Below are 82,591 nucleotides of genomic sequence, written 5' to 3' on the forward strand. Positions count from 1 at the left end.
GCCATTGATCTTTTCGACTCGTGCATTCGTCACGATCGTCGGCCATGTGGAGCTTGATCGGCCACACTCTGGCATGCTGCCGCGTGAACGAGTGCGTTTGATGGAATCTGATCGTGCGCGAACCCGCGCTGGGCTTCGGTGCCCCCGCCAACTGCAGTGTGGCAGTGCTTAATCAGTCCAAGCGGCGCTACAAGTCTGTCAACATGGGCAAGGTGTCGTCGCGCCGCGTGGTTGGAAGCGGCCAGGTGTTCAGGCGGGTCTTCTGTTCGGAATTGTCGGACGCCGCCCGACGAATTGGCCAGGCGGCGTTGGTGATTTGGGTTGGTCCGGTCAGCCGGGTATGTCGCCGCTGACGATGCGTTGCCAGGCCGTTCGGAACAGGTCCGGTAACGGCTTTCGCGGGGTGCGGGCGCCTTGCATATCGAGAACATCGGATTGTCGCCCGGCCGTGTTGGGGAGTTGGTGGAGGGCGAGTTTCCAGTACTCGCAGCCCGGATCCGTCATCCAGTGGTCCGACAGGAACAGGGATCGGCCTGCGCCTTTGCGTTTCGCACGGGTGACGGGGCCGGTGGCCAGCAGGGTTTGCTGGGCGCGGCGGTGGCGGGTGGTGTCCCAGTTGTTCCAGCGGCGGATGTTCTTGTCGGTCGGGTCGAGCAGGGTGAGCAGCTGCAGGTACAGGGTGGCGGCATCGGGGGTCAGGGTGAAGGCGGTGGCGACGTCGTCGACCAGGTCTGGCACGACCAGTCTTGGATCGGCTTCATACCCGCCGAGTGGCAGGTCGGCGGCGCGAAGGCGGGCGATCATGGCGTCGCAGTCGGGGCCGAGGATCCAATCGAGGTAGGGCAGCGTGGGTTCCCAAGGCCACTGGCCGATGCTGGTGCGCAGCCAGTCGGTCCGCTCGTCTTCGCCATAGTGAGCCGTTCGATATCCGGCTTGCCACCAGTCTCTCGCGCCCGTGCTGCCGACGATGAACCCGTCGTCGTAGCATCGGCGGCCCAGCTCGTCGAGCACCGGCGTCCGGCCGGTGAGGTTGAACAGGGCTGCCATACGCTGGTTGTTATCGCGCATGTCGATATGCAGCTGCATAGTCGGAGTCCGGAGTTGGTGTTGTACTAATTCCAGTGTGCGAGCGGCACCCTCGCGGATTTCGTGGCCCGCGGGCAGGTGTGAATAGGCCCAGCGGCAGGTTTCGAGGAGCTGCCGCCAGTGCGTACGGAACCGCTCATAAAGGTCACCGCCCTGCACGCGGTAATGGCCGTCGCTGTCCTCGGTCAGCTCTCCCGCGATCGGCGAGGTGAGAATCGGCACGACATCGGGGTCGGCCAGCACGCTGGCCAACAGCGCGGCCGGACTGCGGTATCCGATCTTGCTCATGGTGATCCGGAATTCGTTCACTTCCGCGACGGCCTGCTCCGAAACGGCTGTTCGCCGTCCGTATTCGGCGATCCAGGCGTCGGCGGCGCGTACGGCCAGCTCACGCATTCCCTCGGGGTGCCACATCTCTGCCGGGTCCTCGGGCAAGGCGCGGGCCAGCACGGCGAATTCTTCGGTGCGCCGACCGCGCGCGAATTCGAGCATTTCCCTGGCGCCGTCGTCCAAGGCCGCCGGAGTGAGATTGAGCAGGCTCAGCGAGTCCTGCGAGAGGTTGTCGGTTCGGACGGACCAGCCGATGAAGCCTGCGAGCACCAAGATTGCGCAGGCGCGGCTGACGCCGGTGCGGCGCGCGAATTCCGCCGGCGCGGCCGGATCCCATTGCACGGGGCCGCGTTCACGCACGAGTTCCACCACCGCGCGAATCTGAACCGCTGTGCCCCAGCGTGGGCCGACCGGGCGGTGGGTTTCGATGGTGCCCGGCACGGGCGGCTCGCCGTCTCCGTAGCGCGATGCGATGTACCAGTTGCCGAAGCGCCGTCCTGGGAATGCGAGGACAGCACCGTGCGCGTCCTGGGTCAGTGTGATGTCAGGGGCGATTGTGCTGCCTACTCGCAGATCTACACTGGCATCGGCGAAAACGGTATCCGCCCAGACGTCCAGGAACGCCAGCAGATATGAGCGCTGGCGATGGTCGGTAGCCGGGGATATCGCTCGCAATGCTGCGGACCCAACACCGGTGACCAGCGGCTGCCAGGTATTCGCCGACCTGACCAGCTCTTCGGCATCGATGCTGTCCGGAAGATGGTGGCCACGTAGAACATTCGAGACTACTTGCAGCTCGTAGAGAACGCTCGCCTTGCGCCATTGCTGTTCGACGAACCCGTTCAAGGCGTACTCGATGGCGGTTCGATCGTCGAGCGGACGGAAGGTTACGCTATCGGTCGCAGAGGGCGTGTCCGCGGTTGGTGCCGGGGCGGGCGGCTGAACGGGTTCTTCGACGGTTGCGGGAGTCGCGGGCTCGGTTCCTGAACTCGCCTCACGAGCCGCATCCAACCCTCGCCGGAACAGTTCGGACAGTACGACTTCGGGTGTGTGGCCCAAAGTTTCCCAGAAGGTGGATGTCTCCCCATAGGTCCGGTGCACCTCCTGCTTCCACTTCTCGCAGCCGTAGATACTGTCCCAGGGGCCGGGCGGGAATGTGCCGCGCCCCGCTCGGCCGCGCTTGTCGCGCACCACCAGGCCGGACTCCACCAGCGCGGCCTCCGCTTTGCGGTGACGTGCCGGGGTCCACCGGTTCCACCGTCGAATGTTCTTGTCGCTGGGCTGAATTGCCGTCGCCAACTGCAAGTACAGTGCGGCCGCGTCCTCGTCGAGCCCGAACTCGGCGACCACCTGGGCGGTCAGCTCCGGTGCACCTTGGCGGGGATCGATTTCATAGGCGCCGACCGGAACTTCGCCGGTAGCAACGCGTTCGATCATCCGGTCGCAGTCCGGGCCGAACATCCAATCCAGATCGGCGAACAACAGCGCGTATTCGCGCGACGCAATGGCGCGCAGTTCGGCTGTGCGCTCGTCTTTTCCGTAATGAGCGGGCCTAAACTCTAGCGACCAGCCAGTCTGACTGCCGCGTTCGGTCGCGACCAGCAGGCCGTTGTCGAAAGTAGCGTCGGCGGCGGTACCGGCGCGGGCACGCAGGGCCGCGACTGTCTCGACCGGTACGGTCCCCACGTACACCGAGAGATCGGGTTGGCACAGGTGTGCGCGCAACGCTTCGAGGGTCCGCGGAACAGCCGAATGGACCGGGTCACCGGCGGGCAGATGAGCATAGGCCCAGCGGCAGGTCAGCATCATCTGCTGCCAATGCAGTTTCAGGAAGACCGGTTCCCGCGCCCCCGGATCCGTGACCGCGGAACAGAGAGTGGCCGCGCTGAGGCCGCGGTCGCGCCTCCTGTTCAGTTGATCGCGAGCCTTGCCGGCTGCGGCGATCGTGTCCTCGGGTATCGCAGTCCGACGGCCGAAGCAGCGGTTCCAGCTGTCCGCGAAACGCAGCGCGGTGGACTGTATTCCGTCCTCGGTCCAGAGTTCGGCGGGATCATCCGGCAGCGCGTCCGCCCACATCGGCGGCAGCGGGTTGATACTGGCGCGGTAGTCCGCCAATTCCTGCCATGCGTCATCAAGAGCTCCCACGCTCACGCCGATGATGGCCTTGCTCGCCGCACGACGCTCCTTGCGGTCGGCATACGTCGTCACCAACTCGAGCTGTCCGGTGAAGAGCAATCTCGCCGCCGCGGTACTCAGTCCCGCCGATTCCGCGAGTACCTGCGCCGCGGCGGCGGTGTGCGGGAGCGGCCCGCGATCTCGGATCAGGGCGATCAGCGTTCGCAACTGACGTGCATCACCCCAGGGCAGCGACAGCTGTGTCACCTTCTGAATTCGGCCCAGCGTAGGCGGCCCAGCCTGCCCACGCTGCAGATCCACGAACTGAAGGGGAGCCCGGAAACTTGATTCCACCACGACCGCGGCACCCGCCGACTCGGCGACGGCCCACTCCTCCGCTTCGACCGTCCCGTGCCGCAGGGCCGCTGACCGATCCGCGAAAACGGTGTCGGCCCACACCTCGAGGAAAGCCAGCAGATACCGCCGATCATCCTCGGACACCGCCTCCGACGCCGCCCGCACGGCCACCGATGCGATCCCCCCACCCAGATACCTCGACCAGAAGTGCCCGCCCAGCTTCCCTTCGGCGGTCATCAGTTCCGCCGAAATCGCCTGTGCAGTCAACTGATCCGAGGTCAGCCGCAAGGCCAGCAACGGCCGCTCCGTACTGCACCGCCCACTGTGCTCCGTCCCGTACAGCGCGCGCACCAGCGCACCTCGATTGTCCAGCGGATGCGCGGAAACCGCGTCGTGGCGCATACAACCCCTTCGATCCTGCAGCTCTGTGCCGCGAATCGGCAGGCTAGCAATATCTCCCGACAACCGCTCCGCTCATAGATCGGGTGGTGGACACGGATGGAGAAACTATCGGCGCTGTCAGTAGCGTTGCCCCCGATGGTGCTCGAGCGTGGGAAGATTCAGGTGGGACCGGACGAAACGGTGGACTGTGACCACGCAGGATCGGAACCTGCGAGCCAGGGCGCGACCCCTGCGGCGCAAAGTGATTCGGCTGGGTCCGGCGTTTCCTCGTCGCGTGGAGCAAGCTGGGCGCGCTCGGGGTGTAGCCGGCCGGGCTCGCGTCCCTGATCCTGTGGATGGCGCTGGACGAGCCAGCTCATTGTGGTTTCGAAGCGCCCTGTTCGACGGACGGGATCTTGTCCAATGGTCTTGTGGCGCTGGGCAGTGTATGGGGCTTCTGGTTCATCGCAGGGGTGATCGCCTGGGTGATCGGGGTGCGAGCGGCAGCGAAGGACAGCCGCTTCGGCTCGGTACTGGCCTGGGTGAGCGGTGCGGTGGTTTTCGGTGCCGGATTGCTTATCGCCGCCTGGGCTTTGGTGCATGGGATTGACGCCAGCCACGGACCCTAGTTCCTGCCGATTGCGCGCGAGGCGCCCGCAGAGCTCTCGGTCGGGCGGAATCTACTGTGTGGGAGGTGGTCTGGGCTGCCCGGTGGTGTGAGGAGGTGTGATCGTGACGATGGACGCGGACGACAGAGGCGGGACCGTCAATGAGGGCTACGCGTTGTCCGACAGGTCTGCCAAGAACGCCTTTCCCGGCCTGACGACTGTGTCCGGCCACTGGCGGTGCGGCTGATCGGGGTGCTGCGATGGAGCAGGAGCTTGAACGGAAGTTGTTGTCGGAGGGGTGATCTAGCTTTCGCTGTGTGTCCGAGAATATCGACCTCCGTTTGACGATCAGGTTCGACGGTGATGAGGCGCTGGCACGGGCTGTGCACGCTGCAGTGGATGCTGTACTGCTGCATGAGCGCGTCTACTACGAGGTGCCGACGTACTGCGAGTTGACCGACGGCGGAACGTTCGTAGTCTTCGGAGGTACCGATCCTGATCCCCTGATCATCACCCGCTCGGACAAGTGGATGCCTTTGTTGGAGGCGCAGATCAAGCGCTCCGTCGCTGAACTGGTCCCCGATGCGCGAGTCGCGATCGACTGGGGGTTTCCCGACGAGGACTGGGAATTGCCTAGCCTTCCCCGAGACCTCGGGCGTGGCCGGAGGCTCGAGCCCGAGCCTGTCGCCCCACCCGTCGATTGGCGGGACTTCGCCGACCGTCTGGCGCGAGTGCTGGCCGATATGCCCGTAGACGCGTACCTGAGCCTCCGCGCGACCGGCAACCGATACGCCCAGGTCGTCCGCTCGCGCGAGGCTTCGCACGGAGCGATGTATTGCGAGGTGGCGTCCAACCGCTCCGTCGACCCGCAATACCGGATGTCGGTTGAGCAGGAAGCCCTCATCGCTGCCCATGGCTGGTCGCCACCCCCGGGCAACGGGGTCGAGAACTGGGCAAAGGAACTGCACGCACCGCTGACCACGAACGACTATATCGATCTCGCCGAGGCCATTGCGCACGCCCTATCGACTGCGTTGTCGGTAGCCACCCCCGCCGACCTGAAAGTCCAGGCATGGCGAGATGGACTCTCCCAAGCGTTCTCCGTCGAAGCTCTTGGACTGGGCCGACTCCCGCGCCCCTCTGGATCGCGCCCCCTCTCCCGGACACCACTGAAGAGGCAGTCCAAGTTGCTCAGCCTCACAAGGAGATACCTGCGTCGGCCCTGGACGCGGTAGGAGCAGTTACCGCTCGTGAACTGGTATCCGAGCGCGCCGTGCTGATTGTTGCGGCGGTCCGACATGCCGAATCGATCCGCCGGGACGAAGACCTGCGCCGGGTCGCAATAGCCGATCAAGAAGTCGTCACCGACCCGGAACACCACGCGGGAGACGGTGTCCCGGGGCAGGGCGCAGGCCGTCGTGGCCACCGTGCCGTGCGGGTCGATGGTGACGGTGCGGGCGGCGCCGTAGGGCATGAGCGGCGGCCAGTTGGCGGTGACGCCTCGCACCACGCCGATGTCGGTGATGGCGTTCTCCCGTGCGGGCCAGCACAATTCGTCCGATAGCCGGTGCGCAGCGTGCGCGGCACCGGGCCGGTCCCGTCCAGCTCAACCAACGCCTATCCGATGCCGTCGAGCGCCGGCGCGGTGGGCAGATCGAGCAGGTCGTCGAGTTCGGCCGGGCCAGTTCGGCATACAGCAGACCGCCGCCCGAAATCCGTTCCAGCAAGGTGGCGACCCCGCGCGTGGACGGTATTGGTGGCGGCGGCATCGACATCGCGCGCCCGATCCGAATGCGGTGTGGAATCGCGTGGATCGGACGGCAGCGAGATCGACATGCGGTGAGTTGTTGTAGAAGGCAACGGCATTCCGGATGAACGGGATCGGTGGCCGATGGCACGGACGACTGATTGACTACGCCCGGTCCCGGTTGGCCCAGGCGTCGGCGAACATCTCGTGCAGCGGTCGCGGCGGCAGCACACACCGGTAGGGGCCGACGAACGTGTCGCCCGACGTCTGGATCAGATGGTCGGCGAGTTTCGAGGTCTCCAGCGGCAGATCAGGTTTGGGCAGCTCGGTCCACGCGCCGGGCAGGAAGACGGTGCGCCCGGCCCGGGCGCGCTGGTCGGTGCTCACCAGCCCGAGTTCGAGCAGTTCGGTCTGCGCCTTTTTGTGGCGGGCCGGGGTCCAGCCGTTCCATCGGCGCACATTCCGGTCCGTCGGTCGGGCTAGGGTAAGTAGCTGCAGGTACAGCGCGGCGGTGTCGGGCCGCGCTCCGATAGTGGCCGCGACCTCCGCGACCAGGTCCGGGACGCTGTGTCGGGGATCGGCCTCGTACTGTCCGGCCGCGACCGGGGTGCTCGCGGCGTGATCGACCATGCGCGCCAGTCCGGTGGCAAGGACGGCTTCGCAGTGGATGACGTGTGCGAGTTCGTCGAGGCCGTGATCCGCGCAGGTGCGCAGGGAACCGGCGACGGTCTCGGGATCCGACAATGCCGCCGGACGTAGGAAGGCGAGCCGGGAGTCCTGGTCCGCGATCACCAGGCCGTTGTCGAACACGACTCGGCCCGGCTGGGCGTCCGGGTAGGTCTGCGGGCCGAACAATTCGGCCGGGACGCGGATCGGGCCCGGATTGACGAGCAGTTCGGGCACCCGCAGACGATCCCGTAGCCGATCGGACAAGGTGGCTATCCCTGGGGCGCAGCCCCCATCACCCACCGGCCGCTCGGTCAGCGCCCAGGCCAGCGCGGTCGCCAGGTCGCGGTAGGGATTCCAGCGCCGCCAGATCTGCAATCCGGTATGCGGCCGGACCCGGGGCGCGCCGTTGCCATCGGCTCGCAGAGTGCACGGCATGTCGACGGTGGCTTCCGAACTGGTGTCCGGATGTACCAGCGCCAGTGCGAAATTCGCGTCCAGTCCGGTGACCGCGGCGAGCTCCGTCGGGAGGTCTTCGGGAACATAGAGCCGCTTGCCGATGAGCTCGTTCCACACCGCCGCCATGCGCTCGGCGGCCGCGAGATCGCCTTCCTCGGTCCACAATTCGGCGATGTCGGCGGGAATCCCGGCCGCCAGCAGCCGAGATCGTCCGGCCCAGTCCAGCTGACGGGTGATTCGCTCGTACTGGTCGGCGATCTCCTTGGTGGCGCGATAGGGCTTGGTGCGCACCATCTTTTCGTGAGCCGCGCAGGCCAGGGCGTAGTCGCCGCCCAGGTGCATGCGGCGCGGCATCCCGTCCAGCACCAGCCGCGCGATCGGCTCCCGAACGCCGGTGTGCTCCATGAACCGTCGTACCGCCGCCTCACTGGGGAGCCGAGCTCCATTGCGCGCCAGGAGATCCAGCGCTCGGGCGAGGCGGTCTGCCGCGTCGGGCGTGATGGTTACGGTGCGCACGTCCGATGCGTCTGATGGCGGTGTCGCGTGCGCGGGCTGGACGAACATTCCCGAAGCGGTGACGGTGTGTTCGTCTCCGGCCGACGCGGTGCGGCCTACTCGCCATTCCCCGGGCAGTGCGAAAGGTGTCGCGGCCCAGGTGGTCAGCAGTGCGACCAGTGCGGCCCGGTCGGCATCGGGGATGCGGCCGACGATCGCGCGCCGGATGACGGCGTCGATCCGGTCGAGCAGCGGGATCCAGTTCCGCGGCGCGGCGGGTGGACTCATCCGTCGCAGCGTGTCGTCGATCTTCCCGGCGAGGAATTGCCCGTCGGCGGCGATCGCGGTGAGGGTCGCCGGATACGTGACGGCGGGCGCGGCCCCGTTCCAGAAATCGGGGCGCTCACTCCAATCGAGCAGTCCCAGCAGTGCGGGCAGCAGTTCGGAGTCCGGCGCGGCAGCGGGTGGGATGACCAGGGATCCGGATCGGAAGATCGCTACCCGCCGGGAGATTCGCTCGCGCCGCGTGACCAGGTCGATGGCCCGGTCCGCCTGAGCACGGACTCCGTCGGCGAGAGCGGGATCGGCGATTCCGGGCGGCAAGACCCGATCGGCGATCAGGGCGTGCGCGGCTGCGGTGTCGAGGCCGCGCAGCACTCGGGATCCCGCCGGATCGCGGGGGATCAGGAAGTGCCAGAACGCCGGCGGCGGGAAAGCCGGTCGCTCGCGATAGTCGGCGGGCGCCTCCCAGCGCGGATCACGGAACGCGCGCGTCTCCCACAGCGGGCTCTCGCCGTCGTGCGCGCGGATGGGTGCGACTTCCCCGATCCGGTTCGAGGATCCGTAGGTCATCAGCAACTCGCCGCCGTCCTCGGGGAATCGGGCCAGACCCCACGGCGGACTCACCTGCTGTCCGCCTGCGAAAGTCGCGTGGCGGCCGTCGATGCCCTCCATCACATAGCCCGACAGCCCGTGACGATCGACGAGGACCCGGTATCCGGCCTGGCCCGACACCGAGCCGAGCGGTGAGGCGGTAACCGTCTCGGGCAGGCGCGCGTAGGACAGCTGGCGATCAGCGAGTTTCTTGCCCTCCGGGAGCTCGAGGTCGGTGAAGAAGGCGGGCAACGAAGCGGATTCCGCACGGGCGCCCGTTGCCGGGTCCACCTCCGCCCAGTGGGCCAGTCCGGCCCGGTAACCCTCGAAACTCCACACCGCCGTGCCGTCGCTGAGCTGCCACCGGCACTCGCCGATGCCGTGCCGATCACCGGGCCGCAGGATCCGCTCACCGTCATGGCGACCATCGGTGGTGGCGAATTGGTACCCGAGCCCGCTGTACATGCTGCGGCTGTCCGACATACCGAATCGCTCGGCCGGCACGAAGGTTTGCGCCGGGGAGCTCGCCCAGAATGCGATATCGGGTGTCACGTGCTCGGTGCTGTATCCGATCAGGAAGTCACCGCCCGCGTGGAACACCACGTGCGAGACGGTGTCCGGAGGTAGGGCGAAATCCGCCTCCGCGACCCTGCCGTGTGGGGCGAGGGCGAGGGCGCGGTCGTCGCTGTAGAGGGTGAGCACTGGCCAGGTGGCCGTCATCCCGCGCACCGTGCCGAGCTCGGCGATCGCCTTCTCCCATGTGGGCCAGCACAATTCGTCCGGGATTCCGGCATGCAGGGTACGCAGCAGCGGGCCGGTGCCGTTCAGGGCGGCGAGGGCTTCCTCGATGCCGTCGAGCGCTCGCACGGTGGGCAGATCGAGGAGGTCGTCGAGTTCGGCTAGGGCCAGCTCGGCATCCAGCAGCCCGCCGCCCGCGACCCGCTCGAGCAGGGCGACGATGCGGGCGTGGACATTACGTGCGATGCCGGGATTCTCCGGCAGCCGGACGATGGCGGTGGTCGAGGTCCCGCGGTCGCGGTGCACGGTGGCTTCCAGCCGCGGCCCCAGCACCGGGTCCGCGGCAAGCGCGACCAGGTCGCGCCGTGATCGCTCGCCCCAGAACTGCAGGTTGCCGTGCCCGGGTTCGGCGATAGCGGCGCCGACCGTTACCAGCGCGTCAGCGAGCTCGGTATCGATGGCGAGGCGGCCGTACTTGCTGTTCGAGAGGTTCACGGGCGCACCGGATTCGCGTAGTCGCGGGCCGATCCGTTCGATCGTGTCGAACAGCTCCGGGGCGAACTGCTGTCTGGTGATGCCGCGGCCCCCGCCTCCGGTGTAGCTGTACAGATAGACGAATCGGCTGATCCAGCCCGCCAATCCGATCGGGGGAGTGAGCGTTCCGTCTGCCATGCCGTCGATCGCCCCGGCGGCGTCCAGCATCCGCAGCAGTGCCCCGCCGTCGGCGCCCGTGTCCGGGAACAGATCCAGCAGGGTCCCGGCATCACCCGCTCGATGCCGGGTGAATACCTTTGCCGCGCCGTCGAGCAGCCCGTCGGGCACCTTGGTCGCCCGGCAGGCGCCGAACACCCGCATCAGCACTCGGGTGTCCTCGTCCACCCCCAGCCCGGCCGCCTCGGCCGAGGCCCGCACCCGGCGGTTCAGGTCCGCCCCGAGCCCGGCGCCGCCCTGCGCCAGGGCTACCAGCAGTCGCACGAACTCCCGGTGCGAGTCGGCCGCCGAGCCCAGGGTGCTGAGCCAGCGTTGATGCCCCGCAACCTCTTTCACCGGCAGGGCGCCCACCCGCGCGAACAGTAGGGCGTTCTCGCGCTGGTAGTCGACGTGCACCGGCAGGCAGTGCTCACGCTCCGCCGACCGGGCCTGGCCGTAGGCCCGCGCGGCGGCGGTCCCGCACCGCGTTCCCCAATAGGATGCGCCTACGCTGCCACACAGCCACTGTCCCACCATGTCCCAGCACCAGGGCCGATGCGATTCGGGCAGTTCCCGAACCCGGGCCGGGATCCCGTCCACGAACCCGCCGGGGGTCTTGGCTTTCCGGAACTCCGTGCTCCACCGGGTGACGAGCGCTTCCGCGCTGTCGATCGCGGTGGGATCGAAGGCACGCACCCAATCCGAGTAGAGCGTGGAATTCCGTGGATCGGACGGTGGCAAGATCAACATGCCGCGAATTGTTGCAGAGGGCAACGACATTCCGTCCGGTGATCCAGCAGGGCGAGCGCGCCCCAATCGGGCGGCAGGCGACGCAGCTGGGCGATGGTGCGGGTGTCGTCGGCGACCACGAACCAGAGGGTGAGGGCGTCGGGGGTGCGCTCGTAGGTGGTTGATCCAGGGTTCGACAGCCAAGCGGGAACATCCTGCGCTGCGGCGGGTCGTGCTGACCGAACCGGCCGGCGCGGACAGGCCGAAGACCGACGGACCGAGCTGATCTGAGGTCATCAACCCCCTGGTGATACCCAAATCGTGATCTTACGGAATGTCTAAAAACACCCCTCCGCGTGCAACTTCCAGAGGGGAGTCGTGTCAGTTGTTCCCCCGGTGAGATTCGAACTCACACTTGACGGCACCTGAGACCGTTGCCTCTTCCTTTGGGCTACGAGGGAATGGGGGTGGGGGAGGGGATATGGAAAGGGCCGCTCTCCGTGGCGTTTTGCCCGGAAGCGGCCCTGGCGGGGGCGGTGATGCCGAGGCCGCTAGGAGACGCTCCGGACGCCGAGTCGGACGCGGAGCAGGCGGGCGAGGTCGAACGTGGTTGCGGGCTGAATCAGCTCGGTCATGGGGGCCGCCTTTCCGGTGTCGTCGGGTGGAGGTGTTGGAACTACGGTAGCAACGGGATCCGAAGCGGTAAAACAATTTTCGGGGTTGGGGGTGGGAGCTCGGCGGTCAGCTTCCGGTGCGCTTCAACCTCGCCCCGCCCACCGGTCGGGCCTTGGCGCACATCCTCACCGGCCGCCAGGATTCGGCGGTGTCCTGGGGCCGCATCGCCGACGCGGCGACCCCCGACCACGACCGCACCCGCATCGTGCCCGTCCGGCAGGTCGAAGGCGGAGTGCGGCGGGCCATCGGCACCCCACACCTGGCCAACCTCCCGAACGCCCACGCCCTGGCACTCCTCCCGCCGGGATCCGGCCGCGGCACCCTGGTCGAATTGCTTCCACGATGACCCGTTCAGCACTCGATCCGCGGAGCGCGCCTCGGCGTCACGGTCGGGAATGCTGGTTCGCCCGCGCGGTTACAGAGGCGGGAGGGATCGGTTGCGGAGGTGAGCGGTGGCGGTGAGTGAAGCGGGCGTTCGGGTTGTGCCGGGCGCGGATCGCGGGCGCTGGCGGAACGAGTGGCTCGATTCCCGGCAGTCGTTTCCGGCCACCGGCAATTTCGATCTGGCGGCGAATGCCCACGGGCTGCTGATGATCCACAACGAGGACATCGTCGACCCCGGTGAGGGGTTCGACACCCATCAGCATCATGACATGGAAATCGTGACCTGGGTATTGGAAGGGACGGTGGTCCACCAGGATTCGGCGGGTCACTCGGGTCTGATTCATCCCGGTATGGCGCAGCGGATGAGCGCGGGCACCGGGATTCTGCATTCGGAGCGCAACGGCGCCGGCCTGCTGGAGCGGCAGCGCCTGCACGTCGTCCAGATGTGGGTGCCGCCCCACGAGCCCGGAGCCGCTCCCGGATACCAGGAGCGGGACATCACCGCGGAGTTGGCGGGGAACTCGCTGATCACCGTCGCATCGGGCATCCCACGCGACCGCGACCGGACGGCGATCGTCATCGGGAACAGGTATGCGGCCTTCCACGCGGCGCGCCTGGAACCGGGCCATACGGTGCAGATTCCGGACGCGCCCTACGGCCACGTCTTCGTGGCGCGGGGGAGTGTCGAATTCGAGGGCTGCGGCGTGCTGACCCACGGCGACGCCGTGCGATTGACCGCCACCGGCGGCCATCGGGTCACCGCTGTCGAGCCGAGCGAACTGCTCATCTGGGAGATGCACACGACCTTCGCCTGATCGTGCCCATTTTCCGACGGAGTCGATCCCTCGGATCTCGACTTCAGGCCGCAGACTGCATACCAGGAAATGTGCTCTTGATTGCCCGGAACCGAGCAGGCGAAACGGCTACGGCGGGACTGAGGGAGAATGGGGTCGTGGGCGACGCAATGAAGAAGAAGTTCGGAGATCGGCTCGGCATTCGGGCGGTCGTGGCGGGAGCGGGTGCCGCGGCACCCGTCGGCGGCTAGGTCGATGTCGGATCGGGAAGTACCAGGACGCGGATCCCTGCCGGGACCCGGTGGGAGCAGGTTCGATGCGGTGGAACGGCTACGCAGGCAGCTGGAGGCACTGAAGGCCGCCGAGCGCGGCGACGCCGACGCCAAGGATGCCTCGTCGAATATCACCAGGCTGCCGCGTCGCCCGCGGCGCAAGAACGAAGAAGCCGCCGAGCGTCCGCACCAGCCGTGGCGTCCGGAAGGCGGCTCGGTCTACGACCCCGCGCCGACCCGGCCGGTGCTGCGATCCGAGCTGCAGCGCGAGACCGGGTGGTGGCCCGTCGACCCCGGCCCGGGGCCGTACCCCGCTCCGGTCAACGATTCGGGTAGTGCCGAGCAGGAGGGGAGTGTCATCGACCTCGGCGCCATGCGGCGCAAGCGAGCCGGTGACGATGCCCCGGCCACCGGTATTCGACCCGTGGCCCGACCGCGCAGAATCGGACCCGCCGCGGGTGAGGGATCCGCACCGGACAGTGGCAGTGACCCCGATCTTCCACCACCGGACGGACCCGCTCGGCGGCCCTGAACCCTCGACGACGCGCCCGCGCAGACCGCCGGTGGAGCCAGCTCCTGCCGGCAGGAGTCACTCGACTCAGTCGTCGAGGCGTACGCGAAGCACGTCGCCGCGGCCGGTGGCAACCATGAGATCCCGGTCTGAGCCGGGGACCGTCGCTACCGCGGCCAGTGGGTCCCTGCTCAACAGCGAGCAGCTGATGTGGGTGTCGGGGTCGACGCGGAGCAGGGTGCCGGCGGTCGTGGCGGTGTAGAGAAATCCGCCGGGGCCGACCGCCAGGTCGTCGGCGAGTGGGGTGTCGGTGGTGGTGCTCTGGCGGGTCGGGTCGGCGATCGGGATCTGGACGAGCCTGCCCTGCGGGGTGAGGTAGACCGTCGTGTAGATCGAATCACCATGGACGGCAATGCCGTTGACGCCGAATACCTTCGCCTGTGCCGACCACTCGGTGTCGACGGTGCCATCACGCCGGACCCGGACCACCCCGGACCCGGTATCGGCGACGTACAGACTGCCCTCGGTGTCGAAGACAGCACCGTTGGCCATGCTCAGGCCGCCGACGAAGGTCTCGGGAACCGGTGTGGCGGCGGTCGGGTCGAAACGGACCACACCGCTGTCGTGACGGCCGGGCAGCAGGTTCACCGAGTTGTCGCCGTAGACGACATACAGCAGCTGATCGGGTCCGAGGCGGATCGCGCCGGGCGAGCTGACCGGGACGGTCGCGGTGACCCGGCCCGCACTGTCGTAGCGCTGCACTTCATTCCGGTACAGCCGCGCGACCCACAGGTTGCCCTGCGCGTCGAATCCGAGGTTCTCGGCCCAGTCGACGAACGGGATCACCGCGGTGGCGACGGTCGAGACGGTGACAGCAGGGCATGAAACCGGTTGGGACCGAGCGGTTCCCGGCGCGGCCAGACCAGCGGCCGCCACCGCGAGCAGGGTCGCGCCCGCCGCGGCGATCCGATACGGCCGAGTGTTCGTGTGGGGGAATGGCTTCACGGTCGGTGATGGTAGGTACCAGAACCGGTCGGTTGCCTGGGTGCGTTATACCCAGGCAACCGCGGCACCCAGGCGCGCCAGGCGCGCGGCGGTCGGGCTGCCGGGCTCGGCCTGATAGACCATCAGCCGCTGGCCCGCGGCGGCGCGCACATCGAAGGACTCGTAGGTCAGGAACAGCTGACCGGCGTCGGGATGGCAGAACTCCCGGGGTTCGGTCGTCGCGGTGCACAGCGTGTAGGAATGCCACAGTTCGGCGAATTCCATACTGGCCGTGGTGAGTTCGGCGACCACGTGACGCAGGCGTGGATCCTCCGGATACAACGCCCCCGCCTGTCGGAAGCCCGCGACCATGGCCTGGCAGGTCCACGTCCAGTCGACGCAGAACCGGCGAGCGGCCGGTTCGAGGAACGTCATGCGGGCCAGATTGTCGACGCGCGGGAATCCGGAGAAGAACGCGCGGGCGATGGCATTGGCGGCGAGGATGTCCATGGCCGGGTTCAGCACCAGGGCCGGCGCGGCCGGATAGCCGTCGACGATGCGGCGCAGCGTGGGGCTGACCGTCTCGTCCGGGCTCGGATGTCGCGCGGGCGGGGCCACCCCCGCGAGGCGGTAGAGGTGTTCGCGCACAGCCTCGTTCAGTCGCAGCGCACCGCTCAGCGCCTCCAGCATCTGCGCCGACGGGTGGCGCTCCCGCCCTTGTTCGAGGCGGGTGTAGTAGTCGCTGTTCATTCCGGCGAGCTCGGCGACCTCCTCGCGGCGCAGCCCCGCCACCCGGCGGCGGCCGTGCGAGATCAGCCCGATGTCCTCGGGACGCAGTGCCGCGCGGCGGGCGCGCAGAAAATCGCCGAGCTCGTTGCCGGTCATGCCGACCACGCTAGGTGCTCGCCGCCGCCGGTCGCCCGGCGGCGGCCCTACGGCGTCAGTAGGTGTAGAAGCCGCGACTGGTCTTGCGGCCGAGGTAGCCCGCGTCAACCATGCGGCGCAGCAGCACCGGGGGCGCGTACTGCGGCTCGCCGAATTCGGCGTACAGGGATTCGGCGACCGCGAGGGTGACGTCGAGGCCCACGGTGTCGGTGAGGCGGAGCGGGCCCATGGGGTGGGCGCAGCCGCTGACCATGCCCTCGTCGATGTCCTCGGCGCTGGCGAAGCCGGTCTCGAACATGCGGATCGCGCTGCAGAGGTACGGGATCAGCAGGGCGTTGACGATGAAGCCGGCCTGATCCTTGGACTCGATGGTCCGCTTCCCGAGGATGTCGCGGGCGTAGGCGGTGACCTTGTCGACGACCTCGCGGTCGGTCTTGAGGGTCACCACGATCTCGACCAGCGGCAGCACCGGGACCGGGTTGAAGAAGTGCACACCCACGACGCGGCCCGGGTTGGCGGTGGCATTGGCCAGCCGGATGACCGGGATGGACGAGGTGTTGGTGGCCAGGATGGTCTCGGGGGAGACGATGGCGTCCAGCTTGGCGAAGAACTCGGTCTTCAGCGTCTCGATCTCGGGGGCCGCCTCGATGACCAGCTCGCGGTCGGCGAAGTCGTCGATCGAGGTGGTGAGGGTGATGCGGGCGCGGGCCTCGTCGGCCGCGGCCTGCTCGAGGCGGCCGGACTTGACCGCGCGGGCCAGGGACTTCTCGATCCGTGAGACGGCGGCGTCGGCCGCCGCGGTGTCGCGCTCGAGAACCAGGACCGACCCGCCTGCGCGGGCGGCCACCTCGGCGATGCCGGCACCCATGGTGCCGCCGCCGATCACGCCGATGCGTTGCACTTACTTCTCCTTGTACCTCGGGGAAATCGCCACCTATCTTGCTCGACCACCCGTGACCGCGTTCCGCCGGGCGGCAGCGGCAACAGCCACTGGACAGTGTGCGTGTCTCAGGCCACAGCTCCGGATCGGCGGCACTCCGGCCCGGTACTGTCCAGAGCCGTCAAACATGCTGAGCGATCATCATGGGCGATTACCCCCGAGCGAGCCCCGAGCCGACGCAGACCGGTCCGGGGCTCGATCGGTCACATTGAGCGTCCGGCCCATCGTGCCCATTCCAGCCGTCGGCGGCTCGTGCCGAGCCAGGAACCGCCGATGTTCGACGGTGATCCAGCCGACGCCGGCGATCAGTGCGATCGCGGCCGCGGCGGCCCACAGATCGGTCCAGCTGCGACCGGGCGTCATGGCCAGCGCGATGACACCGACCAGCAGCAGGGCGAAGCCGGGCCACGACACACCGTCCAGGAGAGTCGGTACCGTGGCGCCCTCGGGTGGCTCACGGACCGTTTCGGGGTGGAGATTGCGTGGCATAGGAGCGCGCTCCTTCCGGTTCGTACACTGCCCTGCCCATCGGGTTCCCGATTGCGCGCTCCCGAAACAGGTCGCTGTCGGCAGTGCCCCACCGTGCGCGGCCCGAAATATGTTGTGTACGAACACGAATCAGAAAATTCGTGTGCGCCCGCCGATTTGTGAACGCGCCGGTGCCGAGTGCCTTCCCGCTGGAGTCAGTCCCAGGCGCCGCTGTCGACGACCCAGATGCCGTGGCTGCCCTGTGTCACCGGCTGACCGACCTGCAGCGTGAGTTTGCTGCCGTCCTGATTGGTGACCACGACGCTGGTCGGACCGTCCGCGGCGGCCTGAACAGTGGCCCATCCGAATCGCTGCTGCACGAAGGCCTTTGCGACCTGGACGCGATCCAGGCGCCACGGCTGGTGGCCGCTGTCCACGCCCTGCTGCAGGTCACGGGCTTGCTGAGCGGTGAGTCCCTCACCGGGAAACGTCTTCCCGGCTTGCGGTTCGGTGCTCGTCTCCGGCTGCTTCGACGGTGGCCGAGTCGGCACGACCGGGGGCTCGGCCACCAATGACGTTGTCGGCACCGGGGGTGTCTCAGGTACCGAGCCCGGGACGGTAGCCGTCGCCGCGGCAGTAGCTGTCGCCGATGGGCTCGTGGGCGCGACCGTCGACGTCGTCGTGCAGCCCGCAACCACTGCCGCACAGGTGAGGACGCCGACAACGGTCGCCCCCGCCCGCTGCCCCACCAGCGCGAACGTGATCGACCGACGGCTGACATGTGTGCTGCGCATAGGTCTCCCCTGACCTTGAACCCGAATCACCCCGACCACGATCCACAATGGATCCGCTGCCCCTGATGTCGTCCCACCGAACCCGATCGTTAACCGCCAAAACCATTCTGGAGCAGACCTTCCGAACCCCGTCGGCGATCCCCTCGAATCCAATGCGAAACGTCGCCGCCCAACCGACCGGAGTTTGTTGGTGCGGTGCACCGGATTCAGTGGCTGACCTGTGCCGGTTCGGCGGAGGCGTCGCCGCCCATCCATCGCGATCCGCCGGATAGCAGGTGAGCCACGTGATCCACACCCACGACGGGGTGCAACAACGCCTGCTCGATTCCGCCGTCGCCGAGGAAACGATGTCGGGTGCCAGTAGGTCGAGCAGGCCCTGCAGGTCTCCGGTGTCGATGGCCCGGCGGAACGCCCCCAGCGCCGCCCTGGCCTCGACCGCGGAAAGACCCGCGCGGGATTCGCCGCGAAGCACTCGCTGCCACCTGAACAGGCCCGTCCGCTCGGTGTCGTACCCCAGAGGTAGGTTCGCCGGTATGCAGCCTGCTACCGCCATGGTCGCGGATGTCGTCGCGGCGATCACGCCCTTCGACGAACTCGAACGGCAGCACCGCGCAACCACATTGGAGTGGCTCGCGTCGACCGACGACATCTTCCGGCGCGTCAAACCCGCCACGCCGTCACCGCATCTTGTCGCCTATGTGGTGCTGGTCGATCCCCGCCAGCGCGGGATCTTCCTCGGCCGGCATCGGATGGCGGGTCTGCACCTGCCGATGGGCGGCCATGTCGAGGCCGGCGAGCATCCACGGGATACCGCCCGACGCGAGGCGGGGGAGGAACTCGGCATCGAACCGGTCTTCGACCTGGTCGGGGAGCATCCGCTGTTCCTCACCCGGACAACCACAGTGGGGCAGGCGGCGGGCCATATCGATGTGTCGCTCTGGTACGTGATCCGCGGCGACCGCACCCGCGACTATCCGCTCGACCCGACCGAGTTCGACGGCGGCCAGTGGTGGGACCTCGACCCGGACCGCCTGCCCGCCACCGATCCCCACCTGCCGCGATTCATTCTGAAGCTCGACGACTGTCAGCGGGGTGCTGCGGTCACGACGGCTTGATTGCCGTCGAACCGGGTCGTGCGGGGTCCTGGTAGGGTGGCCGGATGCTCATCGAGGTCGACAGACTCTAGCCGCCTACTCGAAGGCGGCGTTGCGATCACACCTGCTGCACGGCGTTCCGAATCGGGAATGGGCCGTTGATTTCTGGTGTGTGTCGGCGGCGTCGGTAATCTCATGAGCAGGAAGAGTCTGTCGACACATGTCTTCATCCATGCAAGCAGCGATCACGCTGCAGAATCTGTCATTCGAATGGCCCGACGGGACCGTCGCTCTCGTGGGGGTCGATGGTGTGTTCACCACCGGGCGCACCGGTTTGGTGGGGCGTAACGGCGCGGGGAAGTCCACGCTGCTGCGTCTGATCGCCGGCATCCTGGCCCCGACCTCGGGGCGGGTGGAAACCAGCGGCGAGGTGGGGTATCTCCCGCAGCACCTCACGCTCGCCCAGAACGACACCATCGCGCAATTGCTCGGTATCGCAGGCACACTCGCGGCCTTGCGGGCGATCGAAGGCGGCGACACCGACGAGAAGCACTTCGAGACGATCGGCGACGACTGGGACATCGAGGCCCGCGCCGACGAAATGCTGCACGAAATCGGTTTCAGCGCAGCCGATCTCGACCGCAGGGTCGGCGAGATCTCCGGCGGTGAGGCAGTGCTCATCGCCGTCACCGGGCTGCGGATCAGGCGCACCCCGATCACGCTGCTCGACGAGCCCACCAACAACCTCGATCGCGAAACCCGTGCCAAGCTGGCGGAATTCGTGGATTCCTGGCCGGGCACGCTTGTCGTGGTGAGCCACGATCTGGAACTGCTGGAGCGCATGGACGCCACCGCGGAACTGCACGGCGCGACCCTCGAGGTGTACGGCGGTCCCTACAGCGCGTGGCAGGCGCACGTCGAGCAGGAACAGGCCGCGGCCCAGCAGGCGGCACGAACCGCCGAGCAGGCATTGAAAGTCGAGAAGCGACAGCGCATCGAGGCCGAGACCAAACTGGCCCGGCGCGAGCGCACCGCGCGTGCGACGCAGCGGGACGGCGGCATTCCACGCATCCTCGCGGGCAACCGGGCCAGCCGGGCGCAGGGCTCGGCCGGGGCCATGCGCACCACGCTCGACGCCAAAGTTCGTGCCGCCCAGGATGTCCTGGACGCCGCGGCCGCGCGGGTCCGTCGCGACGAGCACATCCATCTCGATCTGCCCGATCCCGACGTGCCGCGCAGCCGCCGCATCGCGGAACTCGGCGACGGCGACCGCACCATCGTCATCCAGGGCCCCGAACGGGTCGCCCTGATCGGCCCCAATGGCGCGGGCAAGTCGACGCTGATCGAGCACCTGCTCAGCGGCCGCCACCCGGAACGCGGCACCCTGCTCACCGACCGGGTGGGCTACCTGCCGCAACGCCTGGACAATCTCGACGAGCAGGCCGGCGCGCTCGACAATGTGCACGCGGTGGCCACCACCACCGCACCGGCCACGATCCGTAATCAGCTGGCCCGCTTGCTGCTTCGCGGCAGCAGTGTCGAACGCCCGGTCTCGACGCTGTCGGGCGGTGAACGCTTCCGGGTTTCGCTGGCGCGCCTGCTCCTGGCCGATCCGCCGGCACAGCTGCTGATCCTCGACGAGCCGACCAACAACCTCGATATCGCCAGCGTCGATCAACTGGTGGAGGCGCTGGCCGAGTATCGCGGTGCGATCCTGGTGGTCAGCCACGACTATCCGTTCCTGCACCGGATCGGCATCGACACCGTCGTCGAGCTCGACCGTGCGGGGAACCTGCGGCAGCGAGGCTCCCTATAACCGCCTCCGGCGCCGGGCCTCACCGTGGCCCGGCGCCGGAACCGGTGGCAGCTCTGGATTCGGCGACCCTTGCTCAGGATGCCGAGTCCCCGGCGGCTTGTGCCTGCGAATGTTGCTGATCGCGATAGGTTTCCAGCAGTCGCAGCCAGATCTCACTGATCGTGGGATACGCGGGCACCGCGTGCCAGAGCCGGTCGATGGGGACCTCGCCGGTAATGGCGATGGTCGCCGAATGCAGGAGCTCGGCCACCCCGCCCCCGGCGAACGTCGCCCCGACGAGCACACCGCGCTCGGGATCGACGAGAACCCGCGCCCGGCCGCGATAGTCCGGATCGTATTGCGCCGCACCGGCAACCCGGCCGAGGTCGTAGTCGACGACATCGACTGCCCGGCCCTGGCGCGCGGCCTCCGCGGCGGTGAGCCCGACCGCCGCTACCTCCGGCTCGGTGAACACCACCTGCGGCACGGCGACCAGATCGGCGGTGCCCGAATGCCGTCCGAACGGACCCGTCTCGAGCGTGCGGCCGCGGGCCCGATCGGTGATCACCGCGCCGGCGATGCGCGCCTGATACTTGCCCTGATGGGTGAGCAGCGCCCGATGATTGACATCGCCTGCGGCGTACAGCCATTCGCCGTCCACGGCGGTCACCGTGTAGGTGTCGTCGGTGGCCAGCCACGCGCCCGGGTCCAGTCCGACGGTGTCGAGGCCGATGTCCGCGGTGCGCGGCGCGCGACCGGTCGCGAACAGCAGTTCATCCGCGATGATCCGCGCGCCGTCGTCGAGAGTGAGGTGGATGCTGTCCTCGGGCCCACCCGCCCGCTCGGCCGTCGCGATGGTCCGTCCGAACCGCAGGTCCACGCCCGCCGCCCGGAGCCGGTCGGCGACCAGGTCGGCCGCGAAGGGTTCCATCCGGTCCAGCAGGCGCGCACCCCGCGCGATCAGCGTGACCTGCGAGCCGAGTGCCCGCCAGGCCGTGGCCATTTCGGTCGCCACTACCCCGGCGCCCACGATGGCCAGCCGCCCCGGGACCTCGGACGCGCTGGTGGCCTCCCGGCTCGTCCACGGCCGCAGCGCATCCAATCCCGGCAGTGGCGGCAGTGCCGCGCGGCTGCCGGTGCAGATCGCGACCGCGTGCCGGGCCTGCAATCGCACCGTGTCGCCGTCGGGGGTCTGCACCGTCACCTGCCGCACTCCGTCGAGCCGGCCGTGGCCGCGCAGGAGCGAGATACCGGCCTTGTCGACCCATTCGACCTGGCCGTGGTCGTTCCAGTCGGAGGCCACGCGGTCGCGGTGTTCCAGCACCGCGCGGGTATCGAGCGGCGCGGTGACCGCGGCGCCGACCCCGGGGAAGCGCACTGCCTCGCCGTACAGCAGCGCCGGGCGCAACAGCGCCTTACTGGGCTGGCAAGCCCAGTAGGAGCATTCGCCGCCGACCAGCTCCGACTCGACGATGATCGTGTCGAGCCCGGCCGCGGCGGTGCGGTCGGCGACATTCTCGCCGACCGGTCCGGCCCCGATGACAATGACATCGAAAGTCTGGGTGTTCACACCGGACATGGTGTGCCCTCGCGGTCCGCGCTCGGCAACCGGGGGCCCGCCCGGTCCCTGAGAGGCGGTCGTAATGTCAGCTCGGCCGGGCGCAGTCGTAGTTGTATCGGATATCGGAGAACTTGGGCAGCGGGAAGCACAGCGCGGTCTCCACCCGCCGCAGCGTCCCCAATTCGCCTGAGGCGATGATCTTCTCGGCCGCTTGCGTCAGCGGGTGATAGCGATAGTGGAACGCCTCCATCACCACTCGATCCGATGAGCCTGCCAGCGCGGCGATCTCCCGTGCCTCGCCGGCATCGGCAGCGAACGGCTTCTCGCGCAGCACATCCTTGCCGGCCTCGACCGCGACGCGGATCCACCGCCCGTGCAGGCCGTTCGCCAGTGGGATGTACACGGCGTCCAGGTCGTCCGCCCCGACCAGCGCCTCGTTGCTGCCGTAGACCTGTACCCGAATACGTTGCGTACCTGGATGTTCGTGACCAGGAACACACTGATCTGCCCGAGCCCTGCTCATCGTCTGGGACCTCACCCGCCCGCGTGATGTGGCTCGGCTGCGCGGTCTCGGGGTCGGCATAGCCGCCGGGATCAAACTGACACCCGCGTTCTTCCTCGTCTATCTCGCCTGCACCCGGCAATGGCGGACGCTGGGCGTGGCGGCCGGTGCGTTCGCGGCGACCATCGCCCTCGGCTTCCTGGCCCGGCCCGCCGACGCGTACTCGTACTGGCGCGGACAGGTCACCGCCGCCGGCCGGGTCGGGGCGGTCGATTCGCCGGGCAACCAGTCCGTCAACGGTCTGCTCGCGCAGCTGCTGCGGTTCTTCGACGTCGAGCGCTGCGCGTCGAATGCGTTCGGGGCGACCGTGTTCCAGCCGCCCACCTGGATGTGGCTGCTCGCGCTGCTCCCGGTCGTGGCCCTCGGACTCACCGCGGCGACCCTTGCCCATCGCGCCCGCCAGGAGCTGCTGGCGATCACGGTCACCGGCATGACCGCCGCGTGCGCGTCACCGCTCTCGTGGGGCCACCACTGGGTGTGGCTCGTGCCCTTGCTGATTCTCGCCTGGCATCAAGCCCGTACCGCCGCTACCCGCTGGACCTGGCTTGCCCCGACGGTCGTCGTCCTGGTCGCCTTCAGCTGGTGGTGGACCTTCTCCGACCGGCCGCCCATGGAGGATTCACCACACCCCATCGGAATCGGCCTGTTCATGATGCCGCGCGCCGACAACTCGGTGTGGTTCGCTTACATCACGGTGCCGACCTACGCGGGCTGCTATGTCCTGCTCCACATCCTGGCGAGCGGCTATGTCATCAGGCGTACGACCAGCCGCGCACCGAGTCGACTGTGATCCGAATGATCGGCCCCGCGGGCGGATCTGCTTGGTACTGCGGATATTTGGCGATCAGCCAGCTGAGCGGCAGCTCACGGTCCATCGTGCCGTCGAGGATGTCGGCGGTGCCGTCGAGACGCGTCCACCAGAGCCGGGTCCAATCCTCGTCGTAGTGATCGGCGAGGAGGGAAACGCGAGGGTTGGCGGCGATATTGCGGAGGCGGCGGAGATCGGTGGTCGTCTTCGGTTTGTTGTCGATCGCGATCACCACCAGCAGCGGCGAATCGGCGGGGGAGACCGCGAACGTGACGGGAACCAGGTGCGGCACGCCGGTGGCATCGGCGGTGGCCAGCCGGGCGACCCGGGCGGCGCGGAACCTGGCCAGGGCCGTGGCATCATCCGATCGCACGAGATCGACGGTAGACCGCCGGCCGTAGTGCGCCACCGCCGGACCGGTCGTCACCGGCGTGCGGACAGCCCGTCCAGCACGATGCGCAGCGTGCGCCGCCATTGATCCGGGGCCGCCCGCAGGCCGACGGTGTGATCGGCCGTGCCGACCCCGGCCAGCGCGAAAGCCACATCCTCCCAGGCGATATCGGCCCGCATCGAGCCGTTCTGCTGTGCCCTGCCGACCAATTCGCGCAGCCGGTCGCGCAGATCGCCGATGCAGCGGTCCACCTCGGCACTGCCCGCGCCGCCCAGTGCATCGTTGACCCCGCAGCTCTCCGCCCGCAAACCCACGTACGCGCCGGCGAATTCGGTGAACCCTTGCCACGGATCCGGCTGGGCGAGGGCGCGGTCGGCAGCGGCGATGCCCTCGTCGAGGACCTCCTCCAGCACCGCCGTCAGTAGTGCGTCGAGCGAGGGCACCCGCCGATAGAAGGTCCCCTTGCCCACCCCGGCCCGCTGCGCGATCTCCTGCGCGGTAACCGCCACCCCGACCTCCGCCACCGCCGCCCGCGCGGCCGTGACCAGCCGTTCGAGATTCCGGCGGGCATCGGCGCGGGGAGTCGGCGCGGCATCCCGGGCCAGCAGGCGATCGACGGCGGTCATGGCCGCACTCTAGCAAAAGTGGGCTTTCCGAGTCCGGTTGACTAGCGTCCAAAACGGACGCATCGAGTCCGTTTGATGGAGGAGTGAGTGATGTCTGACCGCATCCGAGTGGGAATCATCGGCGCGAACCCGGACCGAGGCTGGGCCACCCGCGCCCACCTCCCGGCCCTGCGGGCCCTGCCGGACTACGAGCTGACCGCGGTCGGCACCAGCCGCCGCGAGAGCGCCGAACGGGCCGCCCACCTGTTCGGCGCGAACCACGCCTTCACCGACGCGCGCGAGCTCGCCGAGCATCCCGATGTCGACCTGGTCGTCATCACCGTGAAGGTCCCCGCGCACGCCGAACTGATCCGCGCCGCGGTGGCCGCGGGCAAGCACGTCTACTCCGAATGGCCGCTCACCCGCACCACCGCCGAAGCCGAGGCCATCGTGGCCGTGGCCGCCGCTCCCGGACTGCATGTCGTCGGACTGCAGGCCGGGCTAGCCCCCGCCGTCCAGCGTGCGCGAACCTTGATGGTCAACAGTCGCTATGTGGGCAAGGTGGTTTCGGTCACGGTCTACGCGGCCCGCGGCAAGGGCGCGGGCGGCCGCATCCCGCAGTGGGCGGCCTACACACTGGACCGTGACAACGGCGCGGGAATGCTGGAAGTCGCGGGTGGCCACACCCTCGCGACGGTCGAATCCCTGGTCGGCCCGCTCACCGAGGTCTCGGCCGAGCTCGCGATCCGCCACCCGCTCGCCATCATCGACGAGACCGGCGAGCGGATATCGGTCACCAGCCCGGACCACCTGCTGCTGACCGGCCGCACCGACACCGGCATACCGGTATCGGCCCACATCCACGACGGCAAGGTCACCGACGGCCGCACCCGCATCGAAATCTCCGGCACCGACGGTGATCTGGTGATTGTCAGTGACGGCCCCTCGGGAGCGGGCGGTATCCAGATGAGCGACCTGCGCCTGCTGGGATCCAACGGCCCGGGCAGGGCGTGGCAGGACCTGACCCCCGAGGAGACCGGACCCTTCGCGACGCTGCCGATCGAATCCCGCAATGTGGCAAGGCTTTACGACCGTCTGGCGAGCGACCTCCGCCGCAACCTCCACCTGGTCCCGTCCTTCGGGACCGGCCTGCACGTGCATCGCGTCCTGGATGCGATCCGCCGCAGCGCCGACTCCGGCCGGCGCGAGACGGTCGAAGCCTGATCAGGACACGAAGGCGCCCATGGTCGGCTGCCATTCGACGATGCGCTTGTCGGTCAGCAGACCCTCGCGGTTGAACGGGTCGTTCTCGAACAGCGTGGTCACCGCCTCGAGGTCGTCGGCCTGGACCAGGATCAGCGCGCCCGACCCGTCCGGGTACGGACCGCTGGTGAGCACAGTGCCCGCATCGACCAGGCTGTTCAGCCAGGCCCGGTGGTCGGGCCGGTGGATGTCGCGGCCGGGGACGGTGGCCTCGGAGTAGACGTAGTGGACGGCGAAGACGGCCATGGGCTCTCGCTCCTGATCGAAGTCGGTACGGATACGGAGAAGGTCAGAGCGTCAACAGCATTCGGGTATTCCCGAGCGTGTTCGGCTTGACGTAGGACAGATCCAGGAATTCGGCGACACCGGTGTCGTAGGACCGGCACATCTCGGCGTACACCTCGGCGGTCACCGGTGTGCCCTCGATCTCCGCGAACCCGTGCCGGGCGAAGAAATCCACCTCGAAGGTCAGCACGAACACCCGCTTCAGCTCCAGCTCCCGTGCGACCGCGATGAGCTGCTCCACGATCAGTCGCCCCGCGCCCGTGCCCTTGATGTCCGGATGCACCGCGACCGTGCGTACTTCGCCCAGGTCGGCCCACAGCACGTGCAGCGCGCCGCAGCCGAGGATCTGGCCGTCGCGCTCGACCACCCAGAATTCCTGGACCGCCTCGTACAGCGTCACCAGGTTCTTCTCGAGCAGGATCCGGCCGGCGTAGATGTCGATGAGGCTCTTGATCTCGGGCACGTCAGAGGTTCGCGCTCGGCGGACGATCGGCGCCATCGCCGCATGCCCGCCGATCGAACCACTGTCAGGTGCCCGTGTTGTCATGGGGTGCACAGTAGTCGGCCCGCGTACCGATAGGCTTATCGGTGTGTCGCACATCCAGCTCTCCCACACACCGGCATGGTCCGGAAACCATGGCCGGTGTCTCGGCCGGTGGGGGCGCTGGTGACCGTGCAACGTGACGAGTTGGAGGGTCGCTGGACCGATGCCGGTCCTGCGGCGTGTCCGGGATTCGCCCCCGTGCCCCGTCCGGAGGCCGCGGCGGAACCGCCGGCCGTGCCACTGCTGAACATCGCCAATGTGCTGACGGTGCTGCGCATCCTGATCGTGCCGCTTTTCCTGCTGGCGCTGTTCGCCCACGGCGGGCACGACACCGAGTGGCGCTGGATCGCGGCCGGGCTGTTCGGCGTCGCCGCCATCACCGACCGCATCGACGGGCAACTCGCTCGCAAATACGGCCTGGTCACCGACTTCGGTAAGCTGGCCGACCCGATCGCGGACAAGGCGCTCATCGGGGCCGCGCTCGTCGGATTGTCGATGCTGCACGATCTGCCCTGGTGGATCACGATCGTAATCGTGGCCCGCGAACTGGGCGTGACCCTGCTGCGGCTGGCCGTGGTCCGGCGCGGGGTGATTCCCGCGGGCCGGGGCGGCAAGCTCAAGACGCTGGTGCAGTCCGTCGCCATAGCCGTGCTGTTGCTGCCGCTCTCCGGCGGATTCGCTTCGGCCGGAATGGACTTGATGTATGTGGCCGTCGTGCTGACGGTCGTCACCGGTCTCGACTACGTCGTGCAAGCGGCCCGCCTCTGGTTCGGGTCGCCGGGCGGCAGCCGTGCGGCGTGACGTGCGGCCCGACGTCGAGACCGCGCTGTCCCGCGTAGCCACCGCTCCGCCCATTCCGCCCGACCCGCTCGTCGCCTCGGCGCCCGCCGCCGAGCTGGTGGCCGCGCTCGCCGCCGCCGGCCAGACCGTGGCCACCGCGGAATCGCTGACCGCGGGACTGCTCAGCGCCACTATCGCGGGAATTCCGGGCGCCAGCACGGTGTTGCGGGGTGGACTGATCGTCTACGCCACCGACCTCAAGCAGTCGCTCGCCGGTGTGAGTGCCGACACCCTGGCCGCCGACGGACCGGTGGCCGCGACCACCGCCGAACAGCTCGCCGTCGGGGCCCGTCGCCGCTGCGAAGCGGACTGGGGAATCGGGCTCACCGGAGTCGCCGGACCCGAACCACAGGACGGACGACCGGTCGGCACGGTATTTCTTGGTATAGCGGGTCCGGAGTCCACCGAGGTACTTCGGTTGAAGTTGTCGGGGGACCGGTGGACGATCAGGGTGGGCGCGGTTCGCGCCGCGGTCACCGAGCTCGTCCGCATCGTCAGGGACGAGTGACGAGGCCGGGAACGCGCGGCCGACGCCGGACGTTGTCCAGTCAAACGCTGGGTCCGGCGAGACGAGTGTGAGGAGAACGAGATGACGCTGCTGCGAGAAGCCATCGGGGAAAGCCTGCGGCGCGCTCGGGTTGCCCAGAGCCGGACGCTGCGTGAGGTCTCCACCTCCGCGCGCGTGAGTCTGGGGTACCTGTCGGAGGTCGAGCGCGGCCGCAAGGAGGCGTCCAGTGAACTGCTGGCCGCCATCTGCCAGGCGCTGGACGTGCCACTGGCGCAGGTGCTCTTCGACGTGAGTTCCACCATGGCCGACGCCGACAAGGCCACCGCGCTGGCCGCCGACAAGGCCACCGCGGGCGTGGGAGCCGGCAAAGTGCCCGCCAAAGCCGGACTCGCCAAGGTGGCCGCGAAGGTTACCCCGCGGGGTGGCGACGGCGACGTTGCCCTGGCCGCGGATGGAACTTTCGGCCCCCGCATTGTGATTCCGGCCCCGAAGTCGGACCGTCTGGTGCTGGTGGCTGCCAAGTGATCACTGTGCTGTGGAGCCGAAAGGGATAAATTCTCTGTAGGCTTCGTGCCGGAGGCGTCGCGCTGTTGCCGAAATCTCCGGAACGGCCGTTGCACAGTGGAGATAGGGACAACAGGGGTGCGCGACGGTCGCGCACTACTGTCGCGCTACGGGGCGCGGCACGTCATATGGAGGCGGGATCAATCGATGGCTAATCCGTTCGTGAAGGCCTGGAAGTACATGATGGCCCTCTTCGATTCGAAGATCGAAGAGCATGCGGATCCGAAGGTTCAGATCCAGCAGGCCATCGAGGAGGCCCAGCGCCAGCATCAGGCCCTGTCGCAGCAGGCCGCGTCGGTGATCGGCAACCAGCGCCAGCTGGAGATGAAGCTCAACCGCCAGCTGGACGAGGTCGAGAAGCTCAATGCCAATGCGCGCCAGGCGGTTATGCTGGCCGACCAGGCCAGCGGCGCCGGTGACACCGAGAAGGCCATCCAATACACCAATGCCGCTGAGGCTTTCGCGGCCCAGCTGGTGACCGCCGAACAGTCCGTCGAGGACCTGAAAGTGCTGCACGACCAGTCGCTGCAGGCCGCCGCGCAGGCCAAGAAGGCGGTCGAGCAGAACGCCATGCTGCTGCAGCAGAAGGTCGCCGAGCGCACCAAGCTGCTCTCGCAGCTGGAGCAGGCCAAGATGCAGGAGCAGGTCTCGGCCTCGCTGCAGCAGATGGACTCCACCCTGTCGGCCCCCGGCGCCGTCCCGAGCCTGGACGCGGTGCGCGAGAAGATCGAACGCCGCTACGCCAACGCGCTCGGTGCCGCCGAGCTGGCGGGCAACTCGGTCCAGGGCCGCATGCTAGAGGTCCAGCAGGCCAGCGTCCAGATGGCGGGCCACAACCGCCTCGAGCAGATCCGCGCCTCCATGCGCGGCGATTCGCTGCCCGCCGGTGGCACCCAGCAGCAGATCCCGCAGGGCCAGCCCGCGCAGCCGGCCGCCCAGCCCAACTTCAACAAGGGCCAGGCCGCCCAGCAGTAACTGCTGCGCGAAAGGTAGTGCACGATGGGGAGATCGCGGGCCGACAACAGTCCCGCGACCTCCCCTGCCCGTTTTCTGCGCCGCACCCGCACCAGAACCGCCGACCCCATCCCGGGTTTCCCCTCCCCGTTCCCGCCGCCGGCAACCGCGCAGTCTCCGGCGCACTCCGAAACCGCCGGGCCTGAAACGGCTTCCACACCGGCAGCGAGTATTTCGTCAGCGCCGGAGCACCACTCGCCCCATCCGGCCGGGTTCACTGATCACTCGGCATCCGCTACGCCGGTGCCGCGGCCGTCCGCGCCGCCGCGAATCGACCGCGGATCGCCCCTGGGTGCCGGCCACGCGCCGGGTGAATCCACGGTGCAACCACCGGTTCACTCGCAACCCGTGTCCGGATACGGCGTCCGCGTAGGTGACCCCGCCGGTGCTGCGGATGGCGGCCGGCGCAAGCGGGCGCGGCGGGAGCGGGCCACCGAGGCGGTGCGAGAAGTGTTGGCGCCCACCGGGTTCGAGCCCGAGGAGTTGGCGCAGCGGCTGCCGGATACGTTGCGGGGTGTGGGGGAGCAGGCGCTGGTGGCCGTGCGGAAGTGGGCGGATCCGCGGGAGCGTGAGCTGCGGAAGCGGCGCCGGGCACGGCGTCGGAGTTTCCGGCTGGGAACGGCTTCGGGACTGACGACGGCCGGAACCGTTGGACTGGTGCTGATTTCGGCGCCGGCCTGGGCGGTGGTCATGGTCGGTGGTGGCGCCGTCGCGCTGGTCACCGGGACCGCGGTGACGGCCCGGCGGTATCTGGAGATGCGCCGGGAGCCGCTGCCGCAGGCCGCTTTCGTGCCTCGCAAGCTGCCGCCGATCCGGTCCGCGGCGCGAGCGTCGATCGCCCGATTGGTCCGGGCCGAGCGGGCGCTGCACGGGCTGCACTCACAGATCGCACGGACGGGCCGGCTTCCCGCGGACGATCTCAATGACACCCTGGAAACAGCCGCGTCCGGAGCCGCCGCCCTGCACGCACTGGCACAGGATGTGGTCGCCATGGAGCTGGCCGCCGGTGCGCTCGGCGCGAATTCGCCACTGGGCGAGTATGTTCGGGCCGTTTCCATCCGCCTTGACGGCGGAGTCGTCGAATACGAGGGCATGGTCGCTGCCGCGGCCCGGGTGCTGGCGGTTCCCGAGAGCGCGGCCATCGCCGACGATCTCGGCTGGGCCATGGTCGGCCTGCGCGACGCCGCCGACCGCCTCGACGGCTGGGCCCAGGCTCTCACCGATCTGGCCGATCAGCGCTTCCGCGCCAATCCCTGACCTGTCCGCATCGCTGTGAACCGGCTTTCCCGGGGCGTGGCTCGGGCTGTTGCAGGTCGGCGGGCTGCGGCCCCGGCGAACGCGGCCTGTCGCCTCGGACAGGAAACTCGGGGAGAACCCTGATCTGTCCCGGATTTCGCTGCTGACCTGGTGATTTTCTCGGGTGGGCGACGCAGTATGGATGGTGTCGGATCGCGCGGACGGCGGTTCGGAGACTAGGGAGGTCAGTAATGTTCTGGAAGATTCTCGGCGTCGTCGTCCTCGTGTGGATCGCCTTCGCGGTGCTCGGGTGGCTGATCAAGGCACTGTTCCCGATTCTGCTGGTGAGCGCCATCATCTTCGGTCTGTACGTGCTGTACAAGGCGGTGTCGGGCTCGAAGGACAAGTCGCCGCTGAGCAAGTTCTGATCGGCCGAAACTTTCGGACCGTCCAGCCCCGGGTAGCGGGACGGGCGGTCCTTTTTTCGTATGATCGCGGGATGGCTACTGCTGTCGTTGCCACCGCTTACGGTGGACCGGAAGTCTTGTCGCTGGTCGAGGTCGAGGTGCCCGAGCCGGGGCCGGGTGAGGTCAGCATCGCGGTGCGGGCCGCCGGCGTGAATCCCTTCGACTACAAGCTCTACAGCGGTGCGTTCGGCACCGATCCCAGCAAGTTGCCCATCCGGCTGGGCCTGGAGGTGGCCGGAGTGGTCACCGCGGTGGGTCCCGACGCCGAGGGGCCGGCCGGGCCGATCTCGGTCGGCGACGAGGTGATCGCGACGGTGGGCGGCGGCTACGCCACCGCCGTCACCGTGCCGGCCGCCGGGGTCGTGCCCAAACCCGCCGATGTGGACTGGAAGCATGCGGCCGGGGTGCTCAGTGTCGGCGGGACCGCGGTGCATCTGCTCGCCGCGACCGGCGTCGGGCCGGGGGACACCGTGCTGATCCACGGTGCCGCGGGCAGTGTCGGCGCGCTGGCCGCGCAATTGGCGGTGGCCCGGGGCGCGCGGGTGATCGGCACGGCCTCGCCGAGCCGGCATGAACGCCTGCGCGCCTACGGCGTCGAGCCGGTCGCGTACGGCCCGGGACTGGCTGATCGCGTCAAGGCGTTGGCCCCCAACGGAATCGATGTTGCCCTCGATACGGTGGCCACCGAGGAGGCGGTCGACGTCTCTTTGGAACTGGTGGCCGACCGGAGCCGGATCGCGACCATCGTGGCGTTCGATCGGGCGGCCGCGGAGGGGTTCAAGGCCCTCGGTATGGGTCCCGGGGCCGATCCGGGCACCGAGATCCGCGGCAATGCCTGGCGTGAGTTGTTGCCGTTATTGTCCACGGGCAAGCTGGATCTGGCGATCGCCAAGACGTTCCCGCTGTCGGAGGCGGCCGCGGCGCACGAGCTCGTCATCGAGGGGCACGCGGGTGGAAAGGTGATCCTCCTGCCCTGAACCGGGCCGCATCGATTTGGCCAAACGTCCCATATGAGTGACTCACACGGCATATGTTGTTGCCCACAACATATGCCGTGTGTGCGGTCGCAACCCAGTGACCGCCGCGTGAAAGGTCACCCTGATGAGGACGAAAAGCGCGCTCCCGCCGACGAAGTCCGGACGCCGACGGGGTTACGCCGCCGCCGCGCTCGCACTGTCCGGCCTGCTCACCCTCACCGCCTGCGGATCCAATTCCAGCAGCACGACCTCCTCGTCGAGTGCGCCATCGGGCGGCGGCGCCAATGGGACGGTCGGGGTCATCCTCCCCGAGACCGCCACCTCGGCCCGCTGGGAATCCTTCGACAAGCCGCTCCTGCAGAAAGCCTTGAACGAGGCCGGATTCGACGCCGACGTGCAGAACGCGCAGGGCGATGTCCAGAAGTTCTCCACCCTGGCCGACGGCATGATCGCCAAGGGCGTGAAGGTGCTGCTCATCGCCTCCATCAACAGCGAGGTGGGCAGCGCGGTCGCGGCCAAGGCCAAGCAGTCCGGCATTCCGACCATCGACTACGACCGCCTCAACCTCGGCGGATCCTCCGACTACTACGTGTCTTTCGACAATGTGAAGGTCGGCGCCCTGCAGGGCCAGGGGCTGGCCACCGCGCTGAAGGACAAGCCGGGTGCGCAGGTCGTCGAGATCGAGGGCGCGCCGACCGACAACAACGCCACCCTGTTCCACCAGGGCCAGGAGCAGGTGCTCCAGCCCCTCTACGACTCGGGCGCGCTGAAACTGGTGCGCAGCCAGGCCATCGACGACTGGAACAACCAGAAGGGCGGCACCACCTTCGAGCAGATCCTCACCGGCGCCAACGGCAAGGTCGACGGCGTGGTCGCCGCCAATGACGGCCTGGCCGGTGCGGTGATCACGGTGCTGAAGAAGAACGGCCTCAATGGCAAGGTGCCGGTGACCGGTCAGGACGCCACCGTGGACGGTCTCAAGGCGCTGCTGCGCGGGGACCAGTACATGACCGTGTTCAAACCCATCAAGGAGGAGGCCGAGAACGCCGCGAAACTCGCTGTGGCCCTGGCCAAGGGGGACAAGGCGGCCGCGGATGCCCTGGCGCAGGGCGTGAGTCAGGATCCCAAGGGCAAGCGCGACGTGAAATCGGTGCTGCTGCAACCGCAGTTGATCACCAGGGCAGAGGTCAAGCAGGTGGTGGACTCGGGCTTCGTGAAGGCCTCCGACGTCTGCTCGGGCGACGTGAAGTCCGCCTGCACCGAACTCGGCATCGCCTGAGGATCGAGAGACATGAGTGAGCCGCTGCTCCAGATCACCGGCCTGAACAAGAGTTTCGGACCGGTGCACGTGCTGCACGACGTGGACCTCACCGTGCCGGCGGGAGAGGTCACCGCACTCGTCGGCGACAATGGCGCGGGCAAATCCACGCTGGTGAAATGTGTTGCCGGAATCCACGCCGCCGACTCCGGCGAGGTGCGATTCCGCGGCGAACCCGTACACCTGCGTGGCGCCAAGGATGCGGCGGCGCTCGGCATCGAGGTCGTCTACCAGGACCTGGCCCTGGCCGACAACCTCGACATCGTGGCCAATATGTTCCTCGGCCGGGAGCGCGGCAAGCCGTGGCTGCTGGACGAGGCGAGCATGGAGGAGGCGGCGCGGCGCACCCTGGCCTCGTTGGGGGTGCGCACCGTGAAATCGGTGCGCACCCCGGTCGCAGCCCTGTCCGGCGGGCAACGCCAGACCGTGGCCATCGCGAAAGCCGTGCTGTGGAACAGCAATCTGGTGCTGCTGGACGAACCCACCGCGGCGCTCGGGGTGGCGCAGACCCGGCAGGTGCTGGATCTGGTGCGGCGGCTGGCCGAACAGGGGCTGGGGGTGGTGCTGATCAGCCACAACCTGGCCGACGTGTTCGAGGTCGCCGATCGGATCGCGGTGCTGTACCTGGGCCGGATGGCCGCGCAGGTGCGGACCGCCGATGTCACCACCGGCCAGGTGGTGGAGTTGATCACCGCCGGCCGTTCCGGCGATCTGGGCTTGGCGCGGCCGGAAGCCGCGGTGCTGTGAGGAAGCCACTGCTATGACCAATGTTTCGGAATCGGCGGCGGCCGAGCCGGGTACCGCCATCACCGACTTCGGGATCGACACCACGACGCGGTCGACGCGAGAAGCCGTGCGCGACTACGCGGCCCGGCTGCGCGCCGGGGATATCGGATCCCTGCCCGCGATCCTGGGCCTGATCGCACTGGTGGTGTTGTTCTCGCTGATGTCGGATGTGTTCTTCTCGCTCAACAATATTGCGAACCTGCTGGCGCAGGGGGCGGGGCAGACCATCATCGCCATCGGGATCGTGTTCGTGCTGCTGATCGGGGAGATCGATCTGTCGGCGGGCACGGCGTCCGGAGTGGCGGGGGCGGTGCTGGCCATGCACTACGTCGACAACGGGAACCTGTTGACGGGCATGGGATCCACGGTGTTCTTCGTGTTCAACGCCATGCTCGTGCTGGCCGCGATCCTGGCGGGGCTGTTGCGGATCTGGCCGGGGGTGGTGTTCTCGGTGCTGGGGATCGTGCTGACGGTCATCGGGTTTCAGGCGAATCCGTGGATCGAGATGCTGTTGGCGGTGTGTGTGGGCGCGGCCATCGGATGCATCACCGGGTTCCTGATCGCGAAGATCGGGATGCCGTCGTTCGTGGTGACGCTGGCGCTGTTCCTGGCGTGGCAGGGGGTGATCCTGCAGCTCATCGGTGAGGGCGGGGTGCTGGGGATCAGTTCCTCGCACGTGCTCAATGCGGTGGCGAACGGGAATCTGTCCACGGCCGGGAGCTGGCTGCTGTGTGTGGTGGCGGCCGGTGGCTATGCGGCGGTCACGCTGGGCGGGCATCTGCGGCGCCGGCGTCGCGGGCTGGTGACGTCGCCGACGCCGCTGGTGGTCGCGAAAGTAGTGGCGCTCAGCGGGTTCGCAATCGTGGTGACGGCGCTGCTCACCGTGAATCGTTCACCCAGCAAGCTGATCGTGATCTCCGGTGTGCCGTATGTGGTTCCGATCGTGCTGGTGCTGCTGGTCGCGGGGACCTATGTGCTGACCCGCACCACCTACGGCCGTCACATCTATGCCGTCGGCGGGAACCTGGAGGCGGCCCGGCGCGCGGGCATCAACGTAACCCAGTTGCGGGCAAGTGTTTTCGTTATCTGCTCGGCCTGCGCGGCGGTCGGCGCCATCGTCTACTCCTCGAAGGTCGGCTCGGTCGATCCGCAGGCGGGCGGGCTCAACACCCTGCTGTTCGCGGTCGGCGCGGCCGTGATCGGCGGCACCTCCCTGTTCGGCGGCCGGGGCCGGGTGGCCGACGCGGTGATCGGCGGCGCGGTGCTGGCCGTGGTGTCGAACGGGCTGGGCCTGCTGCGGCAGCCAGCGGCGGTGGTGTCCATCGTGACCGGGCTGGTGCTGCTGCTCGCCGCGACCGTCGACGCGCTCTCGAGACGTCGCGTGGCGATTACGGGCCGTTGAGCCGCGCAATGGTATTACCGAGTCCATGACCGTCGCCCGACCGGACGAGGTGCGCCGGTTCAACCGGTCGAGCCTCCTGCGGCTGCTACACATCGGAGGCCCCGCCACCCGGGCGGCGCTGGCGGTCGAGCTCGGGCTCAATCGGTCCACCATCAAGATGCTCGTCGACGGGCTCGCCGAGGACGGGGTGGTGGAGGAGAAGGTGCCGCGGCTGGCGCGCGGCGCCGGGCGGCCTTCGTTGCTGGTGCTGCCGCAACCACAGGCGGCGGTGGTGCTGGCGGTGGATGTGCAGGTCGAGCACGTGGGGATCGCGCTGGTCGGCTTCGGCGGGCAGGTCATGGGACGCAACAGCTGGAATCTGCGTGGGCGGCAACGGGAACCGGACGAGGTGATCACCCACGTCGCGGAATCGGCGGCCATGCTCGCGGAGGATCTGGGCCTGCGGCCGGTGGCGGCGGGCGTGTGCGTTCCCGGTGTGGTGCGGCGCGCGGACGGCCTGGTGCACAATGCCGCCAACCTGCGCTGGGGTGAGGTGGCGCTGGGACAGCGGCTGCACGCGGTGCTGGACCTCCCCGTCACCGTCGGTAACGACGCCGAATTCGGTGCGCTCGCAGAGCATGCCAGGGGTGTCGGGCGCACGGCCGCGGATGCGGTCTTCGTCTCCGCCGATGTCGGGGTCGGCGGCGGGCTCATCGCGCAGCCCGCGCTGCTGCGCGGATCCGCGGGGTATCTCGGCGAGATCGGCCACATGACGGTGCGGCCGGGCGGGCGAAAGTGCTACTGCGGCAACGAAGGCTGCTGGGAGACCGAGGTGGGCGAGGCCGCGCTGTGCCGTGCCCTCGGCATGCCCGAGCACGGCCCGCGCGGGGCGATCGTCGCCGAACTCCGTGAGCTGCAGGGTGATTGGGAAGTCAGGCTCGCCGATTATCTCGACTGGATGACGCTGGGCCTGGTCAATGTCGTCAATATCCTCGGGCCCGAACTGGTGGTGCTCGGCGACCTCTTCACCGCGCTCCCCGAACCGGCCATCACGTGGGTCCGCGATCAGGTCCACCGCCGCAGCATGGTGAGCCGTGCCTTCGGCGGGGTTCGCATCGAAAAGTCGCGTCTGGGCCCGGATCTGAAGCTGCTCGGGGCGGCGGAAGCGGCCTTCGAGGGCGTACTCGCCATGCTGTGACGCCCCGGCGTGGCGGTGGGGTGCGAAGTTCGCGTCGGCCAGGTGTGGGCGGTGGCGGCTGGTGTTGAATGCAGGATATGGAGCAGCTTCCCGAGGACTGGCAGCGCGGGATCGTCATCGCCGCGCATCCCGATGACATCGAATACGGTGCGGCCGCCGCGGTCGCGCGCTGGACCAGGCAGGGCAAGGACATTCGCTACGTGCTGGTCAGCAGTGGCGAGGCGGGGATCGCGGGGCTGCCGCCGGCCGAGTGCGGGCCGCTGCGGGAGGACGAGGAGCGGGCCTCGGCCAAGATCGTCGGCGTCAGCGAGGTGGAATTCCTCGGGCACCCGGACGGGCGGATCGAGGAATCCCTGGCTCTGCGCCGGGATCTGGCCGCGGCCATCCGCCGCCACCGCCCGGAGATGGTGGTGCTGTTCAACTTCGGCGACACCTGGGCCCGTGGCTACGCCAACTCCGCCGACCACCGCGCCGTCGGCCGCGCCGCCCTGGACGCTGTGTCCGACGCCGGCAACGAATGGATTCACCCCGAGCTCGCCGAGCTGCCCGCCTGGTCGCCACGCTGGGCCGCCGTCTACGGCGTCCCGGACGGCAGCTACGGGCTGGACGTCACCGGCACCTTCGAGACCGCCGTCGAATCCCTCACCGCCCACCGCCGCTACCTCGAGGCCCTCAGCCCCGACTCGGCCGAAACCCAGGCCCGCGCCGTCCTGGAAATGACCGCCGGCCCCAAGGAAGGCGTCCCCGGTGCCCACGCCCTGACCTTCGAGCTCTACCACTTCGCGGGCTGAGCGGCCAGTCCCGGCGCCGGGCGCGCTGGTGGTCGAGTGACACGGACCACCACACTGGGTGAAGGTGCCGGGTGCGTCGGTCGGGTGTGGCACCCTGGGGCCGTGCGAGTAGCGGTGGTGGCCGGGCCTGATCCGGGGCATGCGTTTCCGGCGTTGGCGTTGTGTCAGCGGTTGCTGGCCGCGGGCGACGAGCCGGTGCTGTTCACCAGCCCGCGGTGGTTCGACGCGGCCCGGGAGGCCGGGATCGGGGTGCGGCGGCTGAAGGGCCTCGCACCCCGGGCCGAGGACGACGACAGTGACGCGGGCGCCAGGATTCATCAAAGGGCCGCGCACATTTCGACCGAGATCCTGCCCGATCTGAGCGCCATGCTGCCGGAACTGGTGGTGTCGGACGTGCTCACCGTCGGGGGCGGGATGGCGGCGGAGCGGCTGCGGCTGCCTTGGGTGGAGCTGTCACCGCACCCGCTGTACCTGCCGTCGAAGGGCTTGCCGCCCATCGGGAGTGGGCTCGCCGCGGGGGAGGGCATGCGCGGGCGCGCCCGGGACTCGGTCCTGCGCGGGCTGACGTCGCGGGCCATCCGGCGCGGGGAACTGCAACGCGAGCAGGCCCGCGCCAGCATCGGCCTGCCGCCGGAGGACCCGGGCCCGACCGCCCGCCTGGTGGCCACCCTGCCCGCCCTCGAGGTGCCGCGCCCCGACTGGCCGGACAATGCGCACCTCGTCGGCCCGCTGCTCTGGGAGCCGACCGACCACATCCTGGATCTACCGCCCGGTGACGCCCCCCTGGTCATGGTCGCCCCCTCGACCGCCCAGACCGGTACGGCGGGCCTGGCCGACATCGCCCTCGAGGCGCTCGAAGGCGCAGGCGTCCGGGTCGCCGTCTCCATGCTCGACACCCCGCCCGCCGACCTCCCGTCCTGGGCCACAGCCGGTTTGGGCCGCCAGGACGAGATCCTGCGCCACGCCTCGGTCGTGATCGGTGGCGGCGGCCACGGCCTGCTCGCCAAATCCCTGCTGGCCGGTGTCCCCATCGTCACCGCCCCCGGCGGCGGCGACCAGTGGGAACTCGCCAATCGCGCCGCCCGCCAGGGCAGTTCGATCCTGGTCCGCCCCGTCACCCCCGAAGCCGTCCGGGACGCCGTCAAACGCATCCTCGACGATCCCGCCTACACCGCCGCCGCCCACTCCGCCGCCACCGGCATCACCGTGGTCACCGACCCGGTCGAAATCTGCCGCGCCGCCGTCGAATCCCCACCCGCCACCTGACGTTCGCTCGCGACGCCGGTTGGCAGGACACCGCGAGGCGGTCGCCGGAGGCGGTGGGTGGCCGCGGCTGGGTTTGGCCCGGGTGCGGGGCGGTGGCGTAGGCTCGCGGCCGTGCGGTTGACGGAGTTCCAGGAGCTGTTGCATACCGAGTTCGGGACGGCGCGGGGAGACGTGCTGCTGACCGATCATGTACTGCCGTCCATGGGGCGGACGGGGGCCCAGGCCATCGAGGCGGGGGTGGATCCCCGCGACGTGTGGCGGGCGCTGTGCGCGGAATTCGACGTGCCGAAGTCGCGATGGTGAGCAGATCCGCGTGAGTCTGCGGCTGCCGCCGCGCGTGGCGGAGCTGCTCGGGCCGAATCCAGCGTGGTCGGACGATCACGAGGGGCGCAGTGGCGGGGTCGTCCGGGCCAATGGAACGTATTGGGTCAAGCGTGGTGCGGTCGCGGTGGCGGAGTTTCCGCGGTATCGGTGGCTGCGGGGGCGGTCGATGGCGGTGCCGGAGATCGCGGTCTTCGAGGACGACATGCTGGTGCTCGTCGATGCGGGAGTGCCGAGTGTGGCCTCGGTGCAGCCGGATTCGCCGGGCTGGGATCTCGGCGATGATTTCGGCGCCGGCGAGGTGGAGGCATTCTTCGCCGCCTACGGCCTGCTCGATCCCGATCCGGCGCGGCTGGCCTACTACCGCCTGCTCGACGAATTGTTCTGAGCCGCGGGAGGTTCGCCTACTCCGCCTGCGTCTTCTTCGCGTAGTGCCGGGTGGCCTTGGCGCGGTTGCCGCAGGCCGCCATGGAATGCCAGCGGCGAGTGCCGTTCTTGGAGGTATCCAGGAAGTACAGGACGCACTGCGGGTGCGCGCACTGCTTGATGCGGTCCGGGGTGCTCGCCAGCAGGTCGAGCAGGTTGTCGGCGGCGAGCCAGCCGGGTAGCCAGGCCGGATCGGCGACCTCGGGGAGCGCGGCCGGGCCGTCCGGGGTGAGAGCGCGGCGGATGCGGCCGTGCGCCAGGACGGTATTGAGGTCGTCGGCGGTCTCGCCGCGGACCGCGCGCAGGATCGCTTCCCGGGTCGTCACGAGCGCGTGCAGCGTCGCCTCGTCGGCGGGCAGGTCGAGGTCGTTGTCGGCCAGCCACCCGCGCAGCCCGGACACGTCGGTGAGCAGGTCCCGGGGTCCCGTCGCCGCGATCCAGCGGGTGTTGAGCAGGTCCAGGGCGAGCGGTTCACCGAGGTGGGGGCGTGGTTCTGGCACGCCTGAGGGTAACCGCCGTAGTGCGCGCATCGGCCCGACGACTCCTTTCTAACCGGCAAAACCAACTATAGGGGTTGACGATAGGCCTTCGCCGCCGCTAGTTTCTAACCTGTCAAACAAACTATGATGGTTAAACTTCCTAAGGGGTTCCTCATGACCGCACCTGTTCTCGCGACCGGGCACATCGGCCTCAATGTCACCGATCTCGACCGCTCGGTGGACTTCTACCGTCGCGCCCTCGGTTTCGAACAGCTCGGCGCCGGCGGCGAGGGCGCCCAGCGCTTCGCTTTCCTCGGGCGCGATGGCAAACTCCAGGTCACCCTCTGGCAGCAGAGCGACGGCGAGTTCTCCGCCAAAACCCCCGGCCTGCACCATCTCTCGTTCCAGGTCGACACCATCGACCAGGTCCGGGAGGTGGAATCCGCTTTGAAGGCCCTGAATGTCGCCTTCGCCCACGACGGCGTGGTCGCCCATGGTGAGGGCGCCTCCTCCGGCGGCATCTTCTTCATCGACCCCGACGGCATCCGCCTCGAGATCTACGCCCCCTCCGGCGCCGACCACGCCCCGGCCCCCTCCGGCGCCGCCCCCACCTGCGGCTTCTTCTGATCCGGAATACCGCCACCAGCACCAGAATTCACCCGAGAAGACGGTCACCTCCGCAGGCGGCCCGATGGGAGCTCACATGAACGCCGTCTCGACACGCGATGCGCACCACGGCGACAAGGCATCGGCCACGGATAAGGCCGGCACGCAGGCCTCCGGGTCCGGATCGACCACCGATACGGTGACTGCCGGTGGCGCCACGTCGAAGGGTGTCGTGGCGGCGAGCGGGATCGGCTATCACCCTGGGGAATTGGCCGTGCAGCGGCGCATGGGGCAGGAGGATATCGCTCAGCGGGTCGGGCGGATGATCCGCGCTGATATTCCGGCCGCGGCGGCGGCATTCCTGGCGGACCAGCCGATGATCGTGGTGGCTGCCGCGGATGACGGTGGGCGGATGTGGGCGGGGCAGTTGGTTGGGCCGCCGGGGTTCGTGTACGCCTCCGGGGAGCGGGCGATCGAGGTCGAGGCATTGCCGGTGGCCGGCGATCCGCTCGCCGAATCGCTGCGCGGCGCACGGCATGTCGGCATGATCGCGTTGCAGCCGCAATTGCGGCGGCGGATGCGGGTCAATGGCGTGATCGCACCCACCGCGACCGGGCTGCACATCGATACCGAGCAGGTGTATTCGAACTGCCCGAAGTACATCTCCCGCCGCGGCATCGAGGAGTGGGCGACGGGCGGGGCTCCCACGGTACGCCGGACCAGCGCGCTGGACGAGTCGCAACGGCAGCTCATCGCCCGTGCCGACGCGTTCTTCATCGCGTCCGCCGATGTCGACGGCAATGCCGACGCGTCCCATCGCGGCGGCAATCCCGGCTTCCTGCAGGTGCTTTCCCCGGCCCGCCTGCGCTGGCCCGACTACCGTGGCAACTCCATGTTCATGACCCTCGGCAATATCGTCGCCGACCCGCGCTGCGGCCTCCTGATTCCCGACTGGCGTACCGGCACCACCCTGCAACTCACCGGTACCGCCGAGATCACCTGGGAGGAAGCCGCTTTCACGCTCGGTGCCCAATGCGCCATCGACTTCACCCTCACCGAAGTCGTCGAAATCACGAATGCCACACCCTTGCGCTGGAGCGAACCCGAGCTGTCCCCGGCCAATCCCTAGCGTCCAGCCCACCCGCACCGAATCGAAAGGTCTCCCTCATGCGTCCTCCGCTACCTCCCTTCGACCTCGAATCCGCCAGGCTCAAAGTCCGCGCTGCCGAAAACGCCTGGAACACGCGCGATCCCGAGACGGTCGCCCAGGCGTACACCGAGGATTCCGTCTGGCGTAACCGCGACGAATTCCTCACCGGCCGCGCCGAAATCGTCGATTTCCTGAAGCGCAAGTGGGCCAAGGAGAACGGCTATGCGCTGCGCAAGGACCTGTGGTCCTTCACGGAGAATCGCATCGCGGTCCGCTTCCAATACGAATGGCACGACGACGAGGGCCAGTGGCACCGCAGCTACGGCAACGAACTCTGGGAATTCGCCCCCGATGGCCGCATGTCCCGCCGCGAGGCCAGCATCAACGACGTCCCCATCGCAGAGTCCGACCGCCGCATCTTCGGCCCCCGGACCCCCGACGAGGACGCCCTGGGCTTCCCTCTTCGGTGACAACAAGATCAGGGAGCTCTCACTGCGGGGAATTCGGGCGAATTCCACCGTGAGAGCTCCCTGATCTTGATTTCCAGGTCAGACAACCGCCGCGGGCTCGGGCGGGCTGAGGACGGGGGTCTCGGGGGTGTGGAGCGAGGCGCGGGTGTAGAGGGCGAAAACAACCGCGGCTGAGACGATTCCGAAGACGCCCGCAGTGAGCGTCGCCGAGTTCAGCCCGTCCACGAAGCCGTGAGTCATCGGGTGCGCATCGCTCGTGTCGCGGAGGACGGTGCCCAGCACCGCGACTCCCAGTGCCAGGCCCAGCTGCCGCGCGGTGTTGATCGCACCGGCGGCGGTGCCGCTCTGCCGCGGCGGGACCGCGGCCATGCCTACCGCCATCAGCGGCGGAGCCATCACGCCCACGCCGACACCGATCACCAGGAAGCCGGGAATGGCGGCGGTCCAGGAGGATCCGGAGTCGATGAGGGTCAGCAGGGAGCTGCCCGCGCCGATCGTCAGCAGGCCGCCGCCGATCGTCCACTTCGGTGCGACCTCGTGCAGGAACCGGCCGAAGATGCCCGAGGTCAGGAAGGCGCACACCGACATCGGCAGCATCGACAGCCCGGCCCGCAGCGGGGTCAGGTGCAGGTACTGCTGCAGCCACAGTGACACCAGCGGGCTGGACGCGAAGGCGGCGAAGCTCATGCCGACCGCGGCGATCAGCGTCGCGGTGAAGCCCGCGCTGCGCAGTAGCGGCAGCGGCAACATCGGTGCCGCGCTGCGGGATTCGAGCACGATGAACGCGATCAGTGAGAACGCGCCGGCGATCAGTGCCACCGCCGCCCCGCGATCACCCCAGCCGTGCTCGCCGCCCCGGATGATGCCGTAGGTGACGGCGGTCGCCGCGACGGTGAAGCTCAGCATCCCTCCGACGTCGATGCGCCGGTCCGCGTGCCGCGGCGACGGCCCGAACGCCAAGGCGGACAACATGATCGCGATCGCGGCGATCGGCAGGTTGACGAAGAAGATCCACCGCCACGACAGCAGATCGGTCAGCACGCCGCCCAGTACCACGCCGATACCGGCCGCCGCACCCGACACCGCGCCCCACGCGCTGAACGCGATGCCGCGATCACGACCGGTATACGTGGCGTGCAGCAGCGAGAGCGTGGTGGCCAGCATGGCCGCGCCGCCGATGCCCTGCGCCGCGCGTGCCGCCACCAGCACGCCCGCCGACCCGGCGACACCGCAGGCCAGGCTGGCGGCCGCGAACAGGGCCAGGCCGATCAGATAGGTGGGTTTCGCGCCGAACCGGTCGGCGAGCGAGCCGAGCATGAGCAGCAGTGCGGCCAGCGCCAGCGCGTAGCCGTCGATGACCCATTGCAGCCCGGACAGGCCGGTGCCCAGGTCGGCGGCAATGTCCGGCAGCGCCACATTCACGATGGTGACGTCGATGAGCAGCATCAGTGAGCCCAGGCACGCGGCGAAGAGGGGCAACCACTTCCGCATGAGAACCTCCAGAGAACGAACGATTTCGTCTCCAAGCATGGGATAGGCGCTTGGATCCACCTAGCTGTCCGGATCGATGCGGTAGATTCCTCCTATGTTCGAGGAAGAGCTGGATGATTCCTCCGTCCTGGACGTGCTCGACAAGCAGATCGTGCACGGCCTGGTCACCGATGCGCGCATCCCGTTCGCGCGGCTGGGGGCGATCCTCGGCGTCTCCGAGCAGACGGTGGCGCGGCGGTATCGGTCACTGCGCTCGCGCGGCATGATTCATGTGGCGGGCCAGGTGAACACGGTGCCGCTGGGGCAGCCGCGCTGGGTCATGCGCATCACCTCGACGCCCGCCAAGGCCGTCGCCCTGGCCGAATCTCTCGCGCGGGTACCGGAATTGAGCTGGGTGTCGCTGTTGACCAGTGGTTTCGAGATCATGTGCGCGGGCCGCACGCGGTCGATCGAGCGGCGGGACGAGTTGCTGCTGCGCGTAATTCCGCGCGCCAGTTCGGTGGTCGGGCTGACGGTGCACGAGGTGATGCGGCAGTTTCCGTTCCCCGAGGAGTGGCCCCGCTACGACCGGTTCTTCACCGCGGAGCAGCTGCGCGAGCTCGGCCCGCGGCCGCCGATGTGGGAGCCCGTGGGTCCGGAGACCCAGGTCACGCTGTCGCGCGAGGACGAGGCGATGATGGCCATCCTGGCGCGGGACGGACGCGCGCCCTACGCGCGGCTGGCGGCCGCCACCGGCTGGAGCGCGACCCGGGTGGCCCGGCGGATGAGCGAGCTCATCGAGTCCGGCGTGCTCTACTTCGACCTCGACTTCGCTTTGCAGCTCATGGGTTACACGTGTCGCGCGGTGCTGTGGATGCGGGTGGATCCGGCGCGGCTGGAGGAGGTGGGCAAGGCCATCTCGGAGCATTCGGAGGTCGCCTACCTGGCGGCGATCACCGGGCCGGCCAATCTGACCGCGTCGCTGGTCTGCCGGGACAATGCTCATCTGTACCGCTACGTGACCGAACGGCTCGGTGCGTTGCCCGGCATCCGGGATATCGAGGTGACGACGGCGTTGCGGGTGTTCAAGCAGTCGCAGACGCTGGTCGACGCGCAGAAGCTCGCGGTGCTGCCCTGATTGCCGAATGCTTGCCGCCGGGTCTTTCGCGTGTCGCCCAGCGCGTCACTTGCATCGAACACCTGTTCGTCTAAGCTCGTCGTCGGAACTTGTCGGTGCCGCCCTCTAACGTGGGCGCCAACCACAGCATGAGACACACCCGTTGAGAAGGGGATCAGACGATGGCACCACAGGCTTTCGATCGTGACAAGGCGCTCGAGCTCGCGCTCGCGCAGGTGGAGAAGAGCTTCGGCAAGGGCGCGGTCATGCGTCTGGGCGAAGAGGCGCGTCAGCCCATCGCGGTGATTCCGACCGGCTCCATCGCGCTGGATGTGGCGCTGGGTCTGGGTGGCCTGCCGCGCGGCCGCATCGTCGAGATCTACGGTCCGGAATCCTCGGGTAAGACCACCGTCGCCCTGCACGCGGTCGCCAACGCGCAGGCCGCCGGCGGTGTCGCCGCCTTCATCGACGCCGAGCACGCGCTGGATCCCGACTACGCCCGCAAGCTGGGTGTCGACACCGACGCGCTGCTGGTCTCCCAGCCGGACACCGGTGAGCAGGCCCTCGAAATCGCCGACATGCTGGTGCGTTCCGGCGCCATCGACATCATCGTCATCGACTCCGTCGCCGCCCTGGTGCCGCGCGCCGAAATCGAGGGCGAGATGGGTGACAGCCACGTCGGTCTGCAGGCCCGCCTGATGAGCCAGGCGCTGCGCAAGATGACCAGCGCGCTCAACAACTCCGGCACCACCGCCATCTTCATCAACCAGCTGCGCGAGAAGATCGGCGTCATGTTCGGCTCCCCCGAGACCACCACCGGTGGTAAGGCGCTGAAGTTCTACGCCTCGGTCCGCCTGGACGTCCGCCGCATCGAGACCCTCAAGGACGGTTCGGACGCGGTCGGTAACCGCACCCGCGTGAAGGTCGTCAAGAACAAGGTGAGCCCGCCGTTCAAGCAGGCCGAGTTCGACATCCTCTACGGCATCGGCATCTCCAAGGAGGGCTCGATCATCGACATGGGTGTCGATCAGGGCTTCATCCGCAAGTCCGGCTCCTGGTACACCTACGAGGGCGACCAGCTCGGCCAGGGTAAGGAGAACGCCCGCAAGTTCCTCCTCGAGAACACCGATGTCCGCGACGAGATCGAGAAGAAGATCAAGGAGAAGCTCGGCATCGGCGCGGACGTCACCGCCGAAGAGGCCCCCGCCGACTTCTGACCCATGACCCCTCGGGAACCCGAAGGGCCCCGGCCTGATTCGCCGGGGCCCGCTCGCCTGGACGCGGTGGAACGCCTCCGCCGCCAACTGGAGTCCTCCGCCGCCCGCAAGGCCGGCCGCCGCCCCACCGCTCCCAGGCCCCGAACCCCCGAGCCCGGCCACGACCTCTTCGGCCCCGCCGACCCCTACACCACCGGCATCGGCACCTGGAACTACGGCCCATCGACCACTGCCGCGTCCTATCACCCTGTCCACGAAGACAATTCGCCGGACACCGAACACTCCACCTGGCGCACCACCGACGACGCGACCACCACACCCGAGCCGCCCTCGTCGCACCGACCGGAGCTCTCCGAGCCATCGCGGCCACAACCCTCCGACCCGAGCCGAGACCATGAGCCGCCGGATCATCCGCCCGGCAACCCCTCCGGCCCCGCCGCGTCCGCCATCGGTCCCACGCCTGCTGCCTCGGCCATCGGCCCCGATTCTGCCGCCTCGGATTCTTCCCGCCCGCACTACCTTTCGCCCACCGGGCGCCGCCGCGCGCCGGGGCAGTGGCCGAAGGAAGCGCCCACTGCCCCCGGTGATGGCGGAACCCACTCTGCCGCATATATCCACGAAGACTCGGTCCCACCCACTTCGACCCACTCAGCCGCGGAACCGATCTCGGCCACCGAAAGCCGGGAGGACACGCTGCGGGCCGAATCGGCCGAGGCGACCGCCGCTGATTCCGCACGTCTCGGTCGGGCGGCGCATGGTGAGGCTCGACCGAACGAGCTCGACGCCGGGCCGGACTCCGGTCGACGCCGGCTCGGTGACTGCGCGCCCGCGACTGTGGATGGGTTTGCCGGTGGTACGGCCCAGAACTCGGTCGGCGGTGCTCCGAGGGACAGGCTGGCGGCGGCGCGGGCAGCCTTGGCCGAGGCGAATGCGGTCGTGGCTGCGAAAGCGGCGGGGGGTGGGGCGAGCGCGCAGAAACGCGGTCGTCGAAACACTCGCGGATCCCGCTCAACCTCTGTTGAGCGGGTGTCTGGGGACTCCTACGACGAGTCGGGTGAGCCGGACGAGTTCTCGGCGCGGGGGAATGAGGGACTCGGCGCGGGTCGTGGAGCGGATTTCTCGGAACGAAGTGGCGCGCAATCGGATCGGCGAGGTCGTCGGGACAGACGGCGACGTGGCGAAGACGAGTCGACCGGTGGGGACCGGCCGAGGTGTGAAGATGAGCTGAGGCGTGGAGGCGAGTCGAGGGGTGGGGACGACGGCAGTCGTGGGAATTCGGCCGATGTCGGTTCGGAAGTCTCGGCTGATCGGGGGGAGGAGTTCGGTGGGGGTGGGCGGCGGCGTGGACGTGGTCGTGGGCGTTCGGAATCCGGAGGGGAGCCGGGGGGACCGGTCGGTACCGGGGGAGGTGGGACCGAGGCGCAGGCGAAGGACGTGTGCCTGCGGTTACTGACCGATCGGGCTCGGAGCCGGGCCGAGTTGGCGGATCGGTTGGCGGATCGGGGTTTCACTGCTGCCGTGGCGAAGCGGGTGCTGGATCGGCTGACCGAGGTCGGGCTGATCGATGATGCGGCGTTCGCGGAGCAGTGGGTGCGGTCACGGCACACCTACTCGGGCAAGGGCAAGAAGGTCCTCGCCGAGGAATTGCGGCGCAAGGGCATTGCGCCGGAGGATGCCGAACCGGCGCTCGAGTCGGTGACCGCCGAGGACGAGAATGCCCGCGCCGGGGAGCTGGTGCGCCGGAAGCTGACCACGCTGCCCCCGGACCTGGACCGCGACAAGGCCATCAGTCGCCTGGTCGCCATGCTGGCACGCCGCGGCTACACCCCGGGCACCGCCTACGAGGTGGTGACGGGCGAACTCGCCGCGCTCGCGACGCGACGCGCCCAGGAACAGCCACCCGACACCCGGTCCTCGTCCGCGCCTGGCCTCGCAGGGCGTGCGAAGCCCACCGCATCCCGCCGCGAATTCGCCGCTGACGATACCGATTCCGCAGCTGAACTGGTCCGCACCAAGCTCCGTACCCTGTCGCCCGGACTCGACCGCGACACGGCCACCCGCCGGCTGGTCGGCCTGTTGGCACGTCGCGGCTACAGTCCCGGCACCGCGTATCAGGTGGTGGCGGCGGAGCTCGCAGCGTCGGGTGTACTCCACATGAGCGAGCGGACCGACGCTCATCGTGAGCAGAATTCCGACAGCCAGAACGAGAACTCCGACCGCATGGCCTCCTCGCCGATGCGCCGCGCAAATGCCGGGCCGCGCGACAGGGCCGTGCTGGGCGGTCGCGACCTCGACGAGAGCGGCTCCGAAGAGTCGGCGTCAGAGACCGACTCGCCAGAGAACGAGCAGGATCGTGCCGCCGAACTGGTGCGCGCCAAACTCCGCACCTTGCCCCGAGACCTGGACCGCGACAAAGCCATCCGCCGTCTGGTCGGTCTCCTGGCCCGCCGCGGTTTCAGCCAATCCACCGCCTACTCGGTGGTGAAATCCGAACTGGCCGCCAGCGGATTCGATGTCTGACTGCGCTCTCGGCTCGATCTGAGAACTCGGCGTCTATCCCGACCACTTGATGACCAAGGTGATCACCGCGGCCACCACGGCGAGAGTGAGGGCGGCGGCGCCCCATAGGACGCCGTGGCGTGCCCATGGCCGGTTGTCGTCGAGGGAGAATCGGCCCGGCCCGGCGATCGCCAGCGTCAGCGCGGCCACGGCGAACAGCAGGGCACTCTCGTAGCCCATCAGCCCGTGATGCCAGGTCACATTCATCGCGTTGATCATGGTGCCGATGGCGATCGCCGCCGCGAGCGGCGTGAACAGCCCGAGGAACAGCAGCGCGCCGCCGGTGAATTCACACAGCCCCGCCAGCGTGCCGAACACCTTGCCCGGGTGATACCCCATCTTCTCGAAGCCAGAGGTGGTCTGGTGCCAGCCCGCGCCATTGAACCACCCGAACAGTTTCTGGCTGCCGTGCACGAACAACAACCCCCCGAAGAACACACGTAACACCAGCAGCCCCACATCGACCCCAATGGAATCGATATCCTTGCCCGGATCCTTGACGTTGCTATCGGTGACGTTGGTGGTCATGACGTCCCACTTCGTGTGATGAAGCCGGTTGATGAAACAACTGTCTTCCCGTCCCACCGAGGAATACGCGCCCGCCCCTGAACCGGTTCAATCGGCCCCCACGACCGAGTTCCGAGCCGAATCGACAGCCTTGTACTCAGGTCCTCACACATGTGGTCACTGTGACCTGAAACCACCACGAAGCACGACTACAGATACGAGGGGCACACGAAGGCGAAAACAACTGGATTCGGGATCGTCACGCGCGAGGGTGCCGTACGCACAGCCTTCAGTGCAGGACGCCGCCTGGGCGGCGGGTGGAGAGGGCGCGGCGGGTGTGGCGGTGGTTGGTGTGGCGGAGGGTGCGGGGGGTGGCCATGTGGGGTGCGGATGGGCGGGGTGGTTTGTCGTGGCGGGAGGCCAGGAGGCGGCCTGCGGCCTCGTGAATGGCGAGCGCGCCGATGACGGCGGCGAAGGCGGTGAGGCCGGCGAGGAGGGGGGTGACGATGGTGGTCAGGAACAGCCCGAAGACGAATTCTCTTCGAGCGCTGCCGTCTTCGTTCATGAAGACCAGTATGCGAGCTGGATGGAGCAATTGTCCCAGGGTCGGCCGAGCATTCCCGGAATGCCCGGTCCCGGTTCGGGAGTCGCGGCTCCCGAACCGGGGTCCGAGGTCAGCTCCCCGAACACGCGTCGCCGATCACACGCCGGATGCGGACTGGTCCCCCATGATGACATCCAAGCCCGGGGGAGGGGTGACGGCGCCCGCCGCGAGCACGGCCCGGGAGCCGCGCTTGCGAGTGCGCAGCCACTTCTCCACGCGGGTGGCGATCACGGTCAGCGCGTAGTTGATGACGATCATGATGATGGCCACCACGATCAGCGACGGGATCGGATTCTTTTCCGCCGCACCGAGCTGCGTGCCTCTGCGCACGATTTCCAGATAGGTGATCTGGTAGGCCAGCGCGGAGTCCTTCAGCGCCACCACCATCTGCGAGATGAGCGCCGGCAGCATGGCGGTGACGGCCTGCGGCAGCAGAATCGTCACCATTACCTGGGTTTTGCGCATGCCCAGGGCGACGGCGGCCTCGGTCTGTCCCCGGGGCAGCGCCCGGATGCCCGAGCGCACGATCTCGGCGATGACCGATCCGTTGTAGATGGTCAGCGCCGCCACCGCGGCCGCGAGCGCCAGCTGGTCGGAGGGGAAGACGTTCTGCTGGGCGAACAGGGTGAACAGGAACAGTATCAGGATCAGCACGGGTATGGCCCGCGAGATCTCCACCACCACACCGGCGAACCAGCGCACCACGCGATGGTCCGACAGTCGCAGAATGCCGAACACCATTCCGAGGACCAGCGCCAGCACGATCGACAGCGCGGCCGCCTCGAGGGTGCCGCGCAGACCCGGCAGGAGGTAGGTGCGCCAGGTATCACCCTCGGTGAAGGGCTTCCACTTGTCGGCGGTGAACTGACCCTTGTCGGCCAGCCCGTGATAGACGAACCAGACCGCCGCCACCGCGGCCGCGATGACGACGACCGAGTAGACGCGGTAGCGCAGGCGCGCGCGGGGTCCCGGCGCGTCGTAGAGCACGGACGCGGTCATCGCGCCACCTCGAATCGCTTGGCCAGCCAACCGAAGAACAGACCGGTCGGCAATGTCAGGATCACGAACCCGAGCGCGAAGATAGCGCCGACACTTAGCGGCGCCGCCTCGTTCTCGTTCATCTCCGACATGAGCAGCGCGGCCTCACCGACGCCGATGGCCGAGGCGATGGTCGAGTTCTTGGTCAGGGCGATGAACACACTGCCCAGCGGTGCGATGACCGCCCGGAACGCCTGCGGCAGCACCACGAGCCGCAGGTTCTGCCCGAAGGTGAGCCCCAGCGAACGCCCCGCCTCCGACTGCCCGAACGGCACCGTATTGATGCCCGCCCGCAGCGACTCGCACACAAAAGCCGCTGTGTAGACGCTCAATCCGACAATGGCGAAGCGAAAACTGTTCTCCGCGATGCTGTTCGGCCCCTCGGCCGCGAGCCGCCACCCGAGGGTCTGGTACAGGCCCAGCGAGCAGAACACGATGATCAGCGTGAGCGGCGTATTGCGAATGATGTTGACGTACAACGCGCCGATCCAGCGTGCGATCGGAATCGGCGACACCCGCATGGCCGCCACGATGGTGCCGAGAATCAGCGCGAAGAACGCCGAATACAGCGTCAGTTTGATCGTCACCCAGAACGCGTCGAGCAGTTTGGTGTGATAGTTGGAGATCAAGTCGAACACGACTGCCCCATTCCTCCGATCGGAAGACGAAGCACGCCGGGTGATTTCGCGAGACGTGAAATCACCTGGCGCGCCCGCGAATCAGTACCGGTCGACCTTGGGCGGTTCCGGGATCTGGAAGCCGGTGCTGCCGAATTCCTTCTCCAGCGCCGCCTTCCACGCGCCGGAGGTGATCATGGCGTCGATGGCGTCGTTGATCTTGCCGCGCGATTCGGTGTCGCCCTTCTTCACGCCGATGCCGTAGTTCTCGACGGAGAAGGTCTTGCCGACCACCTTCAGCGCGCCCGGCGACTGCGCCGCGTAACCGCGCAGGATGATGTCATCGGTGGTGACCGCGTCCACCGCGCCCGACTTCAGCGCCTCCACGCACAGCGAGTAGGTGTCGTACTCCTGCAGCTGAACTTCCTTGGCGTACTTGTCCTTCACGTTCTGCGCCGGGGTGGAGCCCTTGACCGAGCAGAGCTTCTTGTTGCCGGTCAGCGATTCCGGCCCGGTGACGTCGGTGTTGTCCGACCGCACCAGCAGCGACTGCCCGGTCACGAAGTACGGGCCCGCGAAGTCGACCTTCTGCTTGCGGGCGTCGGTGATGGAGTAGGTGGCGACGATGAAGTCGACCTGCCCGTTCTGGATCAGCGTCTCGCGCTGCGCCGACGGCGATTCCTTGAAGGTGATGTTCTCCGGCTTCACGCCCATCTTGTCGGCCACGTACTTGGCGACGTCGACGTCGAAACCGCTGTAGCTGCCGTCCTTGTTGAGCAGTCCCAGGCCCGGCTGGTCGAACTTGATGCCGATGGTGAGTTTGCCGTCGGCCGCGTGTTGGCTGGCGGTCTTGTTGCTGCCGCCGCCGCATGCGGTGACGGCGAGCGCCAGCGCAGCCACTCCGGCGGCGATCCGGATTGCGTGGTTGATCCTCATCGAACGTCCTGTTCTCTCGTGGAGTGCGGGAGTGTTCCCTAGTGGAGCGGAGTCAGTGGGAGAGGATCTTGCCCAGGAAGTCCCTGGCGCGATCCGATTTCGGTGCGGTGAAGAAGGATTCGGGCTCGGTGTCCTCGACGATCTGGCCGTCGGCCATGAACAGCACCCGATTGCCCGCGCGCCGCGCGAAGCCCATCTCGTGGGTGACGACGAGCATGGTCATGCCCTCCTTGGCCAGCCCGACCATGACCTCGAGCACCTCGGACACCATCTCCGGGTCGAGCGCGGAGGTCGGCTCGTCGAACAGCATCACCTTGGGGTTCATGGCCAGCGCCCGCGCGATGGCCACGCGCTGCTGCTGACCGCCCGACAGCTGCGCCGGATACTTGTCGGCCTGATTGGCGATGCCCACCCGGTCGAGCAGTTCCAGTGCCCGGGCGCGCGCCTGAGTCTTGTCGACGCGCCGCACCTTCACCGGCGCCAGCATCACGTTCTCGAGAATCGTCTTGTGCGCGAACAGGTTGAACTGCTGGAAAACCATCCCCACATCGGCGCGCAGCTTCGCGAGGGCCTTGCCCTCGTCGGGCAGTTTCACGCCGTCGACGGCGATCTCACCGGAGTCGATGGTCTCGAGCCGGTTGATGGTTCGGCACAGGGTCGACTTGCCGGAGCCGGAGGGCCCCACCACGATCACGACCTGCCCTTTGGGCACTTCGAGATTGATGTCACGCAACACGTGCAGCGAGCCGAAGTGCTTGTCCACATTCCGCATCGAGATCATCGGCGCGGGAGTGCTGATGGAATCGGCCACGTCGGTCATGACCAGTGACCCTAACCATGTCGTGCCCGAAATGCTCGTCTTTGCCAGGGCGGCTCGAACTATGGCAGGACTCGACACCCCCGCGTAACCAGCGATTGATGCTGCTGAGACCACCATCGCCCGGTCGGACGATGATTCGCTGACAATTCCATGACCATCCGCCGGACCGGTCCCGGCCATCACAGGTCCGCCACGTCCGCCCGGGTCGCCCGGCGCGGACGGGGTTTATGGCCTGCGCCGGGCACCTATTACCCTGGTTGGGTGAATTCCCCGGCCCGGACCTATGAGGTACGCACTTACGGCTGCCAGATGAACGTGCACGACTCCGAGCGGCTCTCGGGTCTGCTCGAGGACGCCGGCTACGTCAAGGCCGTGGCCGGTGATACCGCTGACCTGGTCGTCTTCAATACCTGCGCGGTGCGCGAGAACGCCGACAACAAGCTGTACGGCACCCTCGGACACCTCGCGCCCATCAAGGCCGACCGCCCGGGCATGCAGATCGCCGTCGGCGGCTGCCTGGCGCAGAAGGACCGCGACACCGTGGTCAAGAAGGCGCCCTGGGTGGATGTGGTGTTCGGCACCCACAACATCGGCTCGCTGCCGGTGCTGCTGGAGCGGGCCCGCCACAACGAGCAGGCCCAGGTCGAGATCATCGAATCGCTGGAGGCGTTCCCGTCGACGCTGCCCGCCAAGCGCGAGTCGGCGTACGCGGGCTGGGTGTCGATCTCGGTGGGCTGCAACAACACCTGCACGTTCTGCATCGTGCCGGCGTTGCGGGGCAAGGAGGTCGACCGGCGTCCGGGCGACGTGCTCGCCGAGGTGCAGGCACTGGTCGAGCAGGGCGTGCTCGAGGTGACGCTGCTGGGTCAGAACGTCAACTCCTACGGCGTCTCCTTCGCCGATCCGGAGGAACCCCGCGACCGCGGCGCCTTCGCGAAACTGCTGCGCGCCACCGGAAATATCGAGGGCCTCGAGCGGGTGCGCTTCACCTCCCCGCACCCCGCCGAGTTCACCGACGACGTCATCGAGGCCATGGCCGAGACGCCGAATGTCTGCCCGCAGCTGCACATGCCGCTGCAGTCCGGGTCGGATCGCGTGCTCAAGGCCATGCGCCGCTCGTACCGCAGCGCCAAGTTCCTCGGCATCATCGAGAAGGTGCGCGCGGCCATGCCGCACGCCGCCATCACCACCGACATCATCGTCGGCTTCCCGGGCGAGACCGAGGAGGACTTCCAGGCCACCCTGGATGTGGTGCGGCAGGCGCGTTTCACCAGCGCCTTCACCTTCCAGTACTCCATCCGGCCCGGCACGCCCGCGGCGACCATGCCCGATCAGCTGCCGAAGGAGGTCGTGCAGGAACGCTACGACCGTCTCATCGCGCTGCAGGAGCAGATTTCGCTGGAAGGCAATCAGGCGCTGATCGGCTCGACCGTCGAGCTGCTGGTCGCCGAGGGCGCCGGCAAGAAGAACGACAAGACCGCGCGCATGTCCGGTCGCGCCCGCGACGGCCGGCTCGTGCACTTCCGCCCGCCGGTGGATCCGGCTCCCTGCAACGAGATCCGGCCCGGCGATGTGATCACCGTCGACGTCACCGGTGCGGCACCGCACTACCTCATCGCCGACGGCGAGGTGCTCACCCACCGCCGCACCCGTGCCGGGGACGCGCACGAGCGCGGCGTCACCCCCAAGACCGCGCCGATCGGCGTCGGCCTGGGCCTGCCGCGCATCGGCGTGCCGGTCGTGGTGGAGACCGCGGCCGCGGGCTGCGGCCCGGCCTGCGGCGAGTAGGGCCCGGCCTGCGGCGCGGCCTGCGGCGAGTAAGGCCCGGCCTGCGGCGAGCGTCCGGCCCGCGGCTACCGCGCCGGTCGGCGCCACCTCGGGCGGCGAATGGTGGGGTCGCTGTCAACTACACAGCGTCATAGGGCAGGATCGCTGGGGTACGTGCGAGGGATCGATCCGTCACGGGTACTCCTCGCACACCGCCTGACCACATCCCGGCGCGGGAGCGCTAGCCGTCAGCAAGGATCTCGAGTGGTATGACCGAGCAGCAGCCCACCGGCCCGGACGAGCCTCGTGACCGGCCGGAGCATCCGGAAGACGAAGCAGCACAATCGGAACCGGCGTCGGAACCGACGCCCGAGGCGAACGAGGAGAGCATGCAGGCCGCCGAGAACAGTCAGGACTTCGAGCAGTTCCGCGCGGACCTCGAGGCCGTCGAACGCAAGATCGCCGGCGAGATCGACCCGGGCGTGCGCGCCATGGTCGTGGCCGGTTCGGTGTTCGTGCTGCTCGCCTCGCTGGTGCTACCGCACGCGGGCAAGACCCGCGGTTTCGACGTGCTGCTGTACGACACGGTCGCCCAGGCCGACCACATCGGCCTGCCCTCGCGGGTCTTCGTCTGGTTCGTCGTCGTGTTCGGCATCGGGTTCTCGGTGCTGGCGCTCATCACCCGCCGCTGGCTGCTGGCCTGGATCGCGGTCGCGGGGTCGGCCATCGGCAGCGTGTTCGGCGTGCTGTCCATCTGGCACCGCCAGACCCCGGGCCTGGGCAACTACCACGGTGCGGGCCCGGGCATCGGCCTGATCGTGGCCACTATCGCCATCGTGGTGCTGACCTTCCACTGGGTCCGGGTGGTGTGGGCGCGCACCTCCGTGCAGCTGGCCGCCGAGGAACAGCGCCGCCTGGCCGAGGCCAAGGCCGAGGAACAGCAGCGCCGCCGCCTCTTCGGCGAGGACTGAGCAATCGACCCAGGCCCGGTGGCAACCGAATGCGGTTGCCACCGGGCCTTTTCGTGCCACGGGCGAGGTCAGGCGGCGGCGCGGTCGGGGCGGTAGGCGAGGCCGGCGACCATGGCCGCCAGGCCCGCTGCCACCATGTAGAACCAGCCCGCGCGGAACTCGGTCATGGTGCGGTGAGCGGTGTCGCCGAGGATGGCGGTCAGGATGGCGACGCCGAGGGCGGAACTGGTCTGGCGGGCCATCATCAGAGTGCCGGAGCCGAGCGAGATCTGGTCGGCGGGCAGCAGGGTCGAGGCGCCGAACAGCGGCGGTTGCAGCAGCGCGGTGCTGGCCCCGGCCAGGATCGCGCCCGGAACCATCACCACCGCATAGGAATTCGAGAAGCCGCTGGCCAGCACCCACCAGGCGCAGCCCAGTGCGATGGCCGCCCCGCCCAGCGCCGCCGAGGCGCGCGCCCCGACCAGCGCGACGAAGCGGCCGGACAGCGGCGACAGCAGCAGGCAGCTGATCGGCATGGCCGCCACGCCCAGGCTGGCGCGCAGGGTCGAATACCGCCATTCCTCGGTCATGAACAGCGTGGCCTCCAGGATCATGGCGGCGAAGGCCAGGTAGTAGCAGAAGACCCCGAGGGTGGCGGTGCGGAACAGGCGGTGCCGCAACACGATCGGGCTCACCACCGGGTCCGGGTGGCGGCGGACGTGGCGGACGAACACGGCCGTCAGGGCGAGGGCGGCGACCAGGCAGCCCAGGGTGCCCGGGGCGGTGTAGCCCCAGTCGGTGGCCTGCACGAACACTGTGGTGAAGGCGGCGGTGGCCCCGAGGATCAGCGCCGCGCCCAGCAGATCCAGCCGCCGGTTGGCGCGCTGCTGGATATCGGGCAGCACGCGCAGCCCGAAGGCGAAGGCCACCACCGTGAACGGCACGTTCAGCAGGAAGATCCAGCGCCAGCCGGCCTGCAGCAGCAGTCCGCCGATGACCGGGCCGCTCGCGCCGCCCGCCGCGGCGATCGCGGTCCAGATGCCCATGACCGTGGCGTGCTCGCGCTTCGGGAACACCGGCAGCACCAGGCCGAGCCCGGTCGGGATGAGCAGGGCCGCGGCCGCGGCCTGCAGCACGCGGGCCACGATCAGGACGGCCAGGTTCGGAGCGATGCCGCAAGCGATGGACGCCAGCCCGAAAAGCGCTATGCCGAGCAGGAATCCGCGTTTGCGGCCGGTGTCGTCGGCGAACCGGCCGGCCGGAACCAGTAGGGCGGCCATGACGATGGTGTACGCGTTCAACGTCCACGACACCGCGCCGGTCGAGGCGTAGCCGAAGGACTGCTGGAGCGCCGGGAAGGCGACGATGACCGCGAACAGATCCAGGATGGCCAGGTACTGGGCGATCGCGGCAATCGCCAGCACCCGCCATCGGCGCGGGTCGAGAGCCGTATCCGGTTGGGGGAGTGCGGTTGTGGCGTCGGTCGTCGTGGTCATGTCTTCGACTATGCGAAGCGGTGGCACGATCCACGAGTGGCAGGAATGCCACACTGCGCTAGATTTCTGACACGCTGCGGCGTTAGATTCGAGTCATGGAATCGACCGGTCCCGGAACCCTGGCCGTCGCCGTCGCACCCGGCATGCCGATCTTCGAGGTGGCCATCCCGTACCAGGTCTTCTACGAGCCGCCCCTCGGCGTCGACCCCGCCGCCTGGTACGACTTCCAGCTCTGCGGCCCGCGCGACACCGAGCACGCCACGCTGCGAGATCCCTTCGTGGCCTTGACCGATCACGACTACGACGACCTGATCCGTGCCGACACCGTGATCGTCCCGTCCACCCCGAACGTCCGCGAGGACCCGCCCGCCGACCTGGTCGAGGCGGTCCGCGCCGCCTACCAGCGCGGCGCCCGCATCGCCTCGCTGTGCACCGGCGCCTTCGTGCTGGCCGCCGCGGGCCTGCTCGACGGCCGCCGCATGACCACCCACTGGCGGCACATCGCCGCCCTGCGCGAGCGCCACCCCCACCTCGACATCGACCCCGGCGTGCTCTATATCGACGACGGCCGCATCCTCACCAGCGCCGGCACCATGGCCGGCATGGACCTGTGCATCCACCTGATCCGCAAGGACCTCGGCTCCCGGGCCGCCAATGCCGCCGCCCGCTACCTGGTCGTGTCCCCACACCGCGCCGGCGGCCAGGCCCAATACCTGCAGTCCCCGGTCCCCGCCCAGCCCACCGACACCGGCCTCGCCACCACCCTCGAATGGGCTCTCACCAATCTCGAACACCCCTTGACCGTCGCGGACCTCGCCGGCCACGCCAACCTCAGCGAGCGCACCCTGGCCCGCCGTTTCCACGCCGAACTCGGCGGCACCCCGCTTCAGTGGCTGCTCACCCAACGCCTGATCCGAGCCCGCGAACTCCTCGAACTCACCGACCTCCCCGTCGACGTCGTCGCCGCCCGCTGCGGCCTCGGCACCGCCGCCAACCTCCGCACCCACTTCAACCGCGAAGTAGGCCTCCCCCCGAGCGAATATCGCCGCTCGCACCGCCCCACCCGCCACGAGATCATCACCGAACCCGCCCCGGCCCAGCTCAACTGAAGCCACGGCCGAGGATGGCCGGGCCGGCGCACCAAACATGGTGGGCCACAACCAGATCCGGCATCGTCCCGCCGGAGGGTGTTCTGGGCCGGTCGACCCGATCGGTCGTGCCGGTGGTCACCGGGTGCGCGATCAGCGTTTCGCGGCTCGGCGCCATGCACCGAGCCTGATCACGACCGCACACCCCCGGTGCTGATCGCCTGGGCCACAAGGGAACCCAGGCGGTCGGCTCAGCGCTGGCTGACCGCGCCCTCGGCGGCCTCGGCCCACTCGCGCCACTGCTTGGCCTGCTCCAGGGCCTTCTCCGCGTCGCGGGTCTTGCCGGCGGCCTGGGCCTTGGCGGCCTGCTCCTCGAACTGGGCGACGCGCTCGCGGAACTGGGCGGCGCGGGCCATGGCCTCGGGGTCGGTGCGGCGCCACTGGGCGTCGACGGCCTCGCGGACCTTCTTCTCGATGGCGCGCAGCCGCGATTCCAGATCGTGCATGCGCTCGCGCGGGACCTTACCGATGGCGTCCCACTTCTCCTGCAGCTCGCGCAGGGCGCTGCGGGCGGCGTCCAGGTCGGCATCGGGGTTGATGTGCTCGTAGGCGTGCAGCAGCGCTTCCTTGGCGGACGCGTTCTCCTCGAACTCGTGGTCGCGTTCGCTGGCGGCGGCATTGCGGGCGGCGAAGAAGACATCCTGCGCGGCCTTGAATCGACGCCACAGCTGCTCGTCGGCCTCGCGCGGGGCGCGTCCGGCGGCCTTCCACTCGGTCAGCAGATCGCGGAAGACGGCCGCGGTGCCGGACCAGTCGGTCGAACCCGACAGCTCCTCGGCGCGGACACAGAGCTCTTCCTTGCGGCCCTTGGCGGCGGCACGCTCCCGGTCGAGTTCGGCGAAGTGAGCGCCGCGGCGGCGGTTGAAGGCCTCGCGGGCCTTGGAGAAGCGCCGCCACAGCGCGTCGTCGACCTTGCGGTCCACGCCGCGAATGGTCTTCCACTCGTCCAGGATCTCCCGCAGCCGGTCACCGGCGACCTTCCACTGGGTGGAGTCGTTGGCGATCTGCTCGGCCTCGGCGGCCAGGGCTTCTTTGCGCTCGGTTTGCTCGTGCCGGGTGCGTTCCTTCTCCTCCTTGGCGTGCGCGGCCGCCTCGTCGGAGTGTTCGATGATGGCCTGCAGCCGGGCCGTCAACCCATCGATATCGCCGATGACCGCCGCAGTCGGCAACGTTTCGGCAATCGCAATGGCGGCGGTCTTGGTCTTGCGGGCATCGGTGCCGGCGGCAAGCCGGGCCTCGAGCAAGGCGACCTCGGTGGCCAGATCGTCGTAACGGCGGCCGAAGTGGGCCAGACCCTCGGCGGCGTCACCGGCCTGCCAGGAGCCGATGACACGTTCGCCGTCGGCGGTCTTGACCCAGGCGGTGCCGTCGTCGTCGACCCGTCCCCACTGGCTGGGGTCGCTCACGCTCGGTACGACGACCGGATGCGGATGGTGCGCCGCCGCGCCGGGCGTGGGCTTGACGGCATGGGGTTTGGGGGATTCGGGTTTGCGGCGCGGGCCCCCAGGACGGGGTGCGGTGGCGGCCGCCGGTGATGGCTTGGCGCCCTCGCTCGGGGTGGGCATCGGCGCGCCGGGCTTGGGCGTCGGGGTCGACTCCGGGTGGGTAGCCTTCTCGTTTCCGTTGTTGTCGGTCATTGCTCCTCGTCCCTGCCGCGCGTCACGGCTGCCTGGTTACGCCCTAGCTCATCGGTCTAGCTCATCCCATTCAACCAGGCTGAGATGGGAAATGCTGTCTTTGAGCCCGCTTCGGCGGCGCGGCGATCGGTGGGGGTGGGGCTGGTGAGGTGCGTTAGCGCTACGGTTGTCGGCGTGTTCTGTGTTGCGTCACTGGTCCCTTCGCCGCCCGTGCTGGTGCCCGAACTCGGGGGCGCGGCCGGTGCGTCGGCCGAAGGAACGATCGCGGAGCTGCGAGCTGCGGTGTTGCGGGCCGCGGGGGAGTTGGCGGCGCGCGCGTCGCGGTGGATCGTGGTCGGCGTGGCGGAGCCGGAGGAGGGTTCCGGGGGCGGCGATTCCGGCCGCGTGATCGGTTCCGATGCGGTGGGCACATTCCGGGGATACGGGGTGGACCTGTGTGTCGGTTTGTCCGGGGTGGTTGCCGAGCGTGTCGCGGACCCGATGCTGCCGCTGCCGGCCTTGATCGCGGGCTGGCTGCGCGAGCAGGTCGCGCCGGAGGTCACCGCCGAATGCCGTCTGATCTCGGCCGATGCCGCCGCCGACGAGAGCCTGACCTTCGGCCGGCTGCTGCGGGCCGACCTCGACGCCGAGCCGGAATCGATCGCGGTGCTGATCGTCGGCGACGGCGCGGCAACCCTGTCGCTCAAGGCCCCCCGCTATCTGGACGAGCGCGCCGCCGGCGTGCAGGAGGCCATCGACCGGGCGCTGAGCGCGGGGGACCGGCAGGCCCTGGCCGCCCTGGACACCCGCCTGTGCGCCGAGATCGAGGTGCAGGGCCGTCCCGCCTACCAGGTGCTGGCCGGACTGTTCGCCACCGATGCCGCCGACCCCGACGTCGAAACCCTCTACGCCGCAGCCCCGTTCGGCGTCGCCTACCACGTCAGCGTGTGGCGTCCGCGTGCGCGCGGCGGAGCCGTCACATGACCCGGCCCATCGCCGTGGTCGGCCCCACCGCCACCGGGAAATCCGATCTGGCCCTGGATCTGGCGCAGCGGCTCGACGGCGAGATCGTCAATATCGACGCCATGCAGCTCTACCGCGGCATGGACATCGGCACCGCCAAGCTGCCGGTGTCCGAACGCCGCGGCATCCCGCACCACCAGCTCGACGTCCTCGACATCACCGAGACCGCCACCGTCGCCTCGTATCAGACGGCGGCCCGCGCCGATGTGGAGGCCATCATGGCGCGCGGGCGCACCCCGGTCATCGTCGGCGGATCCATGATGTATGTCCAAGCGCTGCTGGATGATTGGGATTTCCCGGCCACCGACCCGGAGATCCGCGCCAAGTGGGAGGCGGTGCTGGCCGATCGTGGCACCGTCGCCGTACACGAGGCATTGAAGCGGGCCGATCCCGTGGCCGCGCAGACCATCCTGCCCACCGACGGCCGCCGCATGGTGCGCGCGCTGGAGGTGGTGGAGCTGACCGGTGAGCCGTTCGCCGCCTCGGCGCCCCGGATCGGTGAACCACGGTGGGGGACGGTCATTATCGGCGTCGATCGCGACACGGCCGAGTTGGATGCCCGCATCGAGGTGCGCACCGCGACCATGTTCGAGTCCGGTCTCGTCGAGGAGGTCGAGGGCCTCGTCGCGCTGGGCCTGCGCCACGGCCAAACCGCCCGGCGCGCCATCGGTTACGCGCAAGTCCTCGATTTCCTGGACAACGAATACGAGCTGAACGAAGCTCAGGAGCGCACCTTCATCGGCACCCGGCGCTATGTCCGGCGACAACGTTCGTGGTTTCGTCGAGACCAGCGGGTGCGATGGGTGGACGGCGCGGATCCCGCCTTGGCGGATACCGCGCTGGCCCTCGTCAACTCCTCACCGATGAGGGACGAACAGGAACCCCAGTGACGCGTCGCGCGAACACTCGCACCGCGGCGGTTCAGGTGTGGCAGGCCTACCTGACCACCCGTGCCGCCCGGATCCGGGACAATCGATTCCTGGTGCAGGGCATACGGCCCATCAGTCGCGCCCTCGAACGCCGTTGGCCGCTGGAGACTCTCGTGTACCGGCTACCCGAGCCGTCGCCGTGGGCGCGGCAGGTGCTCGATTCCAGCGGCGTACCCGGTGTCGGGCTGGTGCCGGAGGTGATGGCCGGGCTGGCCGAACCCGGTGAGCCGGTGCCGGAACTGGTGGCGGTGGCGGTGACCCAGCGGCCCGAGCTGGAGGATTTCGCGCCGGGCACGCCGGAGGATCCGGCCACCGTGGTGGTCATCGACCGGCCCGCGTCGGCGATCCGGCTCGGGGCGCTCATCCGTTCGGCGGCGGCGTTCGGCGTGGGCGGGGTGATCGTGACCGGTTCCGGCGTCGACCACTACGACCCGCAGAGCGTGCGCGCCTCCGACGGCGCGCTGTTCGCCGTCCCCGTGCTGCGCGCCTCGGGCCCGGCGCAGGTGGGTACCTTCCGGGACCGGCAGCGGGCCCGCGGCGTCGCCACCCGTATCGTCGGTAGTGACGACCACGGCGGCCTGGCCCTCGACGACGCCGAGTTCGACGGCGGCACCGTCCTGGTCCTGGGTGACGAGAGCGAATCGCTCGCCCCCGCCTGGCGGCAGGTGTGCGACGAGCTGATCTGCATCCCGACCGACGGCACCCTCGGTGCGCCCGCGGCGGCCGCGGTGGCCCTCTACGAAATATCCCGGCAGCGCCGGGCGCTACGGTGAGGACTATGACGAGCGAGAACAGCGCCGCTGACATCGAATTCAGCAAGGGCCACGGCACCCAGAACGATTTCGTGGTGCTGCCCGACCCGGACGCGTGGCTGGAGCTCACGCCGTCCCGGGTCGCCGCGTTGTGCGACCGGCAGCGCGGGCTCGGCGCGGACGGGGTGCTGCGGGTCGCGCGCGCGGGCGCGCTGATCGAAACCGGTGTGCTGGCCGCGCTGCCCGAGGGCGTCAGCGCCGGGGACTGGTTCATGGACTACCGCAATGCGGACGGATCCATCGCCGAGATGTGCGGCAACGGGGTGCGCGTGTTCGCGCATTACCTGGTCGCGACCGGGATGGAGCAGAGCGCGGAATTCGTGGTCGGTTCGCGCGCGGGCGCGCGGCCGGTGGTGGTGCACCACGCCGATCCCGTGCACGGCGAGGTGACCGTGGCCATGGGCCGGGTGAAGACGCTCGGCGTCTCGACCGCGACCGTGAGCGGACGCGAATTCACCGGCCTCGGCATCGATGTCGGCAATCCGCACCTGGCCTGCGTGGATCCGGAGCTGACCACGGCTTCGCTCGCCGAACTGAACCTCGAGCAGCTGCCGGGCTTCGACCACACCCTGTTCCCGAACGGCGTGAACGTCGAGATCCTCACCGCGCTGGCCGTCGGCTCGGACGGTGAGCGGGGCGTCGACATGCGCGTCTACGAGCGCGGCGTCGGCGAAACCCGTTCCTGCGGAACGGGAACCGTGGCCGCGGCGGCCGCCGCCCTGGCCCGCGACGGCTTCGACCTGGCCTCCGATGCCGGGCATGTGAAGGTCCGCATTCCCGGCGGCGTGGTGACCGTCGGCATCGAGAACGGGGCGGCCTGGCTGCGCGGCCCGTCGGAGCTGGTGGCGACGGGCCGCCTTGCGGCCAAGTGGTGGCAGGACGCGTGACCCGCTGATCACGCCGCAGTGGTACCGAGCGCCGCGTCGGCGGCAGATTCGAGTGCCGGGTAGTCGGTGTAGCCCGCTGCGCCGCCGACGTACATCAGGTGTGCGTCGCGCACCGGGTTCAGCGGCGCACCGATCCGCAGGCGGTCCACCAGATCCGGGTTGGCCAGGAAGGACCGGCCCAGTGACACCAGGTCCGCGCCCGCCGCGAGCAGCGCGCGGGCTGCGGCGGCGCCGCCGTCGGCGGGCACCGGGGCGCCCCAGCCGAGGTTCGGATTGGCGATCAGCGTGGTCGGCCACAGGCTCCGAATCTGCTGAAAGAGAGCGCTTTCCGGGTCCGCGAACACCACGTGCAGGTAGGCCGGATGCCGCTGCGCCAGCGCCGCGACCAGTGCCGGGTACAGCTCGCCGGTATCGGTTTCGGCGATGCCGTTGACGGTGACACCGGGTGCGATCCGCACCCCGACCCGCTCCGCGCCGATGGCCGCGATCACCGCGTCCACCACCTCGAGGGTGAACCGGATCCGGTTCTCGATCGAGCCGCCGTAGGCGTCGGCGCGGTGATTGGTATTGCCCGACAGGAACTGGTGCAGCAGATAGCCGTTGGCGCTGTGGATCTCGACGCCCTCGAATCCGGCGGCTACCGCCGCGCGGGCGGCGGTCGCGAAATCGGCGATAGTGTCCCGGATTTCGACATCGGTGAGCTCGTGCGGAGTCACCGCCTCCTGCTGGCCGGACGGTGTGTGGATGGTCTCCGGCAGTGGGATCGGCGAGGGTGCGACCGGGGTCAGTCCGCTGTTGTCCGGGTGCCCGACCCGCCCGCCGTGCTGGAGTTGCAGGAACATCCGCCCGCCCGCGGCCCGCACCGAGTCGGTGACGCGCCGCCAGCCGGCGAGGTGCGAATCGGTGTAGAGGGCAGGGATGTTCGGGTAGGTCAGCCCGGCCGGGTTCGGGGTAGCCGCCTCCGCGATGATCAGTCCCGCTCCCGCGCGCTGCGTATAGTAGGTCGCCATGAGCTCGGTGGGGGTCCCGTCGGCGGCGGCGCGATTGCGGGTCATCGGGGCCATGACCAGCCGGTTCGGGAGTTCCAGCCGGCCGATCCGGCCGGTGCTGAAGAGGTCCGTGTTCGTCATGCCCGTAAGGTAGAACCTGACATTGATGTGAGGTGCAAGCCTCGGAATCCGGAGTGCCGCATGCGAATCGGTGAGCTGGCCAGACGCACCGGCGTGAGCGAACGATCGCTGCGCTACTACGAGGAGCAGGGTCTGCTCGTCGCCGCCCGCACCCCCGGGGGCCAGCGCGACTATCCGGACCTGGCCGTCGATCGTGTGATCCACATCCAGGAACTCTTCGCCGCCGGCCTCAACAGCAAGAAGATCTTCGAGATCCTGCCCTGCATGCGCGACACCGACGGCGGCGCGAACGAGCGAGCCACGCCCGAGCTCGTCGACGAGTTGGTCGCCGAACGCGATCGCATCGACCGCGCCATCGCCGACCTTCTGCGCTCCCGCGAAGTCCTCGACGATGTCATCTCGCGAGCCGGGGAACGCTTCGCCGTGAAATAACCGAATGCGGTCGTTCGTTGGGACGTGGGAACATGGAGGTGTATGAGTAAGCCAGAAACGTATCAGTTCACTCCCGCCGAAGACCTCGACGAGGAGATCAACGACGCCCCCGAGACCGGCCGCAACGGCTGGTCGGCCGCGCCGACGGTAGGTGAACTGCAGCTCGAGGACCGCAGTGCCCTGCGCCGTGTCGCGGGTCTGTCCACCGAACTCACCGACGTCACCGAGGTCGAGTACCGGCAGCTGCGCCTGGAGCGCGTGGTGCTGGTCGGCGTCTGGACCGAGGGTACGGCCGCGCAGGCCGAGGCGAGCATGGCCGAGCTGGCCGCGCTGGCCGAGACTGCGGGTTCGGAGGTGCTCGACGCGATGATCCAGCGTCGTGACCGCCCCGACAAGTCCACCTATATCGGCTCCGGCAAGGCCGAGGAGCTACGCGCCATCGTTCTCGAGTCCGGCGCCGACACCGTCATCTGTGACGGTGAACTGACCCCCGCGCAGCTGACCGCGCTGGAGAAGGTCGTGAAGGTGAAGGTCATCGACCGCACCGCGCTGATCCTGGACATCTTCGCCCAGCACGCCACCTCGCGCGAAGGCAAGGCGCAGGTCTCGCTCGCGCAGATGGAGTACATGCTGCCGCGGCTGCGCGGCTGGGGTGAGTCCATGTCCCGGCAGGCCGGTGGTCGCGCCGGCAGCAATGGCGGTGTGGGTCTGCGTGGTCCCGGTGAGACCAAGATCGAGACCGACCGTCGCCGCATTCGTGAGCGAATGGCCAAGCTGCGCCGCGAGATTCGTGAGATGAAGACCGCCCGTGACACCAAGCGCGCCAAGCGTTCGGAGAGCGGCATCCCGCAGGTGGCCATTGTCGGCTACACCAACGCGGGCAAGTCGTCGCTGATGAACGCGCTGACCGATGCCGGAATCCTGGTGCAGGACGCGCTGTTCGCCACCCTGGATCCGACCACCCGCCGCGCCGCCCTGGAGGACGGCCGCGAAGTGGTGTTCACCGACACCGTCGGTTTCGTGCGCCACCTGCCCACCCAGCTGGTCGAGGCGTTCCGGTCCACCCTGGAAGAGGTGACGGGCGCCGACCTGCTGCTGCACGTGGTCGACGGCTCCGATCCGCTGCCGGATCAGCAGATCAAGGCGGTCCGCGAGGTCATCACCGACGTGCTGCGCGAGTCCAAGCTGCCCGCGCCGCCGGAGTTCCTGGTGGTCAACAAGATCGACGCGCTCGATCCGCTGGAGCTGACCCAGCTGCGTGGCTGGCTGCCGGACGCGGCCTTCGTCTCCGCCCGCACCGGCGAGGGCCTCGACCAGCTCCGTGACCTCCTGGGCCAGATCCTCGGCGGCCTGGATGTCGAGGTCAGTGTCCTGCTGCCGTACACCCGCGGCGATCTGCTCGCCCGCATCCACGCCGACGGCAAGATCCTCAGCTCCGAGCACGAGGAGTCCGGCACCCGGGTCCACGCCCGCGTCCCGGATGCTCTCGCCGGCCAGCTGACCGAGTTCGCCCACGCGGGCGGCTCGCCCAACGGCTCGCAACCGTCCTGACCCGCCCGGCCGGAGGTATCCGACTACCTCCGGCTGTGGCGTGTCCGGCGTCATCGCCGGGCTCAGCTCCTCGCCTGTCGCCGCTCCGCACGGTGCCGCCCCGCCCGTGCGCGGCGAGCGGCGGAACTCCTGATGTCTTCGACGAGGCAAGCGGCGAGCAATATTCCGCCCAAAACGGTCATCAGCGACAAAACCCAAGCATCCCAAGGCATTACGACTCCCACTGTTTCTTCGGATTGCGAATGAACCTGCGGTCGAATCTGATTTGCTGACGCTCTGTGATAAGTAGACATCCAAACGCGTTGCCGGAGTGAGTCCCTCGCGGACATTTTACGAAATACGATGAAAGTCCGTCTCGGCGATGTCCGCGGCGGACATTTCCCTGATAGCGAGGCTGAGAAATGACTGAATTGACGGTCTCTCGCATGGATTTCGGGAACTTCATGCGCGGAGTACGTGAAGACGCACATCAGACGCTGCTCGCCGCCGCGGCGGGCCTCGAGGTGTCCCGCCAGGTCATCATGCGAATGGAGGAGGGAAGTCCCACCAAGCTCACCGGGCCGCTGATCGCGAAGGAGTACGCGCTGTGACGAAACTCCCGCCGACCGGCACGTGGTACAAGTCGAGTAGGTCGGATGCCGCCAAACAGTGCGTCGAGGTTTTTCTCGGCGATGGGAAGGTGGGCGTCCGCGACTCGGAAGCGGTAGGCCCGGAACTCTGGTTCCCGGAGGAGGCTTGGCGGTCCTTCATCGACAGCCGGGTGTGGGATCGCTGATATCCCCAGACCGGACGGGCTCAGGACCTGGTCGAAGCGTCCTGCCCGCCGTCTACGCGGGCATTCGATGCGGCGACTCGTGCCAGGCTCACGACAACTCCGGCGACTCCGGCCCCGACACCCCACCGGCCACCACATCGGTCGCCCAGTGCGCCCCCAGATAAGCCATCGCGACACTTTCGCTGATTACCTGTGTCGAATGGTGCGCGTTCCGTACTCGGCCGCGTCTTGGTTCGGGTGCGGATCAGCGTGGACAGGCGGCGGCCACCGCGACCCAGGCGAAGTCGAGCTCTGGCAGCCTGCCTGAACATCGGTGCGCGGCGGCTCAGGGCAGCATCACGACTTTGCCGGTGGCCTGGTTGTTTTCCATGTATCGATGGGCGGCGGCGATCTCGTCGAGCCGGAAGATGCGGTCGATGGTGGGGCGGTAGGCGCCGGATTCGATGTCATGGATGATCCGTTGCAGCACAGGCGTCCCCGCGTCGCCTTCGCGGTTCTTGCTGTGGAAGGCCGTGAGTCTGGTGCCGGAGGGGATCATCGCGATCGGTTCGAAATCGGAGATGAGCCATCCGCTGAGCGAGCCCGACACACAAACCGTGCCGCCGCGCCGGACCAGGTGGAGCGAGTCCACGGCGGTGCGGGCGCCGACCAGGTCCAGAACGTAGTCCGGGCCGTCGGGCCAGATCGCGTGCACGCTCGCGGCCAGTGATTCGCCGTCGTCGATGAGGACATGGTCGACGCCGGTCGCCCGCAGGGCGTCGATCCTGCTGGGCTTCCGCGTCGTTGTCGCGGTCTCGATGCCGTGGCCGACGGCGATCGACGCGGCGGCCATGCCCACCGACGAGGTGCCGCCGCGAATCAGCAACCGGCCCTTGGTATCCGGCTCGATTCCCAGCGCGTCGAGCGAACCCTGGGCGGTCAGGTAGGACTCGGGGAGGGCGGCCAGGATCTCCCACGGCAGGGTGGTGGTGATCGGCATCAGGAGGGAGTTCGGCAGGAGGGCGTACTCGGCGTAGCCGCCGTCGAAATCCCGGCCCATCTCGCCCATGACCGCGGCGACGGTCGTGCCCTCCAGGAGCGCGGAATCGGTTGAGGTGGCGATGATCCCGACGCATTCGATGCCGAGTACCCGCGGGAAGCGCACGCTGGGGGAGTGTCCCTGGCGAGTCCGCAGCTCCGACCGGTTCAGGCCCGCGCCCTTCACCTGCACCAGGCTCCAGCCCTCCCGGACCTCGGGGATCGGCAGGTCGCGGATTTCCAGAACCTCGGGGTCGCCGGCCCGGCCGCAGATCGCCGCTCGCATAGTCGTATTCACTCGCGTCATCGTGTTCATGCATTCACTGTCGACGACCGGCAGGCTGGCGGGCTACCGATAGAATGCCAAGCTATGCCCGATAGCCGCCAACCTCTCGAGTCGCGGCTGTGGCCGTCCGGCGGAGCCCACCTCTGGTCGTCGGGCGCGGCGAGTTCGGCCGATTCCCATTCACGTGGGCACCTGGTGTACGCGGCGCGCGGCGTGCTGTCGGTGCACACCGAACACGGCACCTCGATCGTCCCGGCCAATCGAATCGCCTGGACGCCAGCGGGATTCACGCACTACCACCGCGCGCACGGCCGCACCGACATGCGGATCGTCTTCCTGCCGCCCGCGCTCGCCGGGCTGATACCGGACCATCCCGCCGTGTTCCTGGCCTCCGATCTGGCCCGCGCGGTCGTGCTCGCGCTCACCGGCACCCGCGAGTACGACCGCGCGGCGCGTGCCCGCCTGCATCGTGTCCTCGTCGACGAACTGCGCGAAGCGCGCGAGCAGCCACTGCAACTGCCGGAGCCCCGCGATGATCGGCTGCAGGCCCTTGCGCGGACGCTGTACGAAAACCCCGGGGACAACAGCTCATTGGCGGATCTCGGCCGCGCGGTCGGAGCCGGCTCCCGCACCCTGAGCCGGCTGTTCCGCAACGAACTCGGCATGACCTTCTACGAGTGGCGCACCCAGGTGCGGGTCTATCACGCCCTCGTCCTCCTCGCCGACGGCCATGACACGACACAGGTCGCGCACGCGTGCGGGTGGTCGAATCCCAGCGGCTTCATCACCGCTTTCACGGCCCTCGTCGGCACCACCCCCGGCCGCTATCGAATCGCCCACCAGCAGAAGGCCGCTCGATAGCCGGCGGACTCAGACCTCCAGGCCGGCGGTGAGGGTGGCCGGGTCGGGGCCGATCCGATTGCCTCGGTCGACCCCGTCGATGCGGGCCAGCTGGCCGGGCGTCAGCTCGAAGGAGAAGACGTCGAAGTTCTCCCGGATGCGGGACGGGGTCACCGATTTCGGGATCACCACATTGCCGAGCTGCAGATGCCAGCGGATGATCACCTGTGCCGGGGTCCGGCCGGTTTCCTCCGCGATCTCGACGATGGCCGGATCCTTCAGATCCGCGCCGCGACCGAGCGGACTCCAGGCCTCGGTCACGATGTGGTGCTCGGCGTGGAAGGCCCGCAACTCGGGCTGCGCCAGGTGCGGGTGCAGTTCGATCTGGTTCACCGCCGGGGTTTCGCCGGTCTCGTCGATGACACGCTCGAGGTGATCGCGATTGAAGTTCGAGACGCCGATCGACCGGATCCGGCCCTCGGATTTCAGGGTCTGGAAGGCCCGGAACGTATCGACGAACCGACCGGCCTGCGCCACCGGCCAGTGAATGAGATACAGGTCCAGATAGTCCATTCCGAGCCGCGCCATGCTGGCGTCGAAGGCGCGCAGGGTGGAGTCGTAGCCCTGTTCGGAGTTCCACAGTTTGGTGGTGAGGTAGACCTGCTCGCGCGGCAGCCCGTACTCGCGGATGGCGCGGCCCACCTCGACCTCGTTGCCGTAGATCGCGGCGGTATCGATACTGCGGTAACCGGTTTGGAGAGCCGCGGTGACGGCGTCGAACGCCTCCGCGTCGGCGACCTGGAACACTCCGAAACCGAGCGCCGGAATCGCGTGTCCGTCGCTCAGGACGATCGACGGCACTGTGCTGCTGTCGCTGTGGAAGGTCATGCCCATCGACTATAGGGCCCGATCGGTCAGGGCTGCGGGCGTACGGTCAGGATCTGCTGGGCGTAACCGACCGCGCCCCGGACGTCGTGGAGAACGGTGCTGGTCAGCCCTTGCCCGGTGTGGCCGAAGGTGACCGTCGTATCGAGGCCGGTCCACTCGCCCTCCGGCTGCCGGTAGAGGTGGATGGTCAGGTCCAGGTTCGGGAACATCCACTTGGTGGGCTCCTGCCGGACCGCGATGCCGTTGGCGGTGTCGACCAGTGCGATGTAGGAGGCGAGAGCCTCGGATTGCTCGCCCGCGACCAGGTCGAGGGAGGTGGTGATCCAGGCCGTGGTGCGGCCGGGCTGTGGGATACCGACCGGCCGGGTGTCGATGGAGGCGATGTAGCCGCCCGACCAGAGCGAACCGAGCTCCCAGGACTCCAGCTCATCGGGCGCGGGCAGCTGGTCCGGTTCGCCGCCCGCGACGCTGTCGGTGTCCTGGACGCTCAGGAACCAGGCCCGGGCACTCACCACGCTGCGGCCGCCGATGGTCACCGTGGCCTGCACCAGCTCGATGGTGCGGCCGGGCCGGACGGTCTCGACGCGAATCTCGAACTCCTCGAACCCGATCCGGCCGAGGATGTCGAAGCTGATGCGGCTCAGCACCAGACCCGGGCGATCGGCGCGGGCGCGCAGGATCTCGTGCACGATCAGACCGCCGACCGGGCTGAAGTGCTGTTCGTCGTCGGCCCACGCGCCGCCCGCGTGGCGGGTGGGGACGAATCGGTGTTCGCCGACTCTCCGGAAGTAGCTGGACTCGGGTGCGCTCGTCTCCGTCACATTTCCCAACCTACGGGTCGAGTTTTGATCTGGCTAGTCGGTAAACCATCTTTGTGGTCGGAACAACCGACCCGAGCGCCGCCTATGATCGAGCGATGACTTCGACCGTGGACGCGGACGCCGCCCCCGCCGGGCGCGCGGCACGCCGGCGTGACCGCCGCAAGGCGGAGATGATCGCGACCGCGCTGCAGATCCTGTCCAGCAGCGGCTATCAGGGCATGCGGTTCGAGGACGTCGCCGAGCGCACCGACATCGCGAAAGCCACGCTGTACCACTACTTTCCGAGCAAGGACGCGCTGGTGTCCGCGGCCCTGGAGAAACTCACCGCCGATGTCCTGACCAGCCTCCGCGCGGCCCTGGACACCGCCGCCGACGCGCCGCCCGCCGAGCAGCTGCGGGTCCTGATCGCGGCCCAGCTGCATGTGCTGACCGTGCTGTATCCCGAGGTCGGCAAGCTCTTCTCGTTCCCCGCCCCCTGGCCGAGCGAGCACTCCGAGGCCATCAAGACCATGCGCCGCCGCCACGACCGCCTCTTCCGCGAGGTCATCGACCGCGGAATCGATTCCGGCGCCTTCGACTGCCCCGACCCCGCGGTGGCCCTGCACTGCCTGCACGGCATCCTCAACCACGCCTCCATCTGGCTGCGCCCCGAGGCCGACCCGGACCACCGCACCCGCGACGCGGTGGTCGACGAATCGCTCAGACTGTTCCTTCACGCCTGACCCATCGGCGTTGTCGCGTCCCACTCAGTTGGACGGTCGGACCGATTCGTGATGAATTCGGCCGAGCGGTTGCGAGTCTGAGGGGATATCCCATCAGAGTGGAGGGAGCAGCGGGATGGAGCCTGCGCCGACCCCGAACCCGCTGCGACTGTCCGAGCTCGGTGCCGATTCGACCGCGGTATTGCGCGTCATCGCGCACTTCGACGATTTCGACGAGTCCGCCGCCAATGCCGACACGGTCGTGCGAGCCGCAGCGCTGCTGGCCGAATGCGCGGTCGGGGCGAGCTGGCCATCCGGGACCCTGATCCGCTACGACGCCGCGGGCCGCCTGCTGCCCGCCACCGGCACACCCGCCGACACGGTCGGGACCGATCCCGCGGTCTGGCTGGAGCGACAGATGGTGCCGGCCGCGGCGCATCCGCTGGACGGCGTGGTGCTGGATCGGCTGCGGCATTGTCTGCGCGTGGCGTCGGTGCGGCAGGCGGCCAATCCGCTGCGGATGGATGATCCGGCACTGCTGGAAGTGGTGCTGTCGGAGAAGGAACGGCGTGAGGATCGCGTGCGGGCCATGCGATTGCTCGGGCTGGATCCGGCGCGGGCGACGCGGGTGCTGGCGGTGGCCGGGCCGGGCGCGGCGGACGCGGTGCGGATCATCGGCGAGCACGTGCCGATCCTGCGGCAGGCCGTGATCGGGGCGACGACCGCGGTGCTGGTCCAGGATTTCGCGCCGCCCGGTGGCGCCGGAGAGACCACGCGCCGCCCGGCTGTCGCTTCGGACCGGTCCGTGCCCGCTGCCGGGAACTCGACGGTGCCGGTCCCGACCGGGCCCGGGCGTCCGTCGATGGTCGACCGGGGACTGTCGGATATCTTGAATGCTGCTGTCGCGCAGTCGTTCCCGGCATCGCAGGCGGGCACGGGCGGGCCGTGGATCGGCGTGGGGGAGCGGTTGCCGGCGTTCGCGGCCGCCACCTCGTGGGAGCAGGCGCGCCGCGCGATGCGATTCGCGTCGTCGACCTGGCACGGGCGGCGGGTGATCGCGTTCGAGCGGTTGGGGGCGCTCGAGCTGCTGGCGGATCTGCCGGTGCAGCGGCTGCTGGGGATGGCGGATGTCATGCGGATCAACGAGTTCGCCGCCACCGAGGCGGGAGCGCTGGCCGTCGACACCCTCGAGGCGTTCTGTGTCTTCGGCACCCTGCGGCGCACCGCGGCCGAACTGCACTTGCACCACAGCACGGTGGCCGCGCGGATAGCGCAGGTCGAGGCGGTGATGGGCTGGGATGTGGACGAGGCGCTGGACCGGTTCACCGCCACCCTGGTGCTGACTGTCCGGCGCATGACGCTGTCCTCCGCGCAGTTGGCGGGCCGCATGCCGCCCGATCCGACAGGTGTCGGGTGCAGGCGCTGATACCCGCGACGGGCGGCGGGTGATCCGGGTCACGTCGGTCGGTGACGATCGGTGGGCACAACCGGTGCGGGAGAAGGAGATTCACACCATGGCGATTGTCGATCCGGCCAAGACCTGGGAGCTGCTCGAGCGGCGGCTGGCCGTCACCACCAACGAGCGCCACCGCCAGGTGCTCGGCATCGTCATCGAGCACATGAAGGCCGAGGCCGCCCCTGACCTGGACGGTCTGATGCGCACCCTGGTCGCGGAGCCGGACTACCACTTCTGGAACGCGGGCCAGGATGTCGGCCCGAAGGGCTGGGACACCGTGCACGCCTACTACTCGGCCTTCGTCGAGAGCAAGTCCAACATCCTGGAGTTCGAGCTGGACCGCCTGCTGGTGGACGACGACTGCGTGGTCACCGAGGGCTTCCTCAAGCAGATCTACCCGGGCGCCTACGCCGCCCAGATCGGCATCCCCGTCGACGATCCCGCCGCCGACTACCTGATCACCTTCCGCCAGCTGCTGCTGTGGCCGGTCGACGCGAACGGCCTGATCGTCGGCGAGGACTCCTACCACTCGGGCCCGGTGGAGATCCGCAAGCTGTCCTTCGACGAGCTGCCCAGGGAATACGTCGAACTCGTGCACCCGGCCGCCTGACAGCGGCGAGACTCGGCATATGGAAGGCGAATCGGACATGACGGACCTATCAGTGGCACCCCCGGCCGTGTCGGCGGAGACCCCGGCGGTGTCGCCGGAGCAACACCGGCGTCGCGCGGACATCGCGACCATGCTGCTCGACCGCCTCGGCGACGAGCGGCTCGGAGTGCGGACTCGCGACCGCGATTGGACCTGGGACGCGGTGGTGCGGGAGTCGGCGGCGCGCGCCGAACTGGCCCGGGAGCTGCGGCGCGACGGGCCCTTCCACATCGGGGTGCTGCTGGACAATGTGCCCGACTTCGTCTTCTGGCTGGGCGCCGCCGCGCTGGCGGGCGCGACCCTGGTGGGCATCAACCCGACGCGCGGAAACGCCCAGCTGGAGGCCGACATTCGCTACGTCGACTGCCAGCTGATCGTGACCGACGCGGCCGGGATGGCCCGCCTGCGCGGGCTCGACCTCGGCCTGGAACCGGAGCGGTTCCTGCTGGTCGACGATCCGGCCTACGCCGAGCGGATCGACGCGCACCGGGTCGAGCCCGCCGCCCACGCGGGCCCGGAGGCCTTGCTGCTGTTGCTGTTCACCTCCGGCACCACCGGCACCTCCAAGGCGGTCAAGTGCACGCAGCGCCGCCTGGCGGTGATCGCGTACGCGGCCACCGACAAGTTCGGTCACGTGCGCGAGGATGTCGACTACTGCTGCATGCCGCTGTTCCACGGCAACGCGATCATGGCGCTGTGGGCTCCGGCCCTGGCCAACGGTGCGACCGTCTGCCTCACCCCGAAGTTCTCGGCCTCCGGATTCCTCTCGGACGTGCGGTATTTCGGCGCGACCTTCTTCACCTATGTGGGCAAGGCGCTCGGCTACCTGCTGGCCACCCCGGCGAGTCCGCAGGACGCCGACAACACCCTGGACCGCGGTTTCGGCACCGAGGCGTCGGTGGCCGACCAGGCCGAGTTCCGCCGCCGCTTCGGGGCCGAGCTCTTCGAGGGCTACGGCTCCAGCGAGGGCCCGGCCCTGGCCGCCATCGACCCGGCGGCGCCGGCCGCGGCGCTGGGCCGTCCGGCCCATCCGGGGGTGGCGGTGGTGAATCCGGAGACCCTCGCCGATTGCGCGCGAGCGGAATTGGATGAATACGGTCGTGTATTGAATCCGGACGAATCGGTCGGCGAGATGATCGACAAAGCGGGTGCGCTCGTCTTCGAGGGCTATTACAAAAACGATGCCGCGGATGCCGAACGTTTGCGGAACGGTTGGTATTGGACCGGCGATCTCGGATATATCGACGCGGACGGATTCCTCTATTTCGCCGGACGTAAAGGCGACTGGCTTCGCGTCGACGGCGAGAACACCTCGACGCTGCTGATCGAACAGGTGATCCGACGGCATCCCGCGGTCATTGCCGCCGCGGTCTACGGCGTCCCCGACGCCCGCTCGGGCGACCAGGTGATGGCCGCCGTCGAGGTGGCCGACCCGGCCGCATTCGATGCCGCCGAGTTCGCCGAATTCCTCAGTGCCCAGGACGATCTCGGCAGCAAGGGCGCGCCCCGGCTGCTGCGGGTGTCAGGAAATCTGCCCGTCACCGGCTCCAACAAGGTGCTCAAACGCGAACTCCAGGAACAGCGTTGGCACACGTCCGAGCCGATCTATCGCTGGGTCGGTCGCGGTAAACCGGAGTACGACCTCTTTACCGATTCCGGCAAATTGGAACTCGAAGCCGAGTTCGTCTCATTCGGGCGCTCGAACCTGTTCTAACCCTGATTCGGTGACCTGCGCGGACTTTCGTTACGATGCCGTTATCGAAGGTTCTTGCAGGGAGGGTTTGTCTTGTCTCGTCATGACGATCAATGGTCCGACACCGAATCGCCCAGGGGGCTGACCGACGGCGCGCCACTGCACGTCGATCTCGCCGATGCCGATCGCCGCATCATCGATCTGCTCGTCGCCCCCTCGCGGGCCTGGTTCAGCCCGCGCTTCTACGGGATGGAGAACTTCCCGGAGCAGGGCCCGGTGCTGCTCGTCGGCAATCACAGCCTGGCGGGCGGCACCGACGCCCCGCTGCTCGCGCACGAGATTCTGGTACAGCACGATCGGCTGGTGCGGGGGCTCGCCGAGAATGTGCTCATCGATGTGCCGGGGCTGCGAGATGTGTTGCACCGCTGGGGAATCGTGCGCGGCAACCGCCACAATTGCACCACGCTGCTGGAGCAGGGCGAGGCCGTGGCGGTGTTCCCGGGCGGCGGCCGTGAGGCCATGCGCGGCAAGGGGCGGAAGTACCAGCTGCTGTGGGAGGGCCGCACCGGCTTCGCCAAGATGGCCATCGCGACCGGCGCGCCCATCGTCCCGATCGCCATGGTCGGCGGCGACGACATCTACGACATCGTCTTCGACGGCGATCACCCGGTCATGCTGCCGCTACGCAAGGCCGTCGAGGGCCTGGGCCTGCGCTCGAATCTGACGCCGCCGCTGATCCGCGGCCTCGGTCCGACGCTGGTGCCCAAGCCCGAGCGCTTCTACTACTCCCTCGGCACCCCGATCGACACCAGCCCGTGGCGTGACGCCGAGGATCTCGAGGCCGCCGCCACCGAGCTGCAGGCCGTGGTGAAGAAGGCCCTGGAAGGTGAACTGGACTTCCTGCTGGCCGAGCGCGACCGGGACCGGGGTCGCAGCCTGCTGGGCCGCACCCTGGGCCGCTTCGGCCTCTGAGCACCACCTGATTTCCCGGTAGGTTTACCGGGGTTCAGCAGCTCCGTTCCGCGACGTCAATGGCGACTGTCGCAGTTCGGACCACTTTCTTCTCCCGTGAAGTTAACCTCCGTTCGACTTTCGAGTACGGTAATGAGCACAGGCGATGGTGCCGATGTGGTCACTGTAGGAGGTTGGCGTGGAGCGCACTCTTTTCGAACCCGAACACGAGCTGTTCCGGGAGTCGTTCCGTAAGTTTCTCGATCAGCATGTGGCTTCCCAGCATGAGCAGTGGGAGCACGACGGCATCGTCGATCGCTCGGTCTGGCTGGAGGCCGGCAAGCAGGGGTTCCTCGGCATGGCCGTGCCGGAGGAGTACGGCGGTGGGGGTGTGCTGGACTTCCGCTACAACGCCATCGTGACCGAGGAGGTCACCAAGGGCTTCTACTCCGGCCTGGGTTTCGGTCTGCACAACGACGTGATCGCGCCCTACCTGCTGGAGCTGGCCAACGACGAGCAGAAGCGGCGCTGGCTGCCGGGCTTCTGCTCCGGTGAGATCATCACCGCCATCGCCATGACCGAGCCCGGCACCGGCTCCGACCTGCAGGGCATCAAGACCCGCGCGGTCAAGGACGGCGACGACTGGATCCTCAACGGCGCCAAGACCTTCATCACCAACGGCATCAATGCCGACATCGTGATCGTGGTCGCCCAGACCGACCCGTCGAAGGGCGCGATGGGTTTCTCGCTGCTCGTGGTCGAGCGCGGCATGCCCGGCTTCGAGCGCGGCCGCAATCTGGACAAGATCGGCCTCAAGGCGCAGGACACCGCCGAGCTGTCCTTCACCGACGTTCGTGTCCCCGGCAAGAACCTGCTGGGCACCGAGGGGCAGGGCTTCGTCCACCTGATGCAGAACCTGCCGCAGGAGCGCCTGTCCATCGCCGTCATGGCCGCCGCCGCCATGGAGGCCTGCCTGGACCTGACCTGCCAGTACGTGCGCGACCGCAAGGCGTTCGGCAAGCCGATCGGCGCCCAGCAGAACACCCGCTTCGTGCTCGCCGAGCTGGCCACCAAGACCACCGCCGTGCGTGTGTTCGTGGACCGCTGCATCGAACTGCTCAACGACCGGAAGCTGACCGTCGAGGAGGCCGCCATGGCCAAGTGGTGGTCGAGCGAGGAGCAGGTCGACCTCATCACCAAGTGCCTGCAGCTGCACGGCGGCTACGGGTACATGCGCGAGTACCCGATTGCCAAGGCGTACATGGACGCCCGCGTCCAGACCATCTACGGCGGCACCACCGAGATCATGAAGGAGATCATCGGCCGCAGCCTGAAACTCGCCTGATCAGAGGCGGTTTCTTGGATCACGGGATGGCCGCTGTCGGGTGAAAACGGACTCGATAGCGGCCCGCGTGTGGACGTCCTGGTCGGGCCACAGTGCAACGGCCGGAGGTCGGTCAGATGGTGACAGTGATGATGTCCTGGTGGATGTGGATGTCGATGGTTCCGTAGTCCTGGGCGCGGATGGTGCGCTCGATGATGTGCGCATTGTGTCCGCACAGGATGACGATGGCCAAGCTGGTCGAGTTCAGCACGTGCACTGCGGCATGATCAGAGATCGTCGAGTACCCCAGTTCGGGGATTTCGAGTGCGTTGATATTCCGCTCGAGGTCGGAGATCACCTTCATGCGCCTGTCTCTGTCCGATTTGCCGAGTGGGGTGGACGTGGCTTTCGGAACACCGGACCGGGGGTGGCATGACCGGAATCGGTTGGGGGTGATCACGAAATCCTCCCTGCTGACGAGTGGGGTACGGCGGCTCGATGCCTTACGGGTGCGTATGGGGACTGCCCTCGGTGGGCGTGCCGAGAATTCTGCTCACATGCCGCGCGACCGTAGGGACCAGTCGGTGATCGCGAATATCGGGCAGGGCGCGGTCGACGGGGGTGATGAGTGTGAGTGCCCGTGCGGCGGCGGCCAGCGCGTCGACAGTGACGTGGTTTGTGCCGTGTCCGGACAGTGCGCCGAGGAGCCCGGGTAGTGCCAGTGCGGCGAAGTGGAAGGGGTCGGTGGGAACCTGGACCGTGCGGGCGGGTACCGCCCATCTCGAGTCTTGTCCGGTCAGGTCGACTGTGATGTCATGGTCGACCATCAGCTTCCGGATTGCGGGCCCATGGAAGTCGTTGCCGCGCAACGCGGTGACGTCGGCCGCCCCGCATTCGAGCAGTGCCGCTGCCAGGTGCGGTGCCCGGTCCGCGCCGATCACCGCCAGCCTGCCGTGCCGCGGCGGGATTCGCTTCGCGCGCAGCGCTGTTACGGCCGCGGCGGCCGCTGTCGCGGTGAGCGCGTCGGTTTCGGAGATCACCAAGCGCCCACGGGCGGCAGCGGTGATCGACTGCACGGCAACGGATTTCTGCGCGTCGAGTCCGATCAGGAAGACCGCTGTGATGTGTCGAGGGAGTTTCGCGATCCGCGCGGCGACCGAATGCGGCCGGCCCGTCGTGCACGGGACGGCCGAGCCGCGCAGCACCGTGCGATCGGTGAGCAGCGCGGCATAGTCCTCCATGGCCGTCCAACACGAGTTGTTGGTTCGATTGGCGCGGCTGCCCCAGACCGCGACCACCGCGGCACCCATGTCTCTCGAGGCGGGTCTCCCACGATTGGCCGCGGTGTTCCCTTGACCGGAATCGATATGGCTGGTCACTCGCAGTGCCTCACTCTCATGGGCTCGAGCGGACGTAATGTTTGATCTTGGAAAATTCGCAATCAGTGGCAATACCGACGTGATCGGCTCACGACAGGGCTCAGGCCCGGCCGTGACGTCGCTCGTAGGCCTCGCGGTCGGAAGCGGCACGCTGGCGTTCGCGTTGATCGGCCAGTGCCGGATCGAGGCCGTGTTTGGCGAGGCGGGCGCGGCGGTAGACGTACATGAGGGCGGCGGTGAAGTAGATCAGTGGCAGGTAGAGCAGTGCCATCATGGCCAGGCCCATCCAGAGCGGTCCGGGGATGAGCAGGAACAGGCACAAGGGAGGAATGATCGGGATCAGGATGCGCAGCAGGTAGCGGCGGGCCGCGCCAGGGCCGGTGAGGTCGTTGATCACCCAGTCGGACATGGACGGCGGTAGGGTGCCGCCGCTGATGTACCGGATGCGCTGTGCGAGTGTCGGTGTCGTACGTTCGGTCATGGTCAGGGTGCTTTCACGGGGTCGGGCAGGTAGCAGCGAGCACGGGCGATGGCGTCCGGCGTGCGCGCGAAGATGCTGCTGTCACCGCCGACCGGCAGGGCGCCGATCGCGCCGAGGCAGCGGCGGTGGTCGTCGCGCAGGCCGGACATGAGGACCGCGATACCGTGGTGCTCTAGTTTCCCGATGGCGTCCTTGAGTACCAGTGCGCCGGTGGTGTCGAGGGCGGTGACGTGGGACATGCGCAGAATGACCACGTGCACGTCGGATACCTCGGCGAGTTCGAGCAGGAACCGGTGGGCGGCTGCGAAGAACAGCGGACCGTCGATGCGATAGGCCACGATGTGGTCGTGGAGCAGGTCGTGTTCGGCGGCCAGATGATCGGTGTCGTCGGCCGGGATGTCCAGCGGAAGTCGTCGCAGCCGGGCCTCTTTCGCGACCGAGCGCAGTGCCAGCAGCACCGCGATGCCGACGCCGACGGCGACCGCGGTCACCAGGTCCAGCGCGACCGTGACCAGGAAGGTCACCGCCATGATGGCGGCATCGCCCTTCGAGGCGCGAGCGATGGCCGCCAGCGACGCGGTCTCCACCATCCGCACGGTGGTCGCCAGCAGGACGCCCGCGAGCGCGGCCAAGGGGATATCGGCGACCAGTGGAGCGGCGAGGTAGATGATCGCGGTCAGCACGGCCGCGTGGGTGAGCGCCGCGAGCCGGGTGCGTGCGCCGGAGCGCACGTTGACCGCGGTGCGGGCGATGGCGCCGGTGGCCGGGACGCCGCCGAACAGGGGTGCGGCGATATTTGCCAGCCCTTGTCCGAACAGTTCGCGGTTCGGGTCGTGGCGGGTGCCGACGGCCATGCCGTCGGCGGCGGTCGCCGAGAGCAACGACTCCAGCGCCGCGAGGGCGGCCACCGCCAGCGCGGGCGCGATCAGCGTGCCCAGCTGGTCCAGATGCACGAATCCGAGTGTGGGAGCCTGCAATCCGGCCGGGACCGATCCGATGGGTGTGAGATCGAGATCGAACATTTTGGCGGCGACGGTGGCGATCACCACCGCTATCAGCGCGAACGGCAGTTTGGGCAGGTACCGGCCGCCGATCAGTACGATCGCCGCCACGATCAGCGCGGTCGCGAGCGTCACGTGGTGCGGCTGTGCGGCATAGTGGCGTACCGCGTCGAACGCGGACTGCCACACCTTCTCGCCGTGCGCGTGGGCGATGCCGAGGGCGGAGGGGAACTGCTGCAGGGCTATGACGACCGCGATTCCGGCGGTGAAGCCCTCGATCACCGGGGCGGGCATGTAGCGCACCGCGCGCCCGACCCCGGCGACCGCGAGCACCACCAGCACGATGCCGGCCAGCAGCCCCACGGCCAGCACCCCACTCGCGCCGTGCTGGTGGAAGATCGGCACCAGAACCACCGTCATGGCCCCGGTCGGCCCGGACACCTGGAAGCGGGAGCCACCGAACACCGCGGCCACCACGCCCGCCACGATCGCCGTCGCGATACCGGCCGCCGCGCCGAGGCCGGAGCTGATGCCGAAGCCCAGCGCCAGCGGCAATGCCACCAGCGCGACGATCAATCCGGACAACAGGTCGGCACCGGGGGAGCGGACCGCCGGTCTCCAATCCGACCAGGTCGGCAGCAGAGCCCTCACGATCAGCGCGCCCCGGCGGTGTCCGTCGAACGTTCCTCGGCGAGACGGGTTTTCAGCGCGGCGAGCTGTTCGCGTAGCTGTTCGGGCAGTCGGTTGCCGCCGATGGTGGCGTACCACTCGTCAATCGAACCGATTTCGTTCACCCACTCGTCGACATTCACCGCGAGCGCGGCGGCGGTGAGGTCACGCTGCGCGTCGGTCATACCGTTCAGATCCAGCGCGTCCGGGGCCGGCACATACCCGATCGGGGTTTCGACGGCCTCGGACGCACCGTCCAGGCGCTCCAGGGCCCACTTCAGCACGCGCACGTTGTCGCCGAAGCCGGGCCACAGGAATTTCCCGTCGGCGCTGCGCCGGAACCAGTT

81 protein-coding genes, 1 tRNA gene and 2 pseudogenes are annotated in these 82,591 nt (G+C 68.6%); 49 read left to right on the top strand and 35 right to left on the bottom strand.

The genetic code is table 11. The annotated features are described in order from the left end of the window. The first annotated feature begins 113 nt into the window (after positions 1 to 113). Complete coding sequence (locus AB0L60_RS18510) at positions 114 to 353, top strand: hypothetical protein (protein ID WP_364615013.1); 240 nt, start codon at positions 114 to 116, stop codon at positions 351 to 353. Here the strand turns inward: AB0L60_RS18510 and AB0L60_RS18515 are convergent. Then, positions 331 to 4,290: a hypothetical protein gene (locus AB0L60_RS18515; protein ID WP_364615016.1), complete on the bottom strand. Its 3,960-nt coding sequence runs from the start codon at positions 4,288 to 4,290 to the stop codon at positions 331 to 333. The two genes, AB0L60_RS18510 and AB0L60_RS18515, sit on opposite strands and share 23 nt — an antisense overlap. Before the next feature lie 335 nt (positions 4,291 to 4,625). On the opposite strand from AB0L60_RS18515, the gene AB0L60_RS18520 reads away from it, so the two are divergent. Then, positions 4,626 to 4,898 carry a hypothetical protein gene (locus AB0L60_RS18520; protein WP_364615019.1) on the top strand — a complete coding sequence of 91 codons (273 nt, stop codon included), beginning with the start codon at positions 4,626 to 4,628 and terminating at the stop codon, positions 4,896 to 4,898. Between the two features lie 296 nt (positions 4,899 to 5,194). After that, the gene (locus AB0L60_RS18525) at positions 5,195 to 6,112 is read left to right on the top strand and encodes a hypothetical protein (protein ID WP_364615022.1); all 918 of its coding nucleotides are present in this window, start codon (positions 5,195 to 5,197) and stop codon (positions 6,110 to 6,112) included. A gap of 382 nt (positions 6,113 to 6,494) precedes the next feature. Here AB0L60_RS18525 and AB0L60_RS18530 read toward each other — a convergent pair whose 3' ends face one another. From AB0L60_RS18530 to AB0L60_RS18545, 4 genes are all read right to left on the bottom strand, one after another. Further along, positions 6,495 to 6,713 (bottom strand): hypothetical protein, encoded by a 219-nt coding sequence (locus AB0L60_RS18530; RefSeq protein ID WP_364615025.1) that lies wholly within the window; start codon positions 6,711 to 6,713, stop codon positions 6,495 to 6,497. 76 nt (positions 6,714 to 6,789) lie between these two features. After that, positions 6,790 to 11,295: a hypothetical protein gene (locus tag AB0L60_RS18535; RefSeq protein ID WP_364615028.1), complete on the bottom strand. Its 4,506-nt coding sequence runs from the start codon at positions 11,293 to 11,295 to the stop codon at positions 6,790 to 6,792. Beyond that, entirely contained in the window at positions 11,289 to 11,414 is a 126-nt protein-coding gene (locus tag AB0L60_RS18540; RefSeq protein WP_364615031.1) for a hypothetical protein, read from the bottom strand. Before AB0L60_RS18540 ends, AB0L60_RS18535 begins: the two co-directional genes overlap by 7 nt. 248 nt (positions 11,415 to 11,662) lie before the next feature. After that, positions 11,663 to 11,735 (bottom strand) — tRNA-Leu (locus tag AB0L60_RS18545). Positions 11,736 to 12,025: 290 nt separating this feature from the next. On the opposite strand from AB0L60_RS18545, the gene AB0L60_RS18550 reads away from it, so the two are divergent. The 3 genes from AB0L60_RS18550 (at position 12,026) to AB0L60_RS18560 (ending at position 13,931) form a co-directional block, all read left to right on the top strand. Next, positions 12,026 to 12,295, top strand: coding sequence for a hypothetical protein (locus tag AB0L60_RS18550; protein ID WP_364615034.1), 270 nt, complete (start codon positions 12,026 to 12,028; stop codon positions 12,293 to 12,295). Positions 12,296 to 12,401: 106 nt separating this feature from the next. Next, positions 12,402 to 13,148, top strand: a complete 747-nt coding sequence (locus AB0L60_RS18555) for a pirin family protein (RefSeq protein ID WP_364615037.1) — start codon at positions 12,402 to 12,404, stop codon at positions 13,146 to 13,148. Positions 13,149 to 13,448: 300 nt separating this feature from the next. After that, a complete protein-coding gene (locus AB0L60_RS18560) occupies positions 13,449 to 13,931 on the top strand; it encodes a hypothetical protein (protein WP_364615040.1) in 483 nt (160 codons plus the stop codon). Between the two features lie 66 nt (positions 13,932 to 13,997). On the opposite strand, the gene AB0L60_RS18565 is transcribed toward AB0L60_RS18560, so the two are convergent. From AB0L60_RS18565 to AB0L60_RS18585, 5 genes are all read right to left on the bottom strand, one after another. Then, positions 13,998 to 14,915 (bottom strand): hypothetical protein, encoded by a 918-nt coding sequence (locus AB0L60_RS18565; protein WP_364615043.1) that lies wholly within the window; start codon positions 14,913 to 14,915, stop codon positions 13,998 to 14,000. 45 nt (positions 14,916 to 14,960) lie between these two features. Next, a complete protein-coding gene (locus tag AB0L60_RS18570) occupies positions 14,961 to 15,779 on the bottom strand; it encodes a helix-turn-helix transcriptional regulator (RefSeq protein WP_364615046.1) in 819 nt (272 codons plus the stop codon). Positions 15,780 to 15,834: 55 nt separating this feature from the next. Beyond that, positions 15,835 to 16,680: a 3-hydroxybutyryl-CoA dehydrogenase gene (locus tag AB0L60_RS18575; protein ID WP_364615049.1), complete on the bottom strand. Its 846-nt coding sequence runs from the start codon at positions 16,678 to 16,680 to the stop codon at positions 15,835 to 15,837. A gap of 180 nt (positions 16,681 to 16,860) precedes the next feature. Further along, on the bottom strand, positions 16,861 to 17,208 hold the full coding sequence (locus AB0L60_RS18580) for a hypothetical protein (RefSeq protein WP_364615052.1): 348 nt from the start codon (positions 17,206 to 17,208) through the stop codon (positions 16,861 to 16,863). A 194-nt stretch (positions 17,209 to 17,402) separates the two neighbouring features. Next, positions 17,403 to 17,756, bottom strand: coding sequence for an acyl transferase (locus tag AB0L60_RS18585; protein WP_364615055.1), 354 nt, complete (start codon positions 17,754 to 17,756; stop codon positions 17,403 to 17,405). Between the two features lie 758 nt (positions 17,757 to 18,514). Here AB0L60_RS18585 and AB0L60_RS18590 point away from each other — a divergent pair. Together AB0L60_RS18590 and AB0L60_RS18595 are read left to right on the top strand one after the other, a co-directional pair. After that, the gene (locus AB0L60_RS18590) at positions 18,515 to 19,096 is read left to right on the top strand and encodes an NUDIX hydrolase (RefSeq protein WP_364615058.1); all 582 of its coding nucleotides are present in this window, start codon (positions 18,515 to 18,517) and stop codon (positions 19,094 to 19,096) included. Between the two features lie 199 nt (positions 19,097 to 19,295). Next, positions 19,296 to 20,891, top strand: coding sequence for an ATP-binding cassette domain-containing protein (locus AB0L60_RS18595; RefSeq protein WP_364615061.1), 1,596 nt, complete (start codon positions 19,296 to 19,298; stop codon positions 20,889 to 20,891). Between the two features lie 73 nt (positions 20,892 to 20,964). Here AB0L60_RS18595 and AB0L60_RS18600 read toward each other — a convergent pair whose 3' ends face one another. Then, complete coding sequence (locus AB0L60_RS18600) at positions 20,965 to 22,449, bottom strand: NAD(P)/FAD-dependent oxidoreductase (protein WP_364615064.1); 1,485 nt, start codon at positions 22,447 to 22,449, stop codon at positions 20,965 to 20,967. An 88-nt stretch (positions 22,450 to 22,537) separates the two neighbouring features. Further along, positions 22,538 to 23,014, bottom strand: a pseudogene (locus AB0L60_RS18605) (Gfo/Idh/MocA family oxidoreductase); the annotation flags it as partial. Here AB0L60_RS18605 and AB0L60_RS18610 point away from each other — a divergent pair. Continuing rightward, on the top strand, positions 22,983 to 23,783 hold the full coding sequence (locus tag AB0L60_RS18610) for a glycosyltransferase 87 family protein (protein ID WP_364615067.1): 801 nt from the start codon (positions 22,983 to 22,985) through the stop codon (positions 23,781 to 23,783). The pseudogene AB0L60_RS18605 and the gene AB0L60_RS18610 sit on opposite strands and share 32 nt — an antisense overlap. Here AB0L60_RS18610 and AB0L60_RS18615 read toward each other — a convergent pair. Further along, positions 23,746 to 24,174: a TIGR03668 family PPOX class F420-dependent oxidoreductase gene (locus AB0L60_RS18615; protein WP_364615070.1), complete on the bottom strand. Its 429-nt coding sequence runs from the start codon at positions 24,172 to 24,174 to the stop codon at positions 23,746 to 23,748. The genes AB0L60_RS18610 and AB0L60_RS18615 overlap by 38 nt on opposite strands. 50 nt (positions 24,175 to 24,224) lie before the next feature. Further along, positions 24,225 to 24,818 (bottom strand): TetR/AcrR family transcriptional regulator, encoded by a 594-nt coding sequence (locus AB0L60_RS18620; RefSeq protein ID WP_364615073.1) that lies wholly within the window; start codon positions 24,816 to 24,818, stop codon positions 24,225 to 24,227. 90 nt (positions 24,819 to 24,908) lie between these two features. Here AB0L60_RS18620 and AB0L60_RS18625 point away from each other — a divergent pair, with 90 nt between their 5' ends. Beyond that, on the top strand, positions 24,909 to 26,021 hold the full coding sequence (locus AB0L60_RS18625; RefSeq protein WP_364615076.1) for a Gfo/Idh/MocA family oxidoreductase: 1,113 nt from the start codon (positions 24,909 to 24,911) through the stop codon (positions 26,019 to 26,021). On the opposite strand, the gene AB0L60_RS18630 is transcribed toward AB0L60_RS18625, so the two are convergent. Together AB0L60_RS18630 and AB0L60_RS18635 are read right to left on the bottom strand one after the other, a co-directional pair. Beyond that, the gene (locus AB0L60_RS18630; RefSeq protein WP_354839554.1) at positions 26,022 to 26,306 is read right to left on the bottom strand and encodes a YciI family protein; all 285 of its coding nucleotides are present in this window, start codon (positions 26,304 to 26,306) and stop codon (positions 26,022 to 26,024) included. 43 nt (positions 26,307 to 26,349) lie between these two features. Further along, positions 26,350 to 26,892, bottom strand: coding sequence for an amino-acid N-acetyltransferase (locus tag AB0L60_RS18635; RefSeq protein ID WP_364615080.1), 543 nt, complete (start codon positions 26,890 to 26,892; stop codon positions 26,350 to 26,352). Positions 26,893 to 27,012: 120 nt separating this feature from the next. Between AB0L60_RS18635 and pgsA the strand changes: the two genes are divergently transcribed. The 15 genes from pgsA (at position 27,013) to AB0L60_RS18710 (ending at position 39,944) form a co-directional block, all read left to right on the top strand. After that, a complete protein-coding gene (pgsA, locus tag AB0L60_RS18640; protein ID WP_364615083.1) occupies positions 27,013 to 27,690 on the top strand; it encodes a CDP-diacylglycerol--glycerol-3-phosphate 3-phosphatidyltransferase in 678 nt (225 codons plus the stop codon). Positions 27,691 to 27,742: 52 nt separating this feature from the next. After that, positions 27,743 to 28,237 (top strand): CinA family protein, encoded by a 495-nt coding sequence (locus AB0L60_RS18645; protein WP_364615257.1) that lies wholly within the window; start codon positions 27,743 to 27,745, stop codon positions 28,235 to 28,237. Between the two features lie 81 nt (positions 28,238 to 28,318). Then, positions 28,319 to 28,762 (top strand): helix-turn-helix transcriptional regulator, encoded by a 444-nt coding sequence (locus tag AB0L60_RS18650; RefSeq protein ID WP_354839560.1) that lies wholly within the window; start codon positions 28,319 to 28,321, stop codon positions 28,760 to 28,762. Positions 28,763 to 28,948: 186 nt separating this feature from the next. Further along, positions 28,949 to 29,776: a phage shock protein PspA gene (gene pspA / locus AB0L60_RS18655; RefSeq protein WP_354839563.1), complete on the top strand. Its 828-nt coding sequence runs from the start codon at positions 28,949 to 28,951 to the stop codon at positions 29,774 to 29,776. A 387-nt stretch (positions 29,777 to 30,163) separates the two neighbouring features. Beyond that, the gene (locus AB0L60_RS18660) at positions 30,164 to 31,072 is read left to right on the top strand and encodes a hypothetical protein (protein WP_364615088.1); all 909 of its coding nucleotides are present in this window, start codon (positions 30,164 to 30,166) and stop codon (positions 31,070 to 31,072) included. A gap of 230 nt (positions 31,073 to 31,302) precedes the next feature. After that, positions 31,303 to 31,479, top strand: a complete 177-nt coding sequence (locus tag AB0L60_RS18665) for a hypothetical protein (protein ID WP_040859444.1) — start codon at positions 31,303 to 31,305, stop codon at positions 31,477 to 31,479. A 71-nt stretch (positions 31,480 to 31,550) separates the two neighbouring features. Then, on the top strand, positions 31,551 to 32,495 hold the full coding sequence (locus AB0L60_RS18670) for an NADP-dependent oxidoreductase (RefSeq protein WP_364615092.1): 945 nt from the start codon (positions 31,551 to 31,553) through the stop codon (positions 32,493 to 32,495). A 124-nt stretch (positions 32,496 to 32,619) separates the two neighbouring features. Continuing rightward, complete coding sequence (locus AB0L60_RS18675; protein WP_364615095.1) at positions 32,620 to 33,774, top strand: substrate-binding domain-containing protein; 1,155 nt, start codon at positions 32,620 to 32,622, stop codon at positions 33,772 to 33,774. Positions 33,775 to 33,786: 12 nt separating this feature from the next. Continuing rightward, on the top strand, positions 33,787 to 34,560 hold the full coding sequence (locus AB0L60_RS18680; RefSeq protein ID WP_040859440.1) for an ATP-binding cassette domain-containing protein: 774 nt from the start codon (positions 33,787 to 33,789) through the stop codon (positions 34,558 to 34,560). Between the two features lie 13 nt (positions 34,561 to 34,573). Further along, positions 34,574 to 36,001 (top strand): ABC transporter permease, encoded by a 1,428-nt coding sequence (locus AB0L60_RS18685; RefSeq protein WP_364615100.1) that lies wholly within the window; start codon positions 34,574 to 34,576, stop codon positions 35,999 to 36,001. A 25-nt stretch (positions 36,002 to 36,026) separates the two neighbouring features. After that, on the top strand, positions 36,027 to 37,178 hold the full coding sequence (locus tag AB0L60_RS18690; RefSeq protein ID WP_364615103.1) for an ROK family protein: 1,152 nt from the start codon (positions 36,027 to 36,029) through the stop codon (positions 37,176 to 37,178). Positions 37,179 to 37,255: 77 nt separating this feature from the next. Continuing rightward, a complete protein-coding gene (locus tag AB0L60_RS18695) occupies positions 37,256 to 37,969 on the top strand; it encodes a PIG-L deacetylase family protein (protein WP_364615106.1) in 714 nt (237 codons plus the stop codon). A 102-nt stretch (positions 37,970 to 38,071) separates the two neighbouring features. After that, positions 38,072 to 39,235 carry a nucleotide disphospho-sugar-binding domain-containing protein gene (locus AB0L60_RS18700; protein ID WP_364615109.1) on the top strand — a complete coding sequence of 388 codons (1,164 nt, stop codon included), beginning with the start codon at positions 38,072 to 38,074 and terminating at the stop codon, positions 39,233 to 39,235. A 111-nt stretch (positions 39,236 to 39,346) separates the two neighbouring features. Further along, positions 39,347 to 39,538, top strand: coding sequence for a DUF3046 domain-containing protein (locus AB0L60_RS18705; RefSeq protein WP_040859434.1), 192 nt, complete (start codon positions 39,347 to 39,349; stop codon positions 39,536 to 39,538). 10 nt (positions 39,539 to 39,548) lie between these two features. After that, the gene (locus AB0L60_RS18710) at positions 39,549 to 39,944 is read left to right on the top strand and encodes a hypothetical protein (RefSeq protein ID WP_364615114.1); all 396 of its coding nucleotides are present in this window, start codon (positions 39,549 to 39,551) and stop codon (positions 39,942 to 39,944) included. 16 nt (positions 39,945 to 39,960) lie between these two features. On the opposite strand, the gene AB0L60_RS18715 is transcribed toward AB0L60_RS18710, so the two are convergent. After that, positions 39,961 to 40,482, bottom strand: a complete 522-nt coding sequence (locus AB0L60_RS18715) for a CGNR zinc finger domain-containing protein (RefSeq protein WP_364615117.1) — start codon at positions 40,480 to 40,482, stop codon at positions 39,961 to 39,963. A 153-nt stretch (positions 40,483 to 40,635) separates the two neighbouring features. Between AB0L60_RS18715 and AB0L60_RS18720 the strand changes: the two genes are divergently transcribed. From AB0L60_RS18720 to AB0L60_RS18730, 3 genes are all read left to right on the top strand, one after another. Then, a complete protein-coding gene (locus AB0L60_RS18720) occupies positions 40,636 to 41,088 on the top strand; it encodes a VOC family protein (protein ID WP_364615120.1) in 453 nt (150 codons plus the stop codon). Between the two features lie 226 nt (positions 41,089 to 41,314). Then, complete coding sequence (locus tag AB0L60_RS18725; protein WP_364615260.1) at positions 41,315 to 42,196, top strand: pyridoxamine 5'-phosphate oxidase family protein; 882 nt, start codon at positions 41,315 to 41,317, stop codon at positions 42,194 to 42,196. 38 nt (positions 42,197 to 42,234) lie between these two features. Further along, entirely contained in the window at positions 42,235 to 42,687 is a 453-nt protein-coding gene (locus AB0L60_RS18730) for a nuclear transport factor 2 family protein (RefSeq protein WP_364615123.1), read from the top strand. A gap of 78 nt (positions 42,688 to 42,765) precedes the next feature. Here the strand turns inward: AB0L60_RS18730 and AB0L60_RS18735 are convergent, their stop codons facing one another. After that, on the bottom strand, positions 42,766 to 44,178 hold the full coding sequence (locus tag AB0L60_RS18735; RefSeq protein ID WP_364615126.1) for a DHA2 family efflux MFS transporter permease subunit: 1,413 nt from the start codon (positions 44,176 to 44,178) through the stop codon (positions 42,766 to 42,768). A gap of 94 nt (positions 44,179 to 44,272) precedes the next feature. On the opposite strand from AB0L60_RS18735, the gene AB0L60_RS18740 reads away from it, so the two are divergent. The 3 genes and pseudogenes from AB0L60_RS18740 to recX all read left to right on the top strand — a co-directional run. Then, a complete protein-coding gene (locus AB0L60_RS18740) occupies positions 44,273 to 45,295 on the top strand; it encodes an Lrp/AsnC family transcriptional regulator (protein ID WP_364615129.1) in 1,023 nt (340 codons plus the stop codon). 161 nt (positions 45,296 to 45,456) lie between these two features. Continuing rightward, entirely contained in the window at positions 45,457 to 46,491 is a 1,035-nt protein-coding gene (gene recA / locus AB0L60_RS18745; protein WP_364615132.1) for a recombinase RecA, read from the top strand. 1,398 nt (positions 46,492 to 47,889) lie between these two features. Continuing rightward, positions 47,890 to 48,363, top strand: a pseudogene (gene recX / locus AB0L60_RS18750) (recombination regulator RecX); the annotation flags it as partial. A gap of 681 nt (positions 48,364 to 49,044) precedes the next feature. Here the strand turns inward: recX and AB0L60_RS18755 are convergent. The 6 genes from AB0L60_RS18755 to AB0L60_RS18780 form a co-directional block, all read right to left on the bottom strand. Continuing rightward, positions 49,045 to 49,578: a DoxX family protein gene (locus AB0L60_RS18755; RefSeq protein ID WP_364615135.1), complete on the bottom strand. Its 534-nt coding sequence runs from the start codon at positions 49,576 to 49,578 to the stop codon at positions 49,045 to 49,047. Between the two features lie 268 nt (positions 49,579 to 49,846). Continuing rightward, a complete protein-coding gene (locus tag AB0L60_RS18760; RefSeq protein ID WP_364615138.1) occupies positions 49,847 to 50,122 on the bottom strand; it encodes a hypothetical protein in 276 nt (91 codons plus the stop codon). Between the two features lie 135 nt (positions 50,123 to 50,257). After that, a complete protein-coding gene (locus AB0L60_RS18765; protein WP_364615141.1) occupies positions 50,258 to 51,160 on the bottom strand; it encodes an amino acid ABC transporter permease in 903 nt (300 codons plus the stop codon). Then, positions 51,157 to 51,837: an amino acid ABC transporter permease gene (locus AB0L60_RS18770; RefSeq protein WP_364615144.1), complete on the bottom strand. Its 681-nt coding sequence runs from the start codon at positions 51,835 to 51,837 to the stop codon at positions 51,157 to 51,159. Before AB0L60_RS18770 ends, AB0L60_RS18765 begins: the two co-directional genes overlap by 4 nt. Positions 51,838 to 51,918: 81 nt before the next feature. Further along, entirely contained in the window at positions 51,919 to 52,752 is an 834-nt protein-coding gene (locus AB0L60_RS18775; protein WP_354839620.1) for a glutamate ABC transporter substrate-binding protein, read from the bottom strand. Between the two features lie 52 nt (positions 52,753 to 52,804). Further along, the gene (locus tag AB0L60_RS18780; RefSeq protein ID WP_354839740.1) at positions 52,805 to 53,533 is read right to left on the bottom strand and encodes an amino acid ABC transporter ATP-binding protein; all 729 of its coding nucleotides are present in this window, start codon (positions 53,531 to 53,533) and stop codon (positions 52,805 to 52,807) included. A 300-nt stretch (positions 53,534 to 53,833) separates the two neighbouring features. Here AB0L60_RS18780 and miaB point away from each other — a divergent pair, with 300 nt between their 5' ends. Beyond that, a complete protein-coding gene (gene miaB / locus AB0L60_RS18785) occupies positions 53,834 to 55,360 on the top strand; it encodes a tRNA (N6-isopentenyl adenosine(37)-C2)-methylthiotransferase MiaB (protein WP_364615149.1) in 1,527 nt (508 codons plus the stop codon). Positions 55,361 to 55,728: 368 nt separating this feature from the next. Beyond that, a complete protein-coding gene (locus AB0L60_RS18790; protein ID WP_354839743.1) occupies positions 55,729 to 56,310 on the top strand; it encodes a hypothetical protein in 582 nt (193 codons plus the stop codon). A 68-nt stretch (positions 56,311 to 56,378) separates the two neighbouring features. On the opposite strand, the gene AB0L60_RS18795 is transcribed toward AB0L60_RS18790, so the two are convergent. After that, positions 56,379 to 57,785: an MFS transporter gene (locus AB0L60_RS18795; RefSeq protein WP_364615152.1), complete on the bottom strand. Its 1,407-nt coding sequence runs from the start codon at positions 57,783 to 57,785 to the stop codon at positions 56,379 to 56,381. A 95-nt stretch (positions 57,786 to 57,880) separates the two neighbouring features. On the opposite strand from AB0L60_RS18795, the gene AB0L60_RS18800 reads away from it, so the two are divergent. Beyond that, the gene (locus tag AB0L60_RS18800; protein ID WP_364615155.1) at positions 57,881 to 58,894 is read left to right on the top strand and encodes a helix-turn-helix domain-containing protein; all 1,014 of its coding nucleotides are present in this window, start codon (positions 57,881 to 57,883) and stop codon (positions 58,892 to 58,894) included. A 230-nt stretch (positions 58,895 to 59,124) separates the two neighbouring features. On the opposite strand, the gene AB0L60_RS18805 is transcribed toward AB0L60_RS18800, so the two are convergent. Beyond that, positions 59,125 to 60,498 (bottom strand): DUF349 domain-containing protein, encoded by a 1,374-nt coding sequence (locus tag AB0L60_RS18805; protein ID WP_364615265.1) that lies wholly within the window; start codon positions 60,496 to 60,498, stop codon positions 59,125 to 59,127. A 246-nt stretch (positions 60,499 to 60,744) separates the two neighbouring features. Here AB0L60_RS18805 and AB0L60_RS18810 point away from each other — a divergent pair, with 246 nt between their 5' ends. From AB0L60_RS18810 to dapF, 4 genes are read left to right on the top strand one after another with little or no spacing between them, the layout of a single operon-like run. After that, positions 60,745 to 61,533 (top strand): hypothetical protein, encoded by a 789-nt coding sequence (locus AB0L60_RS18810; RefSeq protein WP_364615158.1) that lies wholly within the window; start codon positions 60,745 to 60,747, stop codon positions 61,531 to 61,533. Next, a complete protein-coding gene (gene miaA, locus AB0L60_RS18815; RefSeq protein ID WP_364615161.1) occupies positions 61,530 to 62,462 on the top strand; it encodes a tRNA (adenosine(37)-N6)-dimethylallyltransferase MiaA in 933 nt (310 codons plus the stop codon). The genes AB0L60_RS18810 and miaA overlap by 4 nt, the downstream gene beginning before the upstream one ends. Continuing rightward, positions 62,459 to 63,274 carry a TrmH family RNA methyltransferase gene (locus AB0L60_RS18820; RefSeq protein WP_364615164.1) on the top strand — a complete coding sequence of 272 codons (816 nt, stop codon included), beginning with the start codon at positions 62,459 to 62,461 and terminating at the stop codon, positions 63,272 to 63,274. The genes miaA and AB0L60_RS18820 overlap by 4 nt, the downstream gene beginning before the upstream one ends. Before the next feature lie 5 nt (positions 63,275 to 63,279). After that, a complete protein-coding gene (gene dapF / locus AB0L60_RS18825) occupies positions 63,280 to 64,200 on the top strand; it encodes a diaminopimelate epimerase (protein ID WP_364615167.1) in 921 nt (306 codons plus the stop codon). An 8-nt stretch (positions 64,201 to 64,208) separates the two neighbouring features. On the opposite strand, the gene AB0L60_RS18830 is transcribed toward dapF, so the two are convergent. Continuing rightward, entirely contained in the window at positions 64,209 to 65,330 is a 1,122-nt protein-coding gene (locus AB0L60_RS18830; RefSeq protein WP_364615170.1) for an alkene reductase, read from the bottom strand. 60 nt (positions 65,331 to 65,390) lie between these two features. Here AB0L60_RS18830 and AB0L60_RS18835 point away from each other — a divergent pair, with 60 nt between their 5' ends. From AB0L60_RS18835 to AB0L60_RS18850, 4 genes are all read left to right on the top strand, one after another. Then, the gene (locus AB0L60_RS18835; protein ID WP_364615173.1) at positions 65,391 to 65,762 is read left to right on the top strand and encodes a MerR family transcriptional regulator; all 372 of its coding nucleotides are present in this window, start codon (positions 65,391 to 65,393) and stop codon (positions 65,760 to 65,762) included. 42 nt (positions 65,763 to 65,804) lie between these two features. Next, positions 65,805 to 67,313 carry a GTPase HflX gene (gene hflX / locus AB0L60_RS18840; RefSeq protein ID WP_364615176.1) on the top strand — a complete coding sequence of 503 codons (1,509 nt, stop codon included), beginning with the start codon at positions 65,805 to 65,807 and terminating at the stop codon, positions 67,311 to 67,313. 401 nt (positions 67,314 to 67,714) lie between these two features. Further along, positions 67,715 to 67,903: a hypothetical protein gene (locus AB0L60_RS18845; protein ID WP_364615179.1), complete on the top strand. Its 189-nt coding sequence runs from the start codon at positions 67,715 to 67,717 to the stop codon at positions 67,901 to 67,903. Next, complete coding sequence (locus AB0L60_RS18850; RefSeq protein ID WP_364615182.1) at positions 67,900 to 68,088, top strand: DUF397 domain-containing protein; 189 nt, start codon at positions 67,900 to 67,902, stop codon at positions 68,086 to 68,088. Before AB0L60_RS18845 ends, AB0L60_RS18850 begins: the two co-directional genes overlap by 4 nt. 325 nt (positions 68,089 to 68,413) lie before the next feature. Here the strand turns inward: AB0L60_RS18850 and AB0L60_RS18855 are convergent, their stop codons facing one another. Then, on the bottom strand, positions 68,414 to 69,403 hold the full coding sequence (locus AB0L60_RS18855) for a zinc-binding dehydrogenase (RefSeq protein WP_364615185.1): 990 nt from the start codon (positions 69,401 to 69,403) through the stop codon (positions 68,414 to 68,416). 72 nt (positions 69,404 to 69,475) lie between these two features. On the opposite strand from AB0L60_RS18855, the gene AB0L60_RS18860 reads away from it, so the two are divergent. Beyond that, entirely contained in the window at positions 69,476 to 70,252 is a 777-nt protein-coding gene (locus tag AB0L60_RS18860; RefSeq protein WP_364615188.1) for an AraC family transcriptional regulator, read from the top strand. 9 nt (positions 70,253 to 70,261) lie between these two features. Here AB0L60_RS18860 and AB0L60_RS18865 read toward each other — a convergent pair whose 3' ends face one another. Together AB0L60_RS18865 and AB0L60_RS18870 are read right to left on the bottom strand one after the other, a co-directional pair. Then, entirely contained in the window at positions 70,262 to 71,119 is an 858-nt protein-coding gene (locus AB0L60_RS18865) for an aldo/keto reductase (protein WP_364615191.1), read from the bottom strand. A gap of 26 nt (positions 71,120 to 71,145) precedes the next feature. Then, positions 71,146 to 71,940, bottom strand: a complete 795-nt coding sequence (locus AB0L60_RS18870) for a thioesterase family protein (protein WP_364615194.1) — start codon at positions 71,938 to 71,940, stop codon at positions 71,146 to 71,148. Between the two features lie 95 nt (positions 71,941 to 72,035). Between AB0L60_RS18870 and AB0L60_RS18875 the strand changes: the two genes are divergently transcribed. The 6 genes from AB0L60_RS18875 to AB0L60_RS18900 all read left to right on the top strand — a co-directional run bounded on the left by AB0L60_RS18875 (position 72,036) and on the right by AB0L60_RS18900 (position 78,735). Continuing rightward, the gene (locus tag AB0L60_RS18875; protein ID WP_364615197.1) at positions 72,036 to 72,662 is read left to right on the top strand and encodes a TetR family transcriptional regulator; all 627 of its coding nucleotides are present in this window, start codon (positions 72,036 to 72,038) and stop codon (positions 72,660 to 72,662) included. Between the two features lie 115 nt (positions 72,663 to 72,777). Further along, the gene (locus tag AB0L60_RS18880; RefSeq protein ID WP_364615200.1) at positions 72,778 to 74,067 is read left to right on the top strand and encodes a helix-turn-helix domain-containing protein; all 1,290 of its coding nucleotides are present in this window, start codon (positions 72,778 to 72,780) and stop codon (positions 74,065 to 74,067) included. Between the two features lie 88 nt (positions 74,068 to 74,155). Next, entirely contained in the window at positions 74,156 to 74,707 is a 552-nt protein-coding gene (locus AB0L60_RS18885; RefSeq protein WP_364615203.1) for a nuclear transport factor 2 family protein, read from the top strand. A gap of 130 nt (positions 74,708 to 74,837) precedes the next feature. Next, positions 74,838 to 76,460: an AMP-binding protein gene (locus tag AB0L60_RS18890; RefSeq protein ID WP_364615268.1), complete on the top strand. Its 1,623-nt coding sequence runs from the start codon at positions 74,838 to 74,840 to the stop codon at positions 76,458 to 76,460. Between the two features lie 72 nt (positions 76,461 to 76,532). Further along, positions 76,533 to 77,411, top strand: coding sequence for a lysophospholipid acyltransferase family protein (locus AB0L60_RS18895; protein WP_364615206.1), 879 nt, complete (start codon positions 76,533 to 76,535; stop codon positions 77,409 to 77,411). Positions 77,412 to 77,589: 178 nt separating this feature from the next. Beyond that, entirely contained in the window at positions 77,590 to 78,735 is a 1,146-nt protein-coding gene (locus AB0L60_RS18900; protein ID WP_364615209.1) for an acyl-CoA dehydrogenase family protein, read from the top strand. 112 nt (positions 78,736 to 78,847) lie between these two features. Here AB0L60_RS18900 and AB0L60_RS18905 read toward each other — a convergent pair whose 3' ends face one another. The 5 genes from AB0L60_RS18905 to AB0L60_RS18925 form a co-directional block, all read right to left on the bottom strand. Continuing rightward, positions 78,848 to 79,078 carry a hypothetical protein gene (locus AB0L60_RS18905; protein WP_364615212.1) on the bottom strand — a complete coding sequence of 77 codons (231 nt, stop codon included), beginning with the start codon at positions 79,076 to 79,078 and terminating at the stop codon, positions 78,848 to 78,850. Positions 79,079 to 79,217: 139 nt separating this feature from the next. Further along, entirely contained in the window at positions 79,218 to 80,024 is an 807-nt protein-coding gene (locus tag AB0L60_RS18910; protein WP_364615215.1) for a hypothetical protein, read from the bottom strand. Between the two features lie 169 nt (positions 80,025 to 80,193). Then, the gene (locus tag AB0L60_RS18915; protein ID WP_354839696.1) at positions 80,194 to 80,574 is read right to left on the bottom strand and encodes a DUF5313 family protein; all 381 of its coding nucleotides are present in this window, start codon (positions 80,572 to 80,574) and stop codon (positions 80,194 to 80,196) included. 2 nt (positions 80,575 to 80,576) lie between these two features. After that, positions 80,577 to 82,226 carry a SulP family inorganic anion transporter gene (locus tag AB0L60_RS18920; protein WP_364615220.1) on the bottom strand — a complete coding sequence of 550 codons (1,650 nt, stop codon included), beginning with the start codon at positions 82,224 to 82,226 and terminating at the stop codon, positions 80,577 to 80,579. A 2-nt stretch (positions 82,227 to 82,228) separates the two neighbouring features. Continuing rightward, the coding region (locus AB0L60_RS18925) for a phosphoenolpyruvate carboxykinase domain-containing protein (RefSeq protein WP_364615223.1) at positions 82,229 to 82,591 on the bottom strand (363 nt) is incomplete at its 5' end.

Origin of the sequence: Nocardia sp. NPDC051981, assembly GCF_040680715.1 — a bacterium.
Taxonomy (GTDB): domain Bacteria; phylum Actinomycetota; class Actinomycetes; order Mycobacteriales; family Mycobacteriaceae; genus Nocardia.

What these genes read in the sequence shown, in the direction of transcription:
- AB0L60_RS18865 (WP_364615191.1), bottom strand. Translation starts at nt 71,119, where the DNA reads ATGACCTTCCACAGCGACAGCAGCACAGTGCCGTCGATCGTCCTGAGC.
- AB0L60_RS18595 (WP_364615061.1), top strand. Translation starts at nt 19,296, where the DNA reads ATGTCTTCATCCATGCAAGCAGCGATCACGCTGCAGAATCTGTCATTC.
- AB0L60_RS18740 (WP_364615129.1), top strand. Translation starts at nt 44,273, where the DNA reads ATGTTCGAGGAAGAGCTGGATGATTCCTCCGTCCTGGACGTGCTCGAC.
- AB0L60_RS18910 (WP_364615215.1), bottom strand. Translation starts at nt 80,024, where the DNA reads ATGGGTGCCGCGGTGGTCGCGGTCTGGGGCAGCCGCGCCAATCGAACC.
- recA (WP_364615132.1), top strand. Translation starts at nt 45,457, where the DNA reads ATGGCACCACAGGCTTTCGATCGTGACAAGGCGCTCGAGCTCGCGCTC.
- AB0L60_RS18845 (WP_364615179.1), top strand. Translation starts at nt 67,715, where the DNA reads ATGACTGAATTGACGGTCTCTCGCATGGATTTCGGGAACTTCATGCGC.
- AB0L60_RS18720 (WP_364615120.1), top strand. Translation starts at nt 40,636, where the DNA reads ATGACCGCACCTGTTCTCGCGACCGGGCACATCGGCCTCAATGTCACC.
- AB0L60_RS18835 (WP_364615173.1), top strand. Translation starts at nt 65,391, where the DNA reads ATGCGAATCGGTGAGCTGGCCAGACGCACCGGCGTGAGCGAACGATCG.
- AB0L60_RS18915 (WP_354839696.1), bottom strand. Translation starts at nt 80,574, where the DNA reads ATGACCGAACGTACGACACCGACACTCGCACAGCGCATCCGGTACATC.
- AB0L60_RS18755 (WP_364615135.1), bottom strand. Translation starts at nt 49,578, where the DNA reads ATGACCACCAACGTCACCGATAGCAACGTCAAGGATCCGGGCAAGGAT.
- AB0L60_RS18630 (WP_354839554.1), bottom strand. Translation starts at nt 26,306, where the DNA reads ATGGCCGTCTTCGCCGTCCACTACGTCTACTCCGAGGCCACCGTCCCC.
- AB0L60_RS18690 (WP_364615103.1), top strand. Translation starts at nt 36,027, where the DNA reads ATGACCGTCGCCCGACCGGACGAGGTGCGCCGGTTCAACCGGTCGAGC.
- AB0L60_RS18535 (WP_364615028.1), bottom strand. Translation starts at nt 11,295, where the DNA reads ATGTTGATCTTGCCACCGTCCGATCCACGGAATTCCACGCTCTACTCG.
- AB0L60_RS18665 (WP_040859444.1), top strand. Translation starts at nt 31,303, where the DNA reads ATGTTCTGGAAGATTCTCGGCGTCGTCGTCCTCGTGTGGATCGCCTTC.
- pspA (WP_354839563.1), top strand. Translation starts at nt 28,949, where the DNA reads ATGGCTAATCCGTTCGTGAAGGCCTGGAAGTACATGATGGCCCTCTTC.
- AB0L60_RS18680 (WP_040859440.1), top strand. Translation starts at nt 33,787, where the DNA reads ATGAGTGAGCCGCTGCTCCAGATCACCGGCCTGAACAAGAGTTTCGGA.
- AB0L60_RS18795 (WP_364615152.1), bottom strand. Translation starts at nt 57,785, where the DNA reads ATGACCACGACGACCGACGCCACAACCGCACTCCCCCAACCGGATACG.
- AB0L60_RS18905 (WP_364615212.1), bottom strand. Translation starts at nt 79,078, where the DNA reads ATGAAGGTGATCTCCGACCTCGAGCGGAATATCAACGCACTCGAAATC.
- AB0L60_RS18590 (WP_364615058.1), top strand. Translation starts at nt 18,515, where the DNA reads ATGCAGCCTGCTACCGCCATGGTCGCGGATGTCGTCGCGGCGATCACG.
- AB0L60_RS18670 (WP_364615092.1), top strand. Translation starts at nt 31,551, where the DNA reads ATGGCTACTGCTGTCGTTGCCACCGCTTACGGTGGACCGGAAGTCTTG.
- AB0L60_RS18765 (WP_364615141.1), bottom strand. Translation starts at nt 51,160, where the DNA reads ATGACCGCGTCCGTGCTCTACGACGCGCCGGGACCCCGCGCGCGCCTG.
- AB0L60_RS18890 (WP_364615268.1), top strand. Translation starts at nt 74,838, where the DNA reads ATGCTGCTCGACCGCCTCGGCGACGAGCGGCTCGGAGTGCGGACTCGC.
- AB0L60_RS18600 (WP_364615064.1), bottom strand. Translation starts at nt 22,449, where the DNA reads ATGTCCGGTGTGAACACCCAGACTTTCGATGTCATTGTCATCGGGGCC.
- AB0L60_RS18530 (WP_364615025.1), bottom strand. Translation starts at nt 6,713, where the DNA reads ATGTCGATCTCGCTGCCGTCCGATCCACGCGATTCCACACCGCATTCG.
- AB0L60_RS18735 (WP_364615126.1), bottom strand. Translation starts at nt 44,178, where the DNA reads ATGCGGAAGTGGTTGCCCCTCTTCGCCGCGTGCCTGGGCTCACTGATG.
- AB0L60_RS18650 (WP_354839560.1), top strand. Translation starts at nt 28,319, where the DNA reads ATGACGCTGCTGCGAGAAGCCATCGGGGAAAGCCTGCGGCGCGCTCGG.
- AB0L60_RS18800 (WP_364615155.1), top strand. Translation starts at nt 57,881, where the DNA reads ATGGAATCGACCGGTCCCGGAACCCTGGCCGTCGCCGTCGCACCCGGC.
- AB0L60_RS18775 (WP_354839620.1), bottom strand. Translation starts at nt 52,752, where the DNA reads ATGAGGATCAACCACGCAATCCGGATCGCCGCCGGAGTGGCTGCGCTG.
- AB0L60_RS18805 (WP_364615265.1), bottom strand. Translation starts at nt 60,498, where the DNA reads ATGCCCACCCCGAGCGAGGGCGCCAAGCCATCACCGGCGGCCGCCACC.
- AB0L60_RS18830 (WP_364615170.1), bottom strand. Translation starts at nt 65,330, where the DNA reads ATGACGAACACGGACCTCTTCAGCACCGGCCGGATCGGCCGGCTGGAA.
- AB0L60_RS18860 (WP_364615188.1), top strand. Translation starts at nt 69,476, where the DNA reads ATGCCCGATAGCCGCCAACCTCTCGAGTCGCGGCTGTGGCCGTCCGGC.
- AB0L60_RS18520 (WP_364615019.1), top strand. Translation starts at nt 4,626, where the DNA reads ATGGCGCTGGACGAGCCAGCTCATTGTGGTTTCGAAGCGCCCTGTTCG.
- AB0L60_RS18580 (WP_364615052.1), bottom strand. Translation starts at nt 17,208, where the DNA reads ATGCCACGCAATCTCCACCCCGAAACGGTCCGTGAGCCACCCGAGGGC.
- AB0L60_RS18885 (WP_364615203.1), top strand. Translation starts at nt 74,156, where the DNA reads ATGGCGATTGTCGATCCGGCCAAGACCTGGGAGCTGCTCGAGCGGCGG.
- AB0L60_RS18625 (WP_364615076.1), top strand. Translation starts at nt 24,909, where the DNA reads ATGTCTGACCGCATCCGAGTGGGAATCATCGGCGCGAACCCGGACCGA.
- AB0L60_RS18695 (WP_364615106.1), top strand. Translation starts at nt 37,256, where the DNA reads ATGGAGCAGCTTCCCGAGGACTGGCAGCGCGGGATCGTCATCGCCGCG.
- miaA (WP_364615161.1), top strand. Translation starts at nt 61,530, where the DNA reads ATGACCCGGCCCATCGCCGTGGTCGGCCCCACCGCCACCGGGAAATCC.
- AB0L60_RS18515 (WP_364615016.1), bottom strand. Translation starts at nt 4,290, where the DNA reads ATGCGCCACGACGCGGTTTCCGCGCATCCGCTGGACAATCGAGGTGCG.
- AB0L60_RS18880 (WP_364615200.1), top strand. Translation starts at nt 72,778, where the DNA reads ATGGAGCCTGCGCCGACCCCGAACCCGCTGCGACTGTCCGAGCTCGGT.
- AB0L60_RS18685 (WP_364615100.1), top strand. Translation starts at nt 34,574, where the DNA reads ATGACCAATGTTTCGGAATCGGCGGCGGCCGAGCCGGGTACCGCCATC.
- AB0L60_RS18635 (WP_364615080.1), bottom strand. Translation starts at nt 26,892, where the DNA reads ATGACAACACGGGCACCTGACAGTGGTTCGATCGGCGGGCATGCGGCG.
- AB0L60_RS18730 (WP_364615123.1), top strand. Translation starts at nt 42,235, where the DNA reads ATGCGTCCTCCGCTACCTCCCTTCGACCTCGAATCCGCCAGGCTCAAA.
- dapF (WP_364615167.1), top strand. Translation starts at nt 63,280, where the DNA reads ATGACGAGCGAGAACAGCGCCGCTGACATCGAATTCAGCAAGGGCCAC.
- AB0L60_RS18570 (WP_364615046.1), bottom strand. Translation starts at nt 15,779, where the DNA reads ATGACCGGCAACGAGCTCGGCGATTTTCTGCGCGCCCGCCGCGCGGCA.
- hflX (WP_364615176.1), top strand. Translation starts at nt 65,805, where the DNA reads ATGAGTAAGCCAGAAACGTATCAGTTCACTCCCGCCGAAGACCTCGAC.
- AB0L60_RS18675 (WP_364615095.1), top strand. Translation starts at nt 32,620, where the DNA reads ATGAGGACGAAAAGCGCGCTCCCGCCGACGAAGTCCGGACGCCGACGG.
- AB0L60_RS18760 (WP_364615138.1), bottom strand. Translation starts at nt 50,122, where the DNA reads ATGAACGAAGACGGCAGCGCTCGAAGAGAATTCGTCTTCGGGCTGTTC.
- AB0L60_RS18875 (WP_364615197.1), top strand. Translation starts at nt 72,036, where the DNA reads ATGACTTCGACCGTGGACGCGGACGCCGCCCCCGCCGGGCGCGCGGCA.
- AB0L60_RS18780 (WP_354839740.1), bottom strand. Translation starts at nt 53,533, where the DNA reads ATGATCTCGATGCGGAATGTGGACAAGCACTTCGGCTCGCTGCACGTG.
- AB0L60_RS18790 (WP_354839743.1), top strand. Translation starts at nt 55,729, where the DNA reads ATGCAGGCCGCCGAGAACAGTCAGGACTTCGAGCAGTTCCGCGCGGAC.
- AB0L60_RS18620 (WP_364615073.1), bottom strand. Translation starts at nt 24,818, where the DNA reads ATGACCGCCGTCGATCGCCTGCTGGCCCGGGATGCCGCGCCGACTCCC.